The 115343-nt window shown below is 44.3% G+C and carries 119 protein-coding genes and 1 pseudogene (1 of these 120 running past the window's edge); 81 read left to right on the top strand and 39 right to left on the bottom strand.

Annotated elements, in window-relative coordinates:
* The 12 genes from BM232_RS00605 to BM232_RS00550 all read left to right on the top strand — a co-directional run.
* Positions 1-1049 carry the 3' portion of a methanol/ethanol family PQQ-dependent dehydrogenase gene (locus tag BM232_RS00605; RefSeq protein WP_091711252.1) on the top strand. Its footprint begins 730 nt before the window's first position, so 1049 of the gene's 1779 nt are visible here — the last part of the coding sequence; its start codon lies off the left edge, out of view; the stop codon is at positions 1047-1049.
* Positions 1050-1539: 490 nt separating this feature from the next.
* Positions 1540-1611 carry a pyrroloquinoline quinone precursor peptide PqqA gene (gene pqqA, locus BM232_RS15165; protein ID WP_081443609.1) on the top strand — a complete coding sequence of 24 codons (72 nt, stop codon included), beginning with the start codon at positions 1540-1542 and terminating at the stop codon, positions 1609-1611.
* A gap of 105 nt (positions 1612-1716) precedes the next feature.
* A complete protein-coding gene (gene pqqB, locus BM232_RS00595; protein WP_091711251.1) occupies positions 1717-2631 on the top strand; it encodes a pyrroloquinoline quinone biosynthesis protein PqqB in 915 nt (304 codons plus the stop codon).
* Between the two features lie 30 nt (positions 2632-2661).
* On the top strand, positions 2662-3393 hold the full coding sequence (gene pqqC, locus BM232_RS00590; RefSeq protein ID WP_091711250.1) for a pyrroloquinoline-quinone synthase PqqC: 732 nt from the start codon (positions 2662-2664) through the stop codon (positions 3391-3393).
* Positions 3390-3674, top strand: coding sequence for a pyrroloquinoline quinone biosynthesis peptide chaperone PqqD (pqqD, locus tag BM232_RS00585; protein ID WP_091711249.1), 285 nt, complete (start codon positions 3390-3392; stop codon positions 3672-3674). Before pqqC ends, pqqD begins: the two co-directional genes overlap by 4 nt.
* Positions 3646-4839, top strand: coding sequence for a pyrroloquinoline quinone biosynthesis protein PqqE (gene pqqE / locus BM232_RS00580; protein ID WP_177207225.1), 1194 nt, complete (start codon positions 3646-3648; stop codon positions 4837-4839). The genes pqqD and pqqE overlap by 29 nt, the downstream gene beginning before the upstream one ends.
* Positions 4829-5767, top strand: a complete 939-nt coding sequence (locus tag BM232_RS00575; protein WP_091711394.1) for an ABC transporter ATP-binding protein — start codon at positions 4829-4831, stop codon at positions 5765-5767. The genes pqqE and BM232_RS00575 overlap by 11 nt, the downstream gene beginning before the upstream one ends.
* Positions 5764-6552, top strand: coding sequence for an ABC transporter permease (locus BM232_RS00570; RefSeq protein ID WP_091711248.1), 789 nt, complete (start codon positions 5764-5766; stop codon positions 6550-6552). The genes BM232_RS00575 and BM232_RS00570 overlap by 4 nt, the downstream gene beginning before the upstream one ends.
* A gap of 177 nt (positions 6553-6729) precedes the next feature.
* Complete coding sequence (locus tag BM232_RS00565; protein WP_245752782.1) at positions 6730-7386, top strand: protein-L-isoaspartate O-methyltransferase family protein; 657 nt, start codon at positions 6730-6732, stop codon at positions 7384-7386.
* A 14-nt stretch (positions 7387-7400) separates the two neighbouring features.
* Entirely contained in the window at positions 7401-7724 is a 324-nt protein-coding gene (locus BM232_RS00560; protein ID WP_091711247.1) for a rhodanese-like domain-containing protein, read from the top strand.
* A gap of 40 nt (positions 7725-7764) precedes the next feature.
* Entirely contained in the window at positions 7765-9087 is a 1323-nt protein-coding gene (locus BM232_RS00555) for a TolC family outer membrane protein (RefSeq protein WP_091711246.1), read from the top strand.
* Positions 9088-9654: an isochorismatase family protein gene (locus BM232_RS00550; protein WP_091711245.1), complete on the top strand. Its 567-nt coding sequence runs from the start codon at positions 9088-9090 to the stop codon at positions 9652-9654.
* On the opposite strand, the gene BM232_RS00545 is transcribed toward BM232_RS00550, so the two are convergent.
* The 4 genes from BM232_RS00545 to hemL form a co-directional block, all read right to left on the bottom strand.
* A complete protein-coding gene (locus BM232_RS00545) occupies positions 9647-9862 on the bottom strand; it encodes a DUF1289 domain-containing protein (RefSeq protein WP_091711244.1) in 216 nt (71 codons plus the stop codon). The genes BM232_RS00550 and BM232_RS00545 overlap by 8 nt on opposite strands.
* A 60-nt stretch (positions 9863-9922) precedes the next feature.
* Positions 9923-11434 (bottom strand): B12-binding domain-containing radical SAM protein, encoded by a 1512-nt coding sequence (locus BM232_RS00540; protein ID WP_091711243.1) that lies wholly within the window; start codon positions 11432-11434, stop codon positions 9923-9925.
* Between the two features lies 1 nt (position 11435).
* Complete coding sequence (gene sbcB / locus BM232_RS00535; protein WP_091711242.1) at positions 11436-12884, bottom strand: exodeoxyribonuclease I; 1449 nt, start codon at positions 12882-12884, stop codon at positions 11436-11438.
* 105 nt (positions 12885-12989) lie between these two features.
* Positions 12990-14270, bottom strand: coding sequence for a glutamate-1-semialdehyde 2,1-aminomutase (gene hemL, locus BM232_RS00530; RefSeq protein ID WP_091711241.1), 1281 nt, complete (start codon positions 14268-14270; stop codon positions 12990-12992).
* 72 nt (positions 14271-14342) lie between these two features.
* Here hemL and BM232_RS00525 point away from each other — a divergent pair, with 72 nt between their 5' ends.
* The 12 genes from BM232_RS00525 to BM232_RS00470 all read left to right on the top strand — a co-directional run bounded on the left by BM232_RS00525 (position 14343) and on the right by BM232_RS00470 (position 25836).
* Entirely contained in the window at positions 14343-15782 is a 1440-nt protein-coding gene (locus BM232_RS00525) for a LapD/MoxY N-terminal periplasmic domain-containing protein (RefSeq protein WP_245752781.1), read from the top strand.
* The gene (locus tag BM232_RS00520) at positions 15676-16311 is read left to right on the top strand and encodes a response regulator (protein WP_091711239.1); all 636 of its coding nucleotides are present in this window, start codon (positions 15676-15678) and stop codon (positions 16309-16311) included. Before BM232_RS00525 ends, BM232_RS00520 begins: the two co-directional genes overlap by 107 nt.
* A gap of 292 nt (positions 16312-16603) precedes the next feature.
* Positions 16604-17377, top strand: coding sequence for a DUF3450 domain-containing protein (locus BM232_RS00515; RefSeq protein ID WP_091711238.1), 774 nt, complete (start codon positions 16604-16606; stop codon positions 17375-17377).
* Complete coding sequence (locus BM232_RS00510) at positions 17374-18729, top strand: MotA/TolQ/ExbB proton channel family protein (RefSeq protein WP_091711237.1); 1356 nt, start codon at positions 17374-17376, stop codon at positions 18727-18729. Before BM232_RS00515 ends, BM232_RS00510 begins: the two co-directional genes overlap by 4 nt.
* Entirely contained in the window at positions 18713-19237 is a 525-nt protein-coding gene (locus BM232_RS00505) for a MotA/TolQ/ExbB proton channel family protein (RefSeq protein WP_091711236.1), read from the top strand. Before BM232_RS00510 ends, BM232_RS00505 begins: the two co-directional genes overlap by 17 nt.
* Before the next feature lie 9 nt (positions 19238-19246).
* Positions 19247-19654, top strand: coding sequence for an ExbD/TolR family protein (locus BM232_RS00500; RefSeq protein ID WP_091711235.1), 408 nt, complete (start codon positions 19247-19249; stop codon positions 19652-19654).
* 11 nt (positions 19655-19665) lie between these two features.
* Positions 19666-20325: an energy transducer TonB gene (locus BM232_RS00495; RefSeq protein ID WP_091711234.1), complete on the top strand. Its 660-nt coding sequence runs from the start codon at positions 19666-19668 to the stop codon at positions 20323-20325.
* Positions 20322-21554, top strand: a complete 1233-nt coding sequence (locus tag BM232_RS00490; RefSeq protein WP_091711233.1) for a tetratricopeptide repeat protein — start codon at positions 20322-20324, stop codon at positions 21552-21554. The genes BM232_RS00495 and BM232_RS00490 overlap by 4 nt, the downstream gene beginning before the upstream one ends.
* Positions 21538-22107, top strand: a complete 570-nt coding sequence (locus BM232_RS00485) for a class II aldolase/adducin family protein (protein ID WP_177207224.1) — start codon at positions 21538-21540, stop codon at positions 22105-22107. The genes BM232_RS00490 and BM232_RS00485 overlap by 17 nt, the downstream gene beginning before the upstream one ends.
* 83 nt (positions 22108-22190) lie before the next feature.
* On the top strand, positions 22191-24329 hold the full coding sequence (gene ovoA / locus BM232_RS00480) for a 5-histidylcysteine sulfoxide synthase (protein WP_091711232.1): 2139 nt from the start codon (positions 22191-22193) through the stop codon (positions 24327-24329).
* Positions 24329-25504: a pyridoxal phosphate-dependent aminotransferase gene (locus tag BM232_RS00475; protein ID WP_091711231.1), complete on the top strand. Its 1176-nt coding sequence runs from the start codon at positions 24329-24331 to the stop codon at positions 25502-25504. The genes ovoA and BM232_RS00475 overlap by 1 nt, the downstream gene beginning before the upstream one ends.
* Positions 25505-25635: 131 nt before the next feature.
* Positions 25636-25836 (top strand): winged helix-turn-helix domain-containing protein, encoded by a 201-nt coding sequence (locus BM232_RS00470; RefSeq protein WP_091711230.1) that lies wholly within the window; start codon positions 25636-25638, stop codon positions 25834-25836.
* On the opposite strand, the gene BM232_RS00465 is transcribed toward BM232_RS00470, so the two are convergent.
* The 6 genes from BM232_RS00465 to cydP are packed head-to-tail and all read right to left on the bottom strand — an operon-like array spanning position 25823 to position 29684.
* On the bottom strand, positions 25823-26413 hold the full coding sequence (locus BM232_RS00465; protein ID WP_091711229.1) for a Tll0287-like domain-containing protein: 591 nt from the start codon (positions 26411-26413) through the stop codon (positions 25823-25825). The genes BM232_RS00470 and BM232_RS00465 overlap by 14 nt on opposite strands.
* Positions 26413-26691 (bottom strand): cyd operon YbgE family protein, encoded by a 279-nt coding sequence (locus BM232_RS00460; protein ID WP_091711228.1) that lies wholly within the window; start codon positions 26689-26691, stop codon positions 26413-26415. The genes BM232_RS00465 and BM232_RS00460 overlap by 1 nt, the downstream gene beginning before the upstream one ends.
* Positions 26684-26788, bottom strand: coding sequence for a cytochrome bd-I oxidase subunit CydX (gene cydX / locus BM232_RS00455; RefSeq protein ID WP_040576631.1), 105 nt, complete (start codon positions 26786-26788; stop codon positions 26684-26686). Before cydX ends, BM232_RS00460 begins: the two co-directional genes overlap by 8 nt.
* A gap of 9 nt (positions 26789-26797) precedes the next feature.
* Positions 26798-27940 (bottom strand): cytochrome d ubiquinol oxidase subunit II, encoded by a 1143-nt coding sequence (gene cydB, locus BM232_RS00450; RefSeq protein WP_091711227.1) that lies wholly within the window; start codon positions 27938-27940, stop codon positions 26798-26800.
* A gap of 2 nt (positions 27941-27942) precedes the next feature.
* Positions 27943-29505: a cytochrome ubiquinol oxidase subunit I gene (locus BM232_RS00445; RefSeq protein WP_091711226.1), complete on the bottom strand. Its 1563-nt coding sequence runs from the start codon at positions 29503-29505 to the stop codon at positions 27943-27945.
* Positions 29502-29684 (bottom strand): cytochrome oxidase putative small subunit CydP, encoded by a 183-nt coding sequence (gene cydP / locus BM232_RS15245; RefSeq protein ID WP_379006734.1) that lies wholly within the window; start codon positions 29682-29684, stop codon positions 29502-29504. The genes BM232_RS00445 and cydP overlap by 4 nt, the downstream gene beginning before the upstream one ends.
* A gap of 292 nt (positions 29685-29976) precedes the next feature.
* On the opposite strand from cydP, the gene parE reads away from it, so the two are divergent.
* From parE to lysS, 8 genes are all read left to right on the top strand, one after another.
* Positions 29977-31878 carry a DNA topoisomerase IV subunit B gene (gene parE / locus BM232_RS00440; protein WP_091711225.1) on the top strand — a complete coding sequence of 634 codons (1902 nt, stop codon included), beginning with the start codon at positions 29977-29979 and terminating at the stop codon, positions 31876-31878.
* Positions 31879-31898: 20 nt separating this feature from the next.
* Positions 31899-34136 carry a DNA topoisomerase IV subunit A gene (parC, locus tag BM232_RS00435; protein ID WP_091711224.1) on the top strand — a complete coding sequence of 746 codons (2238 nt, stop codon included), beginning with the start codon at positions 31899-31901 and terminating at the stop codon, positions 34134-34136.
* A 165-nt stretch (positions 34137-34301) separates the two neighbouring features.
* A complete protein-coding gene (gene surE / locus BM232_RS00430) occupies positions 34302-35048 on the top strand; it encodes a 5'/3'-nucleotidase SurE (RefSeq protein ID WP_091711223.1) in 747 nt (248 codons plus the stop codon).
* A 1-nt stretch (position 35049) separates the two neighbouring features.
* The gene (locus BM232_RS00425) at positions 35050-35709 is read left to right on the top strand and encodes a protein-L-isoaspartate(D-aspartate) O-methyltransferase (RefSeq protein ID WP_091711222.1); all 660 of its coding nucleotides are present in this window, start codon (positions 35050-35052) and stop codon (positions 35707-35709) included.
* Complete coding sequence (locus BM232_RS00420) at positions 35709-36284, top strand: YqaA family protein (RefSeq protein ID WP_091711221.1); 576 nt, start codon at positions 35709-35711, stop codon at positions 36282-36284. The genes BM232_RS00425 and BM232_RS00420 overlap by 1 nt, the downstream gene beginning before the upstream one ends.
* 4 nt (positions 36285-36288) lie before the next feature.
* On the top strand, positions 36289-37083 hold the full coding sequence (locus BM232_RS00415; protein ID WP_091711220.1) for a peptidoglycan DD-metalloendopeptidase family protein: 795 nt from the start codon (positions 36289-36291) through the stop codon (positions 37081-37083).
* Between the two features lie 110 nt (positions 37084-37193).
* Positions 37194-38271, top strand: a protein-coding gene (gene prfB / locus BM232_RS00410; protein ID WP_143092237.1) for a peptide chain release factor 2 whose coding sequence is annotated in 2 segments (ribosomal slippage) — positions 37194-37247 and positions 37249-38271 — 1077 coding nt in all. Because the reading frame shifts where the segments join, the coding sequence is not laid out codon by codon here.
* A 13-nt stretch (positions 38272-38284) separates the two neighbouring features.
* Positions 38285-39778 carry a lysine--tRNA ligase gene (lysS, locus tag BM232_RS00405; RefSeq protein WP_091711390.1) on the top strand — a complete coding sequence of 498 codons (1494 nt, stop codon included), beginning with the start codon at positions 38285-38287 and terminating at the stop codon, positions 39776-39778.
* Between the two features lie 93 nt (positions 39779-39871).
* Here lysS and BM232_RS00400 read toward each other — a convergent pair whose 3' ends face one another.
* From BM232_RS00400 to BM232_RS00390, 3 genes are all read right to left on the bottom strand, one after another.
* On the bottom strand, positions 39872-40306 hold the full coding sequence (locus BM232_RS00400) for a DUF3617 domain-containing protein (RefSeq protein WP_091711218.1): 435 nt from the start codon (positions 40304-40306) through the stop codon (positions 39872-39874).
* Positions 40307-40389: 83 nt separating this feature from the next.
* Positions 40390-40920 (bottom strand): NlpC/P60 family protein, encoded by a 531-nt coding sequence (locus tag BM232_RS00395; RefSeq protein WP_091711217.1) that lies wholly within the window; start codon positions 40918-40920, stop codon positions 40390-40392.
* A 75-nt stretch (positions 40921-40995) separates the two neighbouring features.
* Positions 40996-41844, bottom strand: a complete 849-nt coding sequence (locus BM232_RS00390; protein WP_091711216.1) for an HDOD domain-containing protein — start codon at positions 41842-41844, stop codon at positions 40996-40998.
* A 95-nt stretch (positions 41845-41939) separates the two neighbouring features.
* On the opposite strand from BM232_RS00390, the gene alaC reads away from it, so the two are divergent.
* From alaC to BM232_RS00370, 4 genes are read left to right on the top strand one after another with little or no spacing between them, the layout of a single operon-like run.
* Positions 41940-43118: an alanine transaminase gene (alaC, locus tag BM232_RS00385; protein WP_091711215.1), complete on the top strand. Its 1179-nt coding sequence runs from the start codon at positions 41940-41942 to the stop codon at positions 43116-43118.
* 8 nt (positions 43119-43126) lie between these two features.
* Positions 43127-44440: a homoserine dehydrogenase gene (locus BM232_RS00380; protein ID WP_091711214.1), complete on the top strand. Its 1314-nt coding sequence runs from the start codon at positions 43127-43129 to the stop codon at positions 44438-44440.
* 34 nt (positions 44441-44474) lie between these two features.
* Positions 44475-45554 (top strand): threonine synthase, encoded by a 1080-nt coding sequence (gene thrC / locus BM232_RS00375; protein WP_091711213.1) that lies wholly within the window; start codon positions 44475-44477, stop codon positions 45552-45554.
* A 4-nt stretch (positions 45555-45558) separates the two neighbouring features.
* A complete protein-coding gene (locus BM232_RS00370) occupies positions 45559-46080 on the top strand; it encodes a hypothetical protein (protein ID WP_091711212.1) in 522 nt (173 codons plus the stop codon).
* Positions 46081-46108: 28 nt separating this feature from the next.
* On the opposite strand, the gene BM232_RS00365 is transcribed toward BM232_RS00370, so the two are convergent.
* The 5 genes from BM232_RS00365 to rph are packed head-to-tail and all read right to left on the bottom strand — an operon-like array spanning position 46109 to position 49601.
* On the bottom strand, positions 46109-46399 hold the full coding sequence (locus BM232_RS00365) for a hypothetical protein (protein WP_091711211.1): 291 nt from the start codon (positions 46397-46399) through the stop codon (positions 46109-46111).
* Between the two features lie 33 nt (positions 46400-46432).
* A complete protein-coding gene (gene hemW, locus BM232_RS00360) occupies positions 46433-47593 on the bottom strand; it encodes a radical SAM family heme chaperone HemW (protein WP_091711210.1) in 1161 nt (386 codons plus the stop codon).
* Positions 47593-48249 carry a hypothetical protein gene (locus BM232_RS00355; RefSeq protein ID WP_245752780.1) on the bottom strand — a complete coding sequence of 219 codons (657 nt, stop codon included), beginning with the start codon at positions 48247-48249 and terminating at the stop codon, positions 47593-47595. Before BM232_RS00355 ends, hemW begins: the two co-directional genes overlap by 1 nt.
* A 30-nt stretch (positions 48250-48279) precedes the next feature.
* Positions 48280-48885 carry an RdgB/HAM1 family non-canonical purine NTP pyrophosphatase gene (rdgB, locus tag BM232_RS00350; RefSeq protein ID WP_091711209.1) on the bottom strand — a complete coding sequence of 202 codons (606 nt, stop codon included), beginning with the start codon at positions 48883-48885 and terminating at the stop codon, positions 48280-48282.
* The gene (rph, locus tag BM232_RS00345; protein ID WP_091711208.1) at positions 48882-49601 is read right to left on the bottom strand and encodes a ribonuclease PH; all 720 of its coding nucleotides are present in this window, start codon (positions 49599-49601) and stop codon (positions 48882-48884) included. The genes rdgB and rph overlap by 4 nt, the downstream gene beginning before the upstream one ends.
* Before the next feature lie 118 nt (positions 49602-49719).
* Between rph and BM232_RS00340 the strand changes: the two genes are divergently transcribed.
* The 3 genes from BM232_RS00340 to BM232_RS00330 all read left to right on the top strand — a co-directional run bounded on the left by BM232_RS00340 (position 49720) and on the right by BM232_RS00330 (position 52512).
* The gene (locus tag BM232_RS00340; RefSeq protein WP_342708110.1) at positions 49720-50586 is read left to right on the top strand and encodes a YicC/YloC family endoribonuclease; all 867 of its coding nucleotides are present in this window, start codon (positions 49720-49722) and stop codon (positions 50584-50586) included.
* A gap of 326 nt (positions 50587-50912) precedes the next feature.
* Positions 50913-52172 carry a tyrosine-type recombinase/integrase gene (locus BM232_RS00335; protein WP_091711207.1) on the top strand — a complete coding sequence of 420 codons (1260 nt, stop codon included), beginning with the start codon at positions 50913-50915 and terminating at the stop codon, positions 52170-52172.
* Position 52173: 1 nt separating this feature from the next.
* Positions 52174-52512 carry a hypothetical protein gene (locus tag BM232_RS00330; protein ID WP_091711206.1) on the top strand — a complete coding sequence of 113 codons (339 nt, stop codon included), beginning with the start codon at positions 52174-52176 and terminating at the stop codon, positions 52510-52512.
* 222 nt (positions 52513-52734) lie between these two features.
* On the opposite strand, the gene BM232_RS00325 is transcribed toward BM232_RS00330, so the two are convergent.
* Together BM232_RS00325 and BM232_RS00320 are read right to left on the bottom strand one after the other, a co-directional pair.
* Entirely contained in the window at positions 52735-53964 is a 1230-nt protein-coding gene (locus tag BM232_RS00325; RefSeq protein WP_091711205.1) for a type II toxin-antitoxin system HipA family toxin, read from the bottom strand.
* The gene (locus tag BM232_RS00320) at positions 53957-54271 is read right to left on the bottom strand and encodes a helix-turn-helix domain-containing protein (RefSeq protein ID WP_091711204.1); all 315 of its coding nucleotides are present in this window, start codon (positions 54269-54271) and stop codon (positions 53957-53959) included. Before BM232_RS00320 ends, BM232_RS00325 begins: the two co-directional genes overlap by 8 nt.
* Before the next feature lie 243 nt (positions 54272-54514).
* On the opposite strand from BM232_RS00320, the gene BM232_RS00315 reads away from it, so the two are divergent.
* From BM232_RS00315 to BM232_RS00300, 4 genes are all read left to right on the top strand, one after another.
* The gene (locus BM232_RS00315; protein WP_091711203.1) at positions 54515-54820 is read left to right on the top strand and encodes a type II toxin-antitoxin system HigB family toxin; all 306 of its coding nucleotides are present in this window, start codon (positions 54515-54517) and stop codon (positions 54818-54820) included.
* A gap of 99 nt (positions 54821-54919) precedes the next feature.
* Complete coding sequence (locus BM232_RS00310; protein ID WP_000354815.1) at positions 54920-55291, top strand: helix-turn-helix domain-containing protein; 372 nt, start codon at positions 54920-54922, stop codon at positions 55289-55291.
* 25 nt (positions 55292-55316) lie between these two features.
* Complete coding sequence (locus BM232_RS00305) at positions 55317-55727, top strand: TOTE conflict system archaeo-eukaryotic primase domain-containing protein (protein WP_245752779.1); 411 nt, start codon at positions 55317-55319, stop codon at positions 55725-55727.
* A gap of 331 nt (positions 55728-56058) precedes the next feature.
* Entirely contained in the window at positions 56059-56817 is a 759-nt protein-coding gene (locus tag BM232_RS00300) for a hypothetical protein (RefSeq protein ID WP_245752778.1), read from the top strand.
* A gap of 2 nt (positions 56818-56819) precedes the next feature.
* On the opposite strand, the gene BM232_RS00295 is transcribed toward BM232_RS00300, so the two are convergent.
* The 7 genes from BM232_RS00295 to BM232_RS00260 form a co-directional block, all read right to left on the bottom strand.
* Positions 56820-59567, bottom strand: coding sequence for a DEAD/DEAH box helicase (locus BM232_RS00295; RefSeq protein WP_245752777.1), 2748 nt, complete (start codon positions 59565-59567; stop codon positions 56820-56822).
* A 21-nt stretch (positions 59568-59588) separates the two neighbouring features.
* A complete protein-coding gene (locus BM232_RS00290; protein WP_091711202.1) occupies positions 59589-61208 on the bottom strand; it encodes a site-specific DNA-methyltransferase in 1620 nt (539 codons plus the stop codon).
* A gap of 23 nt (positions 61209-61231) precedes the next feature.
* Positions 61232-62179, bottom strand: coding sequence for an Abi family protein (locus BM232_RS00285; protein WP_091711201.1), 948 nt, complete (start codon positions 62177-62179; stop codon positions 61232-61234).
* A 193-nt stretch (positions 62180-62372) separates the two neighbouring features.
* Positions 62373-65267, bottom strand: coding sequence for an SNF2-related protein (locus BM232_RS00275; RefSeq protein ID WP_091711199.1), 2895 nt, complete (start codon positions 65265-65267; stop codon positions 62373-62375).
* On the bottom strand, positions 65254-65454 hold the full coding sequence (gene mads1, locus BM232_RS00270; protein ID WP_091711198.1) for a methylation-associated defense system helix-turn-helix domain-containing protein MAD1: 201 nt from the start codon (positions 65452-65454) through the stop codon (positions 65254-65256). Before mads1 ends, BM232_RS00275 begins: the two co-directional genes overlap by 14 nt.
* Before the next feature lie 248 nt (positions 65455-65702).
* On the bottom strand, positions 65703-67496 hold the full coding sequence (locus tag BM232_RS00265) for a DUF927 domain-containing protein (RefSeq protein ID WP_091711197.1): 1794 nt from the start codon (positions 67494-67496) through the stop codon (positions 65703-65705).
* Positions 67483-67716: a helix-turn-helix transcriptional regulator gene (locus BM232_RS00260; protein WP_091711196.1), complete on the bottom strand. Its 234-nt coding sequence runs from the start codon at positions 67714-67716 to the stop codon at positions 67483-67485. The genes BM232_RS00265 and BM232_RS00260 overlap by 14 nt, the downstream gene beginning before the upstream one ends.
* Positions 67717-68152: 436 nt before the next feature.
* On the opposite strand from BM232_RS00260, the gene fic reads away from it, so the two are divergent.
* Positions 68153-69256, top strand: coding sequence for a protein adenylyltransferase Fic (gene fic, locus BM232_RS00255; protein ID WP_091711195.1), 1104 nt, complete (start codon positions 68153-68155; stop codon positions 69254-69256).
* Positions 69257-69382: 126 nt separating this feature from the next.
* On the opposite strand, the gene BM232_RS00250 is transcribed toward fic, so the two are convergent.
* From BM232_RS00250 to BM232_RS15005, 5 genes are all read right to left on the bottom strand, one after another.
* A complete protein-coding gene (locus BM232_RS00250; protein WP_091711194.1) occupies positions 69383-70633 on the bottom strand; it encodes a type II toxin-antitoxin system HipA family toxin in 1251 nt (416 codons plus the stop codon).
* Positions 70630-70935, bottom strand: a complete 306-nt coding sequence (locus BM232_RS00245) for a helix-turn-helix domain-containing protein (protein ID WP_091711386.1) — start codon at positions 70933-70935, stop codon at positions 70630-70632. The genes BM232_RS00250 and BM232_RS00245 overlap by 4 nt, the downstream gene beginning before the upstream one ends.
* 403 nt (positions 70936-71338) lie before the next feature.
* Positions 71339-72688, bottom strand: a complete 1350-nt coding sequence (locus BM232_RS00240; protein WP_091711193.1) for a type II toxin-antitoxin system HipA family toxin — start codon at positions 72686-72688, stop codon at positions 71339-71341.
* The gene (locus tag BM232_RS00235; RefSeq protein ID WP_425435486.1) at positions 72678-72989 is read right to left on the bottom strand and encodes a helix-turn-helix domain-containing protein; all 312 of its coding nucleotides are present in this window, start codon (positions 72987-72989) and stop codon (positions 72678-72680) included. The genes BM232_RS00240 and BM232_RS00235 overlap by 11 nt, the downstream gene beginning before the upstream one ends.
* Before the next feature lie 376 nt (positions 72990-73365).
* Positions 73366-74016, bottom strand: coding sequence for a VPLPA-CTERM sorting domain-containing protein (locus BM232_RS15005; protein WP_091711192.1), 651 nt, complete (start codon positions 74014-74016; stop codon positions 73366-73368).
* A gap of 332 nt (positions 74017-74348) precedes the next feature.
* Between BM232_RS15005 and gmk the strand changes: the two genes are divergently transcribed.
* From gmk to BM232_RS00185, 9 genes are read left to right on the top strand one after another with little or no spacing between them, the layout of a single operon-like run.
* A complete protein-coding gene (gmk, locus tag BM232_RS00225) occupies positions 74349-74966 on the top strand; it encodes a guanylate kinase (RefSeq protein WP_091711191.1) in 618 nt (205 codons plus the stop codon).
* 45 nt (positions 74967-75011) lie between these two features.
* Positions 75012-75272, top strand: coding sequence for a DNA-directed RNA polymerase subunit omega (rpoZ, locus tag BM232_RS15240; protein WP_091711190.1), 261 nt, complete (start codon positions 75012-75014; stop codon positions 75270-75272).
* Positions 75273-75278: 6 nt separating this feature from the next.
* Positions 75279-77435, top strand: coding sequence for a RelA/SpoT family protein (locus tag BM232_RS00215; protein ID WP_091711189.1), 2157 nt, complete (start codon positions 75279-75281; stop codon positions 77433-77435).
* A gap of 24 nt (positions 77436-77459) precedes the next feature.
* Positions 77460-77846 carry a RidA family protein gene (locus BM232_RS00210; RefSeq protein WP_091711188.1) on the top strand — a complete coding sequence of 129 codons (387 nt, stop codon included), beginning with the start codon at positions 77460-77462 and terminating at the stop codon, positions 77844-77846.
* 26 nt (positions 77847-77872) lie between these two features.
* A complete protein-coding gene (recG, locus tag BM232_RS00205) occupies positions 77873-79960 on the top strand; it encodes an ATP-dependent DNA helicase RecG (protein WP_091711187.1) in 2088 nt (695 codons plus the stop codon).
* Between the two features lie 15 nt (positions 79961-79975).
* Positions 79976-80518, top strand: coding sequence for a chorismate--pyruvate lyase family protein (locus BM232_RS00200; RefSeq protein WP_091711186.1), 543 nt, complete (start codon positions 79976-79978; stop codon positions 80516-80518).
* Entirely contained in the window at positions 80515-81393 is an 879-nt protein-coding gene (gene ubiA, locus BM232_RS00195; protein WP_218153265.1) for a 4-hydroxybenzoate octaprenyltransferase, read from the top strand. The genes BM232_RS00200 and ubiA overlap by 4 nt, the downstream gene beginning before the upstream one ends.
* Entirely contained in the window at positions 81390-81887 is a 498-nt protein-coding gene (locus BM232_RS00190; RefSeq protein WP_091711184.1) for a hypothetical protein, read from the top strand. The genes ubiA and BM232_RS00190 overlap by 4 nt, the downstream gene beginning before the upstream one ends.
* 31 nt (positions 81888-81918) lie before the next feature.
* Positions 81919-82743, top strand: coding sequence for a thermonuclease family protein (locus BM232_RS00185; RefSeq protein WP_091711183.1), 825 nt, complete (start codon positions 81919-81921; stop codon positions 82741-82743).
* A 3-nt stretch (positions 82744-82746) separates the two neighbouring features.
* Here BM232_RS00185 and BM232_RS00180 read toward each other — a convergent pair whose 3' ends face one another.
* The 3 genes from BM232_RS00180 to BM232_RS00170 are packed head-to-tail and all read right to left on the bottom strand — an operon-like array spanning position 82747 to position 84989.
* Positions 82747-83175 carry an ion channel gene (locus BM232_RS00180; protein ID WP_091711182.1) on the bottom strand — a complete coding sequence of 143 codons (429 nt, stop codon included), beginning with the start codon at positions 83173-83175 and terminating at the stop codon, positions 82747-82749.
* Positions 83176-84240 (bottom strand): GGDEF domain-containing protein, encoded by a 1065-nt coding sequence (locus BM232_RS00175; protein ID WP_091711181.1) that lies wholly within the window; start codon positions 84238-84240, stop codon positions 83176-83178.
* Between the two features lie 38 nt (positions 84241-84278).
* On the bottom strand, positions 84279-84989 hold the full coding sequence (locus BM232_RS00170) for a ComF family protein (RefSeq protein ID WP_091711180.1): 711 nt from the start codon (positions 84987-84989) through the stop codon (positions 84279-84281).
* 42 nt (positions 84990-85031) lie between these two features.
* On the opposite strand from BM232_RS00170, the gene bioB reads away from it, so the two are divergent.
* The 8 genes from bioB to BM232_RS00130 all read left to right on the top strand — a co-directional run bounded on the left by bioB (position 85032) and on the right by BM232_RS00130 (position 92589).
* Positions 85032-86045, top strand: coding sequence for a biotin synthase BioB (gene bioB, locus BM232_RS00165; RefSeq protein ID WP_091711179.1), 1014 nt, complete (start codon positions 85032-85034; stop codon positions 86043-86045).
* A gap of 15 nt (positions 86046-86060) precedes the next feature.
* Positions 86061-87236: an 8-amino-7-oxononanoate synthase gene (gene bioF / locus BM232_RS00160; protein WP_091711178.1), complete on the top strand. Its 1176-nt coding sequence runs from the start codon at positions 86061-86063 to the stop codon at positions 87234-87236.
* Positions 87226-87987 carry a pimeloyl-ACP methyl ester esterase BioH gene (gene bioH / locus BM232_RS00155; protein ID WP_091711177.1) on the top strand — a complete coding sequence of 254 codons (762 nt, stop codon included), beginning with the start codon at positions 87226-87228 and terminating at the stop codon, positions 87985-87987. The genes bioF and bioH overlap by 11 nt, the downstream gene beginning before the upstream one ends.
* Positions 87980-88873, top strand: coding sequence for a malonyl-ACP O-methyltransferase BioC (gene bioC, locus BM232_RS00150; RefSeq protein WP_091711176.1), 894 nt, complete (start codon positions 87980-87982; stop codon positions 88871-88873). The genes bioH and bioC overlap by 8 nt, the downstream gene beginning before the upstream one ends.
* Positions 88870-89535, top strand: coding sequence for a dethiobiotin synthase (gene bioD / locus BM232_RS00145; protein ID WP_091711175.1), 666 nt, complete (start codon positions 88870-88872; stop codon positions 89533-89535). Before bioC ends, bioD begins: the two co-directional genes overlap by 4 nt.
* Positions 89536-89828: 293 nt before the next feature.
* A complete protein-coding gene (locus BM232_RS00140; RefSeq protein ID WP_091711174.1) occupies positions 89829-90959 on the top strand; it encodes a DUF3800 domain-containing protein in 1131 nt (376 codons plus the stop codon).
* A gap of 128 nt (positions 90960-91087) precedes the next feature.
* Complete coding sequence (locus BM232_RS00135; protein WP_091711173.1) at positions 91088-91813, top strand: transposase; 726 nt, start codon at positions 91088-91090, stop codon at positions 91811-91813.
* 143 nt (positions 91814-91956) lie between these two features.
* Positions 91957-92589, top strand: a complete 633-nt coding sequence (locus BM232_RS00130) for a hypothetical protein (protein ID WP_091711172.1) — start codon at positions 91957-91959, stop codon at positions 92587-92589.
* A gap of 769 nt (positions 92590-93358) precedes the next feature.
* Here the strand turns inward: BM232_RS00130 and BM232_RS00125 are convergent.
* Entirely contained in the window at positions 93359-93997 is a 639-nt protein-coding gene (locus BM232_RS00125; RefSeq protein ID WP_091711171.1) for a helix-turn-helix domain-containing protein, read from the bottom strand.
* A gap of 234 nt (positions 93998-94231) precedes the next feature.
* On the opposite strand from BM232_RS00125, the gene BM232_RS00120 reads away from it, so the two are divergent.
* From BM232_RS00120 to BM232_RS00030, 19 genes are all read left to right on the top strand, one after another.
* Positions 94232-95473: an FAD-dependent oxidoreductase gene (locus BM232_RS00120; RefSeq protein WP_091711170.1), complete on the top strand. Its 1242-nt coding sequence runs from the start codon at positions 94232-94234 to the stop codon at positions 95471-95473.
* Between the two features lie 15 nt (positions 95474-95488).
* On the top strand, positions 95489-95752 hold the full coding sequence (locus BM232_RS00115; protein WP_091711169.1) for a sarcosine oxidase subunit delta: 264 nt from the start codon (positions 95489-95491) through the stop codon (positions 95750-95752).
* The gene (locus BM232_RS00110) at positions 95749-98658 is read left to right on the top strand and encodes an FAD-dependent oxidoreductase (protein WP_091711168.1); all 2910 of its coding nucleotides are present in this window, start codon (positions 95749-95751) and stop codon (positions 98656-98658) included. The genes BM232_RS00115 and BM232_RS00110 overlap by 4 nt, the downstream gene beginning before the upstream one ends.
* A gap of 2 nt (positions 98659-98660) precedes the next feature.
* Entirely contained in the window at positions 98661-99329 is a 669-nt protein-coding gene (locus BM232_RS00105) for an aminomethyltransferase family protein (protein WP_091711167.1), read from the top strand.
* Between the two features lie 38 nt (positions 99330-99367).
* Complete coding sequence (gene glnT / locus BM232_RS00100) at positions 99368-100735, top strand: type III glutamate--ammonia ligase (RefSeq protein WP_091711166.1); 1368 nt, start codon at positions 99368-99370, stop codon at positions 100733-100735.
* Positions 100736-100774: 39 nt separating this feature from the next.
* Positions 100775-101677 (top strand): class II glutamine amidotransferase, encoded by a 903-nt coding sequence (locus tag BM232_RS00095; protein WP_091711165.1) that lies wholly within the window; start codon positions 100775-100777, stop codon positions 101675-101677.
* Between the two features lie 25 nt (positions 101678-101702).
* Entirely contained in the window at positions 101703-102431 is a 729-nt protein-coding gene (locus BM232_RS00090) for a GltB/FmdC/FwdC-like GXGXG domain-containing protein (RefSeq protein WP_091711164.1), read from the top strand.
* A 25-nt stretch (positions 102432-102456) separates the two neighbouring features.
* The gene (locus BM232_RS00085; RefSeq protein ID WP_091711163.1) at positions 102457-103788 is read left to right on the top strand and encodes an FMN-binding glutamate synthase family protein; all 1332 of its coding nucleotides are present in this window, start codon (positions 102457-102459) and stop codon (positions 103786-103788) included.
* 186 nt (positions 103789-103974) lie between these two features.
* Positions 103975-104265, top strand: a complete 291-nt coding sequence (locus tag BM232_RS00080) for a hypothetical protein (protein WP_091711162.1) — start codon at positions 103975-103977, stop codon at positions 104263-104265.
* A gap of 29 nt (positions 104266-104294) precedes the next feature.
* Positions 104295-104705, top strand: coding sequence for a hypothetical protein (locus BM232_RS00075; protein ID WP_091711161.1), 411 nt, complete (start codon positions 104295-104297; stop codon positions 104703-104705).
* Positions 104702-104881: a hypothetical protein gene (locus BM232_RS00070; RefSeq protein ID WP_091711160.1), complete on the top strand. Its 180-nt coding sequence runs from the start codon at positions 104702-104704 to the stop codon at positions 104879-104881. The genes BM232_RS00075 and BM232_RS00070 overlap by 4 nt, the downstream gene beginning before the upstream one ends.
* Positions 104878-106266 carry an APC family permease gene (locus BM232_RS00065; RefSeq protein ID WP_091711159.1) on the top strand — a complete coding sequence of 463 codons (1389 nt, stop codon included), beginning with the start codon at positions 104878-104880 and terminating at the stop codon, positions 106264-106266. Before BM232_RS00070 ends, BM232_RS00065 begins: the two co-directional genes overlap by 4 nt.
* Before the next feature lie 11 nt (positions 106267-106277).
* The gene (locus tag BM232_RS00060) at positions 106278-106706 is read left to right on the top strand and encodes a universal stress protein (protein WP_091711158.1); all 429 of its coding nucleotides are present in this window, start codon (positions 106278-106280) and stop codon (positions 106704-106706) included.
* A gap of 65 nt (positions 106707-106771) precedes the next feature.
* Positions 106772-107455 (top strand): hypothetical protein, encoded by a 684-nt coding sequence (locus tag BM232_RS00055; RefSeq protein ID WP_091711157.1) that lies wholly within the window; start codon positions 106772-106774, stop codon positions 107453-107455.
* The gene (locus BM232_RS00050; RefSeq protein WP_091711156.1) at positions 107442-107729 is read left to right on the top strand and encodes a hypothetical protein; all 288 of its coding nucleotides are present in this window, start codon (positions 107442-107444) and stop codon (positions 107727-107729) included. Before BM232_RS00055 ends, BM232_RS00050 begins: the two co-directional genes overlap by 14 nt.
* A 232-nt stretch (positions 107730-107961) precedes the next feature.
* Positions 107962-108750: a GTP cyclohydrolase FolE2 gene (gene folE2 / locus BM232_RS00045; RefSeq protein ID WP_091711155.1), complete on the top strand. Its 789-nt coding sequence runs from the start codon at positions 107962-107964 to the stop codon at positions 108748-108750.
* 14 nt (positions 108751-108764) lie between these two features.
* Positions 108765-109916, top strand: a complete 1152-nt coding sequence (gene ribBA, locus BM232_RS00040; protein WP_091711154.1) for a bifunctional 3,4-dihydroxy-2-butanone-4-phosphate synthase/GTP cyclohydrolase II — start codon at positions 108765-108767, stop codon at positions 109914-109916.
* A 53-nt stretch (positions 109917-109969) separates the two neighbouring features.
* Entirely contained in the window at positions 109970-110284 is a 315-nt protein-coding gene (sugE, locus tag BM232_RS00035; RefSeq protein WP_091711153.1) for a quaternary ammonium compound efflux SMR transporter SugE, read from the top strand.
* 150 nt (positions 110285-110434) lie between these two features.
* Entirely contained in the window at positions 110435-112117 is a 1683-nt protein-coding gene (locus BM232_RS00030) for an APC family permease (RefSeq protein WP_091711152.1), read from the top strand.
* 15 nt (positions 112118-112132) lie between these two features.
* Here the strand turns inward: BM232_RS00030 and BM232_RS00025 are convergent, their stop codons facing one another.
* The 3 genes from BM232_RS00025 to BM232_RS00005 form a co-directional block, all read right to left on the bottom strand.
* A complete protein-coding gene (locus BM232_RS00025; protein WP_091711151.1) occupies positions 112133-112471 on the bottom strand; it encodes a tRNA-binding protein in 339 nt (112 codons plus the stop codon).
* 1078 nt (positions 112472-113549) lie between these two features.
* The gene (locus tag BM232_RS00010; RefSeq protein ID WP_091711148.1) at positions 113550-114254 is read right to left on the bottom strand and encodes an NYN domain-containing protein; all 705 of its coding nucleotides are present in this window, start codon (positions 114252-114254) and stop codon (positions 113550-113552) included.
* A 143-nt stretch (positions 114255-114397) separates the two neighbouring features.
* Positions 114398-114919: a hypothetical protein gene (locus BM232_RS00005; RefSeq protein WP_091711147.1), complete on the bottom strand. Its 522-nt coding sequence runs from the start codon at positions 114917-114919 to the stop codon at positions 114398-114400.
* A gap of 171 nt (positions 114920-115090) precedes the next feature.
* On the opposite strand from BM232_RS00005, the pseudogene BM232_RS14730 reads away from it, so the two are divergent.
* Positions 115091-115343 (top strand): annotated as a pseudogene (locus BM232_RS14730) (hypothetical protein); the annotation flags it as partial.

Raw genomic sequence — 115343 nt, 5'->3', positions numbered from 1 at the left:
GGCAAGGCGACCAATGGAAAATTGGTGGTGGTACCACTTGGGGCTGGTATTCATATGACCCAGATCTGAACATGTTCTACTATGGTAATGGTAACCCATCAACATGGAACCCTGTTCAACGTCCTGGTGATAACAAATGGACAATGTCAATGTGGGGTCGTGACTTAGACACCGGTATGGCGAAATGGGTTTACCAAATGACACCACATGATGAGTGGGATTACGATGGTGTGAATGAAATGGTTCTCGCTGAGCAAAAAGTGAATGGCAAAATGCACAAAACAGCTGTTCACTTTGACCGTAACGGTTTTGGTTACACCATGGACCGCGTTACTGGCGAACTGTTAGTGGCTGAAAAGTTTGATCCAGCGGTTAACTGGTCAAACGGTGTGAACCTGAAAACAGGTTTACATGATCGTGTAGCGAAATACTCCACTGCACGTAACGGTGAAGACGTAAACACAACAGGTATTTGTCCTGCAGCGTTAGGTTCTAAAGACCAACAACCATCAGCATTTTCACCACGCACTGGTCTGTACTACGTTCCAACCAACCATGTTTGCATGGACTATGAACCATTTGAAGTGGAATATGTAGCGGGTCAACCATACGTTGGTGCAACTCTGAGCATGTACCCAGCACCAGGTGGTACTCACTTAGGTAACTTCATTGCTTGGGATGCTCGTGAAGGTAAGATCGTATGGTCAAACCCAGAACGTTTCTCAGTTTGGTCAGGTGCCTTAGCAACAGCAACTGATGTGGTGTTCTACGGTACATTGGAAGGTTACCTGAAAGCGGTTGATGCGCAAACAGGCCGTGAACTGTGGCGTTTCAAAACAGCTTCAGGCGTTATCGGTAACGTCAACACCTACAAACATGACGGTAAACAGTATGTCTCTGTGCTGTCAGGTGTTGGTGGTTGGGCTGGTATCGGTATGGCTATTCCAAGCTTAGAAAACGAAACAGATGGTCTTGGCGCAGTCGGTGCATACAAATCACTGTCTAGCTGGACTAACCTGGGTGGTGTTCTGAGCGTATTCAGCCTGTAAGACCCAGATGATATAGATTACTCCGTAATCTTAATCTGAATAAAAGGCCCGGCATCTTATGATGTTGGGTCTTTTTTTTTGAGCAAAAAAAACCAGGCACAAGGCCTGGTTAAATGAAATATAGGTAATGCAATAATGTGGTAAACCACAAAAAGATTAAAGAAGCTGAAATTCTCTAACTTGGTGAATAGTGTATCTTTCATGGTGAATGACGTCGTGAGCATAAATGCATTTAAAATTAGGTGTTTTTTGCCTGACTAGCCTAAGAAGATCTTCCCGCACATTTAGTCATTTTCATCAAATTTTAAAACTACAGTTTCAGCTAAAACTAAGCAGATAGAGCTTTTACAGCTTTTCCGTGAATCAGGAAAATCCTGAATGGCAAGGCGGGGAATCCTGACGAAACATCTTAATCTGCTGTGTACTATCTACTCGTCATTCAAATAGGTTGGATGACATTAAATAAAACAATTTTAGAGAGGATATAGTTATGTGGACTAAACCTGAATACTCAGATATGCGTTTTGGTTTTGAAGTAACCATGTACATCTGCAACCGTTAATCACGGTTTTGATGTGTGCCCGGGACGTTCTGTTCCGGGCAACGTTACACCAGATAAAATTTGTTAAAGTCTTATCTGGTCTAATGCAAGTTTCTAAGGATAATTATGTTTGTACATGTTTTAGGTTCTGGAGCCGGCGGTGGTTTTCCTCAATGGAATTGTAATTGCACCAACTGTAAAGGTGTAAGAGAGGGCACAATCAAAGCTAGTCCTCGAACACAATCATCCATTGCTATCAGTGCAAATGGAACAGACTGGATTCTGTTCAATGCTTCACCTGATATCAAAAAGCAGATGGATGATTTTCCCGCTTTGCAACCTGCCAGACAAGTCAGAGATACTGCTATTTCGGAGATAGTCATTACCGATGCACAGATAGATCATGTCACTGGTATGCTCACACTTAGAGAACACAATAAGCCGTGGGATGTTTATACCACCAAGGCTGTCTATGAAGATCTGACGACTGGATTTCCAGTCTTTAATATTCTTGGCCATTTCCGTGGCATTAATCATCATGAAATTGCGACGGATGAATCAAGCTTCACCATCCCCTCAGCAGAGGGATTGGTGTTCACTGCTGTGCCTTTGAAGAGTGAGGCACCTCCTTATTCACCGCATCGTCATAATACGGTGCCTGGTGATAATATCGGCATGCGTATCGAAGATACGCGTACCGGCAAAAACTTATTCTATGCACCAGGGTTAGGTGTAGCAGAACCGCATGTTATGGAATATATGGCGAATGCTGACATGGTTCTTGTCGACGGTACCGTTTGGACTGATGATGAGATGTCACACGAAGGCATTAGCAATAAACGTGCGCAGGAAATGGGGCATCTGGACCAGTCGAGTAAAGGCGGCATTATGGAGATCCTGAGTGGCATGGATAAACCACGTAAATTCCTGATACATATTAATAATACTAATCCAATACTCAACGAGGAATCACCCCAACGGAAAACGTTGGAAGCGGCTGGAATTGAAGTGTCGTATGACGGCATGGATATCGAGCTTTAACAGTCTAAGATGATTCTAGAGGAACATTACATGTCAGAAAAAACAGCACCATGGACACGCGAAGAGTTTGAACAAAAATTACGCGAAAAAGAGTCGCTGTATCATATCAACCATCCTTTTCATAAATTGATGCATGCAGGCAAGCTGGATCAAAAACAAGTTCAAGGTTGGGTGGCTAATCGCTTTTATTACCAAACGGCGATTCCAATTAAAGACGCAGCCATTATGGCAAATTGTGAAGATGCTTCAGTTCGCAAACACTGGGTGCAACGCATACTTGATCATGACGGTTATGGCGGAGAAGAGGGTGGCATTGAAGCCTGGTTGCAACTGGGTGAAGCTGTTGGTTTAACAAGAGAAGAACTGGAATCACATCAACATGTATTGCCAGGTGTTCGCTTTGCTGTCGACGCCTATGTTAATTTCGCGCGCCGGGCTAACTGGCAGGAAGCCGCCGGTTCTTCGTTAACAGAGTTATTCGCGCCTAAGATTCACCAAGCGAGATTGGACAACTGGCCAGATTTGTATCCATGGATCGATGAACGTGGTTATCGTTATTTCCGTAAACGTTTAAGCGAAGCGCGTCGTGACGTAGACCATGGCTTACAAATTACACTTGATTACTGTGATACACGTGAGAAACAACAACGTGCCGTTGATTTATTACAATTCAAGCTTGATATTTTATGGACCATGTTAGATGCGATGTGGATGGCGTATATTGAAGGACGTCCTCCTTACTATATGGAAGTTGAAAAATGACCGATCGCATTTTTAATGCAGACACGACTCCTGTGCTGGCTCTGGGTTACCGTTTCCAATGGGAGCCAGCGCAGGATTGTTACGTACTGCTTTACCCAGAAGGCATGGTGAAGTTAAATCCAGCTGCAGGTGAAATCCTGAAGCGGGTAAGTGAAAAAAAGCAAACTGTCGGCGAGCTTATCGCTGAACTTAAAGAAGCCTTTAATGGCGCTGACTTAGACGATGACGTCTATCAGTTTTTGGAGGAAGCTCATGACAACGACTGGATCAGACCAGAATAAAGCGCCCGGAAGTACTGGTGGCGCTGTAGGTATGAATGTCCGTGATAGCATTCGTCAACCTCTATGGTTATTGGCCGAGTTGACCTATGCATGTCCGTTGCAATGTCCATATTGTTCAAATCCTATGGATTTTGCCAGCGTTAAAAAAGAGCTGACAACAGAAGAGTGGATCAATGTTTTCCGTCAGGCTCGGGAAATGGGCGCCACTCAGCTGGGTTTATCGGGTGGTGAACCCTTAACTCGTCCTGATTTGATTGAACTTATTCGTGAAGCCAGAAATTTAGGTTTTTACACCAATTTGATTACCTCGGGTGTGGGGCTAAATGCAGACAAGGCAAAAGAGTTTAAAGAGGCAGGCCTGGATCATATCCAGGTTAGTTTTCAGGCGAGTTCAGAAGATTTGAATAATCTTATTGCTGGTACTGATGCCTTCCAACATAAGATTGAGATGGCAAAAGCGGTGAAAGCCGCTGGTTATCCAATGGTTTTGTGTTTTGTCACACATCGTCAGAATATTGATAAGATTGATGAGATTTTAGATCTGGCCATTAATCTTGATGCTGATTATGTTGAGCTTGCCACTACTCAATACTACGGTTGGGCGATGCATAATCGTGACCAATTATTACCGATGAAAGAACAATTGGTACGTGCAGAAGCGATTGCACACGAATATCAAGAAAAGCAAAAAGGCAATATGAAGATCTATTATGTTGTTCCTGACTATTATGAAGATAGACCCAAAGCCTGTATGAATGGCTGGGGAAACGTCTTTCTGACAGTGACGCCAGATGGAACCGCCTTGCCTTGTCATGCTGCCCGTGAGTTGCCAGGCATGGAGTTACCTAATGTTAAAGATCTCAGCATAAAAGAAATCTGGGAAGGCTCGAACGACTTCAATCGTTTCCGTGGTTTTGACTGGATGAAAGAGCCTTGCCGTAGTTGTGATGAAAAAGAAAAAGATTTTGGTGGCTGTCGTTGTCAGGCCTATATGCTGACAGGGGATCCAGCTATGGCTGATCCTGTTTGTACGAAATCTCCCGATCATCATCTAATCCTGGAAGCGATTGAGAATGGTCGGCAGGAGGCTGAAAAACCAGCTGATATTGCCAAACCTCTTGTATTCAGAAATCCGAAAAATTCAAAAGAAATTTGTGGCTTATAAAAATCAATATGCGATTTTAACCAAGGGCCTGACCAAGCAATATGGTCAGGCCCTTGCTGTTAATGGGCTTGATCTTAGTATCGAACCAGGACGGTTCTATGGTTTGCTTGGTCCTAATGGGGCGGGTAAAAGTACGACTATTCATATGCTGACTACCATGACTTCAGCCTCATCAGGCGAAGCCTGGATATCTGGTCGTGAAGTCAAACGCTATCCAGTACAAACACGTGCCGCAGTTGGCTTGGTTTTCCAGGATTCAGCCCTTGATCGGATGATGACGGTGGATGAAAACTTACAGTTCGCTGCCGCTTTATATAATCTGAATAAACAGCAAGCAGAACAACGTATTTCTGAGTTGTTGTCAGTGTTTGGCTTAGAAAAGAAACGCCATCAAAAATTAGTCGCCTTATCAGGTGGTCAACGCCGCGCTGTAGATATTGCCCGTGGCGTTTTACATAAACCTCAGGTCTTATTTTTGGATGAACCGACTATTGGTTTGGATTTGCCTAATCGTCGTGCCATTTGGCGATTCATTGAACAGTTAAGAAAAGATGAAGGCATGACGGTATTTCTGACCACACATTATCTGGAAGAAGCAGAAGCCTGTGACCATGTCGATTTCATACAAAAAGGACAGTTGCAAAAAGGTGGCGCGCCTAAAAAACTGATTAAAAATCTAGCAGCATATATGCTGGAAATTGATTGTGCTGATACCGAAATGGTTAGTCAGCAGATGCGTCCGCAATTTGGCGAGCCTTTATGGGAAGATCAGCATCTGACTTATCGTATTCAAGATAAAGAAACCGATTTTTATCGGTTACAAAAAACGCTTGGTAATGCTGTCAATGCAATGCAATGGCGTAAACCTAATCTTAATGATGTGTATCTATGGACGGTATGTCCACCTGATTATGGGGTAGTGACATGACACATATGCTCGCCGTTAAGGCTGTGGTGGCAAGAGAGCTGACCAAGGTCTTCCGTCAACGTGCAAGACTGATCAGTGCCATGGTCAGACCAATGATTTGGCTGCTGGTGATAGGTTCTGGTGTTGGCAGTATGTTGCAGGGTGAGCAGCAAGCTGGTTACCTCAGTTTTCTAGTGCCTGGCATTGTGGCGATGACATTATTATTTGCTGCTTTATTGTCAGCATTGACCCTTGTTTATGATAAAGAATTTGGGGTGATGCGGATGATGTTGATTGCCCCAATTCCTCATTATTTAATTGTTATCGCCAAATTAATTGCTGCGGCCATTACCGCGATGGTTCAGGCCATTCTGTTATTAGTCATCTTAACGGTGATGGGCTTAATCGATGTGCAAGTGGCTTTATGGTTATTATTACCCGCTTTAGCGACAGCCGTATGCTGTGCGGCAATAGGCGGTTTGATCGCCGCATGGTCTAAAACCTTGGACAATTTCGCGGTGATTATGAATTTTTTCATTTTCCCAGTCTTTTTCTTAAGTGGGGCGCTTTATCCTGTCAATCAATTACCAGACATGCTGAAATATGTCGTGTTAATCAATCCATTTAGCTATGGTGTCGATTTGATGAAACATGTTGTGCCGACCGCGAATAGTGATTTTTCTATCATGACTGATATTACGGTGCTGGTCGTTTTTTCAGTGATGGCAATAAGTATTGCTTGTTGGCGTTTCTCTCGTGAGTCAGTTCATGAGCCATTATTTCATCGGGCTACAGGAAAAAAATAGACCGTATTAAGTGCGCCAGACTTGATGGGTTAGATGTCTATGCTTATCCATATCTGACAATAAAACACAGAATTAGCATATATTAATATTCCCCTATTTCCTCTATGGTTGCACCTATATAAGAAAGCACTTATCCTTAGTCTCCTAACTGCCATAGCTCAATAATAGGGGCAACATGTGTCTTCGCTAAATCATGCTCATACCAATATGGTCATTCAACAAGTTCGTCCTAGTGAAGTCCTGAATGACACAGTTTTAGCTGTGATGTCAGATGTTGTCAGGGCGGACTTTGTTGACGAGGATTCGGTGGGCATGGCGTATGCCGATACGATGCTAACCATTGCTCATGAGCAATGTATGTTAACGCCTATATTGGAAGGTCGTTTTTTACAGGCGCTTGATTTAGCACCTGAAACAAATGTGTTGGAAATAGGAACCGGATCAGGCTATTTCACAGCATTACTGGCTAAACTCTCAAAGCATGTTATCTCTGTTGAATATTATGCTGATCTGTCTGAGTTAGCCGCTGAACGTTTAGCTAAAGCAGATATCAGAAATGTCACGTTAACGGTTGGTGATGCCAGTCAGGGATGGCCGTTAGTTGAGCGTGTTGACACAATCGTTATTACGGCAGCCTGTGCACAGATCCCTGATGACTATTTACAAAGTTTGAAAGTTGGTGGGAAATTATTGATAGTGACAGGCACAGCGCCTGCAATGTCGGTTCAATTAATCACACGAATGAATGAAAGAGAATGGCAGCCAAAATTTTTATTTGAGACCGTTATTCCCTACATGATTAACGGTGAACCAATCCAACAATTTGAATTCTAAGCCAGAGTAAAAACATGAAACAAATGACCGCCACTGAATTTAGCACTTTGTTATTAAGTGAAGCGCCACCGGTAATGATTGATGTTCGTGAAAGCCATGAATTGGTTCACGGCATGATTGAAGGGGCAATGCACATTCCGATGAACGAGATTCCTGCGCGTCTGGAAGAGTTAGGACCTTATCAGAATAAAACGGTTGCGATTATTTGTCGTAGCGGAAAACGAAGTGCCCAGGTCGGGCAGTTTCTTGAACACGTTGGTTTTAATGATGTGATTAATCTTGATGGTGGTATGAATGGCTGGGCAGTTGATGTCGATACTACAATGTCGACATATTAATACTGAATACCATCATCTGAATGACTCCTAAGGAAGGAAAATGAAAAAAATTGCGTTAGGCGCATTGATTGCTTCGGCATTATTTTCTAGCTCTGTTTGGGCTGAAGATTTATTAGATGTATACAAACTATCTCTTAATAGTGATCCACAGCTTTTAGCAGAAGCCGCATCCCGTCAAGCTGTTGGTGAGCTCGATGACCAGGCTATTGCTAACTTTTTGCCACAGGTTGGTCTATCGGCGAATGAAAGTAAAACATGGTTAGATTCGTCATCACGTCTTTTTACCGGTAACACAGACTATACAAGTCATGGCTATACTTTAAGCCTGACTCAGTCAGTTTATAAACGTGAGAATTTTGTGCAGAAAACCCAGGCTGAAATCGCCATGAAAGGGGCTGATGCCAGTTACACTATTGCTGAACAATCTCTAACACTACGCGTTGCAGAACGCTATTTTGGTGTATTAGGCGCACAGGATGATCTAACGTTTGCTTTGGCAGAACGAGAAGCCATTGCAAAACAGTTAGAACAAATGCAACAGCGTTTTGATGTTGGCATGGCGACGATTACCGATATTACTGAATCACAAGCAGCTTATGATTTGGCCAATGCCAGAGTGATTCAGGCTCAAAATGATCTGGCCAACGCTCAAGAGCAACTGCGTGAAACGGCTGGTAAATATATTGACGAGCTGGTCGGCTTATATGGTGAATCACCATTGGTCAAACCAGAACCTGCAAGTATTGATGCCTGGAGTGAAACAGCGATTTCACAAAACCCCTCATTATTGCTTGCCAATATTAATGTTGAAGCTGCAAAACAAACGATTGAATTGCAACGCAGTGGTCACTATCCCTCTTTAGGCATTGTTGCACAAAAGAACTATAACTCTGCTAGCGATGGTATTAATGGCCGTAACAATGCCACCAATGAAACGATTGGCCTTGAATTTAATCTGCCCATCTATTCGGGCGGTGCGGTCTCCTCCAGAACCCGTGAAGCGGGTCATCGTTTAGATGAGACTATGCAGGTTGAAGAGCAACAACGTCGTGCGGTGACCCGGCAAACCCGTGAGTCATACAATGGTGTGATGTCTGGCATCAGTAGTGTGAAAGCGCTTAAACAAGCAGTGGTTTCTAACGAAAAAGCATTAGAGTCAACGGAAGCTGGTTACGATGTTGGCACTCGGACAACTGTTGATGTGCTTAATGCGCGTCGGAATCTGTTCAGTGCAAAACGTGATTATGCACGCTCTCGTTATAATTACATTTTAGACACGCTGCGTTTAAAACAAGCCGCTGGTATTTTAAGTGTGAATGACTTAGTAGATATCAATAACTGGCTGGGTAAAGGTTCTTCTTAAGTGAGTCAGGCCTTATCCATCGCCAGTGCAGAAAAGGGCGTGCTGATGGTAGTCGATATACAAGATCGACTTCTGTCAGCCATGCCACAAGAACAACAGCAGCAGATTCAAAAAACTATGCAGACTCTGCTCGCTGCGGCTGATGCGTTAGCCTTGCCTGTGTTAGTGACTGAGCAATATCCCAAAGGTTTAGGTCACACTGTGGCAGGTATTCAGGAGGCTTTGCCTGCTAACACTCCTACTTTTGAGAAAACACATTTTTCAGCCTGGCAGGTTGATGCTATTGCAGATGCACTCAAACAATCGGGATATCAGCAAGTATTTCTCAGCGGAATGGAAACACATATCTGCGTTTTACAGACAGCTTTGGATCTGCTTAAACAAGGGTTTGAGGTCTTTGTGATAGAAGAAGCGGTATGTTCACGTGATAATAAGAATTACCTGAATGCCCTAACCAGACTCCGTGAAGCGGGGGCCGTGATTACCAATATTGAGTCATTATTATTCGAGTGTATTGGTGATGCCCGTCACCCTCAGTTTAAAACCATCTCAAAACTGATTATTTAATTTTTCTTTTTTGTGATAAACGCAATTGTCGGCGTTGCTGGCAACGCTCTAAGGTTTGCAATCTCGCCGTATCATCCATTGCTGTCCAGCCAGTGATCTCATCAATCCGACGATAACAGCCCAAACAGACATCACGTTCGTCCAGACAGCATTTTCGCAGACAGGGGCTGGGAATACCTTTTTGAGCTGAGTTGGATTGTCTGGTCATAGCTCGTCTCTCATGAGTTTATGAGCGTATATATTGCCGTATTGAAAAGCTCTACAATCATTAGCCATGATATCGCTGACGCTTATTGGCGACCCCAGCTTTGGCGGGTTTATTCAAACTGGGTAAGTTTTCGTAGTCCGGAATACCTTTCACACCTGCTCGGGCATAATCAAGTTTTAGATGATCTTTGACTGACTGTTCATCAATGGCCAAATCTTCAGTCAACACAACAAAGAGTAGTTCAAACAAGCGCTTAAGCGCAATTTTCCAGGTACTGCCACTTATTTCAAAAAGTCGTTCAGACACAAGCATAAAGCGGGCAAACGCATCGTCAGCAAGAATGAGTGGCAAGGTGTTAATGAAGCGGCCGGAGTTTCCAATCATGTCCCAGAAACGTGCAAAACGATTCACCCGTTGCATGGTCATAAAGTCGATAGTGCTGGTCGATAAAATGTTATACGGTGCTTGAGGATTATAGTTCAACGCGAAGTTATCGTTATGGCGATTGAGTGGTGCACCTCGTAAGCGTTTTAGAATGCCTAACTGAATTTCATGCGGATTGAGTGCGACCAATTGATTAAAACTTTCAGCAAAATTATCCAAAGTGTCGCTGGGCAGACCAAAGATCAGATCTGTATGTAAGTGAGCACCAGTATGTTCTCTTAGCCAGCGAATATTTTCCCGCGTTTTGTCATTGTTTTGTTTACGGCTGATCAGAGTTTGAATATCACTATCAAAAGTCTGAATACCGATTTCAAATTGCAAACTATTTGGTGGGAAACGTTTCAGCGCTTCTTTCAATTTGTCGGGCAAATTATCAGGCACCACTTCAAAGTGAAGATATAAATCATCCGTCATCCGCTCTAAGAAAAATTCCAGAATACGTATGCTGGTAGAAACTTTCAGATTAAATGTGCGATCAATAAATTTAAAGTTACGCACACCGCGTTGCCATAATGCATCCATTTCTGTCAGAAAGGATTCAAGCGGGAAGGCCGTTGCAGTTTTGTCTAAGGCAGACAAACAAAATTCACATTTAAACGGACAGCCACGGGAAGCTTCGACATAAATAAGTCTGTTACGAATATCTTCCTCGTTGTAGAGGTGATAAGGCAGCGTGAGTTCGGCTAAATCTGTGGCAATACCGTCAATATATTTCGTCTTTGGCTGTGATTGAGTCAATATTTGACGACACAGCTCACGGAAGCTTTTTTCGCCCGGGCCACTGATAACAAAATCGGCTAATTCACAGATATCAGGTATATCGGGGTAATGGCCGACTTCAGGACCGCCAAGGACGATAACCGTTTCGGGTGAGATTTGTTTAATCACGGTGACAATGTCAGTGATTTCACGAATATTCCAGATATAGACACTCAAGCCAATAATTTTAGCTTGGTACTTTAATAGCTGTTCAGCAATATTCAGTGTTTGTTCCTGAATGGTGAACTCAATGACTTTCGCCCTGGCTTCAAGCTCTTCCAGGTTGGCAAGTAGATACCTAAGCCCAAATGCCGAGTGCATAAAACGGGCATTCAGGGTGGTAAGCAGAATGTCGACTTGCTGGGCCATATTATTTCGTTTGATAACCAAGTTCAGCAGCCAGCCAGCTGGCGTAATGGCTTAATTCAGCCAGGACCTTTTGTTTTTGTTCAGATAAATCCTGTTGCTTAGCTTCGGCAAGCGCTGAATAAAACCGTGAAAAGTTGAGAATAGAGCCTGATGTCTCATCTGCCAGTCGTTGCTGGCGATATTGCAGCCATTGCTCCTGCTCATCTTCACTCAGCGAGTCTGGCCAGTTACGAGCACGGTAGCGGAACAACATTTCGGCCAGACGTGAGTCTTCAAAAGGGATAGACAGCGTCTTTAACATATCAGGCTCAGCTGAACGAATTAGCTCCATTTTGCGTTTGTCATTGTCACTGAAAAAACCACCGCTATAGAGGCTTGCATCGGGATCAGATACCGGATCAAATGGTTTAGGTGTGAATATTTGCGAGAGCTTAGCTGTTAAATCGCCAGCCGCATTTAACATATCAAGATGGTGTTGGTGTTGAGCGCGATCAATATGCAAGCGCTGAGCAGCAGCATCATTTAATGTCGCTGCTGGTACAACTACCGGACATTTATTGATATGTATTGTTTTCAGTGCAGGACGCTCTACGCCTTCAGGCAACTCAGCCGAAGGGGTGAATAAACGTTGTTGTAATATCTCTGCATCAAGCTCTATTAAATCGCTAGGATCGTAACGACAGTCATAGACAATAACGGCATTAGGATTAGTCGGCTCTTTTGCTAAAGGCACTACCAGAGCAGTACCGCAATATTCACTTGGATACATCCTTGATACATGGATGACCGGGGTTCTTTCATGAATATTGAGCAGCGGTGCGATATTGTTTTTGCGGCGATTCTGATAAACGTAATCAAATAATTTGGGTTGGGCATTTTTGATAAGTTTGGCAATTTCTATGGTGGCATAAACATCAACTAAGGCATCGTGAGCACCTACTTGTTCAATATTATTGGCTGCAGTTAAATGCTCTAAGCGAAAGCTGGGCTTGCCGTCTTCGCGATCAGGCCAGTTAATACCTTCTGGTCTCAAAGCTCGAGTGAGTCTGACCATGTCGATAATATCCCAACGGGAATTACCATTCTGCCATTCACGGGCATAAGCATCATAAAAATTACGAAACAAACTAAAACGCGTGAACTCGTCATCAAATCGTAAGCTGTTATAACCGACACCACAGGTACCAGGTTCAGCAAGTTCGGCATGAATGCGGGCAATGAATTCAGCTTCTGTTAAACCTTCCTGCTGTGCTTTTTGTGGCGTAATGCCAGTGATTAAAGAAGCTTGTGGATGAGGCAGAAAGTCATTGGCAGGTTTGCAATAAATCATCAACGGCTCGCCGATAATATTAAGATCTTCATCGGTACGAATACCGGCAAACTGCAAAGGTCTGTCATAACGGGGATCCGTGCCAGAAGTTTCATAGTCGTGCCAGTAAAGCGTATTCATAGTTAATTCAATATCTTAGATTTATATAGATGGCATATATACCATCTTAACGTACAAAGCCATACATCTGCTTAGCATGTATGGCTTTGTACAGGTAATGGTGATTTATAAAGCGGCGAAAGCGGCTTTTGCTGCCGATAAGGTATGCTCGATTTCTTGCTGACCGTGTGCTGCAGACACGAAACCTGCTTCAAATGCTGATGGCGCCAGATACACACCGTTATCAAGCATTAAGTGGAAGAAGTGTTTCAAACGCTCCTGATCACAGGCTACTACTTGTTCGTAAAAATTCACCTGTTTTTCTTCGGTGAAGAATAGGCCAAACATACCGCCAACCTGATTTGTCGTCATTGGAATACCGGCGTTATTAGCCAGTTCCTGTAATCCTGAGACTAATGTTTCAGTGGTTTTTGTTAATGCGTCATGAAATCCAGAGGCTTGAATCAGTTTTAATGTTGTCAGGCCCGCGGCCATCGCAATAGGATTACCTGATAAGGTACCGGCCTGATAAACAGGACCCAGTGGCGCGATATGTTCCATAACTTCGCGTTTGCCACCGAAGGCGCCAACTGGCAGACCACCACCAATAATTTTACCGAAAGTCGTGAGATCAGGCGTGATGTTGTAATGCGCCTGTGCACCACCAAGAGCCACACGGAAACCTGTCATCACTTCGTCAAAAATCAGTACAGCACCGTACTCATCGCAGATAGCGCGTAATCCTTCAAGGAATCCAGGAACAGGAGGGATACAGTTCATATTGCCAGCAACCGGCTCAATGATGATGCAGGCAATCTGATCGCCCGCTTCTTTGAAACAGGCTTTGACAGACTCGAGGTCGTTATAGCGCAAGGTCAGCGTATGTTCTGCTAATGAGGCGGGTACGCCTGCAGAAGAAGGCACACCTAAAGTTAACGCGCCAGAACCTGCTTTCACTAATAAGGAATCAGCGTGGCCGTGATAGCAACCTTCAAATTTGACGATTTTGTCGCGGCCAGTATAACCACGAGCTAAGCGAATGGCACTCATGGTCGCTTCAGTACCAGAACTGACCATGCGGACTAATTCCATAGAAGGCACTAGCTCACAAACCAAATCGGCCATTGTGGTTTCGATTTCTGTTGGTGCGCCAAAACCTAAACCATGATTAACCGCCTCTTTGACAGCATCAATCACTTCCTGATGTGCGTGACCGACAATCATCGGCCCCCAGGAACCAATGTAGTCCACATATTTTTTACCCGTCGCATCTGTCAGCCATGCGCCTTTTCCTTCACGGAAAAATACGGGATCACCGCCAACACCTTTGAATGCGCGAACGGGCGAATTAACGCCGCCTGGAATATGTTTTTGGGCTTTTTGGAACAAATCGTGATTATTTTGCATGCTGTTTCCTAATCGTCTCCGTTGTAACTGTGCGATAATTCTAAACTTATCTCAGCTATTGTACTGATGATCATGAGTTTAAAACTACGATTACTAATAATAGTCAGCATCATTTTGCTGATTAACTTCGCTGCTGCCGGTTATTTCATGGTGCAAAACGCCCGATTAGCGCTTGCCCAGGAAATGGCTTCCAGTACGCAATTGGCTAAAGGTTTGCTGGTAAATGCGCTACCGACCTTACGTTTTTCGAATGATTTGAGTGAGCGATTAACACTGATTGTCGACAGTGTTCGACATACCCGTCATATCCGCGCCTGGTTCGAAGATATGCATGGCGAACCACTGATAGGTCAGGAAGATCAAACCGGCTTTTTTAATAAACCCGATGCACCAGACTGGTTTATTCGTATGATGGAACCGGAAGCCGTGGCTTTCAGACGACTGATTACCAAGGGCAGTAAATCCTATGGTTACCTGGTTGTTGAAGCCGACCCTAGTGATGAAGTCACGGAAGTCTGGCAAGATATCCAAACTTTATTCTGGTTGGGTGTGTTCTTTTTATTACTGATTTTGAGTCTAATCTATTTAGCGCTACGACAGGGCTTAAGGCCGCTATCACAATTGTCAGATGCCTTAGGTCACCTTGAGCAGGGTGATTTTACTGCACGGGTTGATACCTCTGCGGTGAAAGAGTTAAATCCAATCCAGATTCGCTTTAATCATATGGCCAGCGTATTAGAAAAGACCATGGTTGAGAATCACGCGCTTGCCGGTAATATGCTGAGTTTGCAGGAATCACAACAGCGTGACCTGGCGAGAGAATTACATGATGAGTTAGCACCGTGTCTGTTTGGCATTCGAGTTGATTTAGGTGAAATTGAACGGATTGCAGGTGAAAATCATCTGATCGAAATTGAAGAAAAAGTGGGTTCAGTCAAGACCATCACTAATCATATTCAATCACTTGTTAGAAAAATGTTGAGTCGACTACGTCCTATGACATTGGATGATCTAGGCTTAACAGAAGCTTTAAGAGATATGCTGCATAACTGGCGTGAACGCCAGCCAGAAATTGACTGGGAGTGGGATTTTGTCGGGGAATTTGAGTCTCTACCTGATACTTTACAGGTTACGATTTATCGACTGGTGCAGGAATGTACCACCAACTGCGTAAGACACGCCCACGCCAGTCACGTAAAAGTTGAAGTACGCCGGGAAGCAGAAACCATTAAAGTCGCCGTGACAGACGATGGTAAAGGTCTGGATGCTCACCTGGTTAAAGGGTTTGGTTTAATTGGTATGCGAGAAAGGGTGTCAGCACTCGGTGGTCGTATAGCGTTTGATACGGAAGAAGGACGTGGTTTACAGGTCCGAGTGTTGATTCCATTAAAGGGTGAAACAAAAAATGAAACAGGCATTAACAATTTTGGTGGTGGACGATCATCCGATAGTCAGAGCAGGTTGCCGTCAGCTGATTCAACAAATTCCATCGGCTACAGTCATAGAAGCTGAGACAGGTGAAGAGGGCTACCGTCTTTTCCAGGAATCTCAGCCCGATATGGTGTTACTGGACATTACTCTGCCTGGTGTAGGTGGACTGGAAGTATTAAGACGTATCCGAGCCAATCGGGAAGATGCCAAAGTATTGATGTTCAGCATGCATGAGGATCCTGTGTTTGCATCACGTGCTATGCAATCAGGTGCCAGAGGTTATATCACTAAAAATAATGCAGCGGATCACTTGGTTGAAGCTGTAAATAAAGTGCTTGATGGTAAAATTTATTTAAGTCCGGATATGGCTCAACAATTGGCCATGTTAAATATAGATGCTGGTACCAGTGCATTAAGCGATTTATCGCGCCGTGAGTTAGAAATTTTACGGTTACTGGGTGAAGGTAAGAGCATGACAGAGATTTCTGAAGTATTAGGCATCAGCTATAAAACGGTAGCCAACAATTTGACTCAGATAAAAAGTAAGTTGGATATCAGCAAAACCGCCGAACTGATGCGTTTTGCGATAAGCCACGGTATTTCATCGTAAATAATTGATATTGAAGGGAAGAGGAATAGGAATAAATTCCCGAGTTATTAGGATAAGTCGCTCATTTGCAAATGCATAGCGGTTTGTATTATGTATCTCAAGTTTATAGAAATTTCAGCTTCTATAGTCTTATATTTCTCTCTCCTTCTATGAAGGTTTCGCCAGATACAATTTGTATCTGGCTTTTTTTTGCCTGAAATTCTATGTAAAGCTTTCCTCACTTTCCATTCTCTTGTTAAGATGCCTTTTTCTTTTACTGCCGTCACGACGGCAAATATGGGATTTGGAATCTATGTACCTCAAGCAAACCATCAAGCGTGGTTGGCAGTTGAGTATTTTTCTTGTGTTGCCTTTATTGGCTAATGCAGGCGCCTTAGACGAGGCGATTGATACTCAGGTCAATACCGACATCGCTGCTCAGAAGTCTCAAGAAAAAATTGATAATTTGTCGGATGAAACCACGGATATGTTGGCCGAATACCGTGACGTTCTAAGACAGACGCAAAGTCTCAAATCCTATAATGACCAACTCCAGTCACTGGTCAATTCTCAACAAGAAGAAATGGCCTCCATCACCGAGCAGCTCAATAATATCGAGACAACGCAGCATGACATCGTGCCACTGATGTTGAAAATGATCGATGTTCTGCAACAGTTTGTGACATTGGATGTGCCTTTCCTGAAGCAGGAACGTCAAACGCGATTAGAGGCGCTAAATACGATGATGGAGCGTGCTGATGTGTCATTAGCAGAAAAGTATCGTCGTATTATGGAAGCTTACCAGGTCGAAACTGAATATGGCCGAACCATTGAAGCCTATCAGGCTGATCTGGAAGACGGTGAAACGAAAAAAACTGTCGACTTCTTAAGAATTGGTCGTGTCAGCCTGTATTACCTCACATTAGATGGAAAAGAAGCCGGTATGTGGGATAACGATAAGAAACAGTGGGTGACACTGTCTGATGATTATATTCAAGCTATAACCGATGGCTTAAAAGTGGCGAAAAAACAATTACCACCAGATCTAATGGTGTTACCGGTTAAAACTGTAGGAGAGAAACAATGAAACAAGTAATTTCTCTTCTTTGTTTACTGACGTTAAGTCTGCCTGTTTTTGCCGCTGATAAACCAGCGAATCTTGATGAGTTATTACAACAGGTCAAACGTGAACGTGTACTTGAGCAACAGCAAAATCAAGTCCGTGAAGACGAGTTTGCAAAAGCTCACGATCAACAAGCCAGCCTGTTAGCTCAAGCCAAACAAGAATTGGCAGCACAAGAAAAGCGCACTCAGAAACTTAACACGATTTTTAATGAACAAGAGCAGCGTTTAGCTGAACAGCAAAGTCTGTTGGATGATAAATCGGGTTCATTAGGTGAGTTATTTGGCACTGTCAGACAAGTTGCCAATGATAGTCGCGCTGTGCTGGAAAGCTCGATGACCAACGTGCAGTACCCTGAGCGCGTCGATTTTCTTAATGAATTAAGTGATAGTAAACAGCAACCCACAATAGAAGAACTTCGTCAGCTGTGGTTAACACTGCAAGAAGAAATGACAGCTTCAGGGAAAGTGGAGAAATTCACTACGCCTATCATCACTACCACTGGTGATGTTGAGGATAAACAGGTTACTCGCATTGGTGTGTTTACTGCGTTTACTGACGGTATATTCCTGCGTTATTTGCCAGAAACAGGCAATTTAGTGGAACTGGCCAGACAACCTGTTGACCGATTCAGAAAGGTGGTCTCTGAGTTTGAAGATGCCCAGCCTGGAGAGTTGTTGCCAACGGTGATTGACCCGACACGGGGTGCGATCATGGCGTTGCTGGTGCAAACACCGACCTTAAAAGAGCGTATAGAACAGGGCGGCTGGATCGGATATATCATCCTGGTGCTTGGTGCGATTGGTTTAATTATTGCGCTTATTCAGTTTTTATCTCTGACTAAAGATGGACATGGCATTGCCAAGCAGCAAAAACAAAAAGAAGCCAGTCAGAAAAATCCTCTGGGACGAATTTTGTCTGTTTACAATGACCGCTTAGCACATGATGTTGAAACCTTGTCATTAAAACTGGATGAGGCCATTCTCAGAGAAATGCCAAAACTGGAACGTGGTTTAATCACGCTGGCTATTCTGGCTGCCGTTGCGCCTATGCTGGGTTTATTAGGTACGGTTTCAGGCATGATCGAGACCTTCCAGTCGATTACCTTGTTTGGTACCGGGGATCCGAAATTAATGTCTGGTGGGATATCTCAGGCACTGGTGACTACTGAACTTGGCCTAGCGGTTGCTATTCCTTTGTTATTGATTCATAGCGGATTATCGAGTAAGTCGAACCGCTTAGTGCAGATTCTTGACGAAGAAAGTGCAGCTATCGTTGCCCGTAATGCGGAAAAACAGCATGACCAGTCTGTCTGACGGACTCTTTCAGGTTGAATTGCTGATGGAAAGCGGTGGCAGTGTGCTGTGGCTGATTCTGTTTGCTTCGGTTTTAATGTGGAGCTTGATTATTGAACGTTATTTGTTTGTGCTGTTTGAGCATCCTAAACAAGTCAAACGTTTGATAAATGAATGGCAACAACGTAAAGACAGAAATAGCTGGTTTGCTCATCAAATACGCCAAGGCATGATTACGGAGAGTCGAATCTCCCTGCAGCGCTATCTGATGACGATTAGAACACTCACCATGGCACTTCCCATGCTCGGCTTGCTGGGCACTGTCAGCGGGATGATTCAGACATTTGATGTAATGACTGTATTTGGTACTGGTAATGCCCGTGGGATGGCTGGCGGTATTTCTGTTGCTTTGATTACCACGATGGGCGGTCTGTTAACCGCATTATCAGGTTTGTATTTCAGCACTCAGCTAAGCCAGCGTGCAGAACGTGAAGTCGATAAAGTGGCTGATGCCTTGCGTAGAGAGTAAAGGATAAAAATGAGAAACCGACATTCCCGACGCCAAAGTGGTGGTATCGCTGAAATAAACATGACGCCACTGATTGATATGGTGTTTATCTTATTAATCTTTTTCATTGTCACCAGTTCTTTTGTAAAAGAAACAGGTGTTGATGTAAATCGTCCTTCGGCCAAAACGGCAGTGAAAAAAGAGCGTGCCAATATTCTGATTTCTATTCGTGCCAATGGTGAAATCTGGATGGATAAACGCCAGATTGATCGTCGTGCTGTCAGGGCAAATGTTGAACGGATGCACGCTGAAAATCCAGAAGGTTCGGTGATTATTCTGGCAGATGAAGAAGCGAAAACCGGCCTGTTAATTGAAGTTATGGACCAAGCCCGACTGGCGGGCGTGGCCAATGTGTCTATTGCTGCTGAACGCGATTAACGGCGGATTTGATGAGATTAGTTGTTGGTATTGTTCTCGCACTACTGGTTAACTTTGGTTTGTTCTATTTAATGGAACATATGACCAATAGTAATAGTGTGGATAAACGGGATATTGAACAAGTCCAGATTCTGGATTTTGTGCGCTTGAAAAAGGATGAAGTGCAACCTGAAACTAAAAAGCGTGAACTACCTAAAAAACCGCCTCCACCAGACGAGCCTCCACCGCCACCTGAACCGACGCCAACACAGGCTAATAAGCCTGATGCACCGACACCAGAAATGGATATTCCAGCGATTGATGTGCCGATGAATATCACCGGTGGACCGTATTTGGGGGATTTCTCTGCGGCGCCTAAAGCTGCGCCTGCTCCGGCACCGAGTAATGCGCCGATGTTAGATAATGAAGTCGTGCCACTGGTACGTATTCCACCTAAATATCCCCGAGTTGCTTCACGACGTGGTATTGAAGGCGTGGTTACGGTGACATTTATTATTACCAAAGATGGCAGAGTTCGTGATCCGAAAGTGATTAAAGCCGAACCTGCTACGGTATTTAATGATGCGGCTTTGAAAGCTATTTTAAAGTGGAAGTTCAAACCTAAATTAGTGGATGGGCAAGCTGTTGAGCGTCAGGCCACTCAAGAAATCGAGTTTAAATTGTCACGATGAGAAAGCCATTATTAACGATCATTATTCTTATGCTATCCCTCATTGTGCAGGGAGCAGCATTCGCGGCTGATGATGAAAAACAGTTTTTACTCAGTGAGAAAACATACAAAGCCTTGGATCAGGCACAAGAGTTGATGGAAAAAGATAACTATCAACAGGCCAAACAACAGCTTGATACCTTATTAAGTGAGGTTGAGAAGGGCAGTTATGAACAGGCGGTTGTTTTACAGACATTAGGGTTTTTATATTCATCATTAGATCAATATAAAAAAGCGACAGAGACATTCCAGCAGGCGTTGGATTTAAACGCATTACCTAAAGATGTAACACATACTCTACGTTATAACCTGGCTCAATTGCTTATTGCTGATGGGCAATATAAAAAAGGCATTCCGTTAATGGAGAGCTGGTTAGCCGCTGAGAAAAAACCAGAAAATACGGTTTATGTACTTTTGGCCAGTGCCTATTATCGTGTTGATAATTTTTCTAAAGCGGCTGACAGAATAAAAATTGCCATTAAGAATGACAAATCGCCGAAAGAAGATTGGTATCGTTTATTGCTATCGTCTTATTTGTCATTGAAGCACTACAAATCCGCTATACCGGTGCTGGAATTATTGATTACTCGTTACCCAGATAAAAAAATGTATTGGGATCAGCTAGCAGCTTTGTATATGCAGCAAAATAAAGAATTCACATCGCTTGCTGTGCGAATGCTAGCAAAACGACTGGATCTGACTGAACCTAAAACGCTGGTTAATCTGGCGGATATGTATCGTTATCTGCGAGTACCCTATAAAGCTGCACAGTTACTGGAACAGGGCATGAAGCAAAAGGTCATTCCGAGTAACTTTGAAAATCTGAATAAATTAGCAGACAGTTGGTTAGCGGCCAGAGAAAATCAACGTGCAGTAGATACATTAAAAACAATGTTATCGATGGATAATAGTGGCGAAACTCAGTTAAAACTGGGCCAAATCTATATCAGTATGGAACAGTGGGGAAATGCGATTGATACGCTATCCTCAGCCTTAAAACTACTGAAAGGTAAAAAGTTAGGCCAAACCTACGCCATGTTAGGTACAGCGTATTATCATCAAGACAACTTAGAACAAGCTAAAGCGCAATTTTTGAAAGCGGCACCTTTTGATGCACAGAAAAAACAAGCCGCACAGTGGCTACAGCATATTAATAGCTTGTTAGAGAGAAGTGATGAGCCGGTTGCCTGATTTACAGCAGCTGAAACAGGCCTTAGTTCAACACTATAAATGGCTGCGTCAATACGGCTGTAATGACTCTCATAGTGGTAATGCATCTTTCCGTTGGCATGATGATGTCTGGGTGACGCCAACAGGCTGTTGTGCCGATACGCTAACTACTGATGATTTGGTGTTGTGTCATATTGACGGACAATGTGGTGACAAAGCTTCTTTAGACGCACCTTTACATATCGCTGTGTATCAAAAAAATGATCAGGCCAGAGCGCTTTTTCATAGCCATGGTCCGTACACTGTTGCTATGACCATGAAGCAAAAAAGCTTCACCCCTATTGATTTCGAAGGCCAGTATTATTTTCCGGAAGTACCTGTTATTCATATCAATTATGCACAGTATGTTGAGCTGGCACCCGCTGCAGTTGCGCAGACGCTGCAGGATTATAAGGTGACAGTGGTCAGTGGGCATGGTGTCTATGCCTGTGCTGATACGATAAATTTGGCTTATAAATGGACGTGTTCACTGGAGTTATCAGCAAAAACGGCGTGGATAGCAAAACAAATCTGATCTGTGTGACTTATTTTCGCAACAAATTCACAGTTCATTAGTCATAACGACATAATAAAAAAATACAGAGATGGAGTAGCAATATGACTGCTGAGAATACTTTGAAAAAATATGCCTCGATGGAGAGTTCTTATTTGAGGACGCCTGTATTAGATGGCGGCAATCCTGCAGATAAACGACAGGAAATTGCAGATTATTTCAATTTTACTTTTGAGCGTTATGAATCTCTGTTTGATACCTTAACTGATGATCAGGCGTATTTTCAAAAGTCCATTCCTCTACGTCATCCTCTGATTTTTTATTACGGCCATACAGCTACATTTTTTGTGAATAAAATGTTGTTGGCCGGACTTATCGATAAACGTATTGATCCCAAATTTGAGTCTATGTTTGCCGTAGGTGTAGATGAAATGAGCTGGGATGATCTTAATGAAGATCATTACGAGTGGCCGGCAGTTGAGGAAGTAAAAGCTTATCGCAAAAAAGTACAGGCGATGGTGAATAAAGTCATACGTCAGGCGCCGCTCAAATTACCTATTGATTGGGAAAACCCGTGGTGGTCGATCATGATGGGGATTGAACATGAGCAGATTCATCTGGAAACCTCTTCAGTACTGATTCGTCAGCAACGTCTGGAGTGGGTTAAACCACATCCTGCCTGGCAGCCTTTCAAAGAGAGCAAACAAGCACCGGAAAATAGTTTAGTTGATATCCCTGCAGGCAGTGTGAGCTTAGGCAAAGACTACTCAGATCCTATTTATGGTTGGGACAATGAATACGGCACGCATGAAGCGGAAGTTGAAGCATTTCAGGCAGCTAAATTTTTGGTTAGTAATCAGGAGTTTCTCGAATTCGTCGAGGACGGTGGTTATGAAACAGATGAATTCTGGTCTGAAGATGGTTTGCAGTGGCGTCAGTTTACAAAAGCACAACACCCCACATTCTGGATTGAAACAAAAAAAGGCTGGCAATGTCGCTTGATGGCTGAAGTGGTTGATATGCCTTGGGATTGGCCCGTTGATGTGAATTATCATGAAGCTAAAGCTTTTTGTAACTGGAAAGCTAAACAAACCGGTCAATCTGTTCGCCTGCCAACAGAAGATGAATGGTATCGACTCTATGATGTCTCCGGACTGAATGAATTAACTACCGATTTGGCACCAGCCAATATTCATCTGGACTATGCTGCATCATCGTGCCCTGTGAACTTCTTCAAACACGGTGACTTATATGATGTGATTGGTAATGTCTGGCAATGGACTGAAACACCGATTTATCCCTTTGAAGAGTTCAAAGTTCATCCTATTTATGATGACTTTACGACACCGACTTTTGATGGTCGGCACAATCTGTTTAAAGGCGGTTCTTGGATTTCATCAGGTAACGAAAGTCGTAAAGCATCACGTTATGCCTTCCGTAAACACTTTTTCCAACATGCCGGATTCCGCTATGTAGTGTCAGAGGCTGAGCTGGAAGAGTACAGCTCTAATTATGAAACTGACATCATGCTTTCACAGTATGCTGAATTTCATTATGGTGATGAGTACTTCAATGTTGCTAATTTTCCTAAAAAATTAGCTGAGCTTGCTGTTGAGATGATGGCTGGTCAGACAATGAATAAAGCGCTGGATTTGGGCTGCTCTGTTGGTAGGGCAAGTTTTGAGTTAGCGAGACATTTTGATCAGGTCACCGGTATTGATTTCTCAGCACGTCTCATCAACCTTGGTACACAAATGGCCGAGCAGGGCGTAGTGCGATATACCATTACTGATGAAGGCGAGCTGGTACATTATAAAGAACGTCGTTTAGAGCAGCTCGGATTGGAAGATACAGCTGCTAAAGTTGAGTTCTTACAGGGTGATGCCTGTAATCTTAAGTCGATATTCAAAGGCTATGATCTGATATTGGCTGCTAACCTGATTGATCGTCTTTATAAACCGGCACAGTTTTTGGCTACGGTACATGAGCGACTTAATCAAGATGGTTTGCTTATGCTCGCTTCACCCTATACCTGGCTAGAAGAACATACTGAAAAAGCGCATTGGTTAGGTGGCTTTAAGAAAGATGGTGAAAGCTTCACAACACTGGATGGTCTGAAAGCAATTTTGGAACCTCATTTTGAGCTGATTCGTGAGCCGGAAGAGATTCCTTTTGTTATCCGTGAAACCAGCCGTAAATTCCAGCACACCCTATCTGAAGTAACGGTCTGGAAACGTAAATAATGACAGTTGATTTTGATCAGAAAATAGATCGAAGCTTTAGTCATAGTCTAAAATTTGATGCCAGAACGGCCTATTTCGGTCGTAGTGACGTTATTCCGATGTGGGTTGCGGATATGGACTTCGCTGCGCCTGAAGCGGTGACAAAGGCACTTGTTGAGCGTGCTAAGCATCCTGTTTATGGATACACGCTACATCCTGACTCCATGTATGAAGCACTGATTGAATGGAGTGCTAAACGTTATCACTGGCAGATAAAGCAAAGCGATATCATTATGTGTCCAGGCGTTGTACCTTCAATCAATGCCACTATCGAAGCTATCACGGAGCCGGGTGATAAGGTAATTGTACAGTCTCCGGTGTATTTTCCCTTTTTTTCGTCGGTCGAGAAAACGGGACGGGAGTTAGTTCTTAACCCACTATATCTGGATAATAACCGTTACTATATTGATTTTGAGCATTTGGAAAAGTGTGCTCAACAAGGGGCGAAAACTTTACTCTTTTGCTCACCGCATAACCCTGTAGGACGGGTCTGGACTCGTGCAGAACTACAACAGTTACTTGAATTGTCTGAACGCTATCAGCTAACAATTATTTCTGATGAAATTCATGCCGATCTCATCTTTCCTGAGCATCAGCATATTAGTCTGGCAACCTTAAGTCATACCAACAATGTTATTACCACATTAGCGCCAAGTAAGACGTTTAATATTGCTGGAATGGGCTTGTCGACATTGATTGTTAGTGATGCACAGCAACGCAAAGCAATTAAAGCCGTGTTTGAACAATGGCATATCAGTCCGGCCAATCCTTTTAGTATCACCGCGTTTGAAGCAGCTTATAGCTATGGCGAAGACTGGTTAGAACAGCTGAATGTTTATATTTACAAAAATAAAAAATGGGTAGAAGATTTTCTTCAAAAACGTTGCCCTCAGATCAAGCTGATTGAGTCGGAAGGCACGTATTTATTGTGGCTCGATTGCCGTGCTTTAGGCATGGATAACGAGACACTTAAATGCTTTTTTATTGAAAAGGCCGGTGTTGGAATGAATCCAGGTTATGTGTTTGGTGACAATGGTTCAGGATTTATGCGACTTAATATCGGAACACGTATCGAGATTGTGCAGCAGGCGATGGAGAGAATTGCTGATGCCATTGATGGTCTCAGAACAGACTAATCCATAGTCTCTCAGCCAAAGATTCTGAACATCCTTGAGAGCTCTGTTAATACTGATTTAATTGGCCATGATTAGCTTGAACATAATACGTTTCAAGCACACTATTTATAAATGAAACGGAGTTTACAGCCATGATAAATGACGAAATTGGTGAAGCTGCAGGACGGGTTTGGCAATACTTAAATACCAATGGAGAGTCTTCGGTGACGCGTATTAGTAAAGACACGGGACTGGAGACTAAGTTATGCCAGCATGCCATTGGCTGGTTAGCAAAAGAAGAAAAATTGAGTGTCAGACTGCAGGGACGTACAGAACTAATCAGTTTGCGTTAATCTTAGAATAACTGCGCTTAACTGAAAACGCCCCCCGGATGTCACCCATTTTGTAGCCGGTTGCCATATCGTTGGGATAGTTTTGGTCTATCATTTTTTGAACAGGCAAGGCAATTTTACTGCCATGGCAGGATAAACAGACCTTATCTGTTGGAATTGCCTTCATATAACGCCAGTCATATCCCAGCTCTGAATCTACTTTTTCTACGAAGTTCAGTGACTGAATGGCTTCCCCGGTTTTTAAGCGCGTTTCAAATTTTTGTAAAACACCGGTTTCCCAACTGTCTGCTTCATTATCAAGATTGCGTACACGTAAACTGGTTCGATGAATATCAAGACTATATTTTTTTGATACTTCGTCGGCAATAGTAGGAGCAACCAGCTTACAAACGGAAATAGCTTCTATAGGGCCACCATCCTGTAGGGCTGACATTAACGCTTTTTTGAGATGGCTGGACAAATCTTTAATCGCTAACTGGGCATCACGCTCAAATGCCGCCTGCTCTTCATTTTCGGCAACGGCTGGCATACTGAAACCTAATACGAAAAAGAAAGGGATAAACCGACGAAGAGGCATTAATTTACAGCCATATGAAAGCAGCCATAGAACATAATTGGCCAGCAAATATAGGGACTTAATAAATTATGCCATAGCGGCTTTTTAGGAGAAAACCCCACGCCATGAATGAAACCAATACAAACGCCAACTAATAACAGCATTAATAAATCGTGATCCGATTTACCATTTTCCATCAAAAGACGGTTGGGGAAAATTAATATAGCAGTAGATAAGCCTATAGCCGTTAATAGACTAATTAAACGGACTATAGACTTATCTATCCACGAATTAGTCATCCAATGTATCCATAGGACAGTTTTCTAACCACATCACATTAATGATGCCGAATGCGACGGCTAATAAAACTCCAAGTATCCAAGCAAAATACCACATGACAGATTCCTAGTAGGTTGAATGTTGGTTGCCGCGAATAAAGTTCACGTCCAGTCTTCGCCACATGCGGCGATAAGTCCAGAAGCTGTAACCAATAATAATTGGCACTATAACGATGGCTACCCAGAACATAATTTCTAATGTTAACAGGCTGGATGTTGCATCCCACATAGTCAGGCTATCATTAATAGCATCGCTTGATGGCATGATGAATGGGAACATAGAAAAACCAGCTGTCAGGATAATACCGCTTAATGTGATGCTGCTGCTGATGAATGCCAGGCCTGGTCGCGCCAGATGAGAGAATAGGTAAACACCTATCATGCCCAGAAATGCCAACGCCGGAGCCAGAATCATCCACGGATATTGCTGATAGTTCAGTAACCAACCGCCAGCTTGTGTGGTGACTTCTTTCATATTCGGTGTGAAACTTGAGTTTGCGGCTGGCATAGAGCTTACAACATAGCCATCTATTCCAAATGCAACCCATAAACCAGCAAGAGCAAACGCAATCAATAAAGCAACAGAACTGGCTTTGGCAACCTGAGTTGCTCGCCACTCCAGACTATCCAGTGTGCGAATTTGCAACCAAACAGAACCATGCATGACGATCATTAACAAGCTGACGATGCCTGATAACAATGCAAAAGGATTGAGTAGTTGTAAAAAGCCACCGGTGTAATTTGGACGCATCATATCATCGAAGAAAAAGGGTACGCCTAATAATAGGTTACCAAAGGCAACACCGAAGATAATAGGAGGTACAACACTTCCTACAAATAACCCCCAATCCCAGCTTGAACGCCAGTTTGAGTTGTCCAGTTTACTGCGATAATCAAAACCAACTGGTCTCAGAAACAGAGCAAATAGTGTTAACATCATCGCTAAATAAAAGCCTGAAAAGGCCATTGCGTAGACCAGTGGCCATGCTGCGAATAAAGCACCACCGGCAGTGACTAACCAGACTTGGTTGCCTTCCCAGTGAGGGCCGACGGTATTGATCATAATACGGCGCTCTTCATCTGTATGGCCGATGAACGGTAATAAAATACCTACGCCCATATCAAAACCATCGGTGAGAGCGAATCCGATGAGAAGAATACCCATCAGCAACCACCAGATTAATTTTAGTGTTTCATAATCAAGAATCATGATTAGCCTCTCTCTGCTGATGCTTCGTAATGGTAACGGCCCGTGTGTAAGCTACTCGGTCCCTGCCTGACAAACTTAGTCATAAGATAAAGTTCAACAATTAATAGCAGGGTATAAAACACCACTAAGGCGATTAAACTGTTCTGAACATCACTAGCAGATAAGGTTGACGTCGAAATATGTGTCGGCAATATGCCACTGATGGTCCATGGTTGACGACCAAACTCAGCAACAAACCAGCCTGTTTCTGCTGCTATCCATGGCAGTGGCAGACCTAGCATGGCCAGACGGAGTAACCATTTCTTTTTGTACTCTTGTCGTTTGGCACAATAATAGAAAGACAAGAAAAAGATAATCAGCATAGCAAAGCCGGATGCGACCATGATCCTGAACGCCCAGAACATCGGGGCAACAGCAGGGACAGTATCATGCGCTGCCGCTTTTATTTGTTCATCAGTCGCATCAGTGACGTTATTGGTATATTTTTTCAATAACAAGCCATAACCCAAATCATCTTTGACTTTATCAAACTCGGCTTTGACTTCTTCTGTCACAGGACCGTCGCGTAATTGTTTTAACAGTGCATAAGCTTTCATACCGTTACGAACACGATCTTCATGCTCTGCTCTCAGATCTTTAATACCAGTTACCGGCTCAGTCACTGAACGTGTAGCAATTATGCCTAATAGATAAGGGATTTTAACGGCGTAGTCTGTTTCCATTGTTTCGTCGTTAGGCAAGCCGAATAAAGTAAAGGCTGCTGGTGGTGTTGCTGTTTCCCATTCGGCCTCAATCGCCGCTAATTTGGTTTTTTGTACGTCACCCACTTCATAACCACTTTCATCACCAAGTAAGATGACGGAGCATATTGCCGCTACACCAAAACCGGCGGCAACAGCAAAGCTGCGACGAGCAAAACCGATGTCACGTTTTCTTAGTATGTAGTAAGCGCTGATGCTTAACACGAACATAGCACCTGTGACATAACCCGCCGCGACAGTGTGAATAAATTTCACTTGGGCAACAGGGTTGAAAAATACATCGGCAAAGCTGGTCAGTTCCATGCGCATTGTTTCATAGTTGAAGTGCGCACCGACCGGATTTTGCATCCAGGCGTTAGCCACCAGAATCCATAATGCCGATAGGTTAGAACCAAGAGCAACCAGGAAGGTAGTAGTGAGATGTTGTCTTTTACTAAGTCGGTCCCAACCCAGGAAGAACATACCCACAAAGGTTGATTCAAGCATGAATGCCATTAAACCTTCAATGGCAAGTGGAGCGCCGAAAATGTCCCCAACGTAATGCGAATAATATGCCCAGTTGGTGCCGAACTGGAATTCCATCGTCAAGCCAGTCGTCACCCCAAGGGCGAAGTTGATTCCGAATAACTTACCCCAGAACTTTGTCATGTCACGGTATATTTCCTTACCTGTCATGACATACACGGATTCCATGATAACCAGAATCCATGACAGCCCTAGTGTCAGCGGGACAAATAAAAAGTGATACAGTGCCGTTATAGCAAACTGCAAACGGGATAAATCGACTAAGTGTTCAGAAATCAAGGTGAGTCTCCATCTGAAGAGTGATTAATTATCACGTCAGCGACGGCGTCATGGGTAATGTCGTCGGGGGCGCTACTAAAAAATAAATGCCAAATAAGAAAAAGTAATAACAGCTTGCAAACCAACATAATGCTAAGCTCAATAATCAATTTTCTATCTGTGAATAATTTCTTTGCCACTATTCCACCACAACACAAGTTAAGAAAACATGATCTTAGTCAATTTTAGTTAAATCAGGTTGCATGCATCATCAATTAAGGGGCGAATAATACGCCAGACGCTCTAAAAGGCAGTATTGTTGATGTGTTATTTACAAAACTTTACTAACTTGTCATTTTAAAAGCGAGGGAATATTTACACTATTTCGATTTAAACCGGTTTTTTTTCACAGATATGTTGCTTCTGTGTTGTCTGTTAGGCTTTTATCCTGCTAACCTTCGGTGGGAACAATTTTAGGTAGATATCTCAACAATGACGAATACATACAATGCATCTGCCATTGAGGTTTTGACGGGGCTTGAGCCAGTCCGTAAACGACCAGGCATGTACACCGATACAGCACGTCCAAATCATCTTGCTCAAGAGGTCATTGATAATAGTGTTGACGAAGCTGTAGCCGGTCACGCAAAACAAATTCAGGTTACTTTACATAAAGACAATTCACTGGAAGTCAGTGATGATGGCCGCGGTATGCCGGTGGATATTCATCCGGAAGAAGGTGTGCCGGGTGTTGAAGTTATATTAACGCGGTTACATGCTGGTGGTAAGTTCTCAAACAAAAACTACCGATTTTCCGGTGGTTTGCATGGTGTCGGTGTTTCTGTTGTGAATGCATTGTCATCTCGTCTGGAAGTCAAAATTCGTCGAAATGCGACGGAATATCAAATTGCGTTTGAAAGTGGTGCTCTGGTTGAAGCCTTGAATGAAATAGGCACTGTTGGAAAGCGTAATACCGGCACCACAGTCAGATTCTGGCCGGAAGAACCGTTTTTTGATTCCCCTAAATTTTCTGTACCCAGACTAAGACATGTGCTGCGAGCAAAAGCTGTTTTATGTCCAGGGCTCGTGGTGACCTTTACCGATTTATCTGGTAAAGAAAAAGTGGAAGATCGCTGGTGTTATGAAGATGGTTTAAATTCATACCTGTCTACGGCGATGACAGATGCGCCCTGCGTACCTGCGGCGCCTTTCGTTGGTCATATGAGTGAAGATACGCAGGAAGTGGACTGGGCGCTTCTGTGGCAGCTTGAACCAGGGGAAGAGTTAGCAGAAAGTTACGTCAACCTGATTCCGACTGCACAGGGTGGTACACATGTTAATGGCTTACGTAGTGGTGTACTGGAAGCGTTGCGGGAGTTTTGTGAGTTTCGTAATTTATTACCGAGAGGCGTAAAGCTAGCACCGGAAGATGTCTGGGAACGTTGTTGTTATGTGTTATCCGTTAAGTTAGATGATCCTCAGTTTTCAGGACAGACTAAAGAACGTTTATCCTCTCGCCAATGTGCCGGCTTCGTGTCTGGTGTAGTCAAAGATGCGTTTAGTTTGTGGCTGAACCATCACGTGGAAGATGGTGAAAAAATTGCTGATCTGGCAATTAATAATGCTCAATCCAGATTGAAGCAAGCTAAGAAAGTCGTACGAAAACGCGTACAGTCTGGGCCAGCTCTTCCTGGTAAATTAGCTGATTGTGCTTCCCATGATCCATCCCGTTCGGAATTATTTCTAGTAGAAGGTGACTCGGCTGGCGGTAGTGCCAAGCAAGGCCGAAATAGAGAGTTTCAGGCTATCATGCCTTTACGCGGCAAAATTCTGAATACATGGGAAGTGGAACCTGGACAGGTGCTGGCATCGCAGGAGGTACATGATATCGCGGTCGCTATTGGTGTGGATCCTGGCTCTGACGATTTGTCAGGCTTACGTTATGGCAAAGTTTGTATTTTAGCGGATGCGGATTCAGATGGGGCTCATATTGCTACCTTATTATGTGCATTATTTGTCCGACATTTTCGCCCTTTAGTTGAAGCAGGCCATATCTGTGTTGCTATGCCACCGTTGTATCGCATCGATGTCGGTAAACAAGTGTTCTACGCCTTGGATGATGAAGAACGTAATATTATTCTGGCACGAATTGAAAAAGAAAAAATTAAGGGTAAAGTCAGTACGCAGCGCTTTAAAGGCTTGGGGGAAATGAACCCCATGCAGTTGCGAGAAACGACCATGGCACCGGATACCCGTCGTTTAATTCGACTGACCATAAATGCTGAAGACGATACGATGATGACGCTGGATAAGCTGCTGGCCAAAAAACGGGCTGGTGATCGTAAGTCCTGGCTTGAGAAACATGGTGATTTAGCGGATCTGGCCGCTTTATAAATGATAAAGAGATATAACCCATGACTACTTTCGTCGATGATTTGGAGAATATGCCGCTACGCGATTTCACTGAAAAAGCGTATCTGGATTATTCGATGTATGTCATTCTGGACCGCGCATTACCGCATATTGGTGATGGTCTAAAACCTGTTCAGCGTCGGATTATTTATGCGATGTCTGAACTCGGTCTGAGTGCTTTATCCAAGCATAAAAAATCAGCCAGAACGGTCGGTGACGTTTTAGGTAAATATCATCCCCATGGTGATTCCGCCTGTTATGAAGCCATGGTGTTAATGGCGCAGCCATTTTCTTATCGTTATCCTTTAGTTGATGGGCAAGGTAACTGGGGCTCAATTGATGACCCTAAATCTTTTGCCGCAATGCGTTATACCGAAGCCCGTCTCGCCGCTTATTCGCAGGTTTTATTAAGTGAACTTGGACAAGGCACAGCGGATTGGGTGCCTAATTTTGACGGCACAATGGATGAGCCTGCCTTATTGCCAGCCCGCGTACCCAACCTATTATTAAATGGTACGACAGGGATTGCGGTGGGCATGGCAACCGATGTGCCCCCTCATAATTTGCGTGAAGTGGTTAATGCTTGTTTACGTTTATTAAAAACACCTAAAAGTACACTGGAAGATTTACTTGAAGATATTCAGGGGCCAGACTTTCCAACGGGTGCTGAAATTGTCTCCAGCCGAGATGAAATTCATAAAATATATGCCACCGGGCATGGCTCGATAAAACAACGGGCATGTTATAAAAAAGAAGAAGGCGAAATTATCATTTATGAGTTGCCATATCAGGTTTCCGGAGCAAAAGTCCTGGAACAAATTGCAGCTCAGATGCAGGCAAAAAAATTACCGATGGTAGCTGATTTACGCGACGAGTCAGATCATGAAAACCCAGTTCGTCTGGTCGTCATGCCCCGATCTAACCGTGTTGATATCGACAGCCTGATGTCACATTTATTTGCAACTACGGACTTAGAACGCAGCCATCGTGTCAATATGAATATGATTGGCATGGATGGTCGTCCGCAGGTGAAAAACCTGTTGAATATGTTGCAGGAATGGCTGACTTATCGTGTAGAAACGGTTCGCCGTCGATTGCAATATCGGCTGGATAAAGTGCTGGATCGCATGCATGTGTTGGAAGGCTTGTTGGTGGCCTACCTCAATATTGATGAAGTGATTGCAATCATTCGTACTGAAGATCATCCCAAAGCAGTCATGATGGAGCGGTTTGGCATTAGTGATCGGCAGGCCGAAGCCATATTAGAGTTACGTTTACGCCATTTAGCCAAACTGGAAGAGATGAAAATCCGTGGTGAAATGGATGAGCTGAGTAAAGAACGTAAACAACTTGAATTATTATTAGGATCCGATACTCGCCTTAAAACACTTATTCGAAAAGAATTGACGGCTGATGCAGAAAAATTCGGTGACGACAGACGTTCAAATATCATTGAAAGAAAGGCGGCAAAAGCATTAAATGCCACCGAGTTATTACCCACCGAGCCATTGACCATTGTGTTATCTGAGAGTGGCTGGGTAAGGGCAGCTAAAGGCCATGATGTTGATCCAGCTACGTTAAATTTCCGTACCGGTGATCGCTATTTTGCTTCGGTAAAAGCCAGAAGTAATCAACAAATAGTATTTCTGGATGATAGTGGACGCAGTTATTCCCTGGGAGCTCATACGCTACCTTCAGCAAGAGGTCAGGGAGAGCCACTAAGTGGTCGATTACAATCACCCGCTGAAGCTAGATTTGTAGCTGTAATGGCGGTTGAAGCTGAGCAGTCAGTCTTACTGACCAATACAGCGGGTTATGGATTTATCACAACACTCGATAATTTATTGGCTAAAAATAAAGCCGGTAAAGCTATCTTTAATATGCCAAAAGGTGCTGCTTTACTGCCACCATTATTTATTGACAGTAAAGAGACGCAGATTGCCGTAGCATCCGGGGATGGTCGTTTACTAGTGTTCCCAATTGATGACATTCCAGAAATGAATAAGGGGAAAGGTGTTCGTCTGATCAATATTCCTCAGGCGAAATTCACGTCTGGTCAAGAATGGATGCAAGCCGTCGTTATAGTACCTAATGAACAAGGGCTGACTTTACATGCTGGCAGACGCCATTTAACTCTAAAACCAGCCGATCTGGCACATTATCAAGCAGATCGAGGTAAAAGAGGACATAAACTCCCTCGTGGCTTACAAAAAGTCAGTGGAATGGAAGTCGCTGAATAAATTTTATTACCGTGACAACGATGTCATATTACGCTGCTAGCGTTGAGGCTTAGTTAGTATTTCTTCTGCTATACGGCTGTTTTACGTGATTTTATAACGATCTCTGCTCAATCTTGTTAAGATATGAGCGCTTAAATAACAAGAGCTTAAAGACCAAACAATCTAATGAAAATCCTGATAAGCAATGATGACGGGTATATGTCGAAAGGCATTCGCACTCTGGCAAAAGCGATGGCAGAACTGGGAGAGATAACCGTTGTTGCCCCTGATAGAAACAGAAGTGGTGCCAGTAATTCACTGACACTGGAAAATCCGCTAAGACTTGAACAACAAGAAGATGGCGTTTACCGAGTAGAAGGTACGCCGACTGACTGTGTGCATCTGGCGATTACAGGATTACTGGAAGATGAACCGGACATGGTGGTGTCAGGTATTAATGCCGGGGCGAATCTGGGCGATGATGTGCTTTACTCTGGTACTGTCGCTGCAGCAATGGAAGGACGGTTTCTGGGACTGCCGGCAATTGCTATTTCACTGACATCCCATAATGGAACGCATTACGAGACAGCAGCCTGGGTAGCAAAGAAACTTGTTGCTCAGCTTAAATTATCTGCCTTACCGGCTGATACGATTCTGAATGTGAATGTGCCGGATTTACCTATTGATGAAATTACCGGTATAGAAAGTACCAGACTTGGTCATCGACACAAGGCCGAACCCGTCATTAAAGAAGTCGATCCTCGGGGTCGCTTGATGTACTGGATTGGTCCTGCTGGTGAAGAAGAAGATGCCGGTCCTGGAACTGACTTTGATGCTATCCGGCGCGGTGCTGTTTCTGTTACCCCGCTACAAATTGATTTAACACGCTACGATGCTATTGATGGCGTTGCCAACTGGTTGAAAGATATCTGAGATGAAAACCGACTATCGAGGCATCGGCATGACCTCACAGCGAACACGCGATCGACTGGTGGCCCGATTGCAGGAGCGTGGAATCAAGAATAATGAAGTACTTTCTGTTATTCGTGAAATGCCGAGACATTTATTTGTTGATGAAGCCTTAGCCAGCCGCGCATATGAAGATACGGCTTTGCCAATTGGTCATGGTCAGACTATTTCACAGCCTTATATAGTGGCGAAAATGACTGAAATCTTGCTGGAAGATGGGCCTCGCCAGAAAATTCTGGAAGTGGGAACCGGCTCAGGTTATCAGACAGCGGTATTATCGAAACTGGTTGAACGGGTCTATAGTGTTGAGCGAATTTCACCTTTACAAAATCAGGCTCGGGAACGTTTTTATCAACTTAAACTCAATAATATAAAACTCAAACACAGTGATGGTAACTGGGGGTGGGAATGGTATGCACCGTATGACGGCATTATTGTGACCTGTGCACCTGAACATATCCCATTAGAATTATTAAAGCAGTTAGCACCGGGCGGACGTCTGGTGATACCGGTTGGAACAAGTCAGGGGCAATCCCTACGTGTGATTGACCGTCAGGGTGACAGGTATGAAGAAACCGAATTAGATCCTGTCAGTTTTGTTCCTTTATTGAGTGGTCAGATTTAATGCGCTTATTTTCTGGTTTGTATGCACAAGTGATGATATGGGCCCGACATAAGTACGCGACCTATTGGTTAGCTTTAGTCAGCTTTACTGAGTCTTCCTGTTTTCTTGTGCCGCCGGATGTGATGTTGGCACCGATGACATTAGCCAAACCAGAACGTGCCTGGTTTCTAGCTGGCTTAACAACAGTAGCGTCGGTTTTAGGCGGACTGCTGGGCTATTTCATTGGCATGTTTGCCTTTCATATGGTTGAACCCTGGTTGGTGTCTTTAGGTTATATGGATGCCTATACTCATGCTGCAGAGTGGTTTCATCAGTGGGGAATCTGGGCTATTTTTCTTGCTGGATTCACCCCGATTCCATTTAAAATTTTTACTATTGCGGCCGGCGTAGCCAGTATGGCCTTATTGCCGTTTATATTTGGTGCTTTGGTTGGGCGGGGAATGCGTTTCTTTCTGGTGGCGGGGTTAATGCGTTGGGGCGGTCATGAGTTAGAATCAAAACTTCATTTATGGATTGATCGTATCGGCTGGTTTACGGTGTTGGCGCTGGTGATAGGTTATTTTATATTCGTATAGATTTATGCAATGGATTTGGCCATTACTACTGATTTTTACCCTAACATCATGTGGTGGTGGCAGCCGGGCTATGGCGCCAGTTGGCTCTTATGGCTATGAAAATAATCAGCGAAAAATAGCAAAAACGCCTTATTCTTATACCGTTAAAAAAGGCGATACTTTATATTCTATAAGCTGGCGCTATGGCATGGATTATAAAGAATTGGCGCGTATAAATGGCATTCGTTCTCCTTACACCATATACGTTGGGCAAAAGTTAAAATTCAGAGGCTCTACGTCAACGACAAGAGCGGCATCCGGTTCAAGCTCGAGTAAACAAAAAGTAGTGACCAAGCCGACTACATCTACATCGAAGCCTAAGACACAAGCAAAGACCACTTCCAAGCCAGCAACTACATCAACAAGCTCAAGCTATACTGGCAGCCAGAACTTGCAATGGCGCTGGCCGACTGATGGACTGGTGATCGCGACATACTCCAATAGTAGTTCAGGTGGTAAAGGTATCGATATTTCAGGTAAAGCCGGGCAAGCGGTAGTGGCTGCAGCTTCAGGGAAAGTTGTTTATAGTGGTAATGGTTTGCCAAGATATGGTAACCTATTGATTATAAAGCATAATGATGTTTACTTGAGTGCATACGCCCATAACGAACGTTTGTTAGTGAAAGAGGGTGAAGTAGTGAAGTCCGGGCAAAAAATTGCCACGTTAGGGCGGACCGGCACCCAGCGCTATCAATTGCATTTTGAAATTCGCCGTAATGGCAAACCTGTCGATCCACAACGTTTTCTGCCAAAACAATAAATGTTGGACACGCAACTTTTATGACAAATCAGCTACAATATGTGGTTTGCCGGATTCGCCGGTAGTGCAATCAAATTTACTAGAGGTTACCTTTGGAACTAGGCGCAACGATGCAGCGAATCAAAGACCTACGGGATCGCAGTGACGATCTTAGGGGGTATCTTTGACTATGATGAGAAAGCTGAACGATTAATTGAAGTAACGCGTGAATTGGAGTCGCCCAGTGTCTGGGAAGATCCGGAAACTGCTCAGAAATTAGGGCAGGAACGTGCAAGTTTGGAAAAAATTGTCACCACTTTATCCGGCCACCGTGAAATGCTGGATGATGCAAAAGAATTACTCGAATTAGCCGTCGAGGATAATGATCAGGCCACGTTTGATGCGATCCAGTCTGATCTGAATGAATTAGAAAAAGGTCTGGAAAAGCTAGAATTTCAACGCATGTTCTCCGGTAAGCTGGATAAGAATAATGCTTATCTGGACATTCAATCTGGCTCGGGTGGTACCGAAGCTCAGGACTGGGCAAATATGATTTTGCGTATGTATCTGCGTTGGGGTGAATCACAAGACTATAAAGTCGAATTGATGGAAGTCTCTGCAGGTGAGGTGGCAGGTATTAAAAGTGCGACGATTCGTTTTGAAGGTGAATATGCCTTTGGTATGCTGCGTACAGAAACAGGTGTACACCGTCTTGTTCGCAAGTCACCATTTGATTCTGGTGCTCGTCGTCATACCTCATTTGCATCAGTCTTTGTGTATCCGGAAGTGGATGACACCATTGAAATCGATATCAATCCGGCAGATCTGAGAACTGATACCTATCGTTCCAGTGGTGCTGGTGGTCAGCATGTTAATACCACTGACTCGGCTGTTCGTATTACTCACGTACCTACCAATACTGTAGTGCAATGTCAGACCGAGCGTTCGCAGCATCAGAACAGAGATCGTGCAATGAACCAGTTACGGGCGAAGCTGTACGAACTGGAATTAATGAAACAAAATGAAGTGAAACAGGCTGCTGAAGAATCGAAGTCAGACATTGGCTGGGGCAGTCAGATACGTTCTTATGTGCTCGATCAGTCCCGCATCAAGGACTTGCGTACAGGAGTCGAAACCGGCAATACGCAAGCGGTCTTAGATGGTGATCTGGACCAATTTATTGAAGCCTCACTCAAATCAGGATTATAAGCTGGAAACCCGAATGACAAATGAAACAGAACTGGACGAAAACCGACTAATTGCCCAACGTCGTGAAAAACTGGCGGAATTAAGAGAGCAGGGTAATGCCTTTCCTAATGACTTCCGCCGCAATGTCATGAACGCCGAATTACAGGCTGAATATGCAGAATGGGATGCTGAAAAATTAAAAGCTAATCCATTACGCGTGAAGATCGCCGGCCGTATGATGACTAAGCGTGTCATGGGTAAAGCGAGTTTTGCCACTATTCGTGATATGTCAGGCAATATTCAGTTGTATGTCGCGCGTGATGAATTACCGGAAGGTGTTTATCCACAATTTAAAAGTTGGGACTTAGGCGATATTATCGGTGCTGAAGGCACACTTTTCCGTACTCAGAAAGGTGAGTTGTCGGTGCATGTTGATAGCATCCAGTTATTAACTAAATCACTCAGACCACTACCTGAAAAATTCCACGGATTATCCGATCAGGAAACACGTTACCGTCAACGTTATGTTGATTTAATCATGAACGAAGCTAGTCGTGATGTGTTCCGTATTCGTACTAAAATTGTTGATGGTGTTCGCCGTTACCTGATGAGCAAGGATTATCTGGAGGTTGAAACCCCGATGATGCAAGCGATTCCTGGCGGTGCCACAGCACGTCCATTTACGACGCATCACAATGCATTAGATATGGGCTTGTACCTACGGATTGCACCAGAACTTTATCTGAAACGTCTGGTAGTAGGTGGTTTTGAGCGTGTATTTGAAATCAACCGTAATTTCCGTAATGAAGGCTTATCTACCCGTCATAATCCTGAATTTACCATGGTTGAGTTTTACCAGGCCTATGCTGACTACCATGAATTAATGGATCTGACAGAGGATATGCTGCGTACCGTTACTCAAGACGTTTTGGGATCAACGCAAGTACACTATCAGGGTCTGGACATTGATTTTGCTAAACCCTTTACACGGATGACAGTCAAAGAATCGATTCTGCACTTTAATCCAGAATTAAAAGCTGAGCAGCTTGATGATATTGAGTCTGCCCGCGATATCGCTAAATCATTAGATATTCCATTGAAAGACACATATGGTCTGGGTAAAGTCCAAATCGAAATCTTTGAGAAAACGGTAGAACACCGCTTGATGGATCCGACATTCATCACAGCTTACCCAACGGAAGTCTCACCATTAGCCCGTCGTAGTGATAATGATCCATTTGTGACCGACCGTTTTGAATTCTTCGTTGGTGGTCGTGAAATTGCCAATGGCTTCTCCGAGCTTAACGATGCTGAAGATCAGGCTGAACGCTTTAAAGCGCAGGTAGAAGAAAAAGATGCCGGCGATGACGAAGCGATGCATTATGATGCTGATTATATTCGTGCACTTGAATACGGTATGCCGCCAACTGCGGGTGAAGGTATCGGTATTGATCGACTGGTCATGTTACTGACCGATTCGCCATCGATTCGTGATGTACTGTTATTTCCGCATATGCGTCCTGAATAATGTAAATGTAATATATACATACTAACGAACAAAAAAGGCGAGTTTTTACTCGCCTTTTTTGTTTCTGCTTTTAGTGTTCAACTTCAGCAGTTTTTATTCAGCCGCTGGACAGGCACCAACACGCTTTGCGGTAAAGTTCATCTTCATTACCATGGTGCCCATCGGGCTATCCATTTTACTGCTCATTTCACCATCCATACGATCACCGTGGAAATTGGTGTGGCCGATAAAGTGATTTTTTATACCCTGAATATCACAATCAACAGCAAAGTCAGCAGTATCGCGTAATACTTTTACTTGTTGAACAATACACTGTTGCGGTATTTCCAACATATTCACACCTTTATCAATCTGAGCTTGTGTCAGACATTCCTGATTAGTGCTGGTTTGTGGCTGCAAGGACATCGGGCCTTCGATGGTTGTGGTGGTGGTATGAGCCCAGATCCCAGGTTGCAGGTTTGGTGTTTCAGCATGAACGGGTAAACAGATAGTAAGGCATGTTAGTGCTATATAAGCGCGTTTGAACATGATGTGTTCTCCTTTAGGTTTATTCATGACTGAATAATGAATCTCGCACATATTGCCGCGAGTTTATCAAGATAGCAATGAGTCTACGGTGAAATAGTGATAACCGGTTTGACTCGTACTGCTTGCCAAAAATAACGTGACCAGTAGCTGTTATGCATACTGGAAATGGTGACGCCTATTTTGGTGGAAACATGCAAAAACTTATCGTCTTCCAGATAAATACCTACATGACTGCCCTTACGGAAAAAAACCAAGTCTCCGGATTTGAGTTCACTTCGTTTTATCGGGTGTCCCTGCAGAATTTGTTGCGATGTTGTTCTGGGCATCGGGATGCCAAATAGTGTTTTATACGTTTGCTGTACAAAAGCGGAGCAATCTAAACCTGAATGGCTATTACCACCTAAACGATATGGGGTACCGGCCCATTGTTGATATTGACGATAAAGCAGACTGAGGGTTTGTTGCTGATCAAGTGTCGCAACGGGTTGTGGCGGACTATAACTATACTTGGGAGGACTTGTCTGACAGGCGGTAAGCAGACTAAGTAAAGACAGAAATACGAGACGCCATAAATAGCGGTTTAACCAATTAATCTCTAAGTGGAGAATATGCATATTACACAATTCTGTCTCTTTGTTTCCAATAAACAAAAAGGGCAGTATCACTGCCCTCATGTATTATTTTTAGTTTTATGGTTTGATATTAAATAAGGCTAAAGCTTCCAGGTATTCTTCACTATTCTCATCAATTTCATACACAGTCAAACCAGTGTCTGCGCCTACTTTCTCAAAAGAAATCACTTTATTTAATGTCAGTGGATCCAACGCTTTTTCAGTATCAAACAAGCTTTGCAGATAGGCCACTTGCACCACATCGACTAAATCAGGACCGGATGGACCACTGTTACGATTCAGGTTTTTATGTTCTGCGGCAACTTCAACCAAACTTTGTGGAAATTCCCATTTCTGGAGAATTGCTGCGCCAATACGGGGATAGAGGTTATCGATAATCTGATCTAAACGTTGCGGGTTTTCCAATAAACCAGGCTCATCTTGTGCCTGCATTAGAATAGGAAGGGTGCCTATGGAATGGATTAATCCCGCTAGCATTGCTTCATCAGTATTCATTTTAGGAATTTTGCTGGCCAGCACCTGACTTTGCGCAGAAACCTTAGTGCTATGCTCCCAGAGTACTTTTAAGCGTTTTTCCAGGCGTTTATTTGTCGCATTAAACATTTGCTCCATCATCAGACTGGTAACGATATTGCGCACCATAGTTAGTCCCAGTCTTGGTACCGCCATATGGATACTCTCAATCGGGACTCGACCACGATAAAGTGGACTATTTGCGACTTTTAATAAGCGCGCTGACAGGGCAGGATCGGTTACAATAATATCTGCCAATTGTATTGCAGTAGCATCAGGATCATCGACAACCTCTCTTACCTTCAAAGCCACTTCTGGCAATGTTGGGAGAAGAAGTTTACCGTCCTCAAGATCTTTCAGGATTTTGTTATAAAATAGGTCTTGCTGGCTCATAGTAATCGCTTCTGATAAATGAATTTGAAGTGTTTATTAATTTCAGTTATTTTGCTTAGTTTGCCGACAGTTTTTAGCTTATCGCAGGTATTCAGTTGAACGACGAATTTCCAAGAATTAAACGCCTTCCGCCCTACGTTTTCAACATTGTAAATGATTTGAAAGCAAAAGCACGTGCGCGTGGTGAGGATATCATTGATTTTGGCATGGGTAACCCCGATCGCCCTGCACCCGCACATATTGTAGAAAAACTGGTCGAGGCGGCGCAGCGGCCAGATACCCACCGTTATTCGGTTTCTCGTGGTATTCCAAGGTTACGTAAAGCTTGCGCAGGCTGGTACAAACGTAAATTTGATGTCGAGCTTGATCCGGAAACAGAATGTATTGTTACCATCGGTTCTAAAGAAGGTTTAGCGCATTTAGCGTTAGCGACCGTAGGTCCTGGCGATGCAGTCTTAGTGCCAAACCCGGCATATCCGATTCATCCTTATGGGTTTGTTATCGCAGGCGCGGATATCCGCCATGTGCCATTGACGCCGGATGTCGACTTTTTTGCTGAGTTGGAAAAATCGGTTAAAGATTCATGGCCTAAACCCAAAATGTTGGTTCTGAATTTCCCCGGTAATCCGACCACACAATGTGTTGATCTGGACTTTTTCCAAAGGGTAGTGGATTTTGCTCGCGAGCATAAAATCTGGGTAATTCATGATTTGGCTTATGGTGAAATTGTATTTGATGGCTACAAAGCACCATCGATCTTACAAGTACCAGGTGCAAAAGAAGTGGCTGTTGAGTTTTATACACTGTCAAAAAGCTACAATATGCCAGGCTGGCGAGTTGGTTTTATGTCAGGTAATCCGACATTAGTCGCAGCTCTGGCACGAATGAAGTCTTATCTTGACTACGGTATGTTTACGCCGATTCAGGTCGCGGCTATCACCGCTCTGGAAGGGCCACAGGACTGTGTTGATGAGATTGTGGAAACATACAGAAGTCGCCGTGATGTTTTATGTGATGGACTGAATGCGATTGGCTGGCAAGTAGAAAAACCAAAAGCCACCATGTTTGTCTGGGCGAAGATCCCTGAGAAATATCGTGAGCTTGGCTCATTAGAATTTAGTAAAAAATTATTGAAAGACGCGAAAGTCGCTGTATCACCAGGTATTGGTTTTGGTGAATACGGTGATGATTATGTGCGCTTTGGATTGATTGAAAATGAACATCGTACACGTCAGGCGATCCGTGGGATCCGTGACATGATGAGAAAACCGTAGGGGGCAGAGTGCAATCAGTAAAAATCGGAATTCTGGGTTTAGGAACAGTTGGTAGTGGTACTGTCAACGTATTGACCCGGAACTCGAGAGAAATCAGTCGTCGTGCAGGTCGTGATATTGAAATATATCGCGCTGCTGATCGTGACCTTGATAAACCTAAAGGCTGTGACACTTCTGCTATCAATTTAACGGATGATGCTTTTGACATCATTAATGATCCTGACATTCAGATCGTTGTTGAATTGATTGGCGGTACAGGGGTTGCGAAAGAATTGGTGATGAAAGCCATCGAAAACGGCAAACATGTCGTGACAGCCAACAAAGCGCTTATTGCCATGCATGGTAATGAGTTATTTGAGCTTGCTCAGGAGAAAGGCGTCACCATCTCCTTCGAAGCCGCAGTTGCTGGTGGTATTCCGATTATCAAAGCAATGCGTGAAGGTCTTGCTGGTAACCGTATTGAATGGTTAGCGGGCATCATCAATGGCACGGGTAACTTTATCCTGACTGAAATGCGGGAAAAAGGGCGTGATTTTGCTGATGTCTTAGCAGAAGCACAGGCGCTGGGTTATGCAGAAGCCGATCCTACCTTTGATATTGAAGGTATTGATGCGGCGCATAAACTCACCATTATGGCTTCAATTGCGTTTGGTATTCCGTTGCAGTTTGATAAATGCTACACCGAAGGTATCAGCCGTATAGCGCAAGAAGATGTGCTTAATGCAAATGAATTGGGCTATCGCATCAAACATCTTGGTATTGCGAAAAAAACAACGGCCGGTGTTGAGTTAAGAGTACATCCAACATTGATTCCTCAACGTCGTTTATTAGCCAATGTAAATGGTGTGATGAACGCGGTAGTGGTGAAAGGTGATGCTGTTGGTCCAACATTGTATTACGGTGCAGGTGCTGGCTCAGAAGCGACAGCTTCAGCAGTGGTCGCAGATATCGTGGATATCGTTCGTGCTTTGACCACCGATCCTGAAAATCGTGTACCTCATTTGGCTTTCCAACCGGATGCGTTGAAAGATACTCCTATTCTGCCTATGTCAGAAGTGGTGACCTCTTATTATTTACGCATTCATACTTTGGATAAACCGGGTGTGTTAGCCGATATCACACGAATTTTAAGCAATGAAGGCATCAATATTGAAGCCATCTTGCAAAAGCAGCCTGAAGAGCATGAAGGCATTGTGCCGATTATCATGCTGACCCAAGCTGTGGTAGAGAAAAATATGGACCAGGCCATTGCGCAAATTGAAGCATTGGATACCGTACCGGATTCTATTATGCGTATTCGCATGGAATCTCTTGGTGGTTAAGCCTGTATAAAGAATTCATTTAGAGGAAATTATTATGTCATTTCGACCACGTTACACTGGATTAATTGAGCGCTATCGCGACCGTTTACCAGTCAATGACGATACTCGTCTAATCAGCCTAGGTGAAGGTAATACACCACTGATTAAGTTAAGTCATATTCCTAAGTCATTAGGTAAAAATATCGATATTTATGTGAAGTTTGAAGGGCTAAACCCTACAGGCTCATTTAAAGACCGCGGTATGACAATGGCTGTAACTAAAGCGGTTGAAGAGGGTAGTAAAGCGATCATTTGTGCTTCTACCGGTAATACCTCAGCAGCAGCTGCGGCCTATGCTGCACGTGCCGGTATCGCTGCATTTGTACTTATTCCTGACGGCAAAATTGCTCAAGGTAAACTGGCTCAAGCGATGATGCATGGCGCGACGGTAATCCAAATCAAAGGTAACTTTGATGAAGGTATGCAGTTAGTAAAAGAAGTCGCTGAACATGCGCCTGTGACTATTGTTAACTCAATTAATCCATACCGTTTACAAGGTCAGAAAACAGCCGCTTTTGAAATCGTTGAAGAGCTTTCGTGTGCACCGGATTACCATGCTTTACCAGTCGGTAACGCAGGTAATATTTCTGCGCATTGGATGGGCTACTCTGAATATTACGAAGATGGCATTGTGGCTACACGTCCTAAGATGCTTGGATATCAAGCCGCTGGCAGTGCACCGTTTATGCGTGGACACATGGTGGATGATCCTGAAACAGTGGCAACAGCTATTCGTATCGGTCACCCACAAAGCTGGGACAAAGCATGGAAAGTCAAAGAGGAATCTCAAGGCTGGTTTGATGAGTGTAGTGATGAAGAAATTCTTGCAGCTCAAAAATTATTGGCACAGCAAGAAGGGGTATTTTGTGAGCCCGCTTCTGCAACCTCTTTAGCTGGTGTGTTACGTGATATTAAATCTGGGAAAATTCCTGAAAACAGCAAAGTGGTATGTACATTAACTGGCCATGGTTTGAAAGATCCAGATATTGCTATTAAACAAAGTACATCACCAGTCGTCACTGTAGCCGCGACACTTGACGCTGTTCGTGAAGCTATTTTGAATAATATGGCGTAATGATATGACTTATTACGCGGATCCTACCGAAAAGGAAATCGCTCGCGCCAAGTTGCCTCATGATATTTTTCTGAGCAACCTGATTGGTAACCATATTTTGATGTTTACCGCGATTTCTACGTTTGGTCCGACGTATATGAAGTATTTATTCCTGGTGCCATTAATTTCATTTTTGGCACTGGGATATACCTACTGGCGATCCAGTAAGGTGAAACGCGAAGAAAGTGAGTTTGTCTGGGCGCATTGGCAAGTCGCACGCCGCTGGAGTCGTTTCTTTATGATGATTCTCGTTCTGCTGGTTAGCGTGTCGACCTTAGGTGTTCTCGGTCATATGTATCTTGGCATGATGAAAGAAGCGGTCTATGCCATGATCGGCGGGCTTGGGATTCTGCCAACGCTGGTGAGTGTGTTGGTATTGATTGTTATTGAGTCTGATTCCCTACATCATGCAAGGATGGGAACGCTGCCGAAATGGGCATTAAAACGTTTCCTGAATATTGAACCTGAGCCGAGTCAGGACGATTAAATTTTCTGTTGTTGCGTTGTCTTAGTTCTTATCTAACGACAACTGAATGAATCACTTTGTCGTATTCAAACACCACTTCAAACTTTGCATATTCCCAACGTGTAATAGGTGGTTGACCCACTGCCGGATGAGTTGTCTCCGGTTCTCCAAATTGTTGTTTAACCTGAGCCATTGTCATTCCTCTTGTGGGCCGGACTATGCCTGAAGGATCATTTGCCACTTCATAGCTGGGATCGGTAATGGAGATTACTTCAGCCTGGCACAGGTTCATAAAAGAGAATAATGCTGTGCCAATGATAAGCAGAGAACGGGTCGACATAGACGTTTCCTTATGTATGTATGCTGAAGGATACTATGCCTCTATAAATAGCTCAATGAGACTATTCAGGTAGCGCTGGCCTTTTTCTGTGGGGCGGATTTTCGCGATCGTATGCTCTAATAATTCCAACTGTTCGGCTTTTTGCATAGCTTGTTTTATTGTCGAAATCGGTACACCAGTATGTTGTTGGAAAAGTGGGGTAGGCACACCATCCAACAAACGCATTGCATTAAGCATAAATTCAAATCCAACATCATCGGTGCTGACATAAGTTTGCTCGACCAATCCAGCCTCTGTACCCGCTGTCTCCATATATTTTTGTGGCTGTTTTTGTTTTACGCGCCGTTGAATTTGTTGTGGAGAAGCACTGCTGATTTTGCCATGTGCACCTGCACCGATACCGATGTAATCGCCAAACCGCCAGTAATTCACATTGTGGCGGCATTGATGACCTTTTTGCGCATAGGCAGAAGTTTCATATTGCATATAACCCGCTTTAGCGAGTCTTGCCTGATTAGCTAGCTGCCAGTCGTAGATAGGATCATCATCCGGAAGACTCGGCGGTTGAGCATAAAACAGCGTATTGGGTTCTATCGTTAATTGATAATAAGAAATATGTGGTGGCGCCAGAGCGATAGCTGTTTCAACATCATGCCGGGCCTTGTTTTCATCCTGTCCGGGCAAGCCAAACATCAAATCCAGATTAAAACTATCGAAACCTGCTTCGTGGGCATATTCAACAGCCTTGATGGCTTGCGGACTATCATGGATACGGCCCAGAGACTGCAGCGCATCCTGATCAAAGCTTTGAATACCAATGCTTAGACGGTTAATACCAACATCACGATATTCACGAAAACGATCTGCTTCCACTGTACCTGGATTAGCTTCGAGGGTGATTTCAGCATCATGATGTAAAGGCAGTAATGCTCTGATTGAAGAGAAAAGCCGCTCATAGGCTTCTGCAGAAAATAAGCTAGGCGTACCACCACCAATAAATACGGTATTAATCGTGCGTCCCCATATAAGGGGTAATTCCTGTTCCAGGTCACGTATCAATGCATCAATATAAGCATCTTCTTGCAATGCTTGATGATTATCATGCGAATTAAAGTCACAGTAAGGGCATTTACGCACACACCATGGGACATGGATATAGAGACTGAGCGGCGGTAATGACGTAAAGTTAAACATTAGTTTGATTCCGGTTCCCAGCCTGACATCCATTTATCCAACTGGATAATCATCGGAGCTGTTCCATTCGCATAAAACCATGAGTCTACGGCATAGCGGGTCTGTGTTTGTGTATCAATTATCGTCGCGGTGTTATGTGGTGCCTGACCCTGAAAAATACCTCGTGAAGTGCGGGAAGCAGTGGTATGCCATTTTAAAACATCCGCATTTTCAAGCATACGCAGATAGACACTGGTATTGGTGGCTTCATCAATACAGTCCATTTGACCATAACGGTTATATGCAATTTGATTACGTGCTAAATCATGTTGGCTACCAATTTGTTTACCGACCAGAATTTCCAGTTTGCCGATGGCTTGTTGAATAGTGTGTCTTTCTTCTTCTGCACTACTGGTCTTTGAAAATAACGCAAGTACTTCCTGCCAGTCTTGTTTATCCAGACTCACTTCACTGATTTTGTAACAGCTCATGCTGTGACAGACAGAAAAATGCGTTGGTGTGGGTTGACCAATAAAAAACCGATAATGATTGTCCCAGATATCATTCAAGCGCTCAGTACTGCGAATGGGCTTGATGGTCTGTTCAGAATAGTTTGAGGTGCAGGCTGATAAAGCGAAAACGACAGCGATTACTAAATATGGATATCGACACAGCATCAGACAGTAAATATTTGATACACAGAAGTATTAGAACTGATGGCGACTGTATGGAAATTCTTCTACAAACCGACGCATGGCCTGACCTCGGTGGCTGATCGCGTGTTTTTGTTCTGAGCTGAGTTCTGCAGCACTGCAGTCTGTTTCAGGTACAAAAAAGATGGGATCATATCCAAAGCCAGCTTCACCTGCCGTCTCTGTCATAATTTGACCTTGCCAGCTTCCCTGAAAAATTAAGGGTGTCGGATCCTCAGCATGACGCATAAAAACAATAACGCATTGAAAACGTGCACCGCGCTCAGAAGCAGGGACGTCTTTCAGTGCGTTCAACAGTGCTGCGATATTGTCTTCATCACTGGCAGATTCACCAGCATAACGAGAAGAATAAATGCCCGGCGCACCGCGCAGGGCATCTACTTCAATACCTGAGTCATCAGCAATGGCAGCTAAGCCAGTCTGCTTACAAGCATTACGCGCTTTAATGATGGCATTTTCGACAAAGCTTAAACCGGTTTCCTCAGCCTCAACCACATCGAGTTCAGCTTGCGAGACGATGTTGATTTTGAGAGGTGATAGTAATTGTGCAAACTCACGCAGCTTGCCTTGATTGCCGGTTGCTAAGACGATTTTTTTCATGATACTGCCAGTACTTCCCGTTGTTTTTCCATCAACTGAGTAATGCCGTGACTCGCTAAATCCAACATGGACTGTAGTTCTTCGGCTCGGAATGCATGACCTTCAGCTGTGCCTTGTAGTTCGATATAGGCACCAGCGTCATTCATCACTACATTCATATCTGTCTCAGCAGAGGAATCTTCATCATAGTCCAGATCCAATACAGGAGTGCCGTTATAAATCCCGACGGAGATTGATGCTACCTGACCATGCAGAGGGCTGGATTTCAATTTCTTAATCTTGATCAAATGACTGATGGCATCATGCAAAGCAACATAGGCACCGGTAATAGAGGCGGTGCGGGTGCCGCCATCAGCCTGAATCACATCACAGTCAATGGTAATGCTACGTTCGCCTAATGATTTCAGATCAATCGCTGCACGCAATGAGCGTCCTATAAGGCGCTGGATTTCCATAGTGCGGCCGCCTTGTTTACCTCTGGCTGCTTCACGCTGCATACGACTACCGGTAGAACGAGGAAGCATGCCATACTCAGCAGTGACCCAACCTTCACCAGTGCCACGTAAGAATTGTGGAATACGTTCTTCAACGGTGGCAGTGCAAAGTACTTTGGTGTCTCCAAACTCTACCAGCACAGAGCCTTCAGCATGTTTAGTGTAGTTACGGGTAATATTAACCAGTCTTAATTCATTGGCTTGACGACCACTTGGACGCATATTCGCTTTTCCTCAGTCAAATTTAATCTATTATACCTGCCATAAATTGCTACCGCAGATGCTTTTTAACAATGGTTTTCTGTAAGATGTCAGATTAATTCAGAAATAGGACATGATTGTGACACGAAGTATGACCGCCTTTGCCCGCCATGAGGAGCAAACTGAGCTTGGCAGCTTGAGCTGGGAAATTCGCTCAGTAAATCATCGTTATCTGGAAGTTTCTTTCCGTTTAGAAGAAAGTTTTCGCCCATTTGAAATGGCGATGCGCAAACTGATCAGCGACACATTGAGTCGCGGTAAGGTTGAAGTCGCATTACGCTATCGTGCGCCTGAGCAAACGCAGACTTCTTTACAAATGAATGAAGGTCTGGCGAAAACCGTTATGGAAAACTATCAGCAGCTCGCTTCGTTTACAGACAATGCCGCGCCGATTGATATTTTACGTGTAATGCAATGGCCTGGTGTTATTCAAACCGAAAGCCTGGATCAAGATGCGCTACAAGCAACTGTGATGAACTCTTTAAAACACGCCCTGGCAGATTTAGTCGCCACACGTGAGCGTGAAGGTGCGGCGCTGGAGCAAATGATTATTCAACGTTGTGAGCAAATAAACGATATTGCTGAACAAACTAAAGTCCGTCTGCCAGAAATTCTTGCCAGCCATCGACAAAAACTATCAGACCGGATTGCTGAGCTTGAAGTCAATCTGGAGCCGGAACGGCTTGAACAGGAAATGGTGCTGTTAGCACAAAAAGCCGATGTCGCTGAAGAAATCGACCGTTTACAGAATCATGTGAATGAAGTGAAACATACTCTACAGCGCGATGAACCAATCGGCCGCCGCCTGGATTTTCTGATGCAGGAATTGAATCGTGAAGCCAACACCCTGGGTTCTAAATCAATTGATACCGATACCACACGTTATTCAGTTGATCTAAAAGTGTTAATCGAACAAATGCGTGAGCAGATCCAAAATATCGAATAGTTTTTTCACCCGTCCAAGAATGTCCTAAAAGCCCTGTATTACCTTGTGAAGAGCATTGAAAATACAGGGCTTTTTTATTTTTCCCGTCCAAATCGGTTTGCAGATGTCCGTTACCAACTACCTGTTTAGTGGTGGGCAGAATGGTGGGCAGTCCCCTCATTTTGGCTCAATAAGCATTTTGCGGTGAGCAAATTGGTGGGCAGTAAGTTACCCAATTTTCGCATTTAACTCACCACCACAACAGGTTAGCTGCTGATTCAATAAGCAAATCGGTGGTGGGCAGCCATTATTGCCCCCTCCATTATTTCAGCAACTATGGAGTAAGCATGGGAAAACTCACAGCAAAACAGGTTATTGCATACGGCAAAGCCGAACCAAAAAAATATTCAGATGGTGAAGGTCTATACTTTTGCGTCCGCAAACAAGGCTCGCCTTACTGGATGATCCGCTACACCACAGCCAAAGGAAGACGAGAAGCAACCTTGGGGCAATTTCCTTTAATGTCGTTGGCAGACGCTAGAATTGCCGCCGCTTATTTTCGAAAAGAAGTACGTGACGGCATAGATCCTCTTCTAGAAAAACAGAAAATCGAGTTACCTGACATTGAAACCGTGGATCAACTGTTCCATGACTGGTATCGAACCGATCTGAGTCGACGACTAAAGCACCCCAAGATTCCGTATCGGGTTTACACCAAAGAGATAAGCCCAGTCATTGGCATTAAGTGTATTTCTGAGGTGACCGCACGCGATGTTCGCGAAGTATTAGAGCGCATTCGAGAAAGTAACCGCCCTACCATTGCCAACGACACCTTGATGTACATGAAGCAGCTATTTCGACATGCGATAAAGCTCGACTTAACCCTGAACAACCCAGCCGCAGCATTTACCGTGGACGATGCCGGTGGTGTGGAGACCAGTAAAGACAGGATGCTCAGCAAAGAGGAAATTCACTACGCCTTCAGTGTGTTTCATACCCATATCAACAGCTTTGGCCGCGATAACTACCTCGCTTGCTGCCTGTTTCTAGTATTGGGCGTGCGCAAAAGCGAACTATGTGAAGCCATGTGGCGTGAAATGGATTTAACCACGGGCGTATGGGACCTGCCCAAAGAACGCAGTAAAACGGGCGTGCCAATCAGCATTCCCTTACCCCGCCAAGCTATTGCTTGGTTTAAGGAGCTGCAAATCCGCGCCTGTGGCTCGCCTTATGTTTTCCCAGCCAGACGAGCAAGTCATCGTCCACATATGGGGCCAGATACACTGAACCGCGCCATTTCTAAACTATTTGGTCGCGAGCCTGGGCGTAAAAAACAGCCTCCCAATAAAATGGGCAAGCTTGAACACTTCACCATACACGATTTACGCCGCACCTTTCGCAGTCTTGCTGCCTCTTTAGGTATCGCAGGCAACGTGGCCGAACGCTGCCTTAACCATAAGCTAAAAGGCGTTGAGGGCATCTATGACCGCCACGATTACTTTGAAGAGCGCCGTATTGCCCATCAAACTGTGGCTGATGTGGTTGAACCACTGGTGAACTTTGAGCCCTCTTCACAACACCAACAACACAGCACAGGAGGGCGTTAACATGCAACTTATGATGCGACTCGCCCCCATTACCTTTCCAATAGGCATGTTGGCAGGCCTTGGTTGGTGTATTGGTATTGCCTTACTCGAACAACCTCATGGCGTAGCCTACGCGCTTACCCGGTATTGTCTGACGACATTCGTGGTACTCGCACCTTGGCTGACGCTAAAGCTAATGTTCTACGTGATTGTCCGCCTAGGTCGTAAACTGGGACTCATCCCGCCTGCACAACCAACGTACAGTCTAGGTTATGAAGAATCACTCTATTGGTTCGGTGTATTGGCGTTCTTCGATGGCAAACGCAGCCGTATGCCAAAAAAGCCAATCAGGCGAAATTAGCAAACCACCCATTTGCTCACTTACTGTGGGCAGTTGGGACAATGGGGCAACACTTGATACCGCAAGCTTTAGAAGATGTATAAGAGGGATTTGAACCGCCCCAAGGAATGGGGCAATTGGGGCTTGGATTAACAACACAAGTCACCAAACATACCTTTCAAACACAGCTTTCAAGCCACTATAGCCGACGCCTCTGCATTTTTGTACGCGTCGGTTCTCATTTTAGCGTAGCGGTATGCTTCGCAAATGTTTTTCAATTGCTTCAATCATCGACTTGGTAAGCGGTAAATGCGCTTTTTCTTTCTGCCATAGCTCATGAAAGCCGGCCACGGTTTGCTTGGCAGTATCTAACACCAACTTTTCTGGCAGCATGGCTTTAGCGGCTAAGTGTGATAACTCATCCAGCGTGAAATCACTGAATTTCTTGCTACGACTCACCTTCAGCGACGCACTATCATCGGGGATATAAGGAATGGTCGAAACAAAGTCATAAGCGGGCGCAATGGATGCCGTGCGCTTGTCTTTGTAAATCACAGACCAATTCTTCAAATGCATATCGGCATTGCCAATTAGGGTATTGAACACCAACCTGCGCGTAAATTCTGCGATGTCCTCGTCTTGACCTTCGATGCCGATAACCTGAGCAATATTGCGCATACTGGCTTTCTTGTACTTATCTTGAGGATAGACGCCAAACACTTGCGCAAAATCTTCAATGTGTACGGTTTGATTATCTGCACGGTCAAAGCGCTTAATCACAAACGCCTGAGCGTTTTTAAAAGAGCGGCCAAATTTACCAATTCCATCTGGGATATTAGCTATCTGGTTAATCGGGAGCAGCTGGGTCTCTGGCACATCCATACCTAACTTGCGCGCCAGCTCCATCATCGAATATTCATTTTCTGGCACAGCGTCAAATCGAGACGATGGCAATTTCACAATCCAAGAGCCACCCTTACCGGTTGCTGGAATAGTCAACCCACCGTTTGCCTGTTGTACGGCTGAAAACTTCAACTGCACACCCGCCAATGAAAAACGCATTGGCAATTCAATTTTCGTTTCATCTTCTATGTCTTGAAGCACATTAGGTGGTAGCGCTTCACCATCAGCCGGCTCAACCGTGATCGCACCTGCTAAATCCTGCCCTAATACCCACAATAGAAAAAATTCCCGCGCTGGGTTTACTCCGGCACGCTCTGCCAGGTAATTTCGCATGGTTTCTTCTGGCAAAAGATTGGAGAAAAACGGAGTTAACTTGGTTTGGGTCGGTTTAAAGTTAGTCAACAAGCCACCCAGTGCATCTTTAAAACCCAGCCCTAACACAGGCCGTGATTCGTCATTAATGTACGAATCCATAAAAGCAAAAAGCGTTCTGTCATTGCCCACGTTAGTGATCGTTGCGATGGGCTCGCCATAGAGCAACACGTTGAGCGTAGAAACATGATTAGTCATCGTCGTCGTCTTCCCCTAACTGATATGCGGGCGACATTACCTCACCTTCATCGCTAATCCCTTGGCTGCTTCGAATGATCGACTTAATGGCGGGGACAGACTTTTTTGGTGCGACAAACAGCTCTAAATCGAGCACACGGGCAAGTGCAATCAAACTGGACATTCTTAAATCAACGCCGCCAGACTCGATTTTCGAAATATGGCTTTGAGGTACACCCGAACGCGCACTCAGCTCTCTTTGGCTAAGTCCCTTACGCACCCGAGCTTCTCGAAGACTTTCTAGTATCTGCTCTGTCACATAGCTCATTTAGATACGCCTTAATGCATCACTTAAGAATAATTATACATAAAAACATATCATCCTAATCTAAATACCACAAGAATGATTAGTTATTGCATATCTTTTAGTATGTTTTGATATGCAATTATAGATAAAAAATAACACCCGCATTCATTTACTGTGACCAATAGGGGCTGCGGTAACAACTCCTAACTTCCAATCAAAACAGTCAAACTTGCAAGAGTCCCAATATGGGACTAACATCGATTTATGAGAATTATCGCACTATCAACCTTAAAAACATTTTGGGAAGACAGCCCAGAATACATTGACGCGAAAGAGCCAACGTTAGCGTGGTATAGGCATGCATTAAACGCTGATTGGGGAGCACCGGCGGATGTGAAACAAGACTTTAGAAATGCCAGCATCCTCAAAGATGGGCGTGTCGTGTTTAACATTGCCGGTAATAAATACCGGTTAGTCGTTTGGATCAATTATGCCTATAAGGTGGTTTACATACGGTTTATAGGCAGCCATGCACAATACGAAAAATTCGTCGGGAACGAATTTTCATGAGCAACGCGAGCCCGAAGGGTGAGGCTCATAGACGAGCCGAATAAAAAATTGATGTGCAAACGATTTAAAGCCAAAAGGTAGTAACAAGAGGTAAATATAATGGACATCAGACCTATTAAAACAGATGCCGACTACCGCGCGGCATTAAACGACATCGAAAACCTAATGATGGCGGAGCCAGATACCGTTGAAGGCGAAAAGCTGGACATTTTGGTTACGTTAGTCGAGGCCTACGAAGCAAAGCATTTTCCAATGGATTTGCCAGACCCTGTTGAGGCAATAAAGTTTGAGATGGAGCGCAAAGGCTTAACGGTTAAAGATCTTGAACCCATGATAGGTAAAAGCAATCGTGTTTATGAAATCCTAAACCATAAGCGATCACTCACGCTAAAAATGATTTGGAAACTTCATGAAGGACTAGGTATTCCAGCAGAGTCGCTGATCAAGCCACCGCAAGTTCGCGCTTCATAGCGCTGCGAATCAAAATTGGTTTGTTATGAATGACGCTCGCTACCCAAACATTTCTGCTATTGATCACAGGCTAGCTGAGCTTGAAAACGAAAAGCAGCAGCTTCTCACATTAAGAGGGGCTTTGCGTAGCGCTCAAAACGAGCGTTCAGTACAGACATTCACCCCAGAACAAAAAGTCGCCCTATTCAGACAACGATTTCGTGGAAGAGAAGATATCTTTGCCAATCGTTGGCAAAACCAACAGGGCCGAAGTGGCTACTCCGTAGCCTGTGATAATGAATGGGTAAACGGAGTATGCAACAAACCCCGCATTAAATGCCAAGACTGTTCACACCGAAAGTTTACCCCCTTACGCCAAAACCACTATCCGTTTGGCTTTTGGATCGAAACGCCAAACAGGGAAATTAGCCCATTTACTGTTTGTCTTCTCGATTGAAATCCAACGCTGCTAGGCCTTGCCGGTACTGGCTTAAAGAAAGGTTTGGCACTTTTTGCCCCCTAAACCAACATCGGCATCAAAGTACAAACCGTTTGGTTTTTTAAACCCAGAATGCAAACGATCGTTTGGCGTCTCGATTTTTTTGCACTAGTTGAATGACGCCAAACAGAGCTGTATTGGACTATGTATATCAAACAGTTAGCCTCGCACAGGCCAAAACGAAAAGCCGATTTGACTGGTTAGTTTGATGGCCATTTCTTTCATCTATTTCACCACCGAGTCTGTACCCGACCACTGAAAATAGACGGCATGAAGAACCAACAAGGTGGTGTGTGACGTGTTATGGGCAAGTGGTAACGATTGGGATAGAGAATGGATACAGCAGTTGGTCGCTTTACTGGTGGGACATGGCGCGTTTACCCTCTACCCAGCACTAAGCCAGTGCGATAATGCAGCCGAACGTTTAACTCGCTGGCTGACACATCAGTTACCGCGCGTTAAACAAGCGCACCTAGGCTGCCCGATTCACCAATGGCTGAACAGCATTGGCGCACAAGTGATCGTAGAAAAATGGCATAGCCCCGAGCATTGGCCAAACCTGTATTGGCTACCTTTACCTGAGATTGATGGACACGCGCAAGGCGGGTTGGTTTTGTTGCCAGCACATTTATTACCGACAGATAGGAATGGCACTAGTCAAACCAATACATTGCAAGCAAACACGCCCGCCAACGCCTGTATCTTTTGGTGCATTTCACCTTTGTCTAAAACAGGAAAGCGCGCTACCTTGCACCCCAAACAACAAAACCGTGCTTTTTGCCTGCCCAGTTCGCCGGAGCAAATAGGAAAATCATGTACGGGGTTATTATTGAGAGGCTTGAAAAAAGAGCGCCAAAAACGAAACGCCAACGTGATCAGCCACCAGATCAACCTAGCGCTGCTGCACCACCTTTGTGGGCCGGAGAATGATGTTTGGATTAAAGCGAGTGTTGGTACCCTCAATAATGAGGGTACCAACAGCAAAATACTTGGCGAATGCTATTGTCTAAGCAAAGCGCTAAGCCTTAGCGCCACGAATAATTGTTAACCTTACTCAGCTTTAGCAAACTGCTGGGTGAAGTAGGCTAATGAATTAGTCTCTTTCACAGCATCATGTGGAATGAGTAAGTATTTCCAAGGTTTACCACCGTGTTGTGCAAGGTACTCACTGGCATGACTACACCATTTCACTCCGCTGCGTGCTTTTTCGGTGACTTCCTCATTCCAACTGCCGTCTTTGTTTTGATGTTGGGTACTTTTGGTTTCAATCATCAAGACATAGTCGGCGGTTTCAGCAACGAAATCCGGCACGTATTCAGGGTGCTCGCTACCGCGTTTGTAGTACATCTTGAATTGGCCTTTGGCCGGCTTAAACCACTTTTCGCACTTTTCGTGTTTATGTTCCAAAATCACCGCAAAACGGCGCTCAGTGTCTGAGTCAAACTTTTGCACTGGGTATAAACAACGGCTAAAACCACCAAAGAGCATTTGCTTGATGCGACTAACATCGCGGACGGTATCACGGTAGCTTTGCACCGGCTGGTCTTGCGCTATGGTGTAAGCGCAGTCACGTAAGGTGCTAAAGCCACTGCGTACATCGACCACGTACTCAGTTGCTTCTTCAAAGAAGTGGTTATTTAGTTGCGCATGAATTAACTTCGCAATAGCATCACTTTGGTTTTGCAGAATGTTCTCAACCACATCGTCGTCGTTTTCAGCCGCCAGTGTATTGACTGCTTGAGTAGCTAAATCAAACAACAGTTCAGCTTGCTCGTCGTAAGGAATATCGTCGTAATCGAACAATTTCTTCAAAATGTAGTTCTGCTTCACCGGCTCGTAGTTGCCCGAATCGCCTTCGCCGCGAATGGTTTGGTGATTGTCTTGCAGGCTTTGTTGAATAAGCGTTCTATCAATTGGTTTTAAACCTTTAATGGCTGCAATATCCAAGTCAAACGGGTGATAGCCGGTGCGCACTTCACCTGATGGTGAAACAATAATACGCGGAATATCTATGGTGTTATCCACCGTTAGCTGGGTGACTTGCTCAACAATCGCCGTAATATCCACCGATTCTTCAGTAAATAGCTCCCGTTGCTCTTGGGTTAACTGAGCTTTTACCTGTTCGGTGATCTGTGCTTTAACTTCAGACGTTACCAATGCTTTGCTGGTTGGCGCATCGGTAGGGCGTGTTTGATATTGCTTAATCACATCTAATGCAGCGCGGGCAACGGTTTGTTGGTTAGGTGTGGTATAAGTGGCTTTAGGTTCTTGTACCTCACGGTTACCGCCTGCACCGGTAGCGGTTACGCCTGAACCAGTCAGTTGCTGCTCTAGGTTAGATTTCACCTGCACACTTTGTTTACTTACATCGTCTTCTGGGCGATCTAATACTCGCGTTTTCAGACGCAGTGGATTGTTCGGGTCATTGGCCTCATCAACTATCTCCTGGAATTTGTCGTGCGCAACAATACTTAGGGTATCGACGGCTTCAACACCAGTGCGTTTGCCATAAGGTAAACGCAAACCACGGCCAATTGATTGCTCAATTAAGGTTCGTGCATTAGCGGCACGTAGCGGTACGATAGTGTACAGGTTAGTCACGTCCCAACCTTCTTTTAGCATATTAACGTGAATAACAATTTCAGTGGGTTCATCCACATGTTCAACATTAAGCAGTGCTTGAATGGTTTCTTCTTCTTTTTTACTGCTATCCACCTGAATGACTTTACCGCGATAGCGCCCTTCAAATACGCTTTCAAGCTTACTTAATAGCTCAGCGGCATGGGTGGTATCACGCGCAATCACCAACATGAAGGGCTTAACTAACTTGGCATCATTTTCGTGAGCATAAGTGGTTAAATCCACCTTAGTTTGTTCGTGCAAACGAATACCGTCCATTAACTTAATGGTTTCTAATTCGTCTTTATCGTACTGGCTAGCATCAAAGTTGCGCTGAGTAACAACCGCAGGCTCTTTAACAAAACCATCATCCATGGCACAGGCTAGTGGGTAGTCGATTACCACATTTTTAAAGTGCACCGGGCCACGGCTTGACTCGGTAAAGGGTGTGGCCGTTAGCTCAACCGCGAACGTTGGGTTTAAATCATTTAACGCCTTAATACCCGCGCTTGCACGGTAGCGGTGCGATTCGTCCATCAGCAACACTAAGTCAGGTAAGTTCGATAAGTACTCAAAGTAACTCTCACCTAAGGTTTCGGCTAAGCGTTTAATACGTGGTGCCTTACCGCCGCGCACCTCGGTATTAATTTTGGCAATGTTAAACACGTTAATACGCACTGAGCCAAACATATCCCCCATAAATTGCGCGCCACGGCTTTCATAGTTATCACCGGTGATCACTTCTGGCGGTGCCAGTACAAAATCAGTAATGCCTTTAAATACATACTTAGACGAAGCGGGCGAAAAGTCGCTGATCAGCTTTTCATAAATAGTCAGGTTAGGTGCTAAAACAAAATAATTGCGAATGCCATGCACCTGATACAAATAGGTAATAATCGCCCCCATCAAACGAGTTTTACCTACCCCTGTTGCCAAGGCAAAACACAGTGATGGAAAGTCGCGTTCAAAATCACTGAGTTTTGGAAACTGCGCTTTTAACGTTTCTAATAATTCTGGCACATCGCGTTTTGGGTTCAGCAATTTGTGTTCAGAAGCACTAATCGCCACCGCCAACGCACGCAGCGAATCTTGCTGCGGCTGGCGTAAACTTAAACGGCCGATAACATTGTTAATGGCACGTAATTGGTCGGGTTTTAAGCTTGATAAATCCATGGTCATTATAATTATCCTTATTAACCGTTAATCTTGCACCGCAATGCTGTCGTCAGAAGCATCATCCGTTAAGTTGGCCACATTTAAGGAATAATCGTCTTGCCCAAATTGGCACTTATCTAAAATGGCTTTTGGTAGTTTTTTCAAGGTTAAATTGGCAAAACGAGCTGGCTCGCAGCGAAATGCGCCACACATCACCAATAAAGTTCGGTCACTGCCCACGTCTTCTGATAGTGCTTCTAATTTGTCTACCGACAGGCTTTGTGTAGTGACATAAATATGATCAGTTTCAGTAGAGTAACCATGATCCCACCAATCCACTTCCGATGGCGAATAGGTAAACCCTTCCAGCTTACAAACCGCTTCGGCGAGCATTTCTGGGTTGTACTCTTTGTTGATCACTTCCAAGCCAAACTTATCTTTAACAATTAAAGACGGCGCAAGTTTGTAGTAGCGGAAGCCACCGCCGCCTTGCCAGTTTACAGACTTAGAAATACCACCTTGATCGTCACCATCAATCACTTTTTGTAAGCGCGGGATAATATGGGTATGGCAATGATCACCTAACTCAACCATAATCCAACGGCGACCCATTTTATGGGCAACGGCACCAGTTGTGCCTGAGCCAGCAAAAGAATCTAACACTAGATCGCCTTGATTTGTAGCTAGAAAAAGTATTCGTTCAAGTAACCTTTCAGGTTTAGGCGTGGTAAATACGTCATCTGGATTAAAGGCTTTTACTTCTAATTTTGCTTCGTGGTTATGACCAACTTCTGTATTTGGGAACCACGTTGAAGGTGGGCGCGTTGCTGCTGCCTCAAGATATTGCTTTACATAGATTTCCCATCTACCGTCTTTGTTAACTATGTCGAGCTCATCTTGTCTCTTGTCCAAGTTATCCTTTTTCCACCGCCATCTGCCTTCTGTACCATCAGGTTTCACAGGATAAATAGTAGTACCATCTGGAGCCTCAATTGGATACCACATTGATGGGCGATCTTTACGAAGAGACTCAGATCCTTCCTTTCTAAGTGAACGTCTACGATAATATTTACCAGCGACATCATCATAAAAATTGAATTGCTTAGTATTCTGCTCTTTTGGTATTTGATTTATTTTGAAAGAATCCGTTTTCTGGTAAACCAATATGTGATCATGAGCATTGCTAAACCCTCTTGCATCCATTCTCTCACTGTAAACTTTTTGCCAGAGAGCATTTGAAACGAAGTTTCCACGACCAAAAACTTCATCACACATTACTTTTAAATAGTGGGCTTCATTGTCATCAATTGTTATCCATAACGAGCCATCATCACTGAGCAAATTACGAATTATCTCCAAGCGATCACGCATCAACGTCAGCCAAAGTGAATGCTCAACACCATCGTCATAGTGTTCAAAAGCACTACCCGTGTTATAAGGCGGATCAATAAACACACACTTCACTTTGCCAGCATACTCCTGCTCTAACGCCTTCAACGCCAATAGGTTGTCGCCAAAAATTAGCTTGTTATCAAAAATATCGTTTTCGGTGACTTTTTGGCTGGCGTGGTAAGACTTACTTGGGTCTTCTAACAAAATGCGCGGTTCTAATTTTTTGCGCTCGTTTTTACCTATCCAGGTCAGTTCTAATTTGGTTTTGCTCATTGATAATCTTTCCTAGTAACTCTTTAATTCGTTTGCCAAATTGGCCGCGCTTGCCAGTCGGCTGGAAAGCCCATGCGGTCAATGTCTATTTGGTGATGGTTAATCAATTGGATGAGTCGTTGCTTCCAGTGGTTTTCACCACAGATTTTATTCATCAGGTAAGCCAGCATCACAAAGCTGTTGTAGAGTTTTCTGAGTTTACGGTCGCTGTCAGGCAGCACTGATAGACTTTCTAGCAATGCTGTTTCACCGCGTTTTGGCAACATGGGGGTTTTGGTAAAATCACGATTCCATAGGCGTGCATGGTGGGCGGCGTGGTTACGAACCAGTGATAAATGCTCGCAAAATGACGTCATGATTTTTTCATCTAAGCCATACACACGGCAGATTGCTTGGCGGTCTGCTCGGCTTTTTATGTTGGAAAACCATTTTGACAACTGCCCCATGGTCATCAGTTCCACTACGGCCCAAATAGGTGGCTGAAGCTCTTCATATTTATTTTTCAGGTGCTTGATAAAATCTTCACGACTGCGCGAAATATCCCCCTCTAATTTATTAATGCTGGCGCCATAAATGATGGGGTTATAAAACAGTTCGGGATTTAGCTGTGGATGGGCAGTGTTGTGATTATGGCTTAAATTGTAGGCCAGTTGAGTACGTAATGACACTTCGATGCGTTCTATTGCATCAAGCACCAGTAGGCGTAGTTCACGGTCGAAAATGTACAGGTTTAATACATCATCAAAGGCGGTATTGGCCTGAAAACGATGACTGGCGTGATCTTGCTCAAATGGCAGGCAATAGGCCGCAAAGCGATAATAGTTCAGTTGCGACAGGTAGAACTCGGCTTTGCTTTGATCGGGTATGGATAAACCACGGCTTACTAGCTTCTTAACTTGTTCGCTAAAAGTGGTTGGCGGCTTATTGTAGGGAGCCTTGCGAGCTGGGCGGCTTCTCTTGCTTGGGCTCATTTTTCGCCCCCCCAGAAACGAGTAACCCCTCGCGGTGCGCTGAGCTGACGGGAAGCGGGAGGGGTATTGTTGGGGGTAATTATAGTGCGCTGCGGTTTTATATCAAGCAGTTTTTGAGCTGCTAGAGTACAGGCTGCCATAAGAATTGAGCCAAAGAACCAGATAATATCCATTGATAACAATTGGTTAGCCACTATTGAACACTCCATTGGATGATAAATAATTCTTCCGTTTTGGTTTTTTTATTCAGTTTTCCTTCTAAGCTTTCAATCAGCTGTTCGCGCTTTTCGTCCACTTCATCTTGTTTATCAAACAGTTCGCGGCGGCTTTTATTGCGCTGACTTTCTAACTGGCGCTGCTGTTTTTGCAGGGCAAGTTTCTCTTCCAGCGTTGGGGCTATTTTGGCTTCGCGACGTACTTGCTTGATTTGCTTATCAAGCTCTTTTATGGATTGTTCAAGCCCTTCTTTTAAATCGTCTGCCCAAGAATCTAACTTGTTCACCTCTTGTTCGAAGAAGCAGAGATTGCGATCGTTAACTTGCTTTTCGATGCCAAGCCTCGATTGCTGTAACGCTTGCTGTAGCGCATTTTTATAGCCAGGATATAAGGCGGCAAGTTCATGCTCACCAACTTCACTTTGCACACAGGCACTGAGTTGCATCAGCTTTTGCACGACTTCACTTGGTAGCGGATAACCATGTTCATCTTGCGCGGCAAACAGTAAATGGTCTTCGCTACGCTCCAATGATTCGACACTAAATTTTTGTAGGCTTAGTACACCTGACGAACCCACTAAGGGTTCTAGCATACTGATTTTTGTTTGGTGGTTGCTGTAATCAAAAATTACGCTGGCAATAGGTAATTCACGTTGAAGCGCGTTGCTGATCACCCATTCTCCTAATGGGTGGGTGATACGATACACATGGGCATTGGCTAGTTTACCGTTTTCAATACTGCCACTTTGCTGTCCTCGGCGTACAAGCTGGTAGATACCAACAGGCGCCTGATTGATGCTCTGATTAAGCGTAAAACTATGGTTGCTTGGGTCAATGTCTGCGATAGCTGCAAGCTCATGGGTACTGAGTTGCCAGAACCAACGGCCTACTTTATCGAGGCGTTGCTGCGCGGCATCAAGCTGAATTTTCAGCAAGTCATGAATATCTTCATCGAAATTTTCCAGCAGCAGTTGCTGGGTCTCACGCATTTTTTGGTTAATGTCGGCTTCTAGCTCTTTTTGCAGTTGATCAAAAGCTGCTTCTATTTCTGCAGGTTTTCGACAAGTTTCGTATATATTTTGGATGCGATTTTCAAAATCAATACCAGATTCAATACTGCCTAGCACATCGTCCGATGCACCAAACACGCCATCGAACAGATGGAATTTTTCAGTCAGTAACTCTAAAACGCGCTGATCGGCTTTGTTGGCTTCGTTAAGGAAGTTGATCACCACAACATCAAATTGCTGCCCATAGCGGTGACAGCGGCCAATACGTTGCTCTACCCGTTGTGGGTTCCATGGCAAGTCATAGTTAATCAGTAACGAACAGAACTGTAAGTTAACTCCTTCTGCAGCCGCTTCGGTTGCGATCATAACTTCGGCATGATGGCGGAAGTAATCAATTAGGGCGGTACGGCGGTCAATTTGCGGCGAGCCACTGACTTTATCGCTACCTTGATTGTCAGCTAACCACTGCTGATAAACTTTGGTTGCTTCTGGATGGTTATTGCTGCCACTGAAAGTGACTAATTTATCAGCAAAGCCATTCGCCTCGAGGAAACGAGCTAGGTATTCTTGCGTGCGCTTAGACTCAGTAAAAATAATGACTTTGCGTGGCGCACCCATCTCCTCCATTTTGGCAAAACCTTGATTAAGCGCTGTTAGCAAGGCTTGGGTTTTACTGTCGGTGGTAATGGATTTAGCCTGCTCGATATAATGCGCAAGCTCGGCTATTTCAGCATTGAGTAACTCAAAGTCAATATCACTCTCAAGGGTATTGCTTTGTGCTTCTTCAACATACTCGCTGTACTCTTCTCCTAAATCATCACTCTCAACAAGCTCACTGATAATATCGAGGTCCGATTTGGCCTGTACTTTCAAGTCAACCAATCGGCGTTTTATGGTTTCGAGTGTGTTGAGCACTGCGTGCGAACTAGATGCTAAGAGCTTCCTCAGTATAAGGCCGGTTAAATGACGCTGGCTCTTTGGTAGTGCATAGCTCTCGTCTTTTTCCAATAAGGCACTAATACCTTCGTAAAGCGCCATTTCAGCACTAGAGGGTGTAAACGGTACGGTGAGTGTTTGACGTTGGGTATAGCGGACGTATTCGAGTACATCTTTGCGCAAGGTACGCTGAATAAACCCGGTAAGTCGTTTCTTTAGATGCCCTAGTGCACTTTCATTATTGACAAAGTGTTGTTTGAAGCTTCGCTCATCGCCGAAGATTTGATCGTCGATAATGGTTGAAAGCCCATACAATTCCATGAGTGAATTTTGTAAAGGTGTGGCAGTAAGTAATAGCTTTTTACTGCCGTCTAATGCACGGCGTAGCGTTTGGCCCATTTTATTGCTGCTACGATGCGCATTGCGTAGTTTGTGCGCTTCGTCGATGACGACAATATCCCACGGTTCTAGCATTAGCTGCGTTTCCATTCGGGCAGCATAGTGATAAGACATAATAGAAACGCAGTGATTAGCTAGTGGGTTAGTTTGACCGTTGTTAACACTGTTACGCCACGTTTTTGCATCAAGCACTTGCGTTGGTAAGTTAAACTTTTCGCCCAATTCCTGTGCCCACTGGCGTCGTAATGACGCCGGGCAGATGATCAATATGCGGCGTTTACGCTCTGCCCAATATTGTGACAGCACTAAGCCTGCTTCAATGGTTTTACCTAAGCCCACTTCATCAGCTAGCACAACACCTTTACTTAACGGGTTGTTGAGCGCAAAAAGTGCCGCATGAATTTGGTGCGGATTAAGATCAACACTGGCATCAAAAAGGGATTGAGACAATTTATCAACGCCATTTTCAGCGTGGCGAATGGTTAATTCCTGCGCAAAGTATTTTGCTTGATAATCAGTTATTACCATCCAACACCCCTTTTCCTTGAGCTGCTTGCGTACTTATCCATTCTTCAAGATCGGATTTTTTAAAGCGCCAAGCATTTCCAACTTTAAAAGCAGGAATTTTATGTGCCGCAGCTAGCCGGTAAACAGTTCTCTCATTTACCTTCAAATACTCAGCTACTTCTTTAATAGTCAGAACGGTATCAGTCATTTTCACTCGGCCACTTTGAAAAAGTGCGTCAATTATTTAATTCGAGTGTCAAAATAGTACAAATAAGTACATGAATCAATCTTATTCGGCACTTGCCGGAGCTCCTTGGCTTTAATCCTCATCAATTTTAGGTACACAACCAGTACGCTAGCGGTATTGTCTGCAATGGACTACAAACTGAACCCAGCCCTTAGGTCGACTGGCGGTTCACTACAAGGCGACAAACCCACACAAGATTCATCGCCTTTTTAGTCATCCAAAATGCTGCCTTTCACGCAGTACATGCGTGGGCGGGTGTTGTCGGGCAGGCTGACTTTGCGCTGTGGTCGGTTGCCATCGGGGATTAGGTAGCCTGCGGCCATCAATGCTTTGGCGGCGCGATCTGGGCTGAGGCCTTCAGTGGCTTCACGCCAGCCGGTTGGGTAAAACAGGTAGAGGATTTGTGGGCCTGTAGTGTTATGTTCAGGATGAACGGTATGCCGCGAGTGCAGGGATGCACCGGAGCGGTCTATCCAACCCGCACGTTGGCGTACTTGGCAGCTGTAACCGGTTTGTTTGGGCGTAAAGCGGCTTTCGCCATGTTGCTCAATAAAGCTGCGTACTTGGCGAATGGCTTGTTGGTCTTCATTGGCAGTCACACTACCACGGGCGAGTATCCATTGGTTTAGCTGGCTTAAACAGGCGGCTTCAACACTTTGGGCTGGCCAATCGAGTACTTTGGCTTGAATCGCTAATAACCCTGCGCTGGCCAGTAAGGCAAACTTTTCGGCGACCCGGCGCACTTGGCCGTCAGCCTCGGCTGGTAAGCTGGCTAAAAAACGTTGGCGTACGTTTTGGAAAACGGGTCGCACCTGCCCGCTGTTCTGCGTTAAATACCGTAACCAGTCCAAGGCCAAACTGCCGTAATGTTGGCGACTTTGTTGTTTTAGGTGATCGGCTAAATCGGCGGCGTTCATGTCATGACTATGGTTAAACACGCCCATTTGCGCTCCGGCGTCTGCACTGAGATCAATTACGCGCACTTGCTGTCCTGCTTTTACGCGCTTGCCGATACTGGCGAGGTGGCTTTCGAGCGTCACTTCGCCAGTGGATAAAAACACCAAACGCCAGCGGGCGGGTAAGCGCATTTCACCGTATTTGCCCGCTCGGGTTTTACCTTGACCATTGGCAAGCATATAAGCGACATCGCCCGCTTCTTTTGGATCAACTTCGCCCATTTCATCGAGCGCTAGCAAGGCATCGTTATGCGCTAATGCTGTGCCTTCTAAACCGTTGGCCGTGGCACGCCAACTGTGGCGCAGCTGATTAGGCTCGCCCCACACCGATAATGCCGGATACAGCGCCGCGGTTTTACCAGTACTGCTGGCACCGTAGAGGTGTAAACCAAAACCATCCACCCCGCACAAGTGCAACAAAGGGGCAGCCAGTGCAGCACAAACGCCAACAATTAATAGCGGGTTATCCAGACAATAATGGCCAACCTGCTGCCGCCAACTGTCGCTACTGCCTTGTTGAATAAAGCCTTCTATCGGGTGCATGGTTTGCAGCACCATGCGCGGGTTGTTGCTGTGTTCGCTTGGGTAAAAGGTGAGGCGCGGATGCACATAAGCGTGGTGATGCCAGCCAATGCAGTTCACGCTGATAGCCTTTTGCGTGGCCAGTTCGCCCATTTGTTGAATAAACAGCGAGAGTAACTGCCGCGCTTTGACACTGTTGCTTAGCCGCATGCCTCGGCTGAGCAGGATTCGGCGGTACTCGCTGCCGTCTCCGGCCAATAGCTCTGCGGGCATGGCCCAATAGCGATGGCGATTGTCATCGTCTAACCAGTGCAATAAATAACCGTAGTTGTCCCCTTGCGGATCGCGGGTACGGGCGGCCACCTGCAGCCAAGAGCAGATTTTAACAGGGCTATCTTGCCCTGCCGGTTGCATCACCAGCCAGTTTTGCGCGTTATAGGCAAAACCAGCCGGTAATGTTGGCGTGTTGTTATTCATCTCACTTGCAGGTAACGGGGTTGATGCTGATGGTTTATCCACGGCCATAAGCAGCACCGATACGGCGGGTTTCAATCCACTGATCGATATCGCTTTCTAACCAGCCCACGGCACGCGCCCCAATACGAATGGAACGGGGAAATTCACCATTGGCCATCAAGGCATAAATGGTGCTACGGCCAAAGCCGGTTTTTGCCTTGACCTCTGGCAAGCGCAAAATCCGTTGCTGACGAGCTGTGTTTGTGGGTGATTGTGTGGTTGGGTTCATTGTTTGCTTCCTCACTGTTCTGTTAAGTTCAGTTAGGAGTTTGCCAGTACTAATCGGACGCAGTAGGTAGATAAATGCCCAGATCGTGCAGCTTTCTGAGTGTGCAGGTAGCGAGCTTCCCCAGAATTTACATAATGCCCCAAGTGATAAATACCGAGTGGGCAGGGTTGGCGTGTTGCTAAGTAGCGTGAATTAAGGCTTTGCCCAGACTGCCCCAAAAGCCCAAGGGATGGCGTATTACTTTGAAATTTCCTACTCAAAGCTCGGTTTCGGTGAGTCGTATTCATTGATTGTTGATGTGTCGAGTGTATCGACATATAAAAAACTTATGTCGAAAAAACAGTAGAAAATCGACATATAAAATTGATATGTCGATCTAATCGACATAAACTGACCCAATAGTTCATTTATGTCGATATAAACGGGAAATTTAAACATGATCTGGCAAGCAGAGCAGCCTTACAACCAATTACCCACATTACCGCCAAATCTAAATTCCATAGAAACGAAGGCCGTTCTGAAAGCCTGTATTTCTGCACGCGCCGCTGTAGCAGAATTAAAAAAGGCAGGGGAACTCATACCTAACCAAAGCATGTTAATTAACTTATTGCCTTTGTTGGAAGCAAAAGACAGTTCAGAAATTGAAAATATTGTCACCACTACCGATAAGCTTTTTCAGTATGCGCTAGAAGATAAAGGCGCTGATCATGCAACAAAGGAAGCTTTACGCTACAGAACAGCGTTATATCAAGGTTATATACAACTTGAAAGAAAGCCGCTTTGCACAGCGACTGCCATTGAAGTATGTAGTACGTTAAAGCACGCTGAAATGGATATTCGTAAAGTACTGGGGACTTTTATAGGCAACCAGACGACTGGAGAAATTATCTATACCCCGCCTGCGGGAGAGAACGTTATCCGCGACTTGTTAACTAACTGGGAGCGATTTCTTCATGATGACGATGATATAGATCCATTGATAAAGATGGCTGTTAGCCATTATCAATTTGAAGCTATACACCCATTTTATGATGGTAATGGTCGAACAGGACGTATTTTAAATGTTTTGTACCTTATTGAATGCGGTCTTTTAACGCTACCTATTTTGTACTTAAGCCGTTTCATCGTTCATAACAAACAAGACTATTATCGCCTATTGAACCAAGTGACCAAAGATCAGAATTGGGAAGATTGGCTGTTATTTATGCTAAAAGGTGTCGAGCAAACTGCCATATGGACTAGTGATAAAATCACAGCGATTAGGGCACTTATGGAAAGTACAACCGATTACATAAAAGCACAGCTACCTAAAATATATAGCTATGAGCTTGTTCAGCTTATTTTTGAACAACCCTACTGCCGTATCAGTAATCTAGTAGAACGTGACATTGCAAAACGCCAAACTGCTTCAACGTATTTAAAGCAGTTGGCGGATATTGGTGTGCTGCAAGAAATAAATTCCGGTAAGGAAAAATTATTTGTACACCCGCGATTGATGACGTTAATGACAAAAGATAGTAATAGTATCAACGCATTTTGAGCGTAAAAAATGGCAAAGCTATATTGACCACTTGAGTTACAACACATGAAGAGTGAGGCAAAGCATAAAAGTGAAACTATAACTTCACTATCCAACCAAAAATAAACATAGTGTTTCACTGACTCATTAAACGTTAAACGCCGATTCTTTCATGGCCTGCTCAGCTCGGCTGATCCCTAGGCGCTTAGCAACGGTTTGCCATTGCTTAACCGCCATTAATACTTCATCGTAAATTTGCGTGGCTTGAGTTTGCGAAAGTCGGAAGAAGTCTTTCACATCAAAGGCTAGCTGGTAGTCTAAAGCGTTGTCTGCATCGGTAATATTCAGATGCAGACCATGCTTACCCACTATCGGGTTTAAATCATAAGCGGGTGATAACTTCCAGCCATTCGTTGTTAATAAAAACCCATGGTTACGCAGGTGATCATCCGTGTTGGACACCGCAATATTAAACACGATACGTCGCCATAACTGTGCTAAATCAGCTTCGGTTTGTGCACCAGAATTGGATATAAATTCAGCAATCTCTAAGTAGCTGGCACCTTGAGATTGTTCACCATCATAGTATTGAAGCTGTGTCATGGCCGACGAAAAATGCAGCCGCTTTTCACCGTCGCGGTCAAACCGTTTGGTTAAAAAGGTATGATGCCCAGAGGAAAACTGCCTAATCTCACTTGGAAACATGTCAACGCCTGCCGCCAAGGCCAATTCATAACAAACCATCTCCCACGCCCCCACGTCATGGGTATCATTTAAATTGGGAAACTTGGCAATCCACAAGTGGCCTTGTTCATCTGTCACACAAGCCTTTGGCCTTGCACCGCCTAATGATGAGCCTGGAGAAATCAGCATTTTCAACCAGCGGTAATACTCGTCACTGTCGATGTTATCGTCTTTTTCAATTTGCATGGCTGCATACTCTAGCTCTCGCAAAGAAGCCATTGGTGGCGCAGCAAACTCAGAGTTGTCGTCCAAAAAAGCATCCAAGCCTACTCGCTTAAATCGAATCCCCCCCATCCGATAAGAGTCATGTACGCCCAGCAGGTAATCCAATTCGTTTAATCGACTTGTTGCTCGAATGCCTTTGCGCGCCTCAATCGCCGCACGCCGCTGCATTAAAATACGCCCCCATCTATCAGGCGATGAATCAAGAAATGCACGAAAGTTTTTATCGGCTTCATCGTTATAGAGTTCACCGGAGTGAAGCGTTAGGATTGGATCAATTTGCAAGCGAAAAGCTGAGGTTAAAAATGCTTTATCGTAGGCAAAACTAAACACGCCACCTCGGCTTGAATCGCTGTAAGTCAGCTGTCCTATTAGCAAAGGCGCCTCAATTGGCTGCCAGTCGGCATAGACTTCGACGATTTCACGGCTCATCTTGAACCTTCCAGCAATTTTATGTTTTGCAGCTTGATACCCACTTCATCATGAGCGGCCATTTCTGCAAAGTTGCTTTCCATGCCAAGAACGGCCATCACCTTTAAGTAAGTGCCTATGGCAACGCCCGGATCACCTGCGAAGACTTTGTTCACGGTTTTATGATCAAAACCAGTACGTTCACACAGTAGCTTTTTTGTAAAACCACGTCTTTTCATCGCCAACAGCAAGTCTTCACCAAACTGCACCAGGATTTTGCGCTGCTTTGGAAACAGTACATTGTGTAAGTCACGCTTAGCCATATCACCAACCAAAGGGACTATATTCCCATTATTTAATCATTACTGGGAATATAGTCCAACTTTTTAGGCCAAGCAACTCCAATAAATGAAATGTGGGACTATATTCCCACTTTACTCAATATAATTGGATTTATATCCTACTTTTAGGTTTAGTTTGCGCGTTGGCCAAGGCGATGATGTGAATCCCTGAATGCCAAAGACCATCAAATCACACTTTTATGCGCATAAAAATGTAAAAATCCGCACTTTTCTGCGCGTAAAAGTGTGAAATGCAAGTTGAGTACTCGTCAGTGTATTTTGCTGAATGGATAAATGCAGCGGTTAGAGGTCTACACAAAATTACCTTATGGGTAACAATCTGTAGACCTTGTATTTATTGTGAATTGAAAAGTTTGTTCTACTGTCATTGAAAAAGCGCTGCATTTTCCTGTTTGCGCTGAGCCAATGTCTTAGCAATCGCAGACACTGTTGTTTTACTGATCCCTTGTTGCTTCGCAAGATACGTAAATTGGCTGATGGCTTCTGCGACTTCTTCAATGACTTGCTTTGCATCATGCCAATTCGCAAAGCCAGCACTGGTAGCAAGTTTTTGCATCACCTTAAGCGGTGGCGCTTTGCCATAACCTCCGAACGCAGTGGCGTGTTCGTTGAATGGATGTGGGCTGTAGGTAACATCGTAAAAAGGTGCAGGGTTCCATTGACCGTCATCCGCTTGCAAAAACGCCCAGTTTTTACTGTGATCGTCTTGGTTAGACGACAGCAGGTTAAAAACGGCACGGCGAAATTGCAGTTGCCCAGCGGCTGGTGATTTACATAACTGACGACTGGCTTTTATCAAGTCAATATAATCTAAACTTGGCGTTCTAAAGTCTGCATCCAGCAGCCCGCAAGCGCTGTGCATATGTAATCGACCTGCACTGCGCTTGCTGCCTAAGTCGGCCTGTTCAGTGACATAATCAAACCGCTTAAGCGCCAACCAAACAGGTGCACCGCTTGAAGATGGTGCTTCAATGAGTTGCCAGACTGGTGTTTGACACTTGGCAAGCTCGGCCATTTGCAAATAAACCGCCTCACACAAACCTTCTTCATGGCCAAGCGCGAGATTTTTAGAAGTAAATTTAATCAGCCACGCTTCATCATCAGGCTTTGCAAAGGTTCGGCATTGCCGAGCTTCCCCAGCAGGCATATAAATCTGTGCCTTTGGTCTTGCCCCACCCGAACTACCTCCGGCGACTAATGCGACCAGCACCTGTTGAGTATGTCCATCTAACTCATCGTGGTTGTCGTCCATATAATCTGACATTGAAGCATCGAACAGCGTTTGTGCTTCTAAGCCTAACGTCGCTAAATCAATATCCGCGTGCGTGGTGGCTGAAAACTCAGATACCGGAGAAAAAGACAATGCTCCCATGCCTTTATCTCCGACAAAGGCCAGTCTATCCATTGCCGTTAATTGATTAGGTAGGATGCCCTTTTGCCGGAAAATACGATCTTGTAACAGCATGCCCCAGCCATCGGGTAAACAATCTCCAAATACACCATGTACACCTTGGTGCGGCGCTTTAGGCGCGACTTGAACTTGCGCATTCGCTTGCAAGGTAAACGGTGATAAATTGCCAAACTGCTGCAAATAGTCATCAGCATACTGAAAAAAAACGCCTTGCCGATTCTGCGCCAAGACCCCTACAGCAACCTGCTCACCTGAGCTTAGCGTTCGAGTAACATTAAGCTTCTGAATGGGTTTAAAACTCATCTTTTAGCACCTCATCAATACTCGTGGGTATAGCAGCGCGTTCTTTGCTAGGTTGCGTGAGCTGATATAGCCTATCCAATGAGTCGAGGGTCTGCCAAAGCAACAACAATTGGCGAAATGAAATTTGCCCAGTTAGCTCAAATTTCTTAATGGTGGCCGCAGGTACGCAGCTTCGCTCAGCAAGCGCTGCACGTGACAGCTTTGCCTGCTTTCGTAGCTCACGTAAATAAGCCGCATAGGCTTGGCTTACATCGGTATCATCAAGTAAGGTAAAATTCATCCGCAAAGACCAAATGGACATAGTTATATCCATTATAGCCAAATAAAACAAAGAGTGGATATTATTGTATCCATTTTCAAATAAGGTGTTGAAAAAATTACTCGATAAAGCCTTTCAAAACTGCTATTTTTAAATACTAACAGCAGCATAAAAACGGCACTGTTTTTCCATTGCTAACCACTAAGATTTAGTAAAAGCCATAGGCAAGTGGTGGGCAGTTTGGTGGGTAAATAGGCATTTTTGAACGGCTTATTTTCGATAACTTATTGAATTTGTTAGGGTCTAGGCTTCTACTCAATGAGCAGATCCAAAATATTGAGTGATGAAAAATCACTTTATTCAGACATAAAAAAAACGCGGCTCTTGGCCGCGTTTTTTGTTGAGCTTTGATAACAAATTACTTAATCACTGATTGTCTTCTACGGAAGCCGACCATTCCAAGTAATGCTGGAGCAAACAGCCATAATGCAGCAGGTACTGGCACTGCAGAGATAGAGGCTGTGTTGAACAGAGCAATATGCGAGATGCCTTGTTGGATGAAGGTTTTGAAATACAATTCTGAAATCGCATCATTGAATAATGCCACCAAAGTTGTGTTTCCAGACTTAATCATAATGCCCTCAAACGTCAGGCCCAGTGAAGTGGTATTCACATGGCCAGTTGAGAAAACGTCTGAGGTGAAAAAGTCTGTATTTTCTGTTGCTGCGGGGTATGTACCCGTGCTGTAAAAATCCGATACATCGTAACCAACCAGTTCAGAATATTTACCTGAAGCGGCAGCGGCATCAAAAGCGGTATTGAGCTGATCCTGTTTGACAGCGTTCGTTGTCGCATTTGGGTTAAGCTGATAAGCATAATCAGGACCTGTACCCGCAGTGAAACTGCCATCTGTGCTGACATACTGATAGGCGTCGGCAAAATGTTGGATAGTGCTTTCTTTTTTATTCTTGGTTGCGTAAATAACTTCGTCGCTTAAATGTGCTGCAGATGCTGCGCCAGCAATGAAGAATGATAAAGCTATGCCTGCAAATCTCTTAAATGTTTTCATTTTTTATATCCAGTACAAGATTAATAGTGATGCTAAATCAACGTAATCCATACAATCGATGTCTTGATCCATCAAAACTAATTAATAGCTATATTATCTATGCCCTAGGTATTTGCGTATTGTACTTTGGTACTAGTGCATAACTTTATTGTGCACAATTAGCATAATAATGTCATCAACTTGTCAGGGATTTCTACAAAATAAATCTGAGTTTAGTCGCTTTATTTTATGTCGATTTGAGAAGACTTACTTCGAGTGTGAGATCCTGCGTGGTGAAACAGAGGGCTTTTTGTCATAATTGCCCAATTATTCCTAACAGCGTTCAGAATTTTATGATGGGTAATCTTTTTATTGTGGCTGCACCTTCTGGTGCAGGCAAAACCAGTTTAGTGAATGCGCTTATTGCACAGCATGCGGAAATTAAACTATCTGTTTCACATACAACCCGTCCTCCTCGTGAGGGTGAAATTAATGGTAAGGATTACCATTTTGTAGATCAGCAAACGTTTTCTGCTATGCGCGATGCTGGCGAATTTCTGGAATCTGCTACGGTATTTGATAATAGTTACGGCACATCATCAGCTGCCGTGAAATCGTTATTAGCTGATGGTTTTGATGTCATTCTGGAAATTGACTGGCAGGGAGCACAACAGGTCAGAAATAATTTCCAGCAGGCAATAGGCATATTCATTTTGCCTCCATCAAAAGCGACGCTGGAACAACGCTTACGTCATCGTGGTCAGGATAATGAAGACGTTATCTCCAGACGTATGCGTGATGCAGAGAATGAAATTTCGCACTATGTTGAATTTGACTACATAATCGTCAATGATGATTTTGAGCAGGCGTTGACCAGTTTGTCATCTATCATCGTTGCACAGCGTCATTCCTTAGCGATTCAAAAAAATATTCAAGCCGACTTAATCGCTGAATTACTGGCTCAACGCTAAGATATTTCGTAAAATTGATTCTTTAAATTTTAACTGGGAAAAACCATGGCTCGTACTACTGTTGAAGATTGTTTAGAAAATGTTGATAACCGTTTCCAATTAGTCCTGGTTGCTTCAAAACGTGCACGTGAAATCGCCATGGGTGATGACGCTATGGTCAGCCTTGATAACGATAAACCTACCGTTTTAGCGTTACGTGAGATTGCTGCGGGATTGGTTGGTCGTGAAATTCTCGAAAAAACCAATGCTCGTGAACATGCTTCAGAAAGCATCGTCAGTGACGAAGAACTACAATCGGAAGAATAAACGACAGTGAGTGCCAAGCCATCCGTTGCATCTGAACTGGACTTTATCCAGGAGTCAGAACCCAAATTGACAATAGATGACTTGTGCTATGCGACGGCAAACTATCTCGAATCCGGACAGGTTGATGCGATTCGAAGGGCCTATCACTTTGCGGACCACGCACATGAAGGCCAGACTCGCCGCAGTGGCGAGCGCTACATCACCCACCCGCTAGCCGTCGCCCATGTTCTGGCCATGATGCATATGGATTACGAATGCATTATGGCCGGGTTACTTCATGATGTGATTGAAGACACTGCACTGACAAAAGCCGACTTGGCCGCAGAGTTTGGCGAAGAAGTGGGCGAGTTAGTTGAAGGTGTCACCAAACTAGCAAAAGCGGCTTTTGAAACGCAAAAGCATGCTCAGGCTGAAAACTTAAGAAAAATGCTACTGGCGATGTCACGTGATATTCGTGTCATCATCGTCAAACTGGCAGACCGCCTCCATAATATGCGTACGCTGGGCCATTTACGCCCTGAAAAACGCCGTCGTATAGCCAATGAAACGTTGGATATCTACGCACCCATTGCTCAACGTCTGGGTATGAACCTGATGCGTTGTGAGCTGGAAGATCTGGGATTCCATGTTTTATATCCGATTCGTTACCGTGTTCTGCAGGACGCAGTAAGAAAATCTCGCGGCAACCGTAAAGAAATTGTTACGCAGATCACCGCGTCTATCCTGAATCGGATGGAACAGGAAGGCTTAAGCGCTGATATTCAGGGTCGTGAAAAAAACCTGTATAGCCTGTACAAAAAAATGGTCAGCAAACAACTGTCCTTCTCTGAAGTGATGGATGTTTATGCTTTCCGCATCATCGTCGATGATGTTGACGCTTGTTACCGGATGCTGGGGGTTGTGCATAATCTGTACAAACCAGTACAAGGCAAGTTCAAAGATTATATTGCGATTCCCAAAGCCAACGGCTACCAGTCATTACATACCGTGTTGTTTGGCCCATACGGTGTGCCTATTGAAGTGCAGATTCGTTCCCGTGATATGGACCATATGGCGGAAGCCGGAGTTGCTGCTCACTGGTTATACAAAACTGGTGAATCAGTCGGTAATAACCTGGCGCATCGTAAAGCTCGCCAGTGGCTGCAAGGGATTCTGGAAATGCAGAAAGGCTCAGGGGACTCTATGGAGTTTCTGGAGAATCTGCGTATAGATTTATTCCCAGACGAAATTTATGTCTCTACGCCAAAAGGTGAGATTTTAACGTTACCAAGAGGCGCAACAGCGGTCGACTTTGCTTATGCTGTGCATAGTGATGTTGGTAATAACTGTGTTGCTGCTCGTGTTGGTCGTCATCTGGTGCCGTTGAGCAGCCAGCTGGAAACAGGTGAGTCAGTGGAAATCATTACTTCACCTGCTTCGCATCCTAACCCTGCCTGGTTGAACTTTGTGGTAACGGCGAAAGCGCGTACCAATATTCGTAATTATTTACGTCATCTGCAGACTGAAGAAGCGGTATTGCTTGGACGTCGTTTGTTAAATAAACATCTGACGGCCTTTTCTACCAATCTGGATGAGATTCCGGTTGAACGCTTTAATGAGCTGATTAATGAGTTTGAACTGAAACAGTTTGATGACTTATTGGAAGATATCGGATTAGGTAACCATTCTGCATTATTAATTGCCCAGAAACTGGTGCATGAATCGACTCCGGATACAGAAGCCCAGGCACTGATGATTGCCGGTACTGAGGGAATGGTGGTGAGTTTTGCTCGTTGCTGTCATCCGATTCCGGGAGACCCGATTCACGGATATGTCAGTAGTGGCCGGGGCATCATTATTCACCAACGTGGCTGTAAAAATACTTCGCATCTGCGTGTGCAGAATGAAAAATGGCTGGATGTCGCCTGGTCACCTGATGTTTCACGTGATTTCCCTGTCGACATCATGATTCATGTGAAAAACCAACGAGGTGTGCTTGCGACTATCGCTGCTGTTGTTTCGGAATCGGATTCCAATATCGACAATGTTGTTGTGGATGAACGCGACGGTGGTTATTCCGATTTACGCTTGACCATCGAAGTGGCCAATCGTCAGCATCTAGCGCGTCTCATCCGTCGTTTACGCCGCCTCGATATGGTAGAAAGAATTACTCGTATTAATTAAAACCAGACTTTGATGGAGAAATGAATGTCTCGCGAAATTATTCATACAGCGGATGCACCTGAAGCTATCGGCACATATTCACAAGCAGTGAAAGTGGGTGATGTTGTCTATCTTTCAGGACAGATTCCGTTGGTGCCTGAAACGATGACGGTTATCGAAGGTGACTTCAATACACAAGTAAAACGTGTGTTTGATAATTTATCTGCAGTAGCGAAAGCCTCTGGCGGCAGTTTGCAGGATGTGGTGAAGTTGAATATTTATCTGACCGATTTAAGTTATTTCGGTGCCGTGAATGAAATCATGGCGGAATATTTTGAACAACCTTACCCAGCACGCGCAGCGATTGGTGTGGCTTCTTTACCAAAAGATGTGCCTGTGGAAATGGATGCAATCTTGCATCTTAATGCGTAATTATTAACCTTTAGGAGGTTAAGGTTGTGGTGGCGGATAATGGATTATCACAACCCGTGACTTCATTAAAAGGCGTTGGCGGGAAAGTTGCCGAACGTCTTGTCAAAATTGGTGTACAGCAGGTCCAGGACCTGCTGTTTCATCTCCCTCTCAGATATCAGGACCGTACTCGCTTAATGCCGCTTGGTGCGTTAAGACTGCAACAGGAAGTCCTGGTCGAAGGTACCATTCAGCTCTCACAAGTGAAATTTGGCCGCCGTCGTTCCTTGTTATGTCATATCTCAGATGGAACAGGATCGTTAGTCCTGCGTTTCTTTCATTTTTCCAAAGCCCAACAATTACAGCTGGAAAAAGGCCGGAAAATTCGCTGTTTTGGTGAAGTACGTAACGGGCCTTCCAGTTTCGAGATGGTGCATCCCGAATATCAGCTAATTGATGCCGACAAAATTGTGCCTGTGGATTCTGAACTGACGCCGGTTTATCCCACCACAGAAGGCCTTCATCAACTTTCCTTGAGGAAGCTAATCACACAAGCACTTGCCAGCCTTGAAAATGGCTTGATGCCGGAGTTAGTCATCCCTGAAGCCCGTTGTCATAATGTGGCTGATTTTTCTCTGACGGAAGCGTTGAAGTTTGTTCATCAACCGCCGCCGGATGCGCCTGTGCAACAGCTGATTGACAGACAACATCCAGCACAAAAACGACTGGCCTATGAAGAGTTGCTGGCACAACAACTGACCATGAAAAAACTGCGCCAGCAAACACAGCATCATCGTGCGCCAGTGTTAAACCCCGACCCATCTCAACGAAAAGCGTTATTGAGCCAGTTGCCATTTCCGTTAACTGCTGCGCAACAGCGAGTATTGACTGAGATTGAAGCGGATATGCTAAAGCCATTTCCCATGCAGCGTTTGGTGCAAGGCGATGTGGGTTCCGGGAAAACGGTTGTGGCGGCGTTGGCGGCTATAGATGCAGTGAGCGCTGGTGCACAAGCAGTGATGATGGCACCAACAGAATTACTGGCAGAACAACATTTCAGAACGTTTACCCAATGGCTGACACCGCTGGGAATGAAAGTTGGCTGGTGTGCGGGAAAGCAAACTGCCTCACAACGCCGTCAGGTATTAGAACAACTAAAGTCAGGTGAGATTAATATTGCCGTTGGCACCCACGCTTTGTTTCAGGATGAAGTTGTGTTTAACCAACTTGGTTTAGTGATTATTGATGAACAACACCGCTTTGGGGTTCATCAACGGCTAGCCCTGCGTGATAAAGGCCGGGATGTGGATACTATGCCGCATCAGCTAGTGATGACAGCGACACCAATTCCCCGCACGTTGGCAATGACCGCCTATGCTGATTTAAGTGTGTCTGTGATTGATGAATTACCACCAGGAAGAACACCTGTTACTACGGTCGTCGTACCGGATAGCCGACGTCAGGATGTGATTGAACGTGTTCACGCCGCTTGTCAGCAGCAGCGTCAGGTTTATTGGGTATGCACTTTAATTGAAGAGTCTGAACATTTGCAGTGTCAGGCGGCGGAAGATACAGCGACCACCTTGCAGGAGTGCTTACCGGATTTGAAGATAGGCCTTGTGCATGGTCGGATGAAGTCAGCAGAAAAAGAACAGGTGATGTCAGCATTCAAGTCAGGTGAACTGGATATGCTGGTGGCGACCACGGTCATTGAAGTGGGGGTGGATGTACCTAATGCCAGTTTGATGGTGATTGAGAATGCTGAGCGACTTGGATTGGCACAGCTACATCAGTTGCGTGGCCGTGTAGGGCGGGGCCAGGTCGAGAGTCATTGTGTTTTGATGTACCATGCGCCACTGTCTGAAAATGGCCAGGCCAGATTAAAATGCCTGCGTGAAAGTAATGATGGTTTTGTGATTGCTCAGCGAGATCTGGAAATTCGTGGACCCGGTGAAGTGTTAGGAACTCGTCAGACAGGCTTGCCACAATTTCGAGTCGCTAATTTACTTGAAGATCAGGAATTGTTATTGGTTATGGAGCAGGCTGCCAATAAAATGCTTGAGTTAGCACCGGAAAAAGCAGAGGCATTGGTGATGCGTTGGTTTGCTCACAAACTTGATTTTGGGCATGTTTAATTTGTTGGATTTTGAATGAAGCATTGGACAAACTGGCTTCCAGCTCGCAAGCAATCGTTACCGCATGACTTGCGTGAGTGGCTGACGGATACGGGATCGCTTACCAAGCGGCTGCAATATGTCAGCGAGCAAGCTGTGAATGTCGAATTATTGCACTATGACTGGCATACCGCTTTGCCTGAAGAAAGCCTGTTTCTTCAGCAGCCTTTACGACGTATTCAGTTGGAGCGGGAGGTTTTATTGTGTGATGGTGACAAGCCGGAAATTTATGCCCGAACCATTATTCCTCAATCCACCTATCAAGTCTTGCCGTCGCGGTTCGATAACCTAGGTACGAAACCATTAGGTCAGATGTTATTTGATGAGCCAACATTAAGTCGAAGCGATATTCAGGTGGCGTGTTTAACACCGCAGCATTGGTTATATCAATTAGCAACTGAAGTATTGGATATTGGTCCTGATATGTTATGGGCGAGACGCTCATGTTTTTACTTGAATGGGCACCCAGTACTCGTGTGTGAGATATTTTTGCCATCAGAAAAATGGAGTTATGTGTGAGTAAGGTTCAACAACGTATTATGCCTTATATCCAGTTGATGCGACTGGATAGACCCATTGGTATTTTACTTTTGTTATGGCCAACATTATCAGCTTTATGGATTGCTGCTGAGGGTCTGCCTGATATCACCGTGTTAGTGGTTTTCATTTTGGGTGTGATTTTAATGCGTTCAGCTGGTTGTGCGATTAATGATTTTGCCGATAGGGAGATAGATGGCAGTGTCTGGCGAACACAAAACCGTCCTCTGGCAACTGGAGAGTTAACAGCCAGACAAGCGGTTTATGTGTTTATAGGCATGGCCTTGGTGGCCTTTATTCTGGTGTCCTTGCTGAATAGCTTGACCATCTGGTTGTCGCTGGGTGGTGTGTTTCTGGCCGCGACATACCCTTTTATGAAACGTTATACCTATTTCCCACAGATTTATTTAGGTATGGCATTTGGTTGGGCGATTCCGATGGCGTTTGCCGCACAAACTAATACAGTTCCGGTAATGGCCTGGTTATTGTTTCTGGCTAATATTATCTGGACAACCATGTACGACACCTTTTATGCGATGGCAGACCGGGAAGACGATCTGCTGGCCGGAGTGAAATCGACAGCCGTATTATTTGGTGATGATGACCTGGTTATCCAGGGCATTATGCAAGTCGGCTATATAGTGGTGATGGTGTTAGTCGGTCTGCAATTAGAGATGGGGTTTATTTTTTACCTGGGGCTGTTTCTGGCTAGTGGCTTGTTTGTCTATCAACAAATTTTGGCAAAAGATCGACAACCACAACGCTGTTTACAAGCATTTTTAAATAATAACTGGGTTGGGTTGATTATCTTTGTCAGTCTGGTCATTCATTACAGTATTCTGTCGGTAGGTAAATGAACGCAATATCAGAAATGTCTTCTTCAAGTTTACAGCAGCAAACAGATGCTCTGGCAAGGGCAATGGATGATCTTAATCCTATGTTAAAGAAAATGCGTTTGCTGGCATCCAATGCGGTGAGCGCAGCTGCCCGGGCCGGTTCTGAAGGTGATGCATTTCGTGTGCTGACCCAAGGCATTCAGGAGCTAGGGCTGGAAATCAAACATGAAATTGATCGCTCCAGAGATTTATTACGGGAATTAGCGGATAGCCCGACTGATGCTGAAAAGAAACAACTGTTATTTCAACTCCAGTCAGCATTAGAAGAATTACCCGTTGCGGTAGCGAAAGGGGATTATTTAACCATTTATTGCTCTGTGGAGGCGGCGCATGCAGAGAGTCATGCCACACGCTTTAATTCCGTTGCTCAAATGTTGAAATCATTGATTGCCGATCTGAGAAACGAAATCAGCAAACAGAAAGAATTGATAAGTAATATGTTCGACGACGTTTAATACCTATTATCGTTATTCATGGAGGAAAACGATGCGAATGATATTGGTGTTTATCGCCTTAGTCATACCTGTTCTTTGCCAAGCCACACCGATATACCAATCTCAAAATGCTCAGGGTCAAAGTGTTTTTTCTAATCAGCCGTCTGAAAATGCGACCTTAATATCGAGCAAGTCAACACCATACCGTTACCGTGTCACCCTGAAGCGAGTTATTGACGGTGACACAATCGAGTTACAGTCCGGTCAGGTTGTTCGTTTAGTTGGGATTAATACCCCGGAGGTTCAGAGCCGTTATCGAGATGGTGAAGCCGGTGGTGAACGGGCAAAAAAGTGGTTACAAAAAACATTAAATAAGCACACACTTTTGATTGAATATGATCAGCAACAGCAAGATAAATATGATCGTTTTTTAGCCCATTGTTTTTTGCCTGATGGCCGTTATTTAAATGCGATGCTGATTGAAGAAGGGCTTGCTTCACTCACTTTGATTCCGCCCAACTTGCGTTATAGCGATCAGCTTATTGCTGCACAAAACCAAGCGGAACAAACGAAAAAAGGTATCTGGTCTTTGCCTGACTATCGGGTAAAACGACTATCTGAATTAAAAGCAGGTAAGAACTACCGAGGCTGGCAGCGAATCAAGTTAAAACTTAAATCAATAAAACAAGGTAAAAAGACGCTTTTTCTGGAGGCTGATAACCATTTCAGATTAGCGATTAAAAACAAAGATAGCGTTTATTTTGCTGATTTAAAAAGTTACCTTAATCAAACTGTTGAAGTGCGTGGCTGGATTCACCGACAGGGTAAACAGTTTTATATGAATATCAGGCATCCCTCAGCGATAATAAAGCAATAACAACTAGCGTTTTGGCAAGTACTTCTGCATTTCCAAAAACACAAAAGAAGCCGACCAGGTAATCATCACTAATCCCGTCAGTGATTCCAGCCCGGTTAAAAAGCGTATATATCCGGTCGGTTCGATATCACCAAATCCCAGCGTGGTATAGGTAGTAAAAGAAAAGTAGCTGCAATCCAGTAAGCTGGAATCAATATTTCCCATCAGCGTGCCAAAATCTCCTGAATGGATCATCAGGTAATAACCGATAGCAAATAGCCAAATTTCTACGATATGCGCCAGCATAACCACCATCACCGCCAGTAACACCCGATAACGATGAATGATATGTAAAGCAGGAAGATGTTTAGCTAACTGATACAAGGTTTCGTAATGGATGAGTATGGTGGTGACAAAAATAAAGGTATTAATGACAAACGTTGTGAGTAACATTTAACGTGCCTGTTTGATTTGATTGCGACCCGATAACTTGGCTGCATATACTGCTTGATCTGCTGCTGCAATCAGGGATTTTGTGTCATGAATATGACCATGTTGACCAAGTGTTGCCAAGCCAATGGAGAGAGTCGCGTGGATGGTTTTACCAGATGGAATAATAAAGTCTGTTTTTTCGACGCGATGACGAATCTGCTCAGCTATCAAAGCCGCATCTTCAGCACTGGTATCAGCTAACAATATGACAAATTCTTCGCCGCCATAACGGGCGAGCACATCACTATTACGTAAACGATCATTCAAAAGTTGTGATACTTGTTTAAGCACTGCATCACCCGCTTGATGCCCGTAGTGATCATTAATGCGTTTAAAAAAATCCAAATCAATAAACAAACAGCTTAGGGGGATATTAATACGCTTGGCACGGCTGACTTCTTCACTGATGCGTTGGTCAAAGAAACGACGATTGTTGATACCTGTTAGAGGATCACGCAAACCGACCAACTTAATATGTTCATGTAAGCGAGCATTTTCCAGACAAGCTGACATCACTGCTGCCAGGTGTTCCAGAAACTGCGTGCCAATATTGCTTTCGAATCGTGTTGGATTGCGGCTACCTAAATTCAGGCTGCCGATTAATATGTTATGCCTGATCAATGGCAGTAAAGCGATAGAGCCAAGCTCGGCTTGATCAGGAAATAAAAAAGCATGTTGATGAGGTGAATAACGGATCAGACGTGTTTTACGTAAGGGGCTGAAATACTGATTTAACAGATGCGCTGATTCAGTAAAGATAAGCTTATCCTGCCATGTCGAATTAACCGGTTGGGCTTCGATTAAACGTTGGAATTCATATTCCGGATCATGTAATAGCAGGGTAACATCGGTCAGTTGAAAACGTTCTTTATGCTCTTCCAGCACAATGCTTAAGAGTTCATGAAGGTTATTACTGGCAAGGAGTGCCAGCTCGTATTCCTGAAAATTGGTCTGTTTTCGCTCATTGCTTTTAGCGATGCGAAGTAGTTCGTCCAAACGTGCTTGTAAGGTGGCGATATCTTGCATCCAAACGCCTTATGAGCCTAAGTGTGATTTAGTTAACACTAATAATGGCTTATTGCACGTGCAATTGTCCATACTTCTATTGTTTCTACTCCCACCCGTTTTAATACACGTGCGGCTTCATGTGTTGTTGCCCCCGATGTCATCACGTCATCAATAATTGCCACATGCTGAGGCACAAAAGAGGAACTATACTCAAAAGCCTGTCGCATATTTTTATGACGTTGTTTTGCATTAAGCTGCGTCTGTGTCGCCGTTTTTTTAATACGTTTCAGTAATTCTGGTCGACAAGGAATTTTCAATAATTTAGCGAGTGAGTCTGCAAATAACAGAGATTGGTTATAACCACGTTGTCGCAGCCGGCTTGGATGCAGTGGTATTGGAAGCAAAACGTCCGGTAGCGTAGCCAAGGTATGATACGAAATAAACTCTTGGGCACACATTTCAGCAAGCTGAATTTGCCGGTGATATTTCAGTGCTGACATCATTCTGGGAATGGCTTGTTCATAGCGATACAGGCTCAGACTTATGTCCTGAATGGGCGGCTTTTTCAGACATTGCCCGCAAATTTGCGCATTGGCTAATGGTATAGCACATCGTATACAACACTGTTGGATAACAGGTAATTCAGCGATGCAGCTTTCACATAGCGCCTGATCGTCTGTTGCCAGCCCGCAGAGTAAACACGGAATTGGAAATACTTTCCTGTATAATTGTCGGAATTGTTGTGTCAGTGAGAGCAGATTTGCCATGACATGACCTAATTTAATCCTTTAAATCAGTAAAGAGTCATCATGCCTGAGAATGTAGCAGAAACCCAAGCAACAATCCGCAACGACTGGAGCCAGCAAGAGGTTGAAGCCTTATTTGCCATGCCCTTTAACGACCTGATGTTTAAAGCACAAACTGTTCATCGTGCCAACTTTGATGCCAATGCGGTGCAGATTAGTACCTTATTAAGTATTAAAACCGGTGGTTGTGCCGAAGACTGTGGTTATTGCCCACAAAGTGCACATCACGAATCAGCTGTAAAAGCTGAACCATTGATGCCACTTGATGAAGTGATGAAATCCGCCAATGAAGCTAAAGAAGCCGGTGCGAATCGTTTCTGTATGGGCGCTGCCTGGCGTAGCCTGAAAGACCGTGATCTGGAACGTGTTGCAGAAATGGTCGAAGGTGTGAAGAGCTTAGGTCTGGAAACCTGTGTCACATTAGGCATGCTTGAAGAGCATCAAGCTAAGCGCTTAAAAGATGCTGGCCTTGATTATTACAACCACAACCTGGATACCTCACCTGAATTTTACGGTGAAATTATTACTACCCGTACCTATGAAGATCGTTTGAATACCTTAAGTCATGTTCGTGATGCCGGTATTAATGTATGTAGTGGCGGTATTGTTGGCATGGGCGAAGGTCGTCATGACCGTGCCGGTTTGTTGATCAGCCTGGCTAACCTGCCAACACAACCACAAAGCGTGCCTATCAATCTATTAGTTCAAGTCGAAGGTACACCATTAGATGGTGTGGATAATCTGGATCCTATCGAGTTTGTTCGTACTATTGCTGTTGCCCGTATCATGATGCCAAAATCATTTGTGCGTTTATCAGCTGGTCGTGAGCATATGACCGATGAGTTACAAGCCATGTGTTTCCTCGCTGGTGCTAACTCAATTTTCTATGGTGAAAAACTGTTAACCACTGACAACCCTGATACCAACCATGATCAGCAATTGTTCAAACGTTTAGGTATCACACCTTGGGTTGGTGAAGAAAAAACAGAAGAACGTAGCTGTTCTTCAGCAGCATAACGTCTCAATTTCCGAGTGGCCAAACTCCCTTGGCATAGTGAACTGACCGCCGCTTTAGCTGAACGCAAAGCGGCGGGGCGTTACCGACAAAACCGGCTTCGTGTCGGTGAGCAGGGCGTGCATATTCATCTTGGCAACAAATCCATTCTGTCATTCTGTAGCAATGATTATCTCGGATTAGCTGCCCATCCTGATATTAAACAAGCGTTCAAAGATGCAGTAGATAAAGAAGGTGTCGGTAGTGGCGCCGCACATTTATTAACCGGTCATAGTTATTACCATCAGGCTCTGGAAGAAAAGCTGGCGGATTTTACAGGTCAACAACGCGTACTGCTTTTTTCCACTGGCTATATGGCTAATCTTGGCGTGATTGATGGACTGCTCAATCGCGGTGATGCGGTGATTCAGGACAAATGGAATCATGCTTCTTTACTGGACGGTGGTCGTCTGACTGATGCTGACCAGTTACGTTACCCACACGCTGATATGGGGCTATTACATAAACGCTTACATAATGCCGCCACAGCAAAACATCGGTTGATAGTGAGTGATGGTGTATTCAGTATGGATGGTGATATCGCTCCTTTACCTGAGATTATGGCCTTATCTGAACAGCACCATGCAGCCGTTCTGATTGATGATGCCCATGGCTTTGGTGTGATAGGTGAGGGTGGCAGAGGTACAGTTTCACATTATCAACTTACCGCTGATAAGGCGCCGATTGTGGTGGGAACCTTAGGCAAAGCCATTGGCACTGGCGGTGCTTTTGTCGCTGCCGACGAGCTGGTCATTGAAACCTTAATTCAACAAGCGCGTAGCTATGTGTATACCACGGCACAACCACCGGCCATTGCTGCTGCGACGCTGGTCAGTCTGGATTTGGTTGAAAAAGAACAATGGCGACGTGACCAACTTCAGCAATTAATTCAGCAATTCAGACAAGGCGCTGAACAACTCGGCTTGGAGCTGATGTCTTCAGAAACGCCAATACAACCCGTCATTATCGGTGAAGATAAAAAGGCGCTGGAAATCGGGGCGAAATTAGAAGAACAAGGCATTCTGGTCGGTGTTATCCGTCCACCCACCGTGCCTAAAAATACGGCTAGATTGAGAATTACTTTTTCTGCTGCCCATACAGAACAGGATGTGGATAGACTGCTTAGCGCACTGGAGCAGGCGTATGCACATTAATAGCATAGGTCAGGGATCAGACTTAGTATTGGTTCACGGCTGGAGTATGCATAGCAGTGTTTGGTCACCTTTACTTGAGTTACTCTCCGAGCACTTTCGCTGTCATCTGGTTGATTTACCCGGACATGGTCAAAGTGACTGGCACGAAGGTGATTTTGAATTAAGCATCTTATTAGCCAAGCTAGCAGAGGCTTTACCAGAAAAGGCCATTTGGCTTGGCTGGTCATTAGGTGGGCAGGTGTCATTAGCCATGGCTAAACACTATCCTGATAAAGTCAAAAAACTGATTATGCTGGCTGCCAACCCTTGTTTTGTACAAACAGATGATTGGCCTTGTGCGATGCCTCCAGAAGTTTTTGAAACATTTTCAGCCAGCTTAGCGGAAGATCAACAACAGACCTTGCAACGTTTTATTATGCTGCAAGCAAAAGGCGCGAATCAGCCCCGGCAAGTGATTAAACAATTAAGTGAACAACTGGCTCAACAGCATGAACCTCACCCCCAGGCTTTACAGGCTGGGCTTGAATGTCTTGCTAACTGGGATTTTCGTGATGCGTTAAAAACGGTTGAGTGTCCTGTTCAGCTGATTCTGGCAGAGAATGATCATCTTATTCCAGTTTCATTAGTGGAATATGTACAGAAGTTGCAGCCAAAACTGCGCATTGATGTCATGACAGGATTAGGCCACGCGCCGTTTATTTCGCAGCCTCAGCAATGCCAATTAGTGATAGAACAATTTATCCATGAGTGAATATCGTCCCGATAAAAAAAGAGTGGCTCAGTCATTTTCTGCCGCCGCCGAGCATTATGATGATGTGGCTGTCTTGCAAAGACAAACAGCCGATGAGTTATTAGAGCGCTTGTCATATATCACTATTGAACCGCAGACCATACTGGATTTGGGAGCGGGGACCGGACGTAACTTATCGTTATTACAAAAGCGCTATCCTCATGCTCAATTAGTGGCTGTCGATATTGCGCCGCAAATGTTAAAGCAGGCCGAAAAGCGTTATCGGCATGATCAAGGCATTAAACGCTGGTTACCAAACCAGCCACGTTTACAGGTATTGACAGGCGATGCCGAAGCCATTCCTCTGGCAGATAACAGCGTTGATCTTATCTATGCCAATCTGGCATTACAGTGGTGTGATCCTAAACGTTGTTTCAGTGAAATTTTCCGGGTGCTTAAACCACAGGGACTATTGATGTTTACCAGTCTGGGGCCGGATACCTTGACGGAACTACGTCAGGCTTGGGCTGAAGTAGATAGCTATCCTCATGTGAATTTATTTTACGATATGCATGATGTGGGTGATGCCATGACAGCCAGCGGCTTAGCGGACTGTGTGCTGGATATGGAGCCATATAAACTCAGTTATAACGATGCGATGAGTGTGATGCGGGATCTAAAAATCCTTGGTGCACGTAATGTGAATGAAGGTCGCCGTCGTGGCCTGACCGGCAAGCAACTGATGCAAAAAGTGATTTCCTCGTATGAAACATTTCGCCAAGCTGACGGTTTACCTGCCAGTTATGAAGTCATCTTTGGTCATGCATGGAAATTAGCTCAATCAGGCCAATGCCGAACTGATGACGACAGTGTTTATATTCCGATCAGTGAGATCAAACGATTATGACCAGCACACATTTTTTTATAACAGGCACAGATACTGAAGTAGGGAAGACCTTTATCAGTGTGGGCTTGGTATCTCTACTGCAACAACAAGGCTATAAAACAGTTGGCATGAAACCGATTGCCAGCGGTTGTGAATGGTTAGATGAGCAGTGGAAAAATGAAGATGCACTCGCATTAATCAAACAAAGCCAGACGGATTTAGCTTATTCACTGATCAATCCTTATGCTTTTGAACCAGCTATTGCCCCCCATATTGCGGCGGAGCGAGAAGGAGTAACACTCTCTCTTGCCAAGATTAAACACAGCTATGAATTGATCGCTGAACAGGCAGACGCAGTCATTGTGGAGGGGGCGGGAGGCTGGTATGTACCACTAAACGCAGAAAGCACCATGGCCGATCTTGCTGTTGAACTTCAATTGCCGGTAATTTTGGTAGTGGCAATTAAACTAGGTTGTATTAATCATGCCTTATTGACCGTGGCAGCCATTGAACAACAAGGTCTCAAACTGGCTGGCTGGGTGGCGAATCATGTGGCTGAACAATCAGAATCAACTGAAATGATAGAGACCTTAACGAGCCGTATTGATGCTCCCTGCTTGGGAGTGGTGCCTCATCTTAACAACCATCAGTCAGCGGCCAGTTTCCTGCGACTACCTGAATAAAATCATTATATGACTTCATAAAACCGCCTTTCCAAAATAAGTAATGTCAGGCACTATTTTTCACTGTCAGTTCAAAAAATTGGCCTCATAATTCAAAAGAAATAAATAGAAATTGATTAAAAATCAATTTTTTATATTTTTTTAAAATGAATTATAAGGCCGCCTGTTTAATATTTATTATGAGGCCAGCGGCCTCATAAAACAGACTGTTAAATGCCTAGGTTACCAGTGAGTACAAATAGTAAATCTAAGATAGACTTTAAAAAGGCATTACGAAAAGAAAGGATAATCAGATGAAGTCGAAGGAATTGCGAGAGAAAGAAAAGATACCCACAATATATCTGGATGAGTCAGGAAATACTGGCTCCAATCTTTTGGATGAAAATCAACCTGTGTTTACTCTAGCGAGTTGCATGCTTTCAAACATAGAAGCTCAAAATTTATTAAAGCTTATTGATTCTAAATCACCACATGAAGCTCACTTCAAAAACCTTAGGCGAAGAAAGTCAGGTCAAGACGGTATAATTCGCCTGATGCGTAGTAATTTAATTGAACCTGAGAATGTAAAGGTCAACATTTTTTTGAAAGAGTTCATGATAACTTCAAAAATTGTAGATATTCTCATCGAACATATGATGCACTTGAATGGAGAAGACCTCTATTTAAACGGCAGAAATATTGCTCTATCAAATATGCTTTATTATTGCTTACCTACATTTCATGATTCTGATTTAGTTAAGTCTATGTATAAGGCTTTCGTTGTGATGATTCGAACTCAGGATCAAGAAAGTATCGACAATTTCTATTTGTCAGCAGAAAACGTTAAAGTTTCATCTATTAATGACGAGTATAATAGAAATATTGACCTAATATTGGACACAAAAAAATGTGTCCATGACGCCTTAGAGGGTATAGATAAATCCTCCTTAGACCCATCAATTCCAGCTCTATTTTCACACTGTATTCTATGGGGACATGCATACCCTGAAGGGTTTCATATTATTCATGATGATTCCCATAGTATAGAAAATCAGAGGATGTTATTTGCTCAATTTATGGACTGGACGCAAACAGATATTGAACTGGGTTACGATAGGAGAAAATATCAGCTTCCCTTAAAGGGGAGGTCATTAAAATTTTCTAGTTCCGATCAATTTTTTCAGCTTCAGGTTTCAGATATTGTTGCTAGCTCATTTTCATATTGGGCATCAGGAGTTAGCCGCGGTGAAACTGAGGATTATCTATTTTTAGAGTTAAATAAGCTTAACTTAGATAGGTTTATTGGACACAATAAAATATGGCCCACAATGGACGTCACACCGAAGGACTTAGGTACTGAGCATGATGGTGGAATTAACGCAGCAGACCATACGCCATTTTTCTTGCATAATGCAGTGCCGAATCCCGACGTAGTCGGCACTTAACAAGTCACTGCACACGGAAATTTTACTCGCTTCGCTCCAGACCAATGGGGTCAGACTCGATTGGTGTGATTGATGTAGGGGATAAAGTTATTTAGACTCAAGCTCTCTCATTATTCAAGGATTGAACAATGGCTCGCTTACCTCGTTTTGTTATTCCCGACCATCCTCAACATGTGATTATTCGAGGCAATAATCGAGAGCCTATTTTTCTGGCTGATGAGGATTATCACTTCTATCTTGAAAAGCTAAAGCAAGCGTGCATTAAACATGAATGTTCATTACATGCTTATGTGCTGATGACAAACCATGTGCATTTATTGATAACCCCGCATACTGAAATAGGTTTGAGTAAGCTGATACAGATGGTCGGACGCTATTACGTTCAGTATTTTAACCACAGTTATCATCGTACGGGTACGTTATGGGAAGGACGCTATAAAGCGACATTAGTTGATACAGAACAATACCTTCTGACGTGTTACCGGTATATTGAACTCAACCCTGTACGAGCTCGTGATATGGCAGAACATCCCGCAGATTACCCTTGGTCAAGTTATGGTTATAATGCCTTAGGAAAAGACAATGCGTTATTAACGCCTCATGAAGAATATTTAAAATTAGGTGATACAACTGAGTACCGTCAACAAGCATACCGAGCGTTGTTTGATAATCACCTGAGTGATGAAACAATGGCAGAGATACGTGAAGCAACCAATAAGTCATGGGTGTTAGGTAATCGTTACTTTAAAGACAAGATTGAGCAACAACTGAATCGTCGAGCGAGTCCTGCTGCTAGAGGAGGAGATAGGCGCTCAACGGCTTACCGTCAGTCAAGCAAAACCAATCGAGTCTGACCCCATTGGTTTTCCGTTTTGCCATTGGTTTCCCCCCCCCAACCGCAATGATGCATTGCAGTAGTCCGAGTGGGTAGGCTAGAGTAAACACGAATAGTCAGTTTGTTCCGCCTAGGCTCTTGATAATTAAATGAGGAAATAAGATGAAAACTGCTTTCACGTTTGTTGCCTTTTTATGTTTCACTCATACCACGGTGATGGCGTCGAATGCTGTTATTGATGATATACGTGAAAAAGGAGAGACATGTCGGTCAATGGCTCAAACAGTCGAAGGCCAGAAGCTCGCCCATCTGTGTTTGTCGAGTTGCGCACGCTATGGTGATACGTTAACTCAATATCCTGAATTGTTGAGTGATATTGGGGTGGAAAGATGCCATAGGGATTATGCGAGGGCGCAGCAAGGTTTGACGAAAACGCCACCGCCCGTTAATCGAACACAAAATGCCCCAGCAAAAGCGGAACCTGCTCGCACAACTATGCCGGATGTTGAAGGCCTATGGACGGGAATACTCAGAGGAGAGATGCGAGTGCGGGCTGATGCCCGTACCGACTGGCAACAGATTTGCCGAGGTACAGCGATGGTCATGGCGTTTGCCCATGATTCAACGGATACGATAGAGCAGCAAAAGCAGCGGCGGCTTGATCAAACCGCATTTTTTAAACAGCTTAAACGTAAAGATCAAGTGCGCTTGATTGGCATCACATACGATCCAGCCAGAGCCGGGCAGCAGCTTCATTGCCAAGCTGAGCGGGTTGAGATTATCGGCTCGAATTAAGCTTGCGTATTTTTCGAATAATTGGGGTCAGAGTTAAATTAAGTTTTCAACGTGTTGATACTTAGAGTTAATCAAGTATAACTTTACTCTGACTTCGAACTTAAAAAGCTTTACCCAATCACAATAACTTTTCTAAGTCGAAAACGCATAAGTCTTATGCTTTAAAAGAGTTACGTATTTATTCTAGCGAGCTAGTTTTTTGTAGTAATATTCATAACCATTAACCGTGTTGAAAACAGATTTTCTGGGTAATATCGCATAACCTAACCTATTGACAGGCTAGCTCAATATAAGGGCAAAAGGGTATGTTTATTACTTCAATACAATATATTAGGGCGTTTGCGCCTTATACTAAATGTTAAAGCGTCTGAGTTTTTAAGGGTAAAACATTTAAAATAAAGACTTGTTTAAAACCAAATTCAGTATTTAAAAACAGTAAAAAACAAAACAACCAGGCCTAGTAACTTTAGTATTGGTGTTTATAAAAAAGTGTAATGTTACAGGTTAAAAGTACAACAACCACTTCAAGCATCACGCTTTAACAAGGCACTCAAGCGGACTGCGCTAACGCGCCGCTCGCTTAATTTAATCGTTAGGGGAAAAACTTTTATCAAAGACCAAAGGGGGCAGAGTCAGACTTGATTGGTATGATTGAGATATTTGGGGTCAAGTTAGAATTTATTGAGAATAGCCTTGCCACACCGCGACCCCATATTAGAAAGTAATCTACTTTTACACTGACCCTAAGTACTTAAAAAACAGACTAGTTTTAGTAACTATCGTCTTCAAAGTCATCAAGACTATCGTAGTAGATGATGGCCAGATATTGAATCGGCATTTTGAGTTTGGTTTCCGGTCGGTGAGGTTGTTCTGCGTGGAATGTCAGAGAATCGCCAGGTTCAAGAATAAAACGTTCGTCACCGACGGTATATTCCAGTTTCCCTTCCAGCATATAAATGAATTCAGTGCCGGCGTGTTCAAACGGATCAAACACTTCACTTTCTTCATTTAAGGTAATCAAAAACGGTTCAAACAGTTTTTTCGGGCCGGTGTCATAGGCTAATAATTGATAGGTATGACCACTCTTGGTACCACGGCGAACCACTTCCATTCCTTCGCCATTTTTCACATATTGAGCACCGCCCATTGGCGTGTCGTAATCGTGAAATAACCGTGAGAGCTTTACACCAAGAGCATTGGCAAGGTGTTCCAGTTTTTCCAGGCTGGGTGAGGTCAGTCCATTCTCAATCTTACTCAACATACCGCGACTGACATTGGCTCGCATAGCGACATCAGCAATGGTTAATCCATTTTCAGTACGAATATGACGTAGCGTGTTTCCCAGGTGTTTATCTAACGATTGATGTGTCGCAGTATCAGTTGTCACGATCGTTTGCTGTTTGCTCACGGCAAGAATACTCCATCTTCTTCAAAGCTTTTTCCTGATTATACCTGAGGTTTTTTTATTTATCCGGACTAAATGTTTCCTATTGTGAAAAAAAGTTTACAAGACTATTGACATGTTTTTTTCAGCATGAGTAAATAGAACCATGTTTCATGACGTGAAATATTGTTTACCTAGTTAGTGGTAGATTCGCATACTACTTTAGTAGTAGTTGAGCATTATGAGTGGAGGTTAAGAATGCCATTAGGGCTATTAAAATATGGTCTGAGTAGTGAACACCCGGCACCACGTTTTTTTAGGGACTGTACTGAACCTAAGAAATCGTACGATGCCGTGATTATCGGTGGCGGCGGACATGGTTTGGCTGCAGCGTATTACTTAGCTAAAGACTATGGCATTACCAATGTAGCCGTATTAGAAAAAGGCTATATCGGTGGCGGCAACACTGGTCGTAATACCACCATCGTACGTTCTAATTACCTGACACCAGAAGGGGTTAACTTTTATGACGCCAGCGTCAAAATATATGAAGACCTCTCTGAAGAATTAGACCTGAACCTGTTTTATTCAACACGTGGCCACTTTACTCTGGCTCACACCGAATCAGCGATGCGTACTATGCGCTGGCGTGCTGAAGTGAATAAACATGTTGGGGTTGAGAGTTATGTCGTCGGTCCTGAGGAGATATCCAAAGCTTGTCCGCAATTGGATATCTCCTGCAGTGGCCAAGCGCCTATCCTGGGTGCCTTATACCATGCACCAGGTTCAGTGGCTCGCCATGATGCCGTGGCATGGGGTTATGCTAAAGAAGCTGACCGCATGGGTGTTGAAATTTTCCAAATGACTGAAGTCACCGGCATTGACACCAAGGGGGGAAAAGTTGTTGGTGTGAATACGTCTAAAGGCTATATCAGCACAAACCGTGTTCTTTCAGCTGTGGCAGGTTTTACACCACGTATCACTGAAATGGTGGACTTACAAACGCCGATTGTGATTCATCCTTTACAAGCCTGTGTATCCGAACCAATGAAACCTTGGCTCGATACGATTCTGGTTTCAGGCAGCTTGCATGTGTATGTAAGCCAGTCGTCTCGCGGTGAACTGGTCATGGGATCGTCATTAGATCCTTATGAGTTCCATTCAACACGTTCATCACTGGATTTCGTGGAAGGACTCACCACACATATCACTGATATGTTCCCATTTTTATCGAATGTCAAAGTGGTGCGTCAATGGGGTGGTATGGCTGACATTACACCTGACTTTGCACCGATTATGGGTAAAACACCATTAGAAGGGTTTTATCTGGATGCCGGATGGGGAACATGGGGATTTAAAGCCACACCTATCAGTGGCAAAACCATGGCCGAGACAATAGCCAAAGATATGGCTCCTGATCTTATTAAATCATTCCGTTTATCACGTTTTGAAGACTATGAGCTGACCGGTGAAAAAGGCGCAGCTTCAGTTGGTCACTAAGTTAAGAGTAAGGCTATGAAACTTCTTGAATGTCCTATTAATGGTATCAGGCCGATAAGTGAATTCACTTACGGCGGAGAATATCGAAATATGCCCAACCCTGACACATGTTCAGATTCTGAGTGGGCAGCCTATGTGCACTATCGTAATGGTGCACCTGGTTTGAAAAAAGAATGGTGGTATCACACCCCCAGCGGTACCTGGTTTATCGCTGAACGTAACACGATGACTGATAAGGTCAACCGTACTTATCTTCTGGGTCAGGAGGAAGCTAAATGACCAGCCGTATTGCTAAGAAACGAGGTGAGTGGATCAACCGTGACAAGCCACTGACTTTTCAATATGAAGGTCAGACTGTGCAAGGTTACGAAGGCGATACCATTTCCAGTGCGCTGTGGGCGGCTGGTATTAATGTGCTGGGTCGTAGCTTTAAATATCACCGTGCGCGTGGTGTATTGAGCTTTGCCAATCATGATGTTAACGCCATGATGACCGACGGTGTCGATACTAATATCCGTGCTGATGTCTGGCCTGTTGCTGACGGTATGGATATCAAAGCCGTCAACACTATTGGTGGTGTATTAAAAGATAAAAACAAATATATCGATTATTTATCACCTTTCCTGCCAGTCGGTTTTTATTACAAAACGTTTTATAAACCAAAAAGCCTGTTTCCATTCTGGGAAGACAAAATCCGTAAGGCTGCTGGTTTGGGTGAAGTTAACTTTAACTACCCACGCATTATTAAACCGAAAAAATTTGCACACTGTGATGTGTTAATCATCGGTGCTGGTCTGTCTGGTTTATCAGCAGCGGTCAAAGCAGCTGAGCAAGGTCTGGATGTTATCGTTGTTGACGAAAACAAGCAGGCAGGTGGCAGCCTGACTTATGACTATGCCGGTGAGCAAACGACAGCCGATACGCTGACAAGCCTGTTAGGTAAAGTGGAGTCAAACCCGAATATTCGTTTAATTACCGATGCTTATGCCGGCGGTTTTTATGGCGATAAATTGGTGCCATTAGTTGGTAAAGACGGCATCACTAAAGTCTGGGCGAAATCGGTAATCGTGGCTTCTGGAGCGTTTGAGCAACCACCTGTCTTCCGTTACAACGATTTACCCGGCGTGATGCTGGGATCGGCAGCACAACGTTTGATTCACCGTTATGCCGTTAAACCATTTAATAAAGGTGTGGTGGTTACTGCCAATGACTATGGTTATCGCACAGCACTGGACTTAGCGTCTGTTGGCGTAGATGTCGTTGCGGTTATTGATATGCGTAGAAACGGCGCGCCACGAGATCTTTCTCAGAAAGTGAGAGATAAAGGTATTGCTGTTCATATCTCCAGCTGTATTTATGAAGTGATCCCGACGTCTGATAAGTTGGGTGTCAAAGCCGTGTCTGTCTGCCCTTATGATGACATTAGTGCTGGCGCGGATAGTGGCCATACCGTACGTTTGTCTTGTGATGGTGTGGCGATGAGTGCTGGCTGGGCGCCAGCCGCTGCCTTGCTGTATCAAGCAGGCACAAAAATGCGTTATGACTATAGCGTAGAACAATTTGTACCTGATGAGTTGCCTGAAGGTGTCTTTGCCGCAGGTAAGGTCAATGGTGTGTTTGACTCTAAAGCGCGTCAACTGGATGGTCAGCGTGCAGCAGCAGAAGCAGCTGCGTTTCTTGGTAAAACTGTTGATGTGGTTACTGTGCCTAAAGTGGAAATGGCACCACCTAGCCATCCGTATCCGATTGTCGAACATCCGAAAGGCAAAAACTTTGTCGATTTTGACGAAGATATCCAGGTCAAAGATTTCATCAATGCTGCCAAAGAAGGTTTTGACAATATTGAGCTGATGAAACGTTTCACCACAGTGGGTATGGGCCCAAGTCAGGGTAAACATTCTAATATGAATGCGATCCGCATTCTGGCACGAGTACGTCAGTTGCCGGTTGAAAAAATTGGTACTACCACTGCACGACCATTTTTCCACCCAACACCGATTGGTCATCTGGGCGGACGTGGTTTCCATCCTCATCGTTACACAGCCATGCATGAATGGCATGTCGATAATGGTGGCGTGATGATGGATGCTGGTATGTGGATGCGTCCTGCTTATTACCAATATCGCGGACGCACGATGTCAGCAATGGAAGCCGTACAGGAAGAAGCCTTAGCGGTCAGACAGCAAGCAGGCATGATTGATGGCAGTACCTTAGGCAAAATTGAAGTCTTTGGTGCCGATGCGACTGAATTTCTGGAACGCTTTTATACCGGTAAGTTCAGCAAACAAAAAATTGGCGAAAGCCGTATTGCTCTGCTGTTGGATGAAGCGGGTGTGATGGTGGATGACGGACTGGCTGTTCGCGTTGATGATGAAAAGTTTTATGTATCAACTAACTCATCTAATGCTGCGACGGTTTACCGTGAAATGCAGCGTAATGTGCAGCTATGGGGCTTACAAGTCACGCTAGTGAATTTGACTGGTGCGATGGCAGCAATGACCCTGGCCGGACCAAAATCACGTGAGATTTTAAGTACGCTAACAAAAGCGGATATCAGTGAAGCGTCGTTACCGGATGGAAATATGATCCAAGCCGAGATTGCTGGGGTAGATGCCAAAGTGATGCGAGTCAGTTTTGTAAGTGACCTGGCTTTTGAAATTCACGTGCCATACAAAGCGGGACTGCATGTTTGGAAACAAATCATGGCGGCAGGGGAATCTCATGGCATTCGCCCATTTGGTACTGATGTCCAACGTCTGCTGCGTCTGGAAATGGGACATCACTTGATTAGTCACGATACTGATGGTCTGACCAATCCATATGAAGCACATTCTGAAGCTTTATTGAAGATGGATAAGCCATTCTTTATCGGTCAACGCAGCCTCAAGATCATCGCGAAGAAAACACTGAACAAAAAGCTAGTGAACTTTGTTCTGGAAAAAGACTTTACGGGTGACATGCCGAATGAATGCAATCTGGTGATTGAAGACGGCAATATCAAAGGTCGTGTGACCAGTATTGCTTACAGTAAATACCTCAACAGAGTCATTGGTTTTGCGTTTGTTGCACCAGAACAGGGCAGTACGGGATCAACGTTTTCTATTCGTACCGATAGCGGTGCAATGGTGAAAGCGACCGTCGTCAAAGCCCCTTTCTTTCACCTACTTGATAATGACGGAGAATAAGCATGCAAAACGGCATTTTTAAAAGCCCGATCGCTTTTGCTCAAGCCCCTTTGAAGCCAATTAATGGGATCGTCAATGGTATGGAAACTGCAATTACGATGGCGGACAAGGCGATTGAGGCATCACGTTATGAGTTATTGAGTATTTGTGATGTAAGTGCATTAAATCGGTTTGGTGTGAAAGGACCAAACGCAGCAGAGTGGTTAGCTGCTGCCAGCCTGACACTGCCTGAAGAAAAAAACAGTTGGACATTACAAGGTAAACGCGAGCTGGTTTTACGCCTGGGTAGCAGTGAGTATCTGATTGAAGAGCCACTGAATTCACAGATGGTCGCTCAGTTAAATGCCTTGCCTGTAAATCAATCAGGTGTGCATAAGGTTATACGCAATGATGCGTCGTTTATTGTCAGTGGCAAGCTGGCAACAACGTTATTTTCTGAAGTCTGTGCTATCGACCTGTCAGGAGATGCACTTGAAGAGAATCGTCTTGTCATGACTGTCATCGCCGGTGTATCGGTAACGTTGCTGAGACAGATGCTGAATGGCCAATCTGTTTATCGCATTTGGTGTGATGGTACGTTTGGACCCTATTTGTGGAAAACACTATTGGGCATCACCGAAGAACATGGTGGCGGTGCTATTGGGTTCAGTTTTTATTACGAGATCAATTAATACGACCAAGTGTTGATCATTCAAACAGAGGAAATGTTATGAAGTATGAATTCGACCCTAAGGCTTCGCCAGCAGAACAGTTAGCTCACGCGCAGAAGTTTTTAGCTGAAAACAATGTGAAATATGTTTTAGCACAGTTTGTTGATATCCACGGTGTGGCAAAGGTCAAATCTGTACCCGCCGATCACCTGGAAGATATTGTAAAAACCGGTGCAGGTTTTGCTGGTGGGGCTATTTGGGGGATGGGTATTAAACCTAATGGACCAGATTACATGGCAATGGGCGACTTAAGCACATTGAGTTTATTGCCATGGCAACCTGGTTATGCCCGTCTGATTTGTGATGGTCATGTCAATGGTAAACCATACAGCCACGACAGTCGTGTTGTACTGAAAAAACAAATTTCTCGACTGACTGAAAAAGGCTGGATTTTATACACCGGTTTAGAACCTGAATTTTCTTTATTGAAAAAAGACGAGTTCGGTCATCTGCATCCTTTTGACCCAACGGATACGTTGCAAAAACCCTGTTATGACTATAAAGGCATCACACGTCAAAGCGCTTTCCTGGAAAAACTGACTGAGTCATTGATTGATGTCGGTCTGGATATTTACCAAATTGATCATGAAGATGCGAATGGTCAGTTTGAAATTAACTACACCTATGCTGATGCGCTGAAAAGTGCGGATGATTATGTCATGTTTAAAATGGCGGCCAGTGAAATTGCTAATGAAATGGGCATGGTGTGTTCATTTATGTCAAAGCCTTTTAGCAATCGCCCTGGTAATGGCATGCACATGCATATGTCGATTGGTGATGGTGAGAAAAGTTTATTCCATGATGACAGTGATGAAACCGGTCATGGTTTATCCAAACTGGCGTACCACTTTATGGCAGGCATTTTGGCTCACGCTCCTGCGTTATCAGCCATTGCCGCACCGACTGTTAATTCATATAAACGTCTAGTAGTCGGACGCTCATTATCTGGCTCTACTTGGGCTCCTGCCTATATCTCATACGGTAATAATAATCGTTCGACTATGGTGCGTATCCCTTATGGTCGGATTGAATTACGCCTGCCGGATGGTACCTGTAATCCCTATCTGACTGCGGCAGCAGCGATTGCTGCGGGTATGGATGGTGTTGAGCGTCAACTGGAAGCTGGTCCAGGTTATGACATCAATTTATATGACTTAAGCCCTGATGAGCTGGAAGAAAAAGGCATTGGTATCTTGCCACAAAATCTTCATGAAGCTTTGCTTGCGTTAGAAAAAGATGACGTGATTAAAGGGGCATTAGGCGATGAGTTTGTTAAAGAGTTCTTAGAACTCAAACACATGGAATGGGTGGAATACATGCGTCATGTATCGGATTGGGAAATCAATCGTTACGTTGAATTTTATTAAAAGAGTCCCTCCCTAGGGAATGATGTTAGGAGAATAGTTATGTGTGGAATCGTTGGCCTGTATTTGAAAAACGATAAATACCAAGACCGTCTGGGTGAACTGTTTGCACCGATGTTAATTGCGATGACAGAACGTGGCCCCGACAGTGCTGGTTTTGCTGTCTATGGTGATGAAGTCGATCAAGGCGTGAAGTTAACGCTTCGCAACGAAGATGAGAACTACGATTGGGCTGCATTGGCAAAAGACATTGAAGCCAAACTGAACACAAAAGTCGACTGGTTCCAAAACAGTAAAGTGGCGGTATTCAAAGTCGATATCGATGCTGAAACCGTTGAAAACTATCTGATGGAAAATCATCAGGACGTGTTGATCATGAGTTCAGGTAAATCTATCGAAATCCTGAAAGAAGTGGGTTTACCGGAGCGTATCGTTAATCTGTTCCATCTGGAAAACATGAAAGGTAGCCACATCATCGGTCACACACGTATGGCGACTGAGTCTGCTGTGACAATGGCGGGTAGCCATCCTTTCTCAACAGGCATGGATCTGTGTCTGGTACATAACGGTTCTCTGTCTAACCACAATCGTCTGCGTCAGGAACTGAAACGTGAAGGTATTGATTTTGAAACTGAAAACGATTCTGAAGTCGCCGCCGGTTATCTGACATACCGCTTACAACAGGGCGATAGCCTGAATGAGGCACTAGAGCATGCACTAGACGATCTGGATGGTTTCTTTACTTTCACTATCGGTACTAAAGATGGCTTTGCTGTCGTGCGTGACCCCATCGCCTGTAAACCTGCGGTGATTGCAGAAACAGATGATTACGTGGCCATGGCCTCTGAGTATCAGGCTTTAACAACATTACCTGGCATTGAAAATGCCAAAGTTTGGGAACCAGAGCCTTCAAAAGTCTATGTTTGGGAACGTACCACGCACTAAGCAATGGTGTATGAGGAGAATATAAATGAGTACTAAATCTGTAGCAGAATCAGTGACCACATCCGGCGGCAAGCAAACGGTGGATTTGGCACAACAAACAGTTCGTGAATTGAATCAAGCTTTGCATGATCAAAACAATGAACTGACCATTGCTGAATGGGAAGTATTAAATCCAAAAGGGGAGCATAACCTGGCTGTCGGTCTTGATCAGAAGCTCAAAATCGATATCTACGGTCCGGTCGGTTACTACTGTGCGGGTATGAACAAAGAAGCCGACATCACCGTTCACGGTCATGCTGGTCAAGGCATTGCTGAAAACATGATGTCTGGTAGTGTCCGTGTCAAAGGTAACGCTTCATCAGCAGCCGGTGCGACAGCCCATGGTGGTTTGTTAGTGATTGAAGGCGATGCCGGTTCACGTTGCGGTATCTCGATGAAAGGTATTGATATTGTGGTGAAAGGCAATGTCGGTCATATGAGCTGCTTTATGGGCCAAGCTGGTTCACTCGTGGTGTGTGGTGATGCCGGTGATGCGCTGGGTGACTCACTCTACGAAGTGCATATCTATGTAAAAGGCGCAGTGAAATCACTGGGCGCTGACTGCATCGAAAAAGAAATGCGTCAGGAACACTTGGATGAACTGTCGGCTTTATTAGAAAAAGCCGGTGTGGATGAAGATCCAAAAGCCTTCAAACGTTATGGTTCAGCTCGTCAGTTGTACAACTTCAAAGTTGATAACGCGAGTGCTTATTAATTGCTGATATTGCGAGGAAATAGAAATGACTGAAAAGAAAAAATACATGACCGTACCGCGCGAGTCAGCGACGTTTGATAAATCGACGATGGCTGAAATCCGCCGTGCTGCTGATACGGGTATTTATGATATCCGCGGTGCCGGAGCCAAACGCAAACTGCCCCATTTCGACGATCTGCTGTTCCTAGGGGCGAGTATGTCGCGTTACCCATTAGAAGGCTATCGTGAAAAATGTAATACCTCGGTGACCTTAGGTACCCGTTTTGCCAAAAAACCGATCACTATTGATACGCCTGTCACGATTGCCGGTATGAGTTTTGGCGCGTTGTCTGCCTATGCTAAAGAAGCGTTAGGACGTGGTGCATCAGCAGTGGGTACATCTACCACCACTGGTGACGGTGGTATGACTCCGGAAGAGCGTGGTCAGTCAAGTAAACTGGTTTACCAATACCTGCCATCACGTTATGGCATGAACCCAGACGACTTACGAAAAGCGGATGCGATCGAAGTGGTATTGGGGCAAGGTGCAAAACCAGGTGGTGGCGGTATGTTACTGGGTCAGAAAATTACTGAACGTGTTGCCAAAATGCGTACATTGCCAATGGGCGTAGACCAACGTTCAGCGTGTCGTCATCCTGACTGGACGGGGCCTGACGATCTGGAAATCAAGATCAAAGAGCTGCGTGAAATCACTGATTGGCAAGTGCCTATTTACATCAAAGTCGGTGCAACCCGTACTTACTATGATGTGAAACTTGCGGTGAAAGCCGGTGCTGATGTCATCGTCGTTGACGGTATGCAAGGTGGTACAGCGGCAACGCAAGATGTGTTTATCGAACACGTTGGTATTCCAACGATGGCAGCGATTCCTCAAGCGGTTCAAGCGCTACAGGAAATGGGCATGCACCGTAAGGTTCAGCTGATTGTATCTGGTGGTATCCGTAACGGTGCCGACGTCGCGAAATGTATGGCGCTGGGTGCTGATGCGGTAGCTATCGGCACGGCTGCACTAGTGGCTCTGGGTGATAATGATCCTAAATGGGAAGAAGAGTACCAAAAACTGGGTTCTACAGCCGGTGCCTACGATGACTGGCATGAAGGTCGTGACCCAGCCGGTATTTCTACTCAGGATCCAGAGCTGATGAAACGCTTTGATCCGGTTGAAGGTGGTCGTCGTCTGGCGAACTACCTGCGTGTGCTGACGCTGGAAGCACAAACATTAGCCCGTGCTTGCGGTAAGAACGATCTACGTCATCTGGAACCAGAAGACTTAGTGGCATTAACAGTGGAATCAGCAGCAATGGCGCGTGTGCCATTAGCCGGTACAAGCTGGATTCCAGGTACACACACATTCTAAACCCATGTTGTTGTGCCAGTGATAGTTAAAAACCGGTGTTACAAAGACAATGTGGCTTATTGCGATCTTTACCCCGTCAAACTAAGTCACCTTATCTGCGTAACATCGGTTTTTTTCTTTTTTTTCGATAATCAGGAGGACAGTGTGTAAATCATTTTTTAATTATTAGAAGAGAGAAATATAACCATGAATAATAAAATAAAAAAACGTATTCAGAACATGTATCTACGAGACTGCATCATGGCTTGGGCAGATGTGCTACTTATCTGGCTGGCTGTCGGTTTCGTCCTCATTAGTGTCTTAAGCATTCTGGAAGATCCGGTTATACGACTGGTGATGATTATTTCCAGTGTCTTGCTCGTCCTTTTCAATACGGCTTCTGTTGGTGCAATGACTAAACACTACGCAGAAGATAAAGACTATATCTACGGATTGGACATCAAACATCTCGATGAAAACAGAGCAGCAAAGCGTTAATTGCCGAGTGATTGTAATGAGGAAATCTTATGTCTACTTATATACCAAAGGTCCAGTCTAAAAAGGGGCAGTTGTTTGATAGTCTCTTTATTCTGGTACTTGTTTATGTCAGTTTGTATATTCCCTTGTTTCTTGAATCTGATTCTAAATCAGCAAGCGACACCACCTCATCTCAGGTTATCTCCTGGGAATCTCTAAACGTCTCACCTGTTGAGCAGGAACAATGGCAGAAGCTGGGGTTTGATGAAACAGCCGCGGCTGAAATCATTAACGATAAGTTTGATTACACCATTGATCCGGTGATGCTTGGCATTACGGCTTTAGTCATTATTGGCTATTTCATCTTTATGCTGCGTGTCTCCGAGTCTCAATATCGTGAAGTGATTGCTGAAAAATTTGGTGATAAGACTTCGCGATCAGAACAGGAGGAGCAGCGATGAACTATTGGGAAATATTAAGTTACGCCGCCTGGATTATCTCAGCCATGTTATTGCTGTGGATTCTGGTCGATGCGTTCAGTGTGTCTCGTCAGTTTGATGAATCTTTACTGATGAGTTCTCGTGAGGGGGCAGATGAGCTGATGGCCGAACTCGAGAAAGAGGAGGGGCAGTCATGAGTCAGGAAGCTTCTTCTCAATCACAACGGATTTCAATGCTTAAAGTGTTGAACCCGTTTCATATCTGGGCGTTGGGTGTGGGTATTGTTCTGGTCGGTGAATTTATGGGCTGGAACTTTTCTGTTGCCAAAGGCGGTGCCTATGGTGCTTTGATTGCCTGTTGGGTGATTGGTTTACTCTATAGCTGTGTGGCGATGATCGATTCGGAAGTCACATCGACAGTAGCTGCAGCCGGTGGTCAATACACACAGGCAAAACATATTATCGGCCCGTTAATGGCCTTTAATGTGGGCTTGTATCTAGTGATGGCGTATACCATGCTGGAAGCGGCTGATGCTTTGATTGTTGGTGACTTGATGGCCGCTGTGGCATCGGCTACCGGCTTTCATGATCTGAGTCCGCAACCGTTTGTGGTACTCACCATATCGTTTCTGGCCTGGCTGAATTACCGGGGCGTGTTTATGACGCTGACGGTGAATTTTGTTATTACCTTGTTTGCCTTCTTAGCGATTTTGGCCTTATTCATTGGGGCTGATCCGCTTAACCCAGGACATATTCTGAAACACAGTGATTTGTTGACAGAATTACCGTATGGCTGGATTGGGGTGGTTGCCGCCTTGCAGTTTGGTATGTGGTATTACCTGGGTATCGAGGGCACTTGTCAGGCAGCGGAAGAGGTGAGAAGTGCGGGTCGAGCGATTCCACTGGGCACGATTGGTGGCATTTTAACCTTATTAGTGGCAGCGACACTGACCTGGTATATCTCGACGGGGCTGATGCCATGGCAATATTTAGGTCAGGCGACCACGCCGTTATATGACGCGGCTTCAATTATTGGCAATCCAGTATTACAGGTCGTGTTGTTTATCGGCACCATGTTTGCGGCCATTGCTTCGGCTAATGGCTGTATTAATGATGCGGCGCGTGCCTGGTTTTCCATGGGACGGGATCGATATATGCCGACCTGGTTTGGAGCGATTCATCCACGCTACCGTACGCCCTTCAGATCGATTATTTTCCTGATTCCCATTGCTGTGTCATTTGCATTCACAGGTTTATTGGATCAGGTCATTACCTTCTCGATTCTGTCCGGTCTATTGGGTTACACCTTCATGTCTATCAATATGGTCAAGTTCAGAAAAATGTGGCCATTGGATGTGATTAAGCGTGGCTATATCCATCCTTTCCATCCTATTCCGGCTTATACCTTGCTGGGGTTATGTTCGCTGGTCTATTTCGCGACCTTTCTTGGTTACGGTGCGTCGTTACTGTCGATTATGGCGTTTTATATCGTGGCCTCGATCTGGTTTGTGAAACGACGTTATCAGTTCGTGAAGCGGGGTGATCAGTTCACCATGCCATGGCCACGGCCCAAAGGTTATTAGGAGGAAGGAGCATGAAACATATTTTATGTGCAACAGATGGATCACATAGTGCGATGAAGGCCGTGGATTTCGCTGTAGATCTGGCGAAATCAGTTAATGCCAGGCTGACATTTATCCATGTCCTTAGACCAACCAATGAAGATATTTCACATAGTTACTTTTGGGATTCGAGCATTCTGGATGCTGCCGATGCTCAAATCCAGCAGGAATTACGTGAAGCCATGGTTAAGGCTACATCACAGGGAGTCGAGGAGGTGTTTTGTACAACCGCATCCGGCCATGATATTGCCAAAGCCATTATTGATTATGCTGTGAAACATGAGCATGACCATGTGGTGACCGGTTCAGTTGGACGAAGTGGCATTGCAAAAGTGTTATTAGGATCGATAGCGCAACATATTGTGCAACAAGCACATTGCCCAGTCACCATCGTCAGGTAAGCCTTAGTCCCGCAGTAATGTCATGGCTGCGGGGCTCTTTTTCTATGGGAAAAGAGGAATATTAAATGAATGCAGATGCAATCTATGTACTTATCCTGGCGCTGTTTAGCAGTAGCTGTTTGTTTGCTATGTATCGACATCATCATCGTCAGGTGCTGATTTCAAGACAGCAACTGTTTGATGATTGCCATACCTTAATTGAGTTGACGTCATCGGTAACAGATGAACAGGGCTACACATCGATATATGCCGACTGGAATGACACAAGGGTAAAACTGTCTGTGGAGGTCGATAACCTGACAGCAAGAAAATTACCGGTGATGTGGATGCATATCACTTTATTCCGAACGCATAAAGACTGCAGTGGGACGACCCTCGATATTTTAGCCAGACCACAGAATACTGAGAGTTTCAGTCCGTCATGGCAGTGGGTAAAACCCGTTATGCCTTTGGCAGGCTGGCCGCAACATGCTCGTTATATGACAAAAACCCAGCCACCATTATTAACGAGCATCGATAAAGATGTGAAAGACCTGTTTGCTGATGTCCGCTGCAAAGAGCTGTTGATTACTCCAGGTGCGATTCGACTCACGTACTTAGCCAAACAATCAGACCGAGGTCATTATTTATTACTGCGAGCGATTAATTTTGATAATAAACCTATTGAGTCAAGCTTGATAATGGGGTTGTTACACAAGTTAGATGCATTGGCAGGCCATATGCCTGAGGTACAAAATGAAGCAGCCTAGCGCCCTATTGCAGGGACCTGTGCATCCCTATCTTGTTCTGTTAATTGCCATGATGTTGCCGGGTGTGGGTCAGGTAGTGAATCACAACCCCATGCGGGGCTTAACCATGTTGTTTTTTATGCTGGTGTTAGGTGTCGTGACCTATCAAATGGCCGCACCGGGGATATCGGTGATAGGCCAGTTTGCTGGTGGGATTTTTATTTATGCATTGTCAGTGATGGATGCCTATATGTGGGCCAGAATTCGTTGGGAGCAAGCCAATTTCTCTCAATAGGTAAGGGTATAACCCCAAGGTAGTAATCCTTCTTTGGAATTTTATTACCCCCTTGAACTGAGTAATACTGTGCTTGAAGTTGGTTTAGATGAAACCGTTTCTTCATGGTTATCCTCGGACTCTTTGTAATTTGAGAGGCCTTTGGGTGAATGGCTGAAAAGACTCAGCCATTCACACCGTTTTTTTCAGTTGATTCAACCGATGTGTGAATCAAAAAAACTAAGGATACATAATGAATCTGCCTTTAACACATCGACTTGAAGATGTTCAGAATACGCCGGATAAACGCCAACTCATCATTGATAAAGTGGGTATAAAATCACTGCGTTACCCAGTTTTATTTCAATCAACTACCGAAACACCCATACGTGTTGTGGCTGAATTTAATATGTATGTGCATTTGGCGGCTGATGTGAAAGGCACGCATATGTCACGTTTCATTGAGCTTCTGGAACGTCCTGATGCGATATTCAGCCTGAGCAGAATGCCTACATTTATGGCCGATATGCTGGAATTATTAGGTGCAAAACAAGGTCACGTCAGCTTACGTTTCCCCTATTTCATTAGTAAGGCAGCGCCGGTTTCCGGGGTGAAAAGTGTGATGGGTTACGACATCACGCTGACGGCAGATTACACTGAACAACTGGAACTGACCGTGAAAGCAGAAATCCCCGTGACCAGTCTTTGCCCATGTTCTAAGAAAATTTCAGATTATGGGGCCCACAATCAACGCTCTTTGGTGACCGTCGAGGCCCGCATCAATGAAAACATGACATTGGATGCCTTAATTCAGCTTATTGAACAGCAAGCGTCCAGTCAGCTTTATGGTTTATTGAAACGACCCGATGAAAAGTATGTGACGGAATTTGCTTATGATAATCCCAAATTTGTCGAGGATTTAGTCAGAGATATCGCTGTCGCATTATCACAGCAGGAAACCGTGTCAGGTTTCCGTGTGGAATGTGAGAACTTTGAATCTATCCACAATCATTCTGCCTACGCCGTTATTGATCAGTTATAAGGAGCGATATCCTCATGCCACAATCAACATTGAAGTCTTATTCTCAGCCAGCGAAACTCGCCAGTACAGAGGCGATTATCGAGGATATTCGACAGGGCAAAATGGTTGTATTAATGGATGATGAAAACCGTGAAAATGAGGGTGACCTGATTATGGCAGCCAGTCATGTCACTGCTGAAGCGGTGAACTTCATGGCGATGCATGCACGCGGCCTGATTTGCCTGACACTCACTGAGCAACGCTGCGAACAATTAAACTTACCCTTGATGGTGAAGCAAAACAAAGCGGGTTTCGAAACCAATTTTACATTGTCGATTGAAGCAGCTGAAGGCGTCACAACGGGCATTTCCACACAAGATCGTGCTGTGACTATCCAAGCAGCCGTAGCAGTGAATGCCACACCTGAAGATATTGTCAGCCCTGGACATATTTTCCCGGTAATGGCTCGGGCGGGTGGGGTGTTGACTCGTACAGGACACACAGAAGCCGGCTGTGATTTAGCGGCATTAGCAGGACAAGAGCCTGCGGCTGTTATCTGTGAAATCATGAATGAAGATGGCACGATGGCTCGACTGCCCGATCTACTCGAATTTGCCAAACAGCATGACTTAAAAGTGGGCACCATTGCCGATCTTATCGCTTATCGTCACCAGCATGAACAAAATGTGGTTCGCTTAAATGAACGTGATATGCAAACCATGCTGGGTTCATTCCGTCGCCACGATTATTTAGATAAAACCACCGGTATGAAACATCTGGCATTGGTCTACGGTACTCCTGTCGCTGGTGAAGAAACATTAGTCAGAGTGCATGCACCGTTTAATAGTATGGACTTGCTGGATTATGACCGACACGGACATACCTGGAGCGTGGCGGAAGCGATGCAGCATATTCAGCAACAAGGATCGGGCGTACTGGTCCTACTTCATGGTGATGAAGATGAATGGGAAAGACTGATTCAGTCTGATCGAAATTATGCTGAAGAGTATGTGCTTAAACACTATGGCATTGGTGCTCAGATTTTAAGAGATTTAGGCGTCACTGAAATGCGGCTGATGACCTGGCCGAGAAAGTTGCCATCAATGAGTGGCTTTGGCTTGAGTGTCACAGACTATGTGTTACCAGATGACTTAGCAGAAAAACTTGCTGCATCAGACGTTGTATAAAAAATGTTGTTGGCTGGTTAGGTCTCAATTAATGATTAATAAAAAGGGCTAATATGGCTTGGTTAGCATTAGTAGTAGCGGGATTACTGGAAGTTGTCTGGGCGGCGGGATTGAAATACTCAGAAGGTCTGACCAAGTTAGGCCCCAGTCTGCTTGCACTGGTTACCGTTGCCTTGAGTTTGTGGTTGTTGGGTGTGGCCATGAAAACATTACCACTAGGCACTGCCTATGGTGTCTGGGTAGGCATAGGTGCGATTGGCACGGTGATTTTCGGTATCGTATTTTTATCTGAGCCAGCCACCATTGCACGTCTGTTCAGTATCTTATTAATTCTATCGGGTATCATCGGGCTAAAACTCTCTCACTAAAACAGGTGGAAGATTGTTTTTTTTTGAACCCACCGAAGTGTCGTTAGATACAGATTAGCGTTAACTATCACTGATAATACGATGCGTGGTATGTTACTGCTTGTTTTGATTGGCAATAGTGTCATCAAATATTAAGTGAGGTCAGAGACGGTGGAAAATAAAGCTCAGCGGCCGATAACACTTTCTCTCTACAATCGTTTTTCATTACATCGCAGTATCGACTGGACTGGTGCTTTCTGGCTTGCCAGTGGTGTGCCAGCACTGGTGTTATTTTCGATGGGGGCTATCGCCGCTACCGTAGGTAAACCTGCCTGGCTGATCTGGATTGTGTCTATTTTTATAGGCCTTATTCAAGCCTTTACCTATGCCGAAATTGCCGGGTTATTCCCGCATAAAACCGGTGGCATCTCGGTGCACAGCTCGGTTGCCTGGGCCAATTACAGTAAATGGGTAGCTGCACTGTGTATCTGGTGTAACTGGGTCGCGTGGGGGCCGGTGCTGGCTATCGGTTCTGCCCTGGCTGCAGGTTATATTCTGAATGTGACCTATCCACCTGATGCAGTCATTAATACCTGGCAAATCACTTTACTCGATCTCAGCTTTCTTAAAGCCGGACTTTGTCTGCGAATCAATGCCGTCTTTATTATCGGTGCCGTATTAATGGTGCTGGTTTGTGCTATTCAAAACGGTGGCATTTTACGTTCAGCCAAAGCGATGATGATTATTGGTCTGTCCGGGCTGGCTCCCTTAATGCTGATTGCCATTGTGCCGTTGATTACCGGTGATATGGTCTTGAGTAATTTTTATCCATTAGCACCACTCGCCTATGATAGCGATGGTTATGTAATACCCGGTGTTTGGGATATTAAAGGCTGGTCATTAGTGGCTGGAGCACTGTTTATTGCTGCCTGGTCAACGTATGGCTTTGAAACAGCCGTCTGTTATACCCGTGAGTTTAAAGATCCCAGCCGTGATACTTATCGCGCCATTCTCTACTCAGGCTTGCTGTGTCTATTCGCCTTTGTACTGATTCCCTTTACCTTTCAGGGGCATATGGGGTTGGGGCAGATGATTGAACCACAGCACTTTAATGCCGCAGGTGAAGTGATACAGCCTGCACAATATGACGGCATGTTAGCTGCCGATATTTATAGTGGAATGGGCATTGCCAATGCGCTTTATGGCATTTTGGGTAATAGCGGCATTATGGTCGATATGTTCGTGGTGATGTTGGTGCTGGCACTGATGTTATCGATTATGACCACCATGTCAGGTTCATCACGCACTTTATACCAAGGCTCTATTGATGGCTTATTGCCTAAATATTTATCTCAGGTAAATCAGCATGGCGCACCAACCAGTGCGATGTGGACCAATCTAATCGTCAACCTGATGTTATTGAGTCTGTCTGACTATGTATTCCTGCTTGCTGCCTCTTGCGTCAGTTACATCATTTTTAACTTCCTGACGCTCAATGCCGGTTGGATTCACCGTATCGACAGACCTGACTGGAAACGCTGCTACCGAACGCCGAAAGTCTTATTTATTGCGGGTATTGTCATGGCGTTTTTTAATATTACCTTTATGGCGTTGGGCGCCAATATCTGGGGTAGTGGTACTTTGATGAGTGGCTTGATTCTGGCAAGTCTGAGTATTCCGTTATTTTGCTGGCGGCATTACCTGATTGATAAAGGCCAGTTACCCCAATCCATGCAGGAAGATATTCAAGCAGGCAACACTGCAGGAACGCCTCGTAAAGCCGGTCGGTGGCCTTACCTGGTCTTGCTATTTAGCGTGCTGCTGGTGGGTGGGATTCAGTTTGTTATTGATTGAAAATGCATTCCAAAATTAAGCAAGTCTTACCCCGTTGGGAAGTGCCATATCGACAGAGGATAAAACAACCGAGCCATCAGGGCGATGTAAGCCGGTCACCAGACATTCAGACATAAACGGATCAATTTGCTTGGGTGGAAAATTAACAACGGCCAGCACTTGCTTACCGAGAAGATCGTCTTTTGAATATAAGTCGGTAATTTGAGCGCTGGATTTTTTCACGCCCAACTCAGGGCCAAAATCGACTTTCAATTTATACGCTGGCCGACGAGCTTCTGGGAAATCATCAACTTCAATGATAGTGCCGACACGAATATCAATTTTTTGGAAATCACTCCAGTCAATCTGTTCCATTTTCTTCTACCGTAAGTCCAATTTTTTATAATCAAGTTGACTGACCCCTTGATTTCCAGAAGAGAATTCGTCTCTATTTTTTGTATGGGCATTAAGCATTTTGTGACCATTGCCTGAACTGATTAAATAATACATAGCTCAGATAGTAGGACAAAAATGGGCCCAATAGTAACCCAAGCATAACCAGTGTGTTTTGTGGACTTTGAAAGACAAAGTAAAACGATGTTAGGACATCAATTTGCCCACTAGCTATTGGCATATATATGTAATAACTTGAGAAGCCAGCTAACCCAACGAGTGTAGGAATGGCAAAACGTATTCTGGGGCTTATTAAAAATGTGGGTAATAGCAGAAGCAATGAAGCCCATATTCCACTTAAAATACTACCAATGCCCCGAGTCGAATCAGAGGAAAATTCGGTTGTTATAGTAAGCCATTCATTAATCTTTACTAGAAACTCAAACCATAAGCTCGGATAAAAATATGCAGCTACAAAAGTGGTAACAATTAATAATGCTCTTGAGACTAGCTGCTTTGACTTCATAAGCTATTTAACTTCCTGAAGGTAGAAAAATAAGCATATATCAAGTTGATTACCCATGATTCTTTCGTTGGATTGTTATGAGGCTGGACCTTCAATTTTCACCATGCTCCTTCATAGTATTTTTTATATTTACAGTAGGACGAGTCGCCAATGTAACGCCAACCAACGATAATTCCATCGTTAGTATCGACCTTTAGTCCCCATTTACAAGCTCCATATGCAAATTGATATTCTCTGTAACCATGCCCTAGTTCTTGTGTTAGGTATTTGGGGGAGCCCCATTGGTAACTTTTATAGTCTGGTGAAGACATAAAAAGTGTTCTGATATCCATACCAATCTCTGAATCACGTATTTGCTCAAAATACTTGTTTTGATCGTATAAGTTATTCAAAGTTGAGCAGCTTGCTAAAAGAAAACCAATAGAAAGAATGAATGCTCGCTTCATAAGTCTAAATTTTTTTGGATTGGACACCTAATCAAGTTGGCTGACCCCTTGATTTATTCGCTCAGTTTTATAATGCTCTAATTCTGAATTATTTATTTCGTAAGTTTCTTACTAAAAAGGAATTATTGGGGCCACGTTTAAGTTCGAATAAGTCAATGGCTTTAAACAAGCTGCTAAGATTCTTAAAGCCATAATTTCGGGTATCAAATGAGGTTTTGTTAGAAATATTTGAGCCTACCGGTCCAAGCGCCGCCCAACCTTCTTCGTCTTCTGTTGCCTCGATGGCCTGTCTTAGTAAATTAATTAACCTGCTATCCGATTTAATATTCTTCGGTTTAACGGTTGTTTTGGTTTTTTCTTTTTCTTCATCCAGGAAAAGAAACTTAGAGCAGGCGTTTACGAATGCTACTGGCGTTTTTCTCTCACCAAACCCCAATACCACCTTTCCTTCAGCTAATGCTCTGGTCACCATCGGCGTAAAATCACAATCTGATGATACAAAGCACATCACATCAATTTGCTTGGTATACATCACATCCATGGCATCAATCACCAGCGCAATATCCGATGCATTTTTTCCCTTGGTTAAATCATATTGCTGTATGGGTTGAATGGCATATTCATGTAACAGATCTTCCCAGGCTTTTAACGTAGGAGACTTCCAATTACCGTAAGCCTTACGGATAGTAACTACACCATAGTTGGCAACCTCGCTCAGGACATCTTCAAACTTACTTGCGGGCGCATTATCAGCATCAATAAATAGTGCTATTTTTTGTTTTAACTCATCCATGTCAGTGCCTTAAGAAAGTATTTGGTTTATATAAATTTAGTAGGGACAGATTATTTTAATATCTAGTTAGGCCAATGAATGCTCTCAACTATGTAATTATCAAGTTGGCGAAACCCTTGATTCTTGCAATGTGGCTTCTTTTGCTATGCCATTTCGATAGTGGATATCACTTTCTCAGCCATTGATTTGTATTCTTTTGCAGCTTCCTGAGTGATACTTTTGTCACTTAAATGAACAGCTTCATTTCTGAGAACCCTTAAATTGTTCAACATTTGAAGTGTTCCTTTACCTAGCTGTTCGTAAAAAAGCGAATTGATTACTAGGTTGGAATTCCGAAATGGTTTTTTGGGATCAGACTCTATGCCATGGCGTGTATTATATTCTCGTATTGCATCTTCAACTCTCAACCAAGACTCAATGATTGATCCTCGAGGGAAAGAAGCTTCAAGATCCCACTCTGCATCCAGCGACTCCCCAGAGCCAGATATATCAAGGTTCTTGCTAGCATCACTAACCGCTTTAGTGAAATCTACTTTGGTTTCTTTGTGAGATATGGACGATATTTTCTCAACTAGGTTTGATACATCGCTCTTGAAAATCAAAACAAATATCAGCATGAAAATAGGCCACGCTAATATATCAATTAGTGAAATTATATTGTCCATAAATTAATCTCAATCCGGCTGGGCGTTAAATCTATAGGTGTATGGTCTGACGGTATCACAGACCTACAAAGAATAGTGTAATCAATGGGGTTGGAGTCTGAGCTATCCCCACAAATAATTACTAATAATCAATGGTCTAGTTGATACGTTAGGGAACATTCATGGCATTTGGTGATCAGATCTATCGCCAAACAAATACAACCAGCCGAAAACACCATGAATGTTCATCCTATATTGAAGAAAACAATGTCACTTGTCACGCCTGATATGCATTCACGCCGAAGGTGTGCATTAACCGATGCCATTGACAGTCTATTGAACGGTGCCTCAGCTACCGTCACAGCATTGGGAAGAGGCATTGCTTCTCCAGCAAAAGAAAAACATCGCATAAAGCGAGCAGATAGATTACTTTCAAACCGTCACT

It is taken from the genome of Methylophaga sulfidovorans (genome assembly GCF_900114205.1).
In the GTDB taxonomy this organism is placed as follows: Bacteria; Pseudomonadota; Gammaproteobacteria; order Nitrosococcales; family Methylophagaceae; genus Methylophaga; species Methylophaga sulfidovorans.
The sequence above is the reverse complement of the archived record's forward strand: the minus strand, read 5'-3'. Positions and strand labels throughout refer to the sequence as shown.

Coding starts and splice junctions, on each gene's coding strand:
- ovoA (WP_091711232.1), top strand. CDS start 22,191: ATGACTGCTGAGAATACTTTGAAAAAATATGCCTCGATGGAGAGTTCT.
- fic (WP_091711195.1), top strand. CDS start 68,153: ATGATCTGGCAAGCAGAGCAGCCTTACAACCAATTACCCACATTACCG.
- BM232_RS00295 (WP_245752777.1), bottom strand. CDS start 59,567: ATGACCATGGATTTATCAAGCTTAAAACCCGACCAATTACGTGCCATT.
- BM232_RS00465 (WP_091711229.1), bottom strand. CDS start 26,413: ATGCCTCTTCGTCGGTTTATCCCTTTCTTTTTCGTATTAGGTTTCAGT.
- BM232_RS00315 (WP_091711203.1), top strand. CDS start 54,515: ATGAGAATTATCGCACTATCAACCTTAAAAACATTTTGGGAAGACAGC.
- pqqD (WP_091711249.1), top strand. CDS start 3,390: ATGACCGATCGCATTTTTAATGCAGACACGACTCCTGTGCTGGCTCTG.
- BM232_RS00485 (WP_177207224.1), top strand. CDS start 21,538: ATGAGCCGGTTGCCTGATTTACAGCAGCTGAAACAGGCCTTAGTTCAA.
- BM232_RS00140 (WP_091711174.1), top strand. CDS start 89,829: ATGAAGTCGAAGGAATTGCGAGAGAAAGAAAAGATACCCACAATATAT.
- BM232_RS00180 (WP_091711182.1), bottom strand. CDS start 83,175: ATGTTACTCACAACGTTTGTCATTAATACCTTTATTTTTGTCACCACC.
- BM232_RS00510 (WP_091711237.1), top strand. CDS start 17,374: ATGAAACAAGTAATTTCTCTTCTTTGTTTACTGACGTTAAGTCTGCCT.
- BM232_RS00420 (WP_091711221.1), top strand. CDS start 35,709: ATGCGCTTATTTTCTGGTTTGTATGCACAAGTGATGATATGGGCCCGA.
- BM232_RS00525 (WP_245752781.1), top strand. CDS start 14,343: ATGAGTTTAAAACTACGATTACTAATAATAGTCAGCATCATTTTGCTG.
- BM232_RS00110 (WP_091711168.1), top strand. CDS start 95,749: ATGACCAGCCGTATTGCTAAGAAACGAGGTGAGTGGATCAACCGTGAC.
- thrC (WP_091711213.1), top strand. CDS start 44,475: ATGTCATTTCGACCACGTTACACTGGATTAATTGAGCGCTATCGCGAC.
- BM232_RS00395 (WP_091711217.1), bottom strand. CDS start 40,920: ATGCATATTCTCCACTTAGAGATTAATTGGTTAAACCGCTATTTATGG.
- BM232_RS00185 (WP_091711183.1), top strand. CDS start 81,919: ATGCGAATGATATTGGTGTTTATCGCCTTAGTCATACCTGTTCTTTGC.
- BM232_RS00490 (WP_091711233.1), top strand. CDS start 20,322: ATGAGAAAGCCATTATTAACGATCATTATTCTTATGCTATCCCTCATT.
- pqqB (WP_091711251.1), top strand. CDS start 1,717: ATGTTTGTACATGTTTTAGGTTCTGGAGCCGGCGGTGGTTTTCCTCAA.
- BM232_RS00210 (WP_091711188.1), top strand. CDS start 77,460: ATGTCTCGCGAAATTATTCATACAGCGGATGCACCTGAAGCTATCGGC.
- BM232_RS00330 (WP_091711206.1), top strand. CDS start 52,174: ATGCAACTTATGATGCGACTCGCCCCCATTACCTTTCCAATAGGCATG.
- BM232_RS00250 (WP_091711194.1), bottom strand. CDS start 70,633: ATGAGCCGTGAAATCGTCGAAGTCTATGCCGACTGGCAGCCAATTGAG.
- BM232_RS00500 (WP_091711235.1), top strand. CDS start 19,247: ATGAGAAACCGACATTCCCGACGCCAAAGTGGTGGTATCGCTGAAATA.
- cydX (WP_040576631.1), bottom strand. CDS start 26,788: ATGTGGTATTTTGCTTGGATACTTGGAGTTTTATTAGCCGTCGCATTC.
- BM232_RS00050 (WP_091711156.1), top strand. CDS start 107,442: ATGAAGCAGCCTAGCGCCCTATTGCAGGGACCTGTGCATCCCTATCTT.
- BM232_RS00370 (WP_091711212.1), top strand. CDS start 45,559: ATGACTTATTACGCGGATCCTACCGAAAAGGAAATCGCTCGCGCCAAG.
- BM232_RS00065 (WP_091711159.1), top strand. CDS start 104,878: ATGAGTCAGGAAGCTTCTTCTCAATCACAACGGATTTCAATGCTTAAA.
- BM232_RS00085 (WP_091711163.1), top strand. CDS start 102,457: ATGACTGAAAAGAAAAAATACATGACCGTACCGCGCGAGTCAGCGACG.
- BM232_RS00475 (WP_091711231.1), top strand. CDS start 24,329: ATGACAGTTGATTTTGATCAGAAAATAGATCGAAGCTTTAGTCATAGT.
- BM232_RS00135 (WP_091711173.1), top strand. CDS start 91,088: ATGGCTCGCTTACCTCGTTTTGTTATTCCCGACCATCCTCAACATGTG.
- BM232_RS00175 (WP_091711181.1), bottom strand. CDS start 84,240: ATGCAAGATATCGCCACCTTACAAGCACGTTTGGACGAACTACTTCGC.
- mads1 (WP_091711198.1), bottom strand. CDS start 65,454: ATGACTGATACCGTTCTGACTATTAAAGAAGTAGCTGAGTATTTGAAG.
- rdgB (WP_091711209.1), bottom strand. CDS start 48,885: ATGAAAAAAATCGTCTTAGCAACCGGCAATCAAGGCAAGCTGCGTGAG.
- BM232_RS00505 (WP_091711236.1), top strand. CDS start 18,713: ATGACCAGTCTGTCTGACGGACTCTTTCAGGTTGAATTGCTGATGGAA.
- pqqE (WP_177207225.1), top strand. CDS start 3,646: ATGACAACGACTGGATCAGACCAGAATAAAGCGCCCGGAAGTACTGGT.
- bioH (WP_091711177.1), top strand. CDS start 87,226: ATGCACATTAATAGCATAGGTCAGGGATCAGACTTAGTATTGGTTCAC.
- BM232_RS00320 (WP_091711204.1), bottom strand. CDS start 54,271: ATGAGCTATGTGACAGAGCAGATACTAGAAAGTCTTCGAGAAGCTCGG.
- BM232_RS00415 (WP_091711220.1), top strand. CDS start 36,289: ATGCAATGGATTTGGCCATTACTACTGATTTTTACCCTAACATCATGT.
- cydB (WP_091711227.1), bottom strand. CDS start 27,940: ATGATTCTTGATTATGAAACACTAAAATTAATCTGGTGGTTGCTGATG.
- BM232_RS00060 (WP_091711158.1), top strand. CDS start 106,278: ATGAAACATATTTTATGTGCAACAGATGGATCACATAGTGCGATGAAG.
- BM232_RS00555 (WP_091711246.1), top strand. CDS start 7,765: ATGAAAAAAATTGCGTTAGGCGCATTGATTGCTTCGGCATTATTTTCT.
- BM232_RS00390 (WP_091711216.1), bottom strand. CDS start 41,844: ATGAGCCAGCAAGACCTATTTTATAACAAAATCCTGAAAGATCTTGAG.
- BM232_RS00310 (WP_000354815.1), top strand. CDS start 54,920: ATGGACATCAGACCTATTAAAACAGATGCCGACTACCGCGCGGCATTA.
- BM232_RS00005 (WP_091711147.1), bottom strand. CDS start 114,919: ATGGACAATATAATTTCACTAATTGATATATTAGCGTGGCCTATTTTC.
- pqqC (WP_091711250.1), top strand. CDS start 2,662: ATGTCAGAAAAAACAGCACCATGGACACGCGAAGAGTTTGAACAAAAA.
- hemW (WP_091711210.1), bottom strand. CDS start 47,593: ATGTTTAACTTTACGTCATTACCGCCGCTCAGTCTCTATATCCATGTC.
- BM232_RS00570 (WP_091711248.1), top strand. CDS start 5,764: ATGACACATATGCTCGCCGTTAAGGCTGTGGTGGCAAGAGAGCTGACC.
- BM232_RS00075 (WP_091711161.1), top strand. CDS start 104,295: ATGTCTACTTATATACCAAAGGTCCAGTCTAAAAAGGGGCAGTTGTTT.
- bioD (WP_091711175.1), top strand. CDS start 88,870: ATGACCAGCACACATTTTTTTATAACAGGCACAGATACTGAAGTAGGG.
- BM232_RS00470 (WP_091711230.1), top strand. CDS start 25,636: ATGATAAATGACGAAATTGGTGAAGCTGCAGGACGGGTTTGGCAATAC.
- rpoZ (WP_091711190.1), top strand. CDS start 75,012: ATGGCTCGTACTACTGTTGAAGATTGTTTAGAAAATGTTGATAACCGT.
- BM232_RS00305 (WP_245752779.1), top strand. CDS start 55,317: ATGAATGACGCTCGCTACCCAAACATTTCTGCTATTGATCACAGGCTA.
- BM232_RS00460 (WP_091711228.1), bottom strand. CDS start 26,691: ATGACTAATTCGTGGATAGATAAGTCTATAGTCCGTTTAATTAGTCTA.
- sugE (WP_091711153.1), top strand. CDS start 109,970: ATGGCTTGGTTAGCATTAGTAGTAGCGGGATTACTGGAAGTTGTCTGG.
- BM232_RS00235 (WP_425435486.1), bottom strand. CDS start 72,989: ATGTCCATTTGGTCTTTGCGGATGAATTTTACCTTACTTGATGATACC.
- bioC (WP_091711176.1), top strand. CDS start 87,980: ATGAGTGAATATCGTCCCGATAAAAAAAGAGTGGCTCAGTCATTTTCT.
- BM232_RS00025 (WP_091711151.1), bottom strand. CDS start 112,471: ATGGAACAGATTGACTGGAGTGATTTCCAAAAAATTGATATTCGTGTC.
- parC (WP_091711224.1), top strand. CDS start 31,899: ATGACTACTTTCGTCGATGATTTGGAGAATATGCCGCTACGCGATTTC.
- BM232_RS00560 (WP_091711247.1), top strand. CDS start 7,401: ATGAAACAAATGACCGCCACTGAATTTAGCACTTTGTTATTAAGTGAA.
- BM232_RS00325 (WP_091711205.1), bottom strand. CDS start 53,964: ATGACTAATCATGTTTCTACGCTCAACGTGTTGCTCTATGGCGAGCCC.
- BM232_RS00355 (WP_245752780.1), bottom strand. CDS start 48,249: ATGCTGTGTCGATATCCATATTTAGTAATCGCTGTCGTTTTCGCTTTA.
- BM232_RS00540 (WP_091711243.1), bottom strand. CDS start 11,434: ATGGCCCAGCAAGTCGACATTCTGCTTACCACCCTGAATGCCCGTTTT.
- BM232_RS00260 (WP_091711196.1), bottom strand. CDS start 67,716: ATGAACCCAACCACACAATCACCCACAAACACAGCTCGTCAGCAACGG.
- bioB (WP_091711179.1), top strand. CDS start 85,032: ATGCCTGAGAATGTAGCAGAAACCCAAGCAACAATCCGCAACGACTGG.
- BM232_RS00545 (WP_091711244.1), bottom strand. CDS start 9,862: ATGACCAGACAATCCAACTCAGCTCAAAAAGGTATTCCCAGCCCCTGT.
- BM232_RS00105 (WP_091711167.1), top strand. CDS start 98,661: ATGCAAAACGGCATTTTTAAAAGCCCGATCGCTTTTGCTCAAGCCCCT.
- BM232_RS00425 (WP_091711222.1), top strand. CDS start 35,050: ATGAAAACCGACTATCGAGGCATCGGCATGACCTCACAGCGAACACGC.
- BM232_RS00365 (WP_091711211.1), bottom strand. CDS start 46,399: ATGTCGACCCGTTCTCTGCTTATCATTGGCACAGCATTATTCTCTTTT.
- BM232_RS00090 (WP_091711164.1), top strand. CDS start 101,703: ATGAGTACTAAATCTGTAGCAGAATCAGTGACCACATCCGGCGGCAAG.
- BM232_RS15005 (WP_091711192.1), bottom strand. CDS start 74,016: ATGAAAACATTTAAGAGATTTGCAGGCATAGCTTTATCATTCTTCATT.
- BM232_RS00240 (WP_091711193.1), bottom strand. CDS start 72,688: ATGAGTTTTAAACCCATTCAGAAGCTTAATGTTACTCGAACGCTAAGC.
- folE2 (WP_091711155.1), top strand. CDS start 107,962: ATGAATCTGCCTTTAACACATCGACTTGAAGATGTTCAGAATACGCCG.
- BM232_RS00130 (WP_091711172.1), top strand. CDS start 91,957: ATGAAAACTGCTTTCACGTTTGTTGCCTTTTTATGTTTCACTCATACC.
- BM232_RS00275 (WP_091711199.1), bottom strand. CDS start 65,267: ATGGTAATAACTGATTATCAAGCAAAATACTTTGCGCAGGAATTAACC.
- BM232_RS00120 (WP_091711170.1), top strand. CDS start 94,232: ATGCCATTAGGGCTATTAAAATATGGTCTGAGTAGTGAACACCCGGCA.
- BM232_RS00190 (WP_091711184.1), top strand. CDS start 81,390: ATGAACGCAATATCAGAAATGTCTTCTTCAAGTTTACAGCAGCAAACA.
- BM232_RS00290 (WP_091711202.1), bottom strand. CDS start 61,208: ATGAGCAAAACCAAATTAGAACTGACCTGGATAGGTAAAAACGAGCGC.
- BM232_RS00335 (WP_091711207.1), top strand. CDS start 50,913: ATGGGAAAACTCACAGCAAAACAGGTTATTGCATACGGCAAAGCCGAA.
- BM232_RS00055 (WP_091711157.1), top strand. CDS start 106,772: ATGAATGCAGATGCAATCTATGTACTTATCCTGGCGCTGTTTAGCAGT.
- BM232_RS00080 (WP_091711162.1), top strand. CDS start 103,975: ATGAATAATAAAATAAAAAAACGTATTCAGAACATGTATCTACGAGAC.
- BM232_RS00400 (WP_091711218.1), bottom strand. CDS start 40,306: ATGTTCAAACGCGCTTATATAGCACTAACATGCCTTACTATCTGTTTA.
- surE (WP_091711223.1), top strand. CDS start 34,302: ATGAAAATCCTGATAAGCAATGATGACGGGTATATGTCGAAAGGCATT.
- BM232_RS00520 (WP_091711239.1), top strand. CDS start 15,676: ATGAAACAGGCATTAACAATTTTGGTGGTGGACGATCATCCGATAGTC.
- rph (WP_091711208.1), bottom strand. CDS start 49,601: ATGCGTCCAAGTGGTCGTCAAGCCAATGAATTAAGACTGGTTAATATT.
- BM232_RS00115 (WP_091711169.1), top strand. CDS start 95,489: ATGAAACTTCTTGAATGTCCTATTAATGGTATCAGGCCGATAAGTGAA.
- lysS (WP_091711390.1), top strand. CDS start 38,285: ATGACAAATGAAACAGAACTGGACGAAAACCGACTAATTGCCCAACGT.
- BM232_RS00170 (WP_091711180.1), bottom strand. CDS start 84,989: ATGGCAAATCTGCTCTCACTGACACAACAATTCCGACAATTATACAGG.
- BM232_RS00095 (WP_091711165.1), top strand. CDS start 100,775: ATGTGTGGAATCGTTGGCCTGTATTTGAAAAACGATAAATACCAAGAC.
- BM232_RS00495 (WP_091711234.1), top strand. CDS start 19,666: ATGAGATTAGTTGTTGGTATTGTTCTCGCACTACTGGTTAACTTTGGT.
- BM232_RS00515 (WP_091711238.1), top strand. CDS start 16,604: ATGTACCTCAAGCAAACCATCAAGCGTGGTTGGCAGTTGAGTATTTTT.
- parE (WP_091711225.1), top strand. CDS start 29,977: ATGACGAATACATACAATGCATCTGCCATTGAGGTTTTGACGGGGCTT.
- BM232_RS00265 (WP_091711197.1), bottom strand. CDS start 67,496: ATGGCCGTGGATAAACCATCAGCATCAACCCCGTTACCTGCAAGTGAG.
- BM232_RS00070 (WP_091711160.1), top strand. CDS start 104,702: ATGAACTATTGGGAAATATTAAGTTACGCCGCCTGGATTATCTCAGCC.
- BM232_RS00245 (WP_091711386.1), bottom strand. CDS start 70,935: ATGGCTAAGCGTGACTTACACAATGTACTGTTTCCAAAGCAGCGCAAA.
- BM232_RS00285 (WP_091711201.1), bottom strand. CDS start 62,179: ATGAGCCCAAGCAAGAGAAGCCGCCCAGCTCGCAAGGCTCCCTACAAT.
- gmk (WP_091711191.1), top strand. CDS start 74,349: ATGATGGGTAATCTTTTTATTGTGGCTGCACCTTCTGGTGCAGGCAAA.
- ribBA (WP_091711154.1), top strand. CDS start 108,765: ATGCCACAATCAACATTGAAGTCTTATTCTCAGCCAGCGAAACTCGCC.
- glnT (WP_091711166.1), top strand. CDS start 99,368: ATGAAGTATGAATTCGACCCTAAGGCTTCGCCAGCAGAACAGTTAGCT.
- BM232_RS00200 (WP_091711186.1), top strand. CDS start 79,976: ATGAAGCATTGGACAAACTGGCTTCCAGCTCGCAAGCAATCGTTACCG.
- hemL (WP_091711241.1), bottom strand. CDS start 14,270: ATGCAAAATAATCACGATTTGTTCCAAAAAGCCCAAAAACATATTCCA.
- BM232_RS00010 (WP_091711148.1), bottom strand. CDS start 114,254: ATGGATGAGTTAAAACAAAAAATAGCACTATTTATTGATGCTGATAAT.
- sbcB (WP_091711242.1), bottom strand. CDS start 12,884: ATGAATACGCTTTACTGGCACGACTATGAAACTTCTGGCACGGATCCC.